This is a genomic window from Enteroscipio rubneri (genome assembly GCF_963929405.1).
GTDB lineage: Bacteria > Actinomycetota > Coriobacteriia > Coriobacteriales > Eggerthellaceae > Enteroscipio > Enteroscipio rubneri.
The window spans coordinates 1308263-1422716 of record NZ_CAWVIN010000003.1; the positions used below are offsets into that span (position 1 = coordinate 1308263).

General features: G+C 62.3%; 98 protein-coding genes and 1 tRNA gene (2 of these 99 cut by a window edge). 67 read left to right on the forward strand and 32 right to left on the reverse strand.

The window, feature by feature from the left end; all coding sequences use genetic code 11:
- Positions 1–688, reverse strand: the 5' portion of a protein-coding gene (locus ABGT83_RS12380; RefSeq protein WP_346687855.1) for an isopeptide-forming domain-containing fimbrial protein. It extends 4010 nt beyond the left edge of the window; only the first 688 of its 4698 coding nucleotides appear in the window; the start codon lies at positions 686–688; its stop codon lies beyond the left edge, outside the window.
- Between the two features lie 552 nt (positions 689–1240).
- Between ABGT83_RS12380 and ABGT83_RS12385 the strand changes: the two genes are divergently transcribed.
- Together ABGT83_RS12385 and ABGT83_RS12390 are read left to right on the forward strand one after the other, a co-directional pair.
- Complete coding sequence (locus ABGT83_RS12385; RefSeq protein ID WP_346687857.1) at positions 1241–2422, forward strand: winged helix DNA-binding domain-containing protein; 1182 nt, start codon at positions 1241–1243, stop codon at positions 2420–2422.
- Between the two features lie 352 nt (positions 2423–2774).
- Positions 2775–3566, forward strand: coding sequence for an HAD family hydrolase (locus ABGT83_RS12390; protein WP_346687859.1), 792 nt, complete (start codon positions 2775–2777; stop codon positions 3564–3566).
- A gap of 217 nt (positions 3567–3783) precedes the next feature.
- Here ABGT83_RS12390 and ABGT83_RS12395 read toward each other — a convergent pair whose 3' ends face one another.
- The 3 genes from ABGT83_RS12395 to ABGT83_RS12405 all read right to left on the reverse strand — a co-directional run bounded on the left by ABGT83_RS12395 (position 3784) and on the right by ABGT83_RS12405 (position 6576).
- Entirely contained in the window at positions 3784–5343 is a 1560-nt protein-coding gene (locus tag ABGT83_RS12395) for an L-cystine transporter (RefSeq protein ID WP_346687861.1), read from the reverse strand.
- Positions 5344–5455: 112 nt separating this feature from the next.
- Entirely contained in the window at positions 5456–6109 is a 654-nt protein-coding gene (locus ABGT83_RS12400) for a TetR/AcrR family transcriptional regulator (protein ID WP_346687863.1), read from the reverse strand.
- Positions 6106–6576: a hypothetical protein gene (locus tag ABGT83_RS12405; RefSeq protein WP_157938908.1), complete on the reverse strand. Its 471-nt coding sequence runs from the start codon at positions 6574–6576 to the stop codon at positions 6106–6108. Before ABGT83_RS12405 ends, ABGT83_RS12400 begins: the two co-directional genes overlap by 4 nt.
- A 144-nt stretch (positions 6577–6720) precedes the next feature.
- On the opposite strand from ABGT83_RS12405, the gene ABGT83_RS12410 reads away from it, so the two are divergent.
- The 3 genes from ABGT83_RS12410 to ABGT83_RS12420 all read left to right on the forward strand — a co-directional run bounded on the left by ABGT83_RS12410 (position 6721) and on the right by ABGT83_RS12420 (position 9934).
- Positions 6721–7197, forward strand: a complete 477-nt coding sequence (locus ABGT83_RS12410; RefSeq protein WP_346687865.1) for a hypothetical protein — start codon at positions 6721–6723, stop codon at positions 7195–7197.
- Positions 7194–8261, forward strand: a complete 1068-nt coding sequence (locus tag ABGT83_RS12415) for a type II TA system antitoxin MqsA family protein (RefSeq protein ID WP_346687867.1) — start codon at positions 7194–7196, stop codon at positions 8259–8261. Before ABGT83_RS12410 ends, ABGT83_RS12415 begins: the two co-directional genes overlap by 4 nt.
- Before the next feature lie 302 nt (positions 8262–8563).
- The gene (locus tag ABGT83_RS12420) at positions 8564–9934 is read left to right on the forward strand and encodes an MATE family efflux transporter (protein ID WP_346687869.1); all 1371 of its coding nucleotides are present in this window, start codon (positions 8564–8566) and stop codon (positions 9932–9934) included.
- Positions 9935–10120: 186 nt separating this feature from the next.
- On the opposite strand, the gene ABGT83_RS12425 is transcribed toward ABGT83_RS12420, so the two are convergent.
- Positions 10121–10633 (reverse strand): nitroreductase family protein, encoded by a 513-nt coding sequence (locus ABGT83_RS12425; protein ID WP_346687871.1) that lies wholly within the window; start codon positions 10631–10633, stop codon positions 10121–10123.
- 147 nt (positions 10634–10780) lie between these two features.
- Between ABGT83_RS12425 and ABGT83_RS12430 the strand changes: the two genes are divergently transcribed.
- The 7 genes from ABGT83_RS12430 to ABGT83_RS12460 all read left to right on the forward strand — a co-directional run bounded on the left by ABGT83_RS12430 (position 10781) and on the right by ABGT83_RS12460 (position 16941).
- Positions 10781–11143: a winged helix-turn-helix transcriptional regulator gene (locus ABGT83_RS12430; RefSeq protein ID WP_103263861.1), complete on the forward strand. Its 363-nt coding sequence runs from the start codon at positions 10781–10783 to the stop codon at positions 11141–11143.
- 106 nt (positions 11144–11249) lie between these two features.
- Positions 11250–12611 (forward strand): ATP-binding protein, encoded by a 1362-nt coding sequence (locus ABGT83_RS12435; protein ID WP_346687873.1) that lies wholly within the window; start codon positions 11250–11252, stop codon positions 12609–12611.
- 37 nt (positions 12612–12648) lie between these two features.
- Positions 12649–13380 carry a response regulator transcription factor gene (locus tag ABGT83_RS12440; protein WP_346687875.1) on the forward strand — a complete coding sequence of 244 codons (732 nt, stop codon included), beginning with the start codon at positions 12649–12651 and terminating at the stop codon, positions 13378–13380.
- Between the two features lie 118 nt (positions 13381–13498).
- Positions 13499–14479, forward strand: coding sequence for an ATP-binding cassette domain-containing protein (locus tag ABGT83_RS12445; RefSeq protein ID WP_346687877.1), 981 nt, complete (start codon positions 13499–13501; stop codon positions 14477–14479).
- The gene (locus ABGT83_RS12450; protein ID WP_346687879.1) at positions 14472–15383 is read left to right on the forward strand and encodes an ABC transporter permease subunit; all 912 of its coding nucleotides are present in this window, start codon (positions 14472–14474) and stop codon (positions 15381–15383) included. The genes ABGT83_RS12445 and ABGT83_RS12450 overlap by 8 nt, the downstream gene beginning before the upstream one ends.
- An 18-nt stretch (positions 15384–15401) precedes the next feature.
- Positions 15402–16316 carry a sensor histidine kinase gene (locus ABGT83_RS12455; RefSeq protein ID WP_346687880.1) on the forward strand — a complete coding sequence of 305 codons (915 nt, stop codon included), beginning with the start codon at positions 15402–15404 and terminating at the stop codon, positions 16314–16316.
- Positions 16317–16467: 151 nt separating this feature from the next.
- Positions 16468–16941: a YbaK/EbsC family protein gene (locus ABGT83_RS12460; protein WP_103263867.1), complete on the forward strand. Its 474-nt coding sequence runs from the start codon at positions 16468–16470 to the stop codon at positions 16939–16941.
- A gap of 102 nt (positions 16942–17043) precedes the next feature.
- On the opposite strand, the gene ABGT83_RS12465 is transcribed toward ABGT83_RS12460, so the two are convergent.
- Positions 17044–18231, reverse strand: coding sequence for a M50 family metallopeptidase (locus tag ABGT83_RS12465; protein ID WP_346687881.1), 1188 nt, complete (start codon positions 18229–18231; stop codon positions 17044–17046).
- A gap of 321 nt (positions 18232–18552) precedes the next feature.
- Between ABGT83_RS12465 and ABGT83_RS12470 the strand changes: the two genes are divergently transcribed.
- Together ABGT83_RS12470 and ABGT83_RS12475 are read left to right on the forward strand one after the other, a co-directional pair.
- On the forward strand, positions 18553–19230 hold the full coding sequence (locus ABGT83_RS12470; protein WP_346687882.1) for a TetR/AcrR family transcriptional regulator: 678 nt from the start codon (positions 18553–18555) through the stop codon (positions 19228–19230).
- Between the two features lie 324 nt (positions 19231–19554).
- Entirely contained in the window at positions 19555–20910 is a 1356-nt protein-coding gene (locus ABGT83_RS12475) for an MFS transporter (protein WP_239926189.1), read from the forward strand.
- A 1-nt stretch (position 20911) separates the two neighbouring features.
- Here ABGT83_RS12475 and ABGT83_RS12480 read toward each other — a convergent pair whose 3' ends face one another.
- The 3 genes from ABGT83_RS12480 to ABGT83_RS12490 all read right to left on the reverse strand — a co-directional run bounded on the left by ABGT83_RS12480 (position 20912) and on the right by ABGT83_RS12490 (position 23637).
- Positions 20912–22183: a glycoside hydrolase family 3 protein gene (locus tag ABGT83_RS12480; protein ID WP_346687883.1), complete on the reverse strand. Its 1272-nt coding sequence runs from the start codon at positions 22181–22183 to the stop codon at positions 20912–20914.
- A gap of 195 nt (positions 22184–22378) precedes the next feature.
- A complete protein-coding gene (locus ABGT83_RS12485; protein WP_346687885.1) occupies positions 22379–23080 on the reverse strand; it encodes an anaerobic ribonucleoside-triphosphate reductase activating protein in 702 nt (233 codons plus the stop codon).
- 2 nt (positions 23081–23082) lie between these two features.
- Complete coding sequence (locus ABGT83_RS12490; protein ID WP_346687887.1) at positions 23083–23637, reverse strand: pyridoxamine 5'-phosphate oxidase family protein; 555 nt, start codon at positions 23635–23637, stop codon at positions 23083–23085.
- 698 nt (positions 23638–24335) lie between these two features.
- On the opposite strand from ABGT83_RS12490, the gene ABGT83_RS12495 reads away from it, so the two are divergent.
- Positions 24336–26801 (forward strand): ribonucleoside triphosphate reductase, encoded by a 2466-nt coding sequence (locus ABGT83_RS12495; RefSeq protein ID WP_346687888.1) that lies wholly within the window; start codon positions 24336–24338, stop codon positions 26799–26801.
- Between the two features lie 253 nt (positions 26802–27054).
- On the opposite strand, the gene ABGT83_RS12500 is transcribed toward ABGT83_RS12495, so the two are convergent.
- From ABGT83_RS12500 to ABGT83_RS12530, 7 genes are all read right to left on the reverse strand, one after another.
- Entirely contained in the window at positions 27055–27483 is a 429-nt protein-coding gene (locus ABGT83_RS12500; RefSeq protein WP_103263875.1) for a TOBE domain-containing protein, read from the reverse strand.
- Between the two features lie 194 nt (positions 27484–27677).
- Complete coding sequence (locus ABGT83_RS12505; RefSeq protein ID WP_346687890.1) at positions 27678–28907, reverse strand: MFS transporter; 1230 nt, start codon at positions 28905–28907, stop codon at positions 27678–27680.
- The gene (locus ABGT83_RS12510; RefSeq protein ID WP_103263877.1) at positions 28904–30277 is read right to left on the reverse strand and encodes a DUF2130 domain-containing protein; all 1374 of its coding nucleotides are present in this window, start codon (positions 30275–30277) and stop codon (positions 28904–28906) included. Before ABGT83_RS12510 ends, ABGT83_RS12505 begins: the two co-directional genes overlap by 4 nt.
- Before the next feature lie 118 nt (positions 30278–30395).
- Positions 30396–31292, reverse strand: coding sequence for a dimethyl sulfoxide reductase anchor subunit family protein (locus ABGT83_RS12515; protein ID WP_346687892.1), 897 nt, complete (start codon positions 31290–31292; stop codon positions 30396–30398).
- Positions 31293–31414: 122 nt separating this feature from the next.
- Positions 31415–32263: a dimethyl sulfoxide reductase anchor subunit family protein gene (locus ABGT83_RS12520; protein WP_346687893.1), complete on the reverse strand. Its 849-nt coding sequence runs from the start codon at positions 32261–32263 to the stop codon at positions 31415–31417.
- Position 32264: 1 nt separating this feature from the next.
- The gene (locus tag ABGT83_RS12525; RefSeq protein ID WP_346687895.1) at positions 32265–32882 is read right to left on the reverse strand and encodes a DMSO/selenate family reductase complex B subunit; all 618 of its coding nucleotides are present in this window, start codon (positions 32880–32882) and stop codon (positions 32265–32267) included.
- A 3-nt stretch (positions 32883–32885) separates the two neighbouring features.
- Complete coding sequence (locus ABGT83_RS12530) at positions 32886–35306, reverse strand: DMSO/selenate family reductase complex A subunit (protein ID WP_346687897.1); 2421 nt, start codon at positions 35304–35306, stop codon at positions 32886–32888.
- 254 nt (positions 35307–35560) lie between these two features.
- On the opposite strand from ABGT83_RS12530, the gene ABGT83_RS12535 reads away from it, so the two are divergent.
- The 4 genes from ABGT83_RS12535 to ABGT83_RS12550 all read left to right on the forward strand — a co-directional run bounded on the left by ABGT83_RS12535 (position 35561) and on the right by ABGT83_RS12550 (position 43773).
- Entirely contained in the window at positions 35561–37063 is a 1503-nt protein-coding gene (locus tag ABGT83_RS12535) for a helix-turn-helix transcriptional regulator (RefSeq protein WP_346687898.1), read from the forward strand.
- 139 nt (positions 37064–37202) lie between these two features.
- Positions 37203–40541, forward strand: a complete 3339-nt coding sequence (gene recJ / locus ABGT83_RS12540; RefSeq protein ID WP_346687899.1) for a single-stranded-DNA-specific exonuclease RecJ — start codon at positions 37203–37205, stop codon at positions 40539–40541.
- Positions 40542–40646: 105 nt separating this feature from the next.
- Entirely contained in the window at positions 40647–43040 is a 2394-nt protein-coding gene (locus tag ABGT83_RS12545) for a RelA/SpoT family protein (protein WP_103263884.1), read from the forward strand.
- A 67-nt stretch (positions 43041–43107) separates the two neighbouring features.
- Positions 43108–43773: an MBL fold metallo-hydrolase gene (locus ABGT83_RS12550; RefSeq protein WP_103263885.1), complete on the forward strand. Its 666-nt coding sequence runs from the start codon at positions 43108–43110 to the stop codon at positions 43771–43773.
- 4 nt (positions 43774–43777) lie between these two features.
- On the opposite strand, the gene ABGT83_RS12555 is transcribed toward ABGT83_RS12550, so the two are convergent.
- Positions 43778–44950, reverse strand: a complete 1173-nt coding sequence (locus tag ABGT83_RS12555; RefSeq protein WP_103263886.1) for an MFS transporter — start codon at positions 44948–44950, stop codon at positions 43778–43780.
- A gap of 212 nt (positions 44951–45162) precedes the next feature.
- On the opposite strand from ABGT83_RS12555, the gene ABGT83_RS12560 reads away from it, so the two are divergent.
- The 3 genes from ABGT83_RS12560 to ABGT83_RS12570 are packed head-to-tail and all read left to right on the forward strand — an operon-like array spanning position 45163 to position 47521.
- Positions 45163–46215 carry an inorganic phosphate transporter gene (locus tag ABGT83_RS12560; RefSeq protein ID WP_103263887.1) on the forward strand — a complete coding sequence of 351 codons (1053 nt, stop codon included), beginning with the start codon at positions 45163–45165 and terminating at the stop codon, positions 46213–46215.
- Positions 46216–46224: 9 nt separating this feature from the next.
- Positions 46225–46854, forward strand: a complete 630-nt coding sequence (locus ABGT83_RS12565) for a DUF47 domain-containing protein (protein ID WP_103263888.1) — start codon at positions 46225–46227, stop codon at positions 46852–46854.
- Positions 46855–46864: 10 nt separating this feature from the next.
- A complete protein-coding gene (locus tag ABGT83_RS12570) occupies positions 46865–47521 on the forward strand; it encodes a DUF47 domain-containing protein (RefSeq protein ID WP_346687902.1) in 657 nt (218 codons plus the stop codon).
- A gap of 114 nt (positions 47522–47635) precedes the next feature.
- Here ABGT83_RS12570 and ABGT83_RS12575 read toward each other — a convergent pair whose 3' ends face one another.
- Together ABGT83_RS12575 and ABGT83_RS12580 are read right to left on the reverse strand one after the other, a co-directional pair.
- Complete coding sequence (locus tag ABGT83_RS12575) at positions 47636–48601, reverse strand: trimeric intracellular cation channel family protein (RefSeq protein ID WP_103263889.1); 966 nt, start codon at positions 48599–48601, stop codon at positions 47636–47638.
- A gap of 5 nt (positions 48602–48606) precedes the next feature.
- Positions 48607–49596 carry a zinc dependent phospholipase C family protein gene (locus tag ABGT83_RS12580; protein ID WP_103263890.1) on the reverse strand — a complete coding sequence of 330 codons (990 nt, stop codon included), beginning with the start codon at positions 49594–49596 and terminating at the stop codon, positions 48607–48609.
- Positions 49597–49839: 243 nt separating this feature from the next.
- Between ABGT83_RS12580 and ABGT83_RS12585 the strand changes: the two genes are divergently transcribed.
- From ABGT83_RS12585 to ABGT83_RS12615, 7 genes are all read left to right on the forward strand, one after another.
- Entirely contained in the window at positions 49840–51063 is a 1224-nt protein-coding gene (locus ABGT83_RS12585) for an MFS transporter (RefSeq protein WP_346687905.1), read from the forward strand.
- A 130-nt stretch (positions 51064–51193) separates the two neighbouring features.
- A complete protein-coding gene (locus ABGT83_RS12590) occupies positions 51194–52369 on the forward strand; it encodes a helix-turn-helix domain-containing protein (protein WP_346687906.1) in 1176 nt (391 codons plus the stop codon).
- A gap of 235 nt (positions 52370–52604) precedes the next feature.
- On the forward strand, positions 52605–52790 hold the full coding sequence (locus ABGT83_RS12595) for a hypothetical protein (protein WP_346687908.1): 186 nt from the start codon (positions 52605–52607) through the stop codon (positions 52788–52790).
- A gap of 513 nt (positions 52791–53303) precedes the next feature.
- Positions 53304–54584 (forward strand): aspartate kinase, encoded by a 1281-nt coding sequence (locus ABGT83_RS12600; RefSeq protein WP_346687910.1) that lies wholly within the window; start codon positions 53304–53306, stop codon positions 54582–54584.
- 194 nt (positions 54585–54778) lie between these two features.
- On the forward strand, positions 54779–55828 hold the full coding sequence (locus ABGT83_RS12605) for an aspartate-semialdehyde dehydrogenase (protein ID WP_346687912.1): 1050 nt from the start codon (positions 54779–54781) through the stop codon (positions 55826–55828).
- A gap of 194 nt (positions 55829–56022) precedes the next feature.
- Entirely contained in the window at positions 56023–57423 is a 1401-nt protein-coding gene (locus ABGT83_RS12610) for an ABC transporter substrate-binding protein (RefSeq protein ID WP_346687914.1), read from the forward strand.
- Positions 57423–59678, forward strand: coding sequence for a bifunctional diguanylate cyclase/phosphodiesterase (locus ABGT83_RS12615; protein ID WP_346687915.1), 2256 nt, complete (start codon positions 57423–57425; stop codon positions 59676–59678). Before ABGT83_RS12610 ends, ABGT83_RS12615 begins: the two co-directional genes overlap by 1 nt.
- Before the next feature lie 20 nt (positions 59679–59698).
- Here the strand turns inward: ABGT83_RS12615 and ABGT83_RS12620 are convergent, their stop codons facing one another.
- The gene (locus ABGT83_RS12620) at positions 59699–59827 is read right to left on the reverse strand and encodes a hypothetical protein (protein WP_275664933.1); all 129 of its coding nucleotides are present in this window, start codon (positions 59825–59827) and stop codon (positions 59699–59701) included.
- A 233-nt stretch (positions 59828–60060) separates the two neighbouring features.
- Between ABGT83_RS12620 and ABGT83_RS12625 the strand changes: the two genes are divergently transcribed.
- Positions 60061–60849 carry a TlyA family RNA methyltransferase gene (locus tag ABGT83_RS12625; RefSeq protein ID WP_346687917.1) on the forward strand — a complete coding sequence of 263 codons (789 nt, stop codon included), beginning with the start codon at positions 60061–60063 and terminating at the stop codon, positions 60847–60849.
- Here ABGT83_RS12625 and ABGT83_RS12630 read toward each other — a convergent pair.
- Entirely contained in the window at positions 60830–62194 is a 1365-nt protein-coding gene (locus tag ABGT83_RS12630) for a PFL family protein (protein WP_346687919.1), read from the reverse strand. The genes ABGT83_RS12625 and ABGT83_RS12630 overlap by 20 nt on opposite strands.
- Positions 62195–62447: 253 nt before the next feature.
- Between ABGT83_RS12630 and ABGT83_RS12635 the strand changes: the two genes are divergently transcribed.
- A complete protein-coding gene (locus ABGT83_RS12635) occupies positions 62448–63086 on the forward strand; it encodes a TetR/AcrR family transcriptional regulator (RefSeq protein ID WP_103263904.1) in 639 nt (212 codons plus the stop codon).
- A gap of 60 nt (positions 63087–63146) precedes the next feature.
- Positions 63147–67844: an acyl-CoA dehydratase activase-related protein gene (locus ABGT83_RS12640; RefSeq protein WP_346688039.1), complete on the forward strand. Its 4698-nt coding sequence runs from the start codon at positions 63147–63149 to the stop codon at positions 67842–67844.
- Between the two features lie 62 nt (positions 67845–67906).
- Here ABGT83_RS12640 and ABGT83_RS12645 read toward each other — a convergent pair whose 3' ends face one another.
- Positions 67907–68431, reverse strand: a complete 525-nt coding sequence (locus tag ABGT83_RS12645) for a TetR/AcrR family transcriptional regulator (protein ID WP_103263905.1) — start codon at positions 68429–68431, stop codon at positions 67907–67909.
- Between the two features lie 104 nt (positions 68432–68535).
- Between ABGT83_RS12645 and ABGT83_RS12650 the strand changes: the two genes are divergently transcribed.
- The 5 genes from ABGT83_RS12650 to ABGT83_RS12670 all read left to right on the forward strand — a co-directional run bounded on the left by ABGT83_RS12650 (position 68536) and on the right by ABGT83_RS12670 (position 73090).
- The gene (locus ABGT83_RS12650; protein WP_346687921.1) at positions 68536–69294 is read left to right on the forward strand and encodes an EFR1 family ferrodoxin; all 759 of its coding nucleotides are present in this window, start codon (positions 68536–68538) and stop codon (positions 69292–69294) included.
- Positions 69291–70073, forward strand: a complete 783-nt coding sequence (locus tag ABGT83_RS12655) for a nitroreductase family protein (RefSeq protein WP_346687923.1) — start codon at positions 69291–69293, stop codon at positions 70071–70073. The genes ABGT83_RS12650 and ABGT83_RS12655 overlap by 4 nt, the downstream gene beginning before the upstream one ends.
- Positions 70074–70263: 190 nt before the next feature.
- Positions 70264–70818, forward strand: a complete 555-nt coding sequence (locus tag ABGT83_RS12660) for a glutathione peroxidase (RefSeq protein WP_346687925.1) — start codon at positions 70264–70266, stop codon at positions 70816–70818.
- Between the two features lie 759 nt (positions 70819–71577).
- The gene (gene rsmI / locus ABGT83_RS12665; RefSeq protein WP_346687927.1) at positions 71578–72435 is read left to right on the forward strand and encodes a 16S rRNA (cytidine(1402)-2'-O)-methyltransferase; all 858 of its coding nucleotides are present in this window, start codon (positions 71578–71580) and stop codon (positions 72433–72435) included.
- Between the two features lie 88 nt (positions 72436–72523).
- Positions 72524–73090, forward strand: a complete 567-nt coding sequence (locus ABGT83_RS12670) for a M48 family metallopeptidase (RefSeq protein WP_346687929.1) — start codon at positions 72524–72526, stop codon at positions 73088–73090.
- 9 nt (positions 73091–73099) lie between these two features.
- Here the strand turns inward: ABGT83_RS12670 and ABGT83_RS12675 are convergent, their stop codons facing one another.
- Entirely contained in the window at positions 73100–73906 is an 807-nt protein-coding gene (locus tag ABGT83_RS12675; RefSeq protein ID WP_346687930.1) for an alpha/beta fold hydrolase, read from the reverse strand.
- A 217-nt stretch (positions 73907–74123) separates the two neighbouring features.
- Positions 74124–75431 (reverse strand): lipase family protein, encoded by a 1308-nt coding sequence (locus ABGT83_RS12680; RefSeq protein WP_346687932.1) that lies wholly within the window; start codon positions 75429–75431, stop codon positions 74124–74126.
- Between the two features lie 390 nt (positions 75432–75821).
- Between ABGT83_RS12680 and metG the strand changes: the two genes are divergently transcribed.
- The 6 genes from metG (at position 75822) to ABGT83_RS12710 (ending at position 80804) form a co-directional block, all read left to right on the forward strand.
- Positions 75822–77417 (forward strand): methionine--tRNA ligase, encoded by a 1596-nt coding sequence (gene metG / locus ABGT83_RS12685; protein WP_346687934.1) that lies wholly within the window; start codon positions 75822–75824, stop codon positions 77415–77417.
- Between the two features lie 6 nt (positions 77418–77423).
- Complete coding sequence (locus ABGT83_RS12690) at positions 77424–77723, forward strand: nitrate ABC transporter substrate-binding protein (RefSeq protein WP_346687936.1); 300 nt, start codon at positions 77424–77426, stop codon at positions 77721–77723.
- 18 nt (positions 77724–77741) lie between these two features.
- Positions 77742–78395, forward strand: coding sequence for a TatD family hydrolase (locus ABGT83_RS12695; RefSeq protein ID WP_103263914.1), 654 nt, complete (start codon positions 77742–77744; stop codon positions 78393–78395).
- Complete coding sequence (locus ABGT83_RS12700) at positions 78392–79294, forward strand: flavodoxin family protein (protein ID WP_346687938.1); 903 nt, start codon at positions 78392–78394, stop codon at positions 79292–79294. The genes ABGT83_RS12695 and ABGT83_RS12700 overlap by 4 nt, the downstream gene beginning before the upstream one ends.
- The gene (gene rsmA / locus ABGT83_RS12705; RefSeq protein ID WP_346687939.1) at positions 79287–80255 is read left to right on the forward strand and encodes a 16S rRNA (adenine(1518)-N(6)/adenine(1519)-N(6))-dimethyltransferase RsmA; all 969 of its coding nucleotides are present in this window, start codon (positions 79287–79289) and stop codon (positions 80253–80255) included. The genes ABGT83_RS12700 and rsmA overlap by 8 nt, the downstream gene beginning before the upstream one ends.
- Positions 80256–80444: 189 nt before the next feature.
- Positions 80445–80804 (forward strand): Veg family protein, encoded by a 360-nt coding sequence (locus ABGT83_RS12710; RefSeq protein ID WP_103263917.1) that lies wholly within the window; start codon positions 80445–80447, stop codon positions 80802–80804.
- Between the two features lie 101 nt (positions 80805–80905).
- Here the strand turns inward: ABGT83_RS12710 and ABGT83_RS12715 are convergent, their stop codons facing one another.
- Together ABGT83_RS12715 and ABGT83_RS12720 are read right to left on the reverse strand one after the other, a co-directional pair.
- The gene (locus ABGT83_RS12715; protein ID WP_346687941.1) at positions 80906–81841 is read right to left on the reverse strand and encodes an FAD:protein FMN transferase; all 936 of its coding nucleotides are present in this window, start codon (positions 81839–81841) and stop codon (positions 80906–80908) included.
- A gap of 162 nt (positions 81842–82003) precedes the next feature.
- Positions 82004–82198 carry a phenylalanyl-tRNA synthetase subunit alpha gene (locus ABGT83_RS12720; RefSeq protein WP_129588454.1) on the reverse strand — a complete coding sequence of 65 codons (195 nt, stop codon included), beginning with the start codon at positions 82196–82198 and terminating at the stop codon, positions 82004–82006.
- Positions 82199–82407: 209 nt separating this feature from the next.
- Between ABGT83_RS12720 and ABGT83_RS12725 the strand changes: the two genes are divergently transcribed.
- The 6 genes from ABGT83_RS12725 to ABGT83_RS12750 all read left to right on the forward strand — a co-directional run bounded on the left by ABGT83_RS12725 (position 82408) and on the right by ABGT83_RS12750 (position 86816).
- Positions 82408–83445: an IS1595-like element ISSag10 family transposase gene (locus ABGT83_RS12725; RefSeq protein ID WP_002837184.1), complete on the forward strand. Its 1038-nt coding sequence runs from the start codon at positions 82408–82410 to the stop codon at positions 83443–83445.
- 23 nt (positions 83446–83468) lie between these two features.
- Positions 83469–83963, forward strand: coding sequence for a lincosamide nucleotidyltransferase Lnu(C) (gene lnu(C), locus ABGT83_RS12730; RefSeq protein WP_019543803.1), 495 nt, complete (start codon positions 83469–83471; stop codon positions 83961–83963).
- 311 nt (positions 83964–84274) lie between these two features.
- Positions 84275–85525, forward strand: a complete 1251-nt coding sequence (locus ABGT83_RS12735) for a radical SAM/SPASM domain-containing protein (protein WP_346687943.1) — start codon at positions 84275–84277, stop codon at positions 85523–85525.
- Between the two features lie 225 nt (positions 85526–85750).
- A complete protein-coding gene (locus tag ABGT83_RS12740; protein ID WP_346687945.1) occupies positions 85751–86293 on the forward strand; it encodes a hypothetical protein in 543 nt (180 codons plus the stop codon).
- Positions 86294–86302: 9 nt separating this feature from the next.
- The gene (locus ABGT83_RS12745) at positions 86303–86548 is read left to right on the forward strand and encodes a helix-turn-helix domain-containing protein (protein WP_103263921.1); all 246 of its coding nucleotides are present in this window, start codon (positions 86303–86305) and stop codon (positions 86546–86548) included.
- A gap of 192 nt (positions 86549–86740) precedes the next feature.
- Positions 86741–86816, forward strand: a tRNA-Ala gene (locus tag ABGT83_RS12750).
- 60 nt (positions 86817–86876) lie between these two features.
- On the opposite strand, the gene ABGT83_RS12755 is transcribed toward ABGT83_RS12750, so the two are convergent.
- Positions 86877–89498, reverse strand: a complete 2622-nt coding sequence (locus tag ABGT83_RS12755) for a DEAD/DEAH box helicase (protein WP_346687946.1) — start codon at positions 89496–89498, stop codon at positions 86877–86879.
- Positions 89499–90274: 776 nt separating this feature from the next.
- Between ABGT83_RS12755 and ABGT83_RS12760 the strand changes: the two genes are divergently transcribed.
- The 9 genes from ABGT83_RS12760 to ABGT83_RS12800 all read left to right on the forward strand — a co-directional run bounded on the left by ABGT83_RS12760 (position 90275) and on the right by ABGT83_RS12800 (position 98847).
- On the forward strand, positions 90275–90574 hold the full coding sequence (locus ABGT83_RS12760; protein WP_346687947.1) for a hypothetical protein: 300 nt from the start codon (positions 90275–90277) through the stop codon (positions 90572–90574).
- Between the two features lie 553 nt (positions 90575–91127).
- Positions 91128–91847, forward strand: coding sequence for a cytochrome c3 family protein (locus ABGT83_RS12765; protein ID WP_103263925.1), 720 nt, complete (start codon positions 91128–91130; stop codon positions 91845–91847).
- Positions 91848–92093: 246 nt separating this feature from the next.
- Positions 92094–92762: a cytochrome c maturation protein CcmE gene (locus ABGT83_RS12770; RefSeq protein WP_346687948.1), complete on the forward strand. Its 669-nt coding sequence runs from the start codon at positions 92094–92096 to the stop codon at positions 92760–92762.
- 60 nt (positions 92763–92822) lie between these two features.
- Positions 92823–95186 (forward strand): heme lyase CcmF/NrfE family subunit, encoded by a 2364-nt coding sequence (locus ABGT83_RS12775; RefSeq protein ID WP_346687949.1) that lies wholly within the window; start codon positions 92823–92825, stop codon positions 95184–95186.
- Positions 95155–95910 carry an ABC transporter ATP-binding protein gene (locus ABGT83_RS12780; RefSeq protein WP_346687950.1) on the forward strand — a complete coding sequence of 252 codons (756 nt, stop codon included), beginning with the start codon at positions 95155–95157 and terminating at the stop codon, positions 95908–95910. The genes ABGT83_RS12775 and ABGT83_RS12780 overlap by 32 nt, the downstream gene beginning before the upstream one ends.
- 1 nt (position 95911) lies before the next feature.
- On the forward strand, positions 95912–96664 hold the full coding sequence (locus ABGT83_RS12785; protein ID WP_103263929.1) for a heme exporter protein CcmB: 753 nt from the start codon (positions 95912–95914) through the stop codon (positions 96662–96664).
- 12 nt (positions 96665–96676) lie between these two features.
- Positions 96677–97447 (forward strand): cytochrome c biogenesis protein, encoded by a 771-nt coding sequence (locus tag ABGT83_RS12790; RefSeq protein ID WP_346687951.1) that lies wholly within the window; start codon positions 96677–96679, stop codon positions 97445–97447.
- Between the two features lie 209 nt (positions 97448–97656).
- The gene (locus ABGT83_RS12795; protein ID WP_103263931.1) at positions 97657–97842 is read left to right on the forward strand and encodes a hypothetical protein; all 186 of its coding nucleotides are present in this window, start codon (positions 97657–97659) and stop codon (positions 97840–97842) included.
- 180 nt (positions 97843–98022) lie between these two features.
- Positions 98023–98847 carry a UTP--glucose-1-phosphate uridylyltransferase gene (locus ABGT83_RS12800; RefSeq protein WP_346687952.1) on the forward strand — a complete coding sequence of 275 codons (825 nt, stop codon included), beginning with the start codon at positions 98023–98025 and terminating at the stop codon, positions 98845–98847.
- Positions 98848–98879: 32 nt separating this feature from the next.
- Here ABGT83_RS12800 and ABGT83_RS12805 read toward each other — a convergent pair whose 3' ends face one another.
- Positions 98880–99029, reverse strand: a complete 150-nt coding sequence (locus tag ABGT83_RS12805) for a hypothetical protein (protein WP_346687953.1) — start codon at positions 99027–99029, stop codon at positions 98880–98882.
- Positions 99026–99553 carry a hypothetical protein gene (locus ABGT83_RS12810; protein ID WP_346687954.1) on the reverse strand — a complete coding sequence of 176 codons (528 nt, stop codon included), beginning with the start codon at positions 99551–99553 and terminating at the stop codon, positions 99026–99028. Before ABGT83_RS12810 ends, ABGT83_RS12805 begins: the two co-directional genes overlap by 4 nt.
- A gap of 283 nt (positions 99554–99836) precedes the next feature.
- Here ABGT83_RS12810 and ABGT83_RS12815 point away from each other — a divergent pair, with 283 nt between their 5' ends.
- The 3 genes from ABGT83_RS12815 to ABGT83_RS12825 all read left to right on the forward strand — a co-directional run bounded on the left by ABGT83_RS12815 (position 99837) and on the right by ABGT83_RS12825 (position 103098).
- Positions 99837–101414, forward strand: coding sequence for a phytoene desaturase family protein (locus tag ABGT83_RS12815; protein ID WP_103263935.1), 1578 nt, complete (start codon positions 99837–99839; stop codon positions 101412–101414).
- A gap of 67 nt (positions 101415–101481) precedes the next feature.
- Positions 101482–101769, forward strand: coding sequence for a hypothetical protein (locus ABGT83_RS12820; RefSeq protein ID WP_103263936.1), 288 nt, complete (start codon positions 101482–101484; stop codon positions 101767–101769).
- Between the two features lie 72 nt (positions 101770–101841).
- Positions 101842–103098: an MFS transporter gene (locus tag ABGT83_RS12825; RefSeq protein ID WP_103263937.1), complete on the forward strand. Its 1257-nt coding sequence runs from the start codon at positions 101842–101844 to the stop codon at positions 103096–103098.
- 170 nt (positions 103099–103268) lie between these two features.
- On the opposite strand, the gene ABGT83_RS12830 is transcribed toward ABGT83_RS12825, so the two are convergent.
- The 3 genes from ABGT83_RS12830 to ABGT83_RS12840 all read right to left on the reverse strand — a co-directional run bounded on the left by ABGT83_RS12830 (position 103269) and on the right by ABGT83_RS12840 (position 107318).
- Complete coding sequence (locus ABGT83_RS12830; RefSeq protein WP_346687955.1) at positions 103269–104231, reverse strand: D-2-hydroxyacid dehydrogenase; 963 nt, start codon at positions 104229–104231, stop codon at positions 103269–103271.
- 547 nt (positions 104232–104778) lie between these two features.
- A complete protein-coding gene (locus tag ABGT83_RS12835; protein WP_346687956.1) occupies positions 104779–105894 on the reverse strand; it encodes a hypothetical protein in 1116 nt (371 codons plus the stop codon).
- 287 nt (positions 105895–106181) lie between these two features.
- Positions 106182–107318 (reverse strand): hypothetical protein, encoded by a 1137-nt coding sequence (locus ABGT83_RS12840; RefSeq protein ID WP_346687957.1) that lies wholly within the window; start codon positions 107316–107318, stop codon positions 106182–106184.
- Positions 107319–107820: 502 nt separating this feature from the next.
- Here ABGT83_RS12840 and ABGT83_RS12845 point away from each other — a divergent pair.
- From ABGT83_RS12845 to ABGT83_RS12870, 6 genes are all read left to right on the forward strand, one after another.
- The gene (locus tag ABGT83_RS12845; protein WP_346687958.1) at positions 107821–108720 is read left to right on the forward strand and encodes a homocysteine S-methyltransferase family protein; all 900 of its coding nucleotides are present in this window, start codon (positions 107821–107823) and stop codon (positions 108718–108720) included.
- A 3-nt stretch (positions 108721–108723) separates the two neighbouring features.
- Positions 108724–108993 (forward strand): hypothetical protein, encoded by a 270-nt coding sequence (locus ABGT83_RS12850; protein ID WP_103263942.1) that lies wholly within the window; start codon positions 108724–108726, stop codon positions 108991–108993.
- Positions 108994–109323: 330 nt separating this feature from the next.
- A complete protein-coding gene (locus ABGT83_RS12855) occupies positions 109324–111669 on the forward strand; it encodes an anaerobic ribonucleoside triphosphate reductase (protein WP_346687959.1) in 2346 nt (781 codons plus the stop codon).
- 206 nt (positions 111670–111875) lie between these two features.
- Entirely contained in the window at positions 111876–112502 is a 627-nt protein-coding gene (locus ABGT83_RS12860; RefSeq protein WP_103263944.1) for a 4Fe-4S single cluster domain-containing protein, read from the forward strand.
- 127 nt (positions 112503–112629) lie between these two features.
- On the forward strand, positions 112630–113610 hold the full coding sequence (locus tag ABGT83_RS12865; protein ID WP_103263945.1) for a mechanosensitive ion channel family protein: 981 nt from the start codon (positions 112630–112632) through the stop codon (positions 113608–113610).
- A protein-coding gene (locus ABGT83_RS12870; protein ID WP_239926202.1) for a DUF2804 domain-containing protein crosses the window boundary here: on the forward strand, positions 113607–114454 show its 5' portion. The gene runs 439 nt beyond the window's last position; 848 of the gene's 1287 nt are visible here — the first part of the coding sequence; its start codon is at positions 113607–113609; its stop codon lies beyond the right edge, outside the window. Before ABGT83_RS12865 ends, ABGT83_RS12870 begins: the two co-directional genes overlap by 4 nt.

Sequence of the window (114454 nt, forward strand, 5' to 3'; positions counted from 1 at the left end):
GCTGCACCTTGAGCGAATACGGTTGGTTGTAACCGGCATCGGGTGCGTATGCGAGTGTCGTGTACATAACATAACGGTAGTGGAGCGTATCAAGCGTGTAGCCGCCCGTGGGCTCTGGCATCGTTGAACCCCATTCGAAGACGCTCTTCGTCTGATTGGCGGGGAAATAGAAGTCATCCAGAACCGTTTGCGTATCCGTTATGTACGTAAGCGGTTGGGCGCTCACGGTTTGAGTCGTGCCGGCATCGTCGGGGAACGATCCGGTGGCGGTGACGTTAGCAGCGCTCCCGTCCTCGATCTTGATGGGGTCGACCGTGAACGCTACTTCGATGGAAACGCTTAGCGCCTGATTGAGGTCGCGAGCGTTGCGGATGACGCAGTCGCTGCCTTCAACCTGATAGTAGAAGGGCACATCGGGGGTAGCTGCGTCCGGGTTCTGGCCGATGCCGATATTGGTGGGCTGGAGCGTCACGCTGGTGCCGTCGCGATAGTTGCCTAGCACCATGGGGAGGTGCACCTCCACCTCGTCTTTATCGTATGCGGCGGAATCGAGGGCGATGTGCAGGCGGTATTTCATCACGAAGGTGCTTGGCGAGCCCGTCGACCGCGTCAAGGTGGCGCCGCTATCCGATTCGGTCGTGCCGGGCAGGTTCTTGGTGGTGTCGTCCCAGGCGAGGTCGAGGGACATTGCGCGCGACCCCGCTTTCGGGCCGGGGGCGGAAAGGGGATTGCTCGCGAACGCTTGTGCGACCTTAGGATTGATTACCGAATTGGAGCCGGTGTCAAGGCCGTCGGGGGGGGGTAGCTTATTCCGGGATCCTCGACAGACGGTGTGTTTTGCCTGTTCGCGGTCTTTTCGGAAGAGTTGCTCTCGCTTGCCGTAGTAGCTGAGTCCGTCTCGAAAGCGCCGTTGTCGGTTGCGGCATCGGCGCGCGCGGGCATGGTTCCCAGGGGAAGGCACAGCAGGAGCGCGAGTGCAATGAGCCACACCTTGGAAGCCGTTCCAGGCAGCTTTCTTAAGATGCTCCCAGTAAAACCGGTGTGCTGCATGGTTCGCTCCTCTCCATTATTTGATCCAAATTCTTATTATGGCACAAATATTTCATGAGTGCTTCCCGGGGTGTGGGTCGTGTTTTGGTTTTCGGAGGGCTTCTGCGGGGGCTGCGGGGCCATCGCGTTGCGGCGAGCGGCTTTCGTTTGGTAAGGTGGGCTCCAATAACCACTCAAGGAAGCGGCTGCGATGGAAGAAACAAGTGCTGAGCAGGTGCGGAATTTTCGATTGCACGCGCACCATCTGGACGCGTGCTACGGCAAGGACGACGTGATCGCGGCAATCAGCGCCTGCGGCATGCAGAACTCGCCTCCGGGCGCGTGGGAGGTCGCGCTCTTCAATCGCGTGCCCGCGTGCGGGGCGGCGGATCGCGACCGCCTGCTGCTGGAGGAGCGGACGCTCATGCAGGCATGGAGCTTTCGCGGTGCGCCCGTCGTATTCCCGGCGGCTGACAGCGCCGCGTTCCTGTCGGCGCTTGCGGCGGAGGGCGACGAGCCCTGGATCTACACGCGGGGCATTGGGCTGGCGCTCGACTTTCTGGGCGTGGGGTTCGACGAGCTGCTGGCCTTGCTGGAGCAGGTCATGCCGCAGCTGGATGGGCAGACGGTGGCCGGCAAGGTGGCGCTCGACCAAACGCTGGCCGCATGGATAGAGCCGCTGCTGCCCGAGCGGAAGCGCTCCTTGTGGAACGAGCCGTCGATGTACGGCAGCCCCGACAAGCAGACGGTGGGCGGCGCGGCGGTGTCGTTCCTGCTGCGGCCCTGCTCCTTCAAGGGCCTGGTGGTGTTCGGCGCGCGCGAGGGGGCTAGCCCCACGTTCACGTCGTACCGCTCCTGGCTTGGCCGTCCCCTGGTGCCCGACCCGGACGCGGCCCGCAAGCTGGTGCGGAAGTTCCTCCACTGCTACGGGCCGTCCACTCCCGACCGGCTGGCCGCGTGGCTGGGATGCTCCGGCGCCCAGGCGCGGCGGCTGTGGAAGGCGGCCGCCGACGAGATGGAGCCGGTGACGTTTCTGGGCAGGAAGGCGCAGGTGCTGTCCGCCGACCGGGAGCGCCTGCTCGCGCCGCAGCCGCTCGAGCGCGAGCTGCTGTTGCTGGCCGCGCACGACCCCTACCTCGACCAGCGCGACCGCGCCGTCCTGCAGCCGGACAAGACGCTGCAACGCCGGATATGGCGCACAGTGGCCAACCCGGGCGCCATCGTGTATTGCGGCCAGGTGGTGGGTACGTGGACCGGCACGAAGAAGGGCGTCGGCCTGGAGGTGAAGGCGGACTGGTGGGACGATGCCGTCGATGAGCGCCAGGTGCGTGCACTCGCCGAGCAGCACGCCGCCTTCCGCGGACTTGGGCTGGCGGGGTTCGAGAGGGTCTGACGTCCCACACGCGCGAAGGGGGTCGTTCGCCTCGGCAAAGGGACGCGGCCGTTAGCCCGAGATGCGGCTGCTCGCCCAAGATGCGGCCGCTCGCTTCGGCTGCAGGCGATCCCTGTAGCGGGCGGTCGCCCAGTTGTCGGCTTGTTCAAATTCCTGCAAAGTCTCGGTGGAGAAACGATGTGGCGCAGAAGAGGGCCGTACAATGGCCGGGAAAGCGAAGGTGACGCGGTGCGCGCCTCGGATGGCGGCGGGGCTTCGGGCGCGGCTTCGACGGCAGCCCACCCCCGGAGACAGCCCGCCCTGGCGGCGGCCTGCCGCCGTCCCGCGCCCGCGCCCAGAAGGAGGTTTCCCCATGCTCAAGCTCATCGCCAGCGATATGGACGGCACCATGCTCGATGCGAACGAGTGCCTGCCCGACGGCACGTACGAGCTCATTCTGCGCTTGCGGGAGGAGGGCATACGGTTCGCGGCCACGTCGGGGCGGCGCTTCGACACGCTGTGCGAGCTGTTCGAGCCCATCGTGGACTGCATGGACTTCGTGGCGTCGAACGGCGCGCAGGTCATTGTGGAGGGCGAGCTGGTGGACCTCGAGGTATTCTCGCATGCGGCCGTGAAGCGGCTGGCGCGCGTGGTGGACCTGTTCGATACCATGCACCTGGCGCTGTTCGACGAGACGCGCAGCTACCTCCTGGACGATGAGGCGCGCTTCGAGCGCGAGGTGGACAAGAACCTGCCGAACCCTGTGCGTGTGTATGCGGTGCCGTCGCCCCAGGTGAACATCTTGAAGGCGTCGGTATACTGCGACGAGGACGTTATGGATATGGCCTACATCCTCACGCGCGAGCTGGACGACGACTTCGTGTTCGCACCGTCCGGCCGCAAGTGGATCGACGTCATGCAGCGCGGCGTGAGCAAGGCCACCGGCGTGAGCCAGGTGCTGGATGCCCACGGCATAGGGGCCCACGAGATGATGGCGTTCGGCGACTCCATGAACGACTACGAGATACTGCGCATGGCCGGCACGAGCGTGGCCATGGGCAACGCGCGCTACGCCGTAAAGCAGATAGCCGATAAGGTCATCGGCACGAACGTGGACCACGGCGTGCAGGCCGAGCTGCGCCGTGTGCTGGAGGGGCTGGGCTAGGCTGCCAGGTTGGACTGCCGATGTCGCAAGCCGTGTCTCGTTCGGTTGAATGTGGCAGAAAATGTGACCTAGGGCAGAGATTCGGGCGATTTGGAAGAGACAGTTGGTTCCTTCGCCGCCATAGTCCCAGTTCCGATTTTTCGACGGCGATTTTCACGTACCCTACCTCGATATTTTTGCCAAATTCTGCAGTCTGGCGGAAAGCAGGGGCAATCCCTTAGAGTTCCGTATGCCCCTCGCCGCTCACGCGTGCCTCGGGATCGCGCAGCATGGCGCGGTCGAGGCCGCCCACCGCGTTCGACGCGGTGACGCCTGCCACCATGGAGTCGCTCACGTTGAGCGCGGTACGTCCCATGTCGATGAGCGGTTCCACCGAGGCTAGAAGGCCCACGATCTCGATGGGCAGCCCCATGGTGCCCAGCACGATAAGCGAGGCGAACGTCGCGCCGCCGCCCACGCCCGCCACGCCCAGCGAGCTGATCACCACCACGGCCACGAGTCCTGCGACGAACGTGGGAGAGAACACGTCGATGCCCACCGTGGGCGCGATGATGGTGGCCAGCATGGCAGGGTAGATGCCCGCGCACCCGTTCTGCCCGATGGACATGCCGAAGCTGGCGGCGAAGTTGGCCGTGGCCTCGTCCACGCCAAGGGCGCGCGTCTGCGTCTCGATGTTCAGCGGCACGGCGCCCGCGCTCGAGCGCGCCACGAACGCGAAGCTGAGCACGGGGAACGCCTTGCGCGCGTAGGAGAGAGGGCTCACGCGGTTCGCCAGCAGGATGAGGCAGTGCACCAGGAACATGAACGCGAGCGCCCCGTAGGACACGGCCACGAACTTGCCCAGGTCGAGGATGGCCGCATAGTCGCTCGTGGCCATGACGTGCGCGATGAGCGCCAGCACGCCGTAGGGCGTGAGCGCGAGCACCATGGACACGATGCGCATGACGATGCCGTACAGGCTGTCGATGAGCTGCCGGAAGAACGCGGTCTGGGTGCGCGCGGAGGCGGCCGCGCTAGCGGGAGCGGCGGGGGCGTCGTGGGTGGTGGGGACGCTGGCGCCACTGGCGGCGGCCTCGTTGCTCACGGACGCGGCCCTTTCGCCGCCCTCGCCGCCCGTGGCCGCGCCCTCGCCCTCGCCCGTGTCCTCCCTGCGGGCGCGCAGCTTCAGGTACGCTATGCCCACGATGGCGGCGAAGATGACGACAGCGATGGTGGACGTGGGGCGGCTTCCGGCCAAGTCGGCGAACACGTTCACGGGGATGAACGACAGGATCATCTGCGGCAGCGACAGATTCGCCACCTGCTGCTGGTCGGCTTGCAGCGCCTGCATGCCCGCGTCCGCCCCCGCGTCGGTGAAGCTGGCGCCCGCCAGACCGGAGAGCGCCACTGCCGCCCACCCGGTGAGCGCGGCCACGGCCACGGTGCCCAGCAGCACGGCCAGCACCACGGCGCTGATGCGCCTCAGGTTCTCCGAGATTTTCGTGCGGGTGAACGCGCCCACGATGGCCACGAACACCAGCGGCATCACCAGCATCTTCAGCAGCGCGATGTAGCCCTGGCCCACGACGGACATCCAGTCGAGTGCCACGGCGGCGGCCTCGCCCTCGCGGCCCAGCGCCAGCTGGATGCCCACGCCCAGCGCGATGCCCAGCCCCAGCGCCGCGAACACGCGCGGCGTGAAGCCGATACCGCGCCGCTTCATCAACCAAAGTGCCCCCAGCAGGGCGGCGAACACGGCCAGGACGGCGAGGACGGGAAGTAGGGTTTCGAGCGGCATGGGCGATCAGCTTTCTGGACGGCAGCGCCCTCCAGTATGCCGTGCACGCGAAGCCGTCCTGCCCTCCGCCGGCAACCGTCTCGCCTCCGTTGCCGAACCGATTGCTCGCCGCCTATTCGGGTCCTTCTGCGCTTGCGGCACATGCGTGGCGCTCGCCGAAGCGGATCACGTGCTGTCGTGCGAGGTCGACCAGGCGCTCGCGGGCGGCCTCGTCGCCCGCGCCGTCGGCAGCTTGAATGAGCATCATGAGCGGCGCGAAGAACTCCAGCGCTAGCATTTTCGGGTCGTCGCGCAGGAACGCGCCCGATTCCACCATGGATGCGAACAGCGTCTCCTGCCATGCGAGCGGCGCCTCGATGAAGTAGCGGCGGTACAGTGCGCCCAGCTCGGGCGTGCGGTACTGCTCGACGGTGAGCATCTGCCGGAACAACGTGGCGAACTCGTCCTCGGTCCAGTAGCGAAACATCCCTTCGCCGAGGTCCGCCATCCGTGCGAACGGGGTAACCGCGTAGTCGCGCACCTGCTCGTCGACGCTGCCCTCCGGGAGCCCGATGGCGGCGGCTGTCAGCTCGTAACGCTCGTCCATGCGCCTGATGAGTGCGTCCAATATGGCCTGTTTGCAGGCGAAGTGCTTGTAGACCGACGCCGGCTGGATGCCAACGGCGGCTGCGATCTCGCGCATCCCGGTCGATTCGAACCCGGCGCGGGCGAAGAGGCGTAGCGACTCCTGCAGGATGTCCTCCTTGGTGTTGCGGCGGGGCGTCATGCGATGTCCTCCCCGGTGCGGAGCGCGTGCCAGCTCGCGGCTGTCTGTAGCACGCCGAGCGCCAGGTAGAATGCGGAGATCCCGTTCGGCATGAAGACGAGCTCGAACGCGGTCCAGGCGATGAGCAGGACGCCCGCCGCGATGCCCCACCTGTAGGATGCTGCCCGCCTCCTGCGGAAGCGCAACGTGAGCGCGACGATGTTCGGCGCGCCGTTCACCAGCGCGAGCGCCACTCCCGGCCAGAACCACGTGGCGATGAGCGGCTCGGGCAAGGGCAGGACGCCTAGGAGCTCGATGGGCATGACGTCGTTCCAGCTGACGGGCATGGCGACGAGCCCGCTCAGCGCCATGAACCCTCCGCACACGACGGAGCATATCCCGTCGAACCAATTCATGAACAGCGCGAACCCGCGCGAGACCCTTGCGAGGGGATGCGGCCTTCGATCCTGCCGAGCCGTCGTCGTCATGGTGCTCTCTTTCTCTCGTAAAGCTAACGAACGTTAGCCAATGGAAGCAGTTTAGCAAACGATCGTTAGCTTTACAAGCTCGGCGAAACAGTTGTTAGCTTGGAAGTACCTCGTCTTCTGTGCTTGGTTGACGGGGGTCGGATTTTGGAAAAGCAGGTAGGTAAAATGTCTGTCAATAACGCACTCAAAGTGTTATCATTTGATAACACTTTGAGGAGGCTGATCGTGCATAGGGTAGCATCTCGTGCAGAGGTAGCCCGTTACCTTATGCTCATGAAAACATATGCGGGCAACTGGCTCGAAGTGGCGCATCGCTCCCAGGGGCCTGACAAGAACTACGACTTTCTTCGTCGTTACGGCTTGCTTATCGAAGACGTGCGGGACATTTTGACCAGCCTCGTTGCCGACGATTATTCTGATGGCCCCTGTTGCGACGACAGGCAGCTTGGCCGTTCGGACGTGTGGAAGTTCGGCAAAACGGTTGAGCTGGAAGGCGAGGAGTTGGAGTTGTACATTAAGACCTCGTTTGGTTATCGTGCCGACGGCATGGGCTGCGTCTGCGTGTCAATGCATCCTTGCGAGCACCCGCTTTCCTATCCTCTAAAGGAGGGTCGATCATGAACGGGATTCTCGAAACCTATTGCTCCACCTGCGCGCGCGAGGTTTCGGCGTGCGGGGAGACGAGGGTCGAGCATCTGAAAGTTCGCGATGCCTGGGTCGATGTCGACCAGGTGGTGCTCACCTGCCCCGAGTGCGGAGGGCGCATCGGGGACGAGCGGGTCGAAAGCGCCAATCTGCGCCGCGCGTACGAGGCGTATCGGGAGGGTCAGGGCCTTCTTTCCGCTTCCCAGATTCGAGATGCCTACGAGTCTTACGGCCTTTCGCAGGCTTCTTTCGGGAAGCTGCTCGGGCTCGGCGGCGCGACCCTGAGCAGGTACGAGAACGGAGGCGTGCAAACCAGGCAGATCGACCAGGCGATTCGCGCCGCATCCGACCCTCATGCGATGCTCGACCTTCTGGTCGAGAAGGGAGCCGAGATACCTGCGGCGCAGCGCGGACGCGCCGAGCAACGGGCGCGGGAGAAGCTCGCTCGAGGTCGGGAGTCTCGCTTCGAGTATGCCGTCGTGCGAGGCGATTTCTCCCTCGTGCTCAACCCGGCAGATGCGTCGGAGCTCACCGGCTTTCGCGCTTTCGATGTGGATCGCGCTCGCGAGATGGCGGTGTTCTTCGCATCTCGTTGCAAGCACTTCTTCAAGCTGCGGTTCTTCAAGACGATGTTCTATGCCGACTTCACGGCGTTCGCGGAAACTTCCCGTTCCATGAGCGGCTTGCGGTATGCCCATGCCCCGAACGGTCCCATCGTCCATGGGCATGAGGCGCTTTTGGCTGCGCTCGTGGACGGGGAGTCGCTCGATGTCGAGGAGCATGAGATCGGGGAAACCTCTGCCGAGAAGATCGTCGCCTTGCGCGAAGCCGACCTGGGCGGGTTCTCGGAGAGGGAGAGGATCGTTCTGCAGAAGACCGCTGACTTCGTCAACTCCTTTCAAAAAAGCAGCGAGCTGAGCGAGCGATCCCATGGCGAACCCGGTTGGCGCGGAACCGAGAACGGGCAGCTGATCAGCTACGAGTACGCCTTCGATCTAACCACGGCCGACTGCATCAACGGGGAGTGCTCGCGCGGTTGACGCGCCGGGTGCGGCGCGGTATGCTGGCCGGCGTTGCAACCATCTCGTTGGGGGAACCAATGATACTTTGCAGGGCTGCCGCTCTGTGCGTGATCGCCGATGAAGCATCGCACGGAGCAGGGACGGACATAGTCATCGGCATCGGGAGGCGCGCCGCCTAAGGGCATGCCTTGTCGTCGATGCCGGGATGCCGGGAACCTTGAGCGCCGCGGATGGCTTCGTCCGCGGCGCTTTTTCATGCGCGGACCCGGGGCGGTTCGCGCGGCTTCCGTTTCCGCATCCCGATCTTCCGAGGTGAACCTATGGCTTCTTCTGCATCGACTATTTCCTTCTCCGAGGGGCCGCTGTTCCGGCAGCTGCTTTCCTTCGCGTTGCCGCTCATGGCGGTGAACGTCTTGCAGTACGTGTACCAGGCCGTCGACATGGCGGTGGTCGGCCAGGTGGTGGGCGACGTGGGGCTCGTGTCCATGAGCAACGCGGTGAACGCCGTCTTTTTGGTGAACGCGTTCGTCATCGGCCTTTCGGCCGGCGGCGGCGTGGTGGTGGCGCGCGCGGTGGGCGCGGGCGACGTGGGCGCGCAGCGACGGGCCTACGCGGCCACGCTCCTGGTGGCGCTGCTGGCGTCCGTCGGCATCGCTGTGGCGGGCACGCTGCTCGCGCGGCCGGCGTTCACGGCGAACGCGGTGCCCGCGGCGGCGCTCGACGGAGCCGTGGCCTACACGACCGTGCTCTGCTGCGGCGCGGTCGGGCCGTTCCTCATGAACGCCGCAGCCGCGTTCCTCAAGGCGCAGGGCGACGCATGGACGCCGCTTCTGCTGGTGGGTGCGGCGACGTTCGTGAACGTGGCGCTCGACCTGGTGCTCGTGGGCCCGGCCGGCCTGGGCGTGCCGGGCGCGGCGGTGGCCACCGTGGCGGCGCAGGGGCTCTCGGCGCTGCTCGCGCTCGCGCTGGTGCGGCGGCGCTTCGCGGCGGGGCGCGTGCTCGGAAGCGGCGTGCTCGCGGGCGGCTTCGCTGGCGACGTGCGCGCGGTGCTTTCGGTCGGCGTGCCCTCCGCCGTGCAGATGGCGGTGGTGAACTTGTCGTACGCGCTGGTCACCGGCATGCTCAACCGCTACGGCGTGGACGTTGCCGCCGCAGCGGGCGTGGGGCTGCAAATAAGCACCATCGCGGGACTGCCCTGCTGGGCCATCGGGCAGGCCATCACCACGGCGGCCGCGCAGTGCGCCGGCGCCGGCGAGCTCGCGCGCGCCCGCGACGTCGCGCGGCTGGGAGCGCGCTTCAACATCGGCGTCACGCTGGGCATACAGGTGCTCATACAGCTGCTCGCGCCGGTTATCGTGGGGCTCTACGGCCTCACGCAGGGCGCGCCGTTCGACATCGCCGTGCTCTACCTGCGTATCACGTGCAGCGTGAACGGCCTGTTCTACGCGGCCATGTACAGCTTCGACTCGTTCGCTCTCGGGGCCGGCTCGCCGCGGCTCGTGCTGGCGAACTCGCTCATCGACGCGTTCGCCGTGCGTTTCGGCCTGGCGTTTTTGCTCTCGGGCGCGCTCGGCTTCGGCTACGTGGGCATTTTCGTGGCGCAGGCGGCCTCGCCCGTGATCCCCGCAATCATCGGCGGCGTCTACCTGCGCCGCTGGTCGCGCTCGCGCGGTGTGCTGCGGGAAAGATAGGGGATGTGGCAAAACGGAACGCATATGCACCCGAAACGGCCTTTCTGAAAGCCTGCGAGGCCGGCCCACCGAAAGAAACGCCTGATGGCGCTATCCAGTGCGTTCGATAACGAGTGCATATGACCGCCAAATTGCCAATCCAACCAGGAATTCGCGCACGTGCAGGGCACGGGGATGGCGCGCAGCCTACGCCTTCGTCACCAGCTCTTGCACGGGGATGCGCTCGACCGCGTGACGTTCGGGGCTCTTCCATTCGTCGGCGGCGTGGCCCACGGCCAGTATGTTCACCGGCACGAGTGAGGCGGGCAGGTTGAACGCCTCGCGCACGCCGGCGGGGTCGAACGCGCAGATCCACACGCTGCCGAGGCCCAGGTCTGTGGCCGCGATCATCATGTGGTCGCAGGTGATGGAGGCGTCGATGGCGGTGGAGACCATGCCGTCGACGGGGCGCTTCCAAGCGCGCTTGGCATCTGCGCACACGATGAACGCGAGCGGCGCGCCGTAAAGGTTCGCGTACCTTCCGAGATTTGCGAGTCCTTCCGCGCTTTCCACCTGGATGAGGCGCACGGGCTGGCGATTCGCGGCGCTCGGCGCGACGTGGGCTGCCTCCACGATAGCGGCGATCTTCTCCGACTCAACAGGCTTGGTTTCGTAGGCGCGGATCGAGCAGCGCTTCTTGGCAAGGTCGGTAAACGACATGGGATGCCCCTTCTCTCGTGCGGGTTCGTTTCTCCTTTCATGATAGAAGCCGCTACCGGACAAGCAAGTAGGCACTATTTTGGAATATACTACCGAAAAGGAAAGCAAGGGTTTGCCGCCGAAGGTCCGCCGCAAAGGAGCGCTGCCATGAAAACCTGCCCAGATGCCTACCATTGCCCGGTCGAAGCGACCATCGACATCGTGGGAGGCAAGCATAAGGTGCTCATCCTGTGGCACCTGAGCAAGCACGGCGTGCTGCGCTTCGGCGAGCTGCAGCGGCTCATGCCCCAGGCCACGCCAAAGATGCTCACCCAGCAGCTTCGCGAGTTGGAAGCCGACGGCATGCTCCACCGCGAGCTGTACCATCAGGTGCCGCCCAAGACGGAGTACTCGCTCACCGAGCGCGGCCGCAGCTTCACGCCGGTGCTGAACGCCATGTGCGTCTGGGGCGGGAGCGTGCTTAAGGAGATGAGCGCGGAAGCGGGGAGAAAAGTTGTCCGTAAAGATTGATCGGTGCGCGTCTCCCGGCTTTCGTGTCGCGAAAGCGTTGTAAAGTTTTGCGCATCGTGCAATACTCTATCTAATAAGTTTTGCGCATCGTGCAAGGAGTAGAGCCATGCTGAAGCGAAAGGCGTACGACCGGCTTCTCGAATGGAAGAAAAACCGCAATGGAAAGACTGCGCTGCTTATCGAGGGGGCTCGCCGTGTGGGCAAAAGCACGCTCGTGGAGGAGTTTGGGCGCAACGAGTACGCTTCCTGCCTTATCGTGGATTTCTTCCAAGCGCCCGCCGAGGTGAAGCAATACTTCGAAGACTACCGCACCGATTTCGACACGCTGTTTCTCTACCTGTCCACCTACTACGGAGTCGACCTCCATGAACGGGATACGCTCATCGTCTTCGATGAGGTTCAGATGTTCCCGACTGCTCGTGGCCTGCTCAAGTACTTAGTGGCCGACGGCCGTTACGACTATATCGAAACCGGATCACTCCTGTCGATCAAGCAGAACGTGGACGGCATTGTGGTTCCGTCGGAGGAGGAATCCTTCGAGCTCAATCCGCTGGATTTCGAGGAATTCCTTTGGGGGATGGGCGAGGAGAAGCTGGCGACCCTCATCCGCAGGCAGTTCGACGGACTGAAACCCTTGCCCAACGGGCTGCACCGTCGCGCTATGGGTCTTTTGAGGGAGTATATCCTGGTGGGCGGCATGCCCGGTCCCGTGAGCATCTACGTGGCGCAGCGCAAGTTCGAGCCAGTTGATACGGCGAAGCGCCAGATCCTCAGCCTGTATCGCAACGACGTCGCGCGGTTTGCCCGCGGCTACGAATTCAAGGTGGTTTCGGTGCTGGACGGCATTCCCGGCCAGCTGTCGAAGCATGAGAAAAAGTTCACCTTGAGCTCCATCAGCAAGAATGCACGCATGAGAAGCTACGAGGAGGCCTTCTTTTGGTTGGCCGACGCGCGTATCGCCAACATCTGCTTCGCCTGCTCGGATCCGGGCGTGGGCCTCTCGCTCAACATGACGCAGTCTTCTTTGAAGTGCTACCTGGCCGACACGGGACTGCTCGTCTCGCTTGCTTTCGCCGACAACGCGCATACGGATGAAAGCGTGTACCGCGCCGTGCTTCGCGGCGAGATAGGGTTGAACGAGGGAATGCTCACGGAGAACGTCGTGGCCCAGATGCTCAACGCGAACGGGCATCGCCTGTTCTTCTATTCGCAGTCAGGAAAGAGGGAGGGCGAAGAGCGGATGGAGGTCGACTTCCTTATCGTGCGCCCGTACGCCGATGCCGCCATGAAGCCTCGCGTCTGTCCTGTGGAGGTGAAGTCGCCTCGACAATACGGCACGAAATCGCTCGATCGATTCAAGGAGAAGTTCGGCAAGCGCGTCGGGACCCAGTACGTTCTGCATCCCAAGCAACTCAAAGTCGACGGCGATCGTGCATACTTGCCGTTGTACATGGGATTCTGCCTGTGAAAACCGGGGCGCGAAAGCGAATGAAGGGGAGGCGAGCATGAGAGACTCGACGACCGGGGTTGCCGTGCTCCTCGTGGAGGACGACGCTCACATCAGCGGCATCGTGGCCGACCACCTGGGGCATGCGGGGTACGCGTGCACGCAGGCGTTCTCGGGAACGGAGGCGCGGCTCGTGCTGGAGGCGGCGGACGCGCGCGGCGAGCGGTTCGACGTGGTGGTGTGCGACCTCATGCTGCCCGGCCTTCCCGGCGAGGACATCGTGCGCCTCGTCCGCGCCGCCGACGCCCATACGCCCATCGTCGTGACCTCGGCGCGCACGAGCGCTACCGACAAGGTGGACCTCCTCAAGCTGGGCGCCGACGATTACCTGGCCAAGCCCTTCGACCTGGACGAGCTGCTCGCGCGCATCGAGGTGCAGCTGCGCCACCGCGCCCGCGTCCCTGCGCCCCAGCCCGGCGGCGACGTGCTGCGCGTGGGCGCATGGACCGTCGACCGCGCCGCGCGCACGCTCGCGGTGGACGGCGCGGACGTGCCTCTCACGCGCACCGAGTTCAACATCGTGGAGCTTCTGGCGCTGCATCCGAAGAAGGTGTACACGAAGCAGGAGTTGTTCGAGCTGGCCTGGGGCGAACCCTACGCCGCCGAGGACAGCACGGTGAGCGTGCACGTGTCCAACATCCGCGCCAAGCTCAAGCCCACCGGCACCGACGGCTACCTCTGCACCGTGTGGGGCCTCGGGTTCAAGCTGGCGGTCGACGAGGGCGCATGACCTGCGCGGAAAGGAGCGTCCCGCATCTTCAAGCTTTCTTAAAGGTTGGTTCATCCTTCCTGAAACCCTGTTCCGTAAGCTGGAAGCATGTTGAGAAGGCGAAGGGAAAGGGGCGTTCATGAACGTCGTTGAGACGCGGGGGCTGACGAAGTCCTACCGCGGCAAGCGCGCGGTCGACCGGCTCGACCTGCATGTGGCGCAGGGGGACATCTACGGGTTCGTCGGGAAGAACGGGGCGGGGAAGTCCACCGTCATGAAGATGGTGTGCGGGCTGGCAGCGCCCACCGAGGGCGAGATCGAGCTGTTCGGCGGGCGCGCCGGCGCCGACGTTCGCGGCGAAGCCGCGCGGCCTGCGGGAACGTCGCGCGTGGGCGCGCTCATCGAGGCGCCGGGCATTGTCCCCAACCTGACGGCCTACGAGAACCTCATGGCGAAGGCCCTGGCCTTGGGCGTGGTCGACGCGTCGGCGCGCTGCCGCGAGGCGCTTGCGCTCGTGGGCCTCGAGGGCGTGGGCAGGAAGAAGGCGAAGGGCTTCTCGCTCGGCATGAAGCAGCGGCTGGGCCTGGCGCTCGCGCTCGTGGGCTCGCCCGACCTGCTGCTGCTCGACGAGCCGTTCAACGGCCTGGACCCCGAGGGCACGCGCGCCATGCGGAACCTCATCGTGCGGCTGAACCAGACGCTCGGCGTGACCGTGGTCATCAGCTCGCACGTGCTGGACCAGCTCGACCGCGTGGCCACGCGCTTCGGCATCATCGCCGAAGGCCGCATGGTGCGCGAGATGACCGCCGAGCAGATGCAGGCCGAGTGCGGCGACAGCCTGCGCGTGCGCACGGCCGATCCGGCCCGCGCGCTCGCGTTGATGGAGGAGGCGTTTCCCCAGGCCAGGTTGAGCGCGCTGCCCGACGGAACCCTCGCCGTCACTGGCGACTACGACGCGACGGCCGTGTCGCGCTTTCTCCATGACGCCGACCAGACGGTGCTGGAGCTGAGCCCGGTGCGCCGGGATATCGAGGACTACTTCGTGGAGCTCATGGAGGGCGGTGCGTCAAGGACTGTGTCCTCCGCGTCGCGCCAGGAAGGCGGTGCGCACCATGTTTAACCTGCTGAAATCTGATGTCTACCGGCTCGTGCACGGCAAGATGCTGTGGGTTGGCTTGGCCTTCCTCGCGCTCGTGGTGGTGGGGGCGGCCGGGCTCGTCTGGTTCGCCACCACGCCCGAGTTCGCCCACATGGTAAACGAGCAGGCGCAGGAGGAGGCGCGCCAGAGCGGCGCGACCGTCACGCTCACCACGTCCAACGACGCTGGCCTCGACGCCGAGGAGGTGCAGGCGCTCAACGAGAAGGTCATCGGCAGCCGCACCTACTCGTACGGCAACACGTTCATGGTGGGATTCCTCGGGCTGATCCTCGCGGTGCTGGCGGCGCTGCTGGCCTCGTCCGATTTCGACACGGGATTCGCGAAGAACGTGCTCGCGGGGTGCGGCGACCGTCGGGCGTACTTCGCGGAGAAGCTCGTGCTGATCGCGGTCTTGTGCGGGGTTTTCCTGTTGGCGGGCATGCTCCTGTCGGATGCGGTGTACGCGGTCCTCGGGTTCTCCTACGAGCGCACGGAGACGGTGGGCGAGTATGGGAGCTGGGCGGTGCTGTCGTGGCTCGTCCTGACGGCGTACGCGTTCCTCGGCGCGCTCATCGCGTGGGCGACGCGCAGCAAGACGGTCGGCGTCGTGTTCGCGGCGCTCGTGCCCACGGGCTTCCTCGAATCGATGGTGCTGGGGGCGGCCGCGGTGCTCGCGCCGGCCATGCCGCTGGTGGGCGACGCAGTGCAATGGCTGCCGTTGTCCGTGCAGCAGCGGCTGGCGGCGGGAGGCACGGGCCTGTTCGAGGCGGGCGCGTCCGCCGTGGCCGGGCTTCCCGCGGCGGCGCAGGCGCTTATCGTGTTCGGAGCGATCGCAGCCGTGTGCGCGGCGCTGTCGCTCACGGCGTGCCGGCGCAGGGACGTGTAGGGCAAGGAGGGCGTTCGGATGGCGTATGTGCTGGTGGGGCTTGCGTGCTTGGCCGTCGGGGCGGGCGCGACGGCGCTCCTCTTCCGCCGGGAGCTGCGCCGCATGGCGCGCTTCCTGCGCGGGCGCGACGCGCGCAGCAACGCGCGCATGACGGTGGAGGCGCCCGGGCGGGCGTTCGCCGAGCTGGCCGAGGCGGTGAACGCCCAGTTGGACGCCGCGCAGCGGGAGCGGCTCGAGGGGCAGCGCCGCCAGCAGGAGTTCCAGCGCGACCTGTCCAGCCTCTCGCACGACATCCGCACGCCGCTCATGGGCGCGAAGGGGTACCTGCGCCTCGCGCAGGACGAGGGCGACGAGGCCGGGCGCGCCCGCCGGCTGGTCGCCGCCGAGGCGCGGCTCGACGACATGGGAGCGCTCCTCGACCAGCTGTTCGCCTACGCGCAGGCGAACGACCCCGACCTCGCGCTCGACCTGCGTCCCGTGGCCGTGCTGCCGGCGCTGGCCGATGTGCTGGTGGGGCAGTTCCCCGCGTTCGAGCGGCGCGGATGGGAGCCGCGCGTGGACTTCGAGGACGAGGGGCTTTCCGTGGATGCCGATGCCGAGGCCCTCGCGCGCATCTTCGAGAACCTCGTGGGCAACGCGCTGCGCCATGGTTCGGGGCCGCTTGCGGTGGAGCAGCGCGGAGCCTGCGTGGCGTTCGCGAACGAGGTGCCCGACCCTGCCGCCTTCGATCCCGAGCGCCTGTTCGAGCGCTTCTACCGGGCCGACGCCGCCCGCAGCGAGGTCGGCAGCGGCCTCGGCCTGGCCGTGTCCGCCAGCCTCGCCGCAGCCATGGGCATGCGCCTGTCTGCGCGCCTGGACGGAAACGTGCTGGTCGTGGAGCTTGCGTTGGCTGACGCCGCGATCGCAGCCCCTTCGAACTCCTTCGCCGTATGAGGACTTCGGCATCTGGCGGCAACCGTCGTTGTGCGCCGTAGACCGGGAGAAGCGGGCGCGGTGCGGACGCCTGTCGTACAATATCGAACAGTATGCCGTGCCCTCAGGGGGTTGACGGGTTCTGGCGAAAAATGCGGGAAGGGCGGGCGATATGGCGATCGACAAGGTGAAAACTTATTTTCGAGAGTGCGGCATCGGGGATCGGGTGCTCGAATTCGAAGTATCGAGCGCAACGGTGGAGCTTGCGGCTGCCGCCGTGGGATGCGAGCCGGCGCGCATCGCCAAGACGCTCTCGTTTCACGTGGGCGATCGGGTGGCGCTCGTCGTAGCCGCCGGAGACGCTCGCATACACAATCAGAAATTCAAGGCGCAGTTCGGCACAAAGGCCAAAATGCTCTCCGCTGACGAGGCTGAGCCACTCATCGGCCACGGCGTCGGCGGCGTGTGCCCCTTCGCGGTGAACGAGGGATGCGATGTGTTCCTGGACGAATCGCTGCGCCGCTTCGACGTGGTGTATCCCGCCTGCGGCAGCGCGAACAGCGCTATTCGCCTGACGCCTGACGAACTCGAGCGATACGCCGCGCCTTGCACTTGGGTGCACGTCTGCAAACTGCCGGGAGAATAGCGCGCCGCAGCAATCGGTGCCGCGTCCTTTTCATGTATTCGCAGCCGTGCTGCTCGCTTCCGGAACGGAAGGCGCGCTTCGGCGTCTCAGGGATCGCGGCAGTCATCGCTGCGCTCCTTTCTCCGTTCCGCTGTCAACGGTCATTTCTTTCAGAAAACGGGTGAAAGCCGCGTCCATCAGCTCCCGCTCGCCTTCGATCTCGCTTGGATACGGGTAGCGTGTCGCCGTATGGTTGAACTCGCTGCGGATGCGCTGGGCGGCATTCTCGTCGTGGTCGGCCAGAAGTGCGTGGGCATAGCGCGTCCGCAACACGGAGGGAAAGTTTTTCATGGTTTTCATGAGCCTGCATGCGTCGGCATCGAGGGCGCGCTCGACTTCCTCTGTGCGGTTCTCGCCCATGAGCTCGCAGTACGCGAGGTCCACCTTCAACAGCGAGCAATACAGGCCGAGCATGCCGGTCTCGCGCCCTAGCAGGTCGCGGATGGCGTCTGCAGACTCCGCGATGCGCCCTTCGTCCAGAAGCCGGTTGCAGGCCAGCACCGCCACAGACGCGATGAGGGGGTTGCGCAGGCGCTCGGCATCGGCTGGCACGGCGAACCAGGCGGCGGGCATGTCCTTCACGCGCAGGTCGTCCGCCTGGGCCTCGCCCACCTTGAGGATGGTCCAGAACGCCCGCAGCGCTTCCGGAGACTCGCTGGCCGAGCGCAGGTTCTTGCCGTCGTTGTTTACGCCGCCGACAGTGAGTGGCAGGCCGTTCGCCAGCGCGAACGCAAGGCCGAAAAGAGCGACGAACGCGAGAAAGGTCGCCGCAAGCCCCGTTTGCAGCACGAAAAAGAAGGCGGCTGCGATCAGCGCGACGAGCATGTTCGCAAGCACGCCGCCCAAGTTGTAGAGCCGGTAGGGCATGCGTCCGTCCACGAAATCGGGCGGCCCCATGAGGCACTGGCCGCCTGTTCCCTGCAACGAGAGCCGCTTGAGACGCAACCTGTCGCCCTGTTCGACAAACATGAAGCTGCCCACTCGAAACGACCGGAATCGGTAGCCGGTTGCCAACCCGAATACGAGGTGACCCGCTTCGTGCACGATAATCTGCACGAAGTAGGCAACGACCATGAGCGCGACGATTGCGACGAGCCAAACAACGGTTTCGAGCGGGTCGCCCGAGTCGCTGACAGCGTGTATCGTTCGCCCCGCGAGGTAGCCGCCCGCAGCGCCGGCCGCCATGAGCAGTACGATGGCCAAAGCCCTCGCTCCCCAACGACGTTTTCGGCTGCGTTGCTTACCCGTCATGCTTCTGCTTTCCTTCGATCGATGCTGTCATCCAAGTATCGCACATAACCGTAACCGGTACGTCGCGCTTGCTCCTGCTAGAGTTATGGCGTAAGATACATACCGTTGGTATGTACGTAAGGTGTCCGCGATCTTGCTCAGAGGCAGGAGAGCGAGTCGAACGCGCGGCAAAAGCACGTAGACGAAGGACAGGTCCAGGCGCAGGTTGCGAACGGGCCGCGCATGCGGCGGGCACGCGAGTCGAGTGCGCAGGTTGACGCGGCATGAGCGCAGTCGGATGCTTTATCAACCAGCGGTCTATTAACGTGAGAAGGAGCGCCCATGGCTCGCAACAAGTATCCCGAGGAGACGGTGAACCGCATTCTCGACGCGGCTATGCGCCTGTTCATGGAGAAGGGTTACGAGCACACCACCATCCAAGACATCGTCGACCAGCTCGACGTGACGAAGGGGGCGGTGTACCACCACTTCAAATCGAAGGAGGACATCCTCAACGCCGCTATCGACCGCGAAAGCGAACCGCTTATGCGTCTGCTCGTGCAGATCCGCGACGATCCGCGCATGACCGGCCTCGAGAAGATGCAGGCGCTGTTCGAGGCCTCGATGGATGGCCCGCAGCTGCCCCTGAGCGCCGAGGTGGCCATCGCGCCCGACCCGGTGCGCAACAGCCGCTTTTTGGGCATGCAGTACCAATCGATCATCAACGAGGTTGCGCCGCAGTTCGTGGAGCCCATCATCCGCGAGGGTATGGCCGACGGCACCATCCGAACTGAATATCCGCAGGAGATGGCCGAGGTCATCCTCATGCTGGCGAACCTGTGGGTGAGCCCCGCGTTCCGCATGACCGACGCCGAGCAGATGCGCCGTCGCATGGACTACTACGTGGAGCTGCTGCACCTCATGGGCCTCGACGTGCAGCCCGGTCGCATCGCCGGCATGCTCGAGGAGTTCCGCGACGGCTACGAGCGTAATCTGCAGAAGAAGGGGGAGCGCGCATGATTGTTTGAGTGCTGGATCGGCCGTGGTGGTTGCGGCGCTCTGTTTTTCGGCTGCGGTTGCGTCGTGCGTCTCTGCTACGGTGGCGCCTCGTCGCCCGAGCGCAGGTGCATCTCGTCCGCTCCTCGATGTTTCATGTGAAACATTTGTACTGAAAAAGCAGGTGCGGAATTGAGAAGTTTCCTATCGCGCGGCCGTTGCGCGCCGCTGCACACCGTGGTGCGCTGCCGCGTGTCCCTCGTCATCGTCGGATCGCTGCCTCGACGCAGCATCTTTTTTAGCCAAGATACATACCAACCGTAGGTATGAAAGAGAAAGGAAGAACCTGTGGACAAGCTCTTGAACCGGTCGTTCGTCTCGATCGTGATCGTGCAGATCGCCTCGCTGTTCGGCGATGCGGTGCTGCGGTTCGCGCTGCCGCTCTACGTGCTGAACGTGACGGGATCAGCTGCGCTCATGGGGGCGGTTTCCGCGGCGGCGTGGCTGCCGTACCTCGTGCTCACGCCCATCGGGGGCGTGGCAGCCGACCGCGTGAACAAGCGGCGCATCATGGCCGTGCTCGACACGTTGCTCGCGCTCACGTGCGCGGCGTTCCTCGCGCTCGACGGCGTGATCGACCTCGTGGGCATGTGCATTTGCGCGCTCATCGTGCTGTACGCCGCGCAGAGCGTGTACCAGCCCACGGTGCAGGCGGCGGTACCCTTCGTGGCGCCGCGCGAGGGCATCGTGCGCGCCACGGCCATCGTGAGCCAGATCAGCGCGCTGTCGGGTTTGGTGGGCCCCGTGATAGGCGGGCTCGTGTTCGGGCTGTTCGGCATCGAGCCGGTGGTGGCGGTGGCGGGAGCGGCCTTCGCCGTGTCGGCCGTGCTCATCGTGTGCGTGGTGCGCATCCCCTTCCAGCGCGCCGAGCGTAGCCAGGGCGTCCTGCGCATGGTGGCGGGCGACATCGCCGAGAGCTTCGCCTTCCTGCGTGGCGAGCGGCCGGTCATCCTCAAGACCATCCTGCTGGTGGCGGGCATCAACCTGACGCTGTCGGCGTTCATCATCATCGGCGCGCCGGTCACCGTGACGCAGATACTCGGGTTGCCGAACCAGTTCATGGGCTTCGCGGAAGGCGCGCTCGCGCTTGGCGGTCTGACCGGCGGCATTCTGGTAGGCGTGCTGGCGAAGCGCCTGACCTTGCGCCAAGCGCCCGTGTTCCTGTTCGTGGCGGCCGTTGCGCTTCTGCCCATCGCCGTGGTGCTGGGCGCTCCGTTGGACCCGCTCGTCGCCTACGGGGTGCTGGTGGCAAGCCTGTTCGTCTGCATGGCCTGCGCTACCATGTTCAGCATCCAGGGCATCTCGTTCATCCAGCTGGAAACGCCCGCGCACCTGGTGGGGAAGGTGATCGCGCTGGCCATGTCCTTGGCGAACTGCGCGCAGCCGGTGGGGCAGCTGGTGTACGGAGGGCTGTTTGACGCGCTTCGGGGCAACCTGGTGCCGGTGGCGCTGGGCACGGCCGCGGCCGCGCTCGTCATCGCGGCGCTCACGAACCGCGTGCTCAAGCGTGGATTGACGGCGGAAGGGACGGCGGTCGATGCCGTTGAGGTTTCTGAGTCGGGAGCGCTTCCGGTGGCCGTCGAGCCTTCGGAGGCTGTCGAGCTTCCGGTGGCCGTCGAGTCCGTGCAGGCACGGATGCGCTAGCTCAGCTCTCGTCCAGCGCGAGCTTCGCCTTCACGATGCGCATGACCGACTGGTCGATGCGGTCCTCGGAGAGCGTGCCCGCGCACACGGCGTCGAGCACTCCCCGATAGGCGGAGGCGAAGTCCTCCGGCATGAGCACGAGGTCCGCGCCGGCCAGAAGCGCCATGACCCCCGCCTGGTCGGGCGTGCAGAAGTCGCCGACTGCGCCCATGGAGAGCGAGTCGGTGATGACGAGGCCTTGAAAGCCCAGCTCCCCGCGCAGGAGGTCGGTGACGGCCGCGGGGTTGAGCGAGGCGGGCACGTCGTTGCCGAACGCGTTCGGGGCGGTGAGGTGGCCCACCATGACCATCGGCACATCGGCCTCGATGGCTGCTTCGAAGGGCGCGAGCTCCCCTATGCGCAGCTCGTCGAGCGTATTCTGGGTGACGATGGCGCCCTCGTGGCTGTCGCCCGTCATGCCGCCGATGCCGGGGAAGTGCTTGGCGCAGCAGAGCACGCCCGCGTTCGCGAAGCCCTTTACCTGCGCGGACACCATGTCGCTCACGAGCGCGGGGTCGGTTCCGAACGAGCGAAGCGCCATGACATCGGTGGCCGGGTTGCCGCAGATGTCGGAATCGGGCGCGAAGTTCAGGTTGAAGCCCAGGTCGCACAGGTAGCCGCCGATGGTTTGGGCCACCGCTTGAGCCTGCGTCGGATCGTTCGTCGCGCCCACGTCGGCCATGTTGCCCACGTTGGGGATGGCGAAACCGGGGTTTCCGCCGATGCGGCTCACCGTGCCGCCCTCTTCGTCGACGCCCACGAGCAACGGCAGCCCGCATGCATCTTGCGCATAGGTCTGGGAGTTCGCGATCATCTCGCGCGTCTGATCGGCCGAGAGCAGGTTCTTCTTGAAGTAGACGAGGCCGCCCACCGGGTAAGCGGCAAGCGCCTCCTTGGTGGCCTCGCCCGCCTGCGTGGCGGTGCCCACTTCGGTTATGGCTTCGGGCGTGACCACGAATAGCTGAGCGACCTTCTGCTCGAGCGTGAGCGCGGCCGCTTTCTCGGCAGCGCGTTCGTCGAGCGTGAGCGCGGGCTTGGGCGCTGCCGGTGCGGGAACGGTCGAGGGAGGCTGAGGCTGGTGCGGGTCCTCCACGTTGTCGAACTCGGTTGCGGGTTCGGAGTCCTCATTCGTCGCTGACGCAACGCACCCGGCGAGCAGGATAAGCGCGGTCAGCGCCAGTGTCGTCACGGCGAGCGTCCTCGGTACTTTCCCTTGTGCTATCAGGCCGTACATCGACCCCTCCTTCGCAGCTGGCATGCGAGCGCGAACCAGTATAGGGGCCGCTGGGGGTTGCCTCCGCGCGCTTTGGCTTGCTTCATGCGAAAGTTGAGGGCCGATAGTTCTCCTCCGCGTCGTGGAGGTGTACGGGAGGCTTGGCATGCATTGCGGAGCGCGAAAGCAGGGCTCGCTTCGCGGTAAATGTCCGCGTCAGTCCGCCCCTCGTACTGCAACGCGCGGCACGAACGCCCGAAGCTCGGGCAGGAGCGCGCGCAGCTCGTCAGGATTCCAAGCATGGAAACGGCCAGGGCCGGCCAGCACGCCTTCCGCATCGAGATAGCTTTGCAGAAACCATGCCGGAGCGCCTTCGATCCACCGTGCGAGGGCGTGCAGGTCGTCTGCCGTGTGCAGTTCACGTACGACCGTGGTGCGGAACTCGAACGGCACGTCGCCGCCCATAAGTAAGTCTGCCGATGCGCGCACGTCGGCCAGGTCGAGCCCTGCGACGCCGGCCGTCTCGGCATAGCGCGCGGGTGCGTTCTTCGCATCCATGGCTACGTAGTCTACGAGGCCCGCGTCCAATAGCGCGCGCAACCGGTCGGGGAAGCTGCCGTTGGTGTCCAGCTTCACGGCGTAACCAAGCTTGCGCACTTCTGCGCAGAAATCGGCGAGTTCCGGTTGCATGAGAGGTTCGCCGCCCGTTATGCACACGCCGTCGAGCAGCCCTTGGCGTTTGCGCAGAAAGCCGAGCACCTCCTCGACGAGCACATCGTGCACCTGGTCGCAGTCGGTCACGAGGTCGGCGTTGTGACAGAACGGGCACCGGAAGTTGCAGGTCGGCGTGAACACGGTGGCCGCTGTGCGTCCGGGAAAGTCGAGCAGCGTGAGCTTCTGTAGGCCGGCGACGCGCATAGCTACCTCGCCCCCGTCGTGTTCGCGCCCGCGTTTTCGATCGTGCTCGCACGTGTGGCTGTGTCCTCGCCCGCAGGAAACGGGTTCGCCTTGCCCGAGAGCTTTTCGATGTCGAGCGCCCACACGGCCGTGTGCGGGCCTTCGATCTCCATCGCTTTTCCGATAGCATGCTTGTGCGCAGGCAGATACTTCATGCAGAGGTTCACGAGCGCATGTTTGAACTCGATAGGATCGTCTACCGGGCGCATGCGGCCGAACGCGATGGCCGAGCGATAGCTTGTAGAGAAGTCGCCGTTCTCGAAGAACGCTTCGACGTCGACGACCGCCGTCGCGCAAGCGCGCGCGTCGCGGCGGAAGCAGTCGGCTTTGAGGCCGCCTTCGTTCGCGGCATGGAAATACAAGATGTCGCCTTGTCGTGCGTAGGACAGCGGCACGCCGTAGGGCATGCCGTCCGCATCGACGGTTGCGACGGTGGCGAATGCGGCGGCATCGAGCACAGCGAGCGTATCCTCGCGAGGAATGGCACGATCGGAACGCCGCATGGAAAGATGGTTCATAGCAAGTCCTTTCCCTGGTTGAGAGGCAAACAGGCGGAGGGCACCGAGGGCGTGCCGGGAGCGGAGGGCGTAATCCAGGGCGGCTCCCCATCAGTCGGTCGCGATTCGTAGGCTGCGCCGGCTCCATCATAGTCCGCCGGAAGCGGGCGGGCAATGGCGAGCGGGGTTGTCACGCTGCTTTGCCCGATCGTGCCGAACCCTCCATCGCGCACCGACCTTCGGAGCGTGCCGAACCTCCCGTCGGCTGCCGACCTTCCATCGCGCGTCGAGCGTCTTTCGCTAGCCCTGCGCGAACGCTTATCCGCTGGCCGCACTCAAGTGCCCATCCACCTGCCGCGCGCCGAGCATCTGCCCGTCGACCGAATTCCACGAGAAACGGATAGTCGCAGGTGGTTGTTTTTCGCGTCCCGCAACCGGGACGCGCGTGCGGTCTGTTCTATTCTCGCAGGTCGCCTTTCGAAGGACTCGCTTCAACCCCCTGGAAAACCCCTGATGGGAAAATATACCATATCTAGTTGGTTCGGCAATTCCCATCTTCAACATATGGGTGACAGACATTGACGAGGCATGACGACGCTGGTAGGGTGTGAGGCACCGATTCCCGACTGATCGCCCGCCTTCATCGGCGTCCGCGAGCGCCTTACCGCATGCGATCGGCCGATTGAAGAACACGCAGCAGCAAGAAAAAAGGAGCAAGCATGTACGAGGTTCAGAAGCGCGACGGCACGATTGCGGAATTCGACATCGCCAAGATATCGGCCGCCATCGCCAAGGCGTTCGACGCGCTGGAGAAACAGTACCATCCGTCGACCATTGACCTTCTGGCCCTCAACGTCACTGCGCACTTCGAGCCCCGCATCAAGGATGGCGTCATCACCGTCGAGGATGTGCAGGACAGCGTGGAGGAGGTGCTCTCCACTGCCGGATACGCCGACGTGGCGAAGGCGTATATCCTCTATCGCAAGCAGCGCGAGAAGGTACGCAACGCGGGCGCCACGCTGCTCGACTACAAGGACCTCGTCGACCAGTACGTCAAGGTGGAGGACTGGCGCGTGAAGGAGAACTCCACGGTCACGTACTCCGTGGGCGGGCTGATACTCTCAAACTCCGGTGCCATCACGGCCAACTACTGGCTTTCGGAAATCTACGACGATGAGGTGGCGAAGGCCCACCGTAATGCCGACATCCACCTGCACGACCTGTCCATGCTGACGGGCTACTGCGCCGGTTGGTCGCTGAAGCAGCTCATCCAGGAGGGCCTGGGCGGCGTGCCGGGCAAGATCACCTCGAAGCCGGCCAGCCATCTGTCCTCGCTGTGTAACCAGATGGTGAACTTCCTGGGCATCATGCAGAACGAATGGGCTGGCGCACAGGCTTTCAGCAGCTTCGACACGTACCTCGCGCCGTTCGTGAAGGTGGACGATCTCACCTACGAGGAGACGAAGCAGTGCATTGAGTCGTTCGTGTTCGGCGTGAACACACCCAGCCGCTGGGGCACGCAGGCTCCGTTCAGCAACATTACGCTGGACTGGGTGTGCCCGGCCGACCTGCATGACCAGCCGGCTATCGTGGGCGGCAAGGACATGGACTTCACTTACGGCGACTGCCAGCGCGAGATGGATATGGTGAACAAGGCGTTCATCGAGATCATGATCGAGGGCGATGCGAACGGCCGCGGCTTCCAGTATCCCATCCCCACCTATTCCATCACGAACGACTTCGACTGGAGCGACACGGAGAACAACCGCCTGCTGTTCGAGATGACGTCGAAGTACGGAACGCCCTACTTCTCGAACTACATCAACTCCGACATGGAGCCTTCAGACGTGCGCTCCATGTGCTGCCGCCTGCGCCTCGACCTGCGCGAGCTGCGCAAGAAGTCCGGCGGGTTCTTCGGCAGCGGTGAGTCCACGGGCTCCATCGGCGTCGTGACCATCAACATGCCGCGCATCGCCTACCAGGCGGTGGACGAGGCCGACTTCTATCGCCGCCTCGACCACCTCATGGACGTATCGGCGCGCTCGCTGCACACGAAGCGCCAGGTTATCACGAAGCTGCTCGACGCGGGCCTGTACCCGTACACGAAGCGCTATCTGGGCACGTTCGAGAACCACTTCAGCACCATCGGGCTGGTGGGCATGAACGAGGCGTGCCTGAACGCGCAGTGGCTGCGCGCCGACATGACGCAAGAGGCCGCGCAGGCGTTCACGAAGGACGTGCTGAACCACATGCGCGAGCGCCTGGCCGACTACCAGGAGGAATATGGCGACCTGTACAACCTGGAGGCCACGCCGGCCGAGAGCACCACGTACCGCTTCGCCAAGCACGACAAGGAGCAGTTCCCGGACATCATCTCGGCAAACGACCAGGGCAAGCCGTATTACACGAACTCGTCGCACCTGCCGGTGGGCTACACCGACGACATCTTCAGCGCGCTCGACGTGCAGGACGAGCTGCAGACGCTCTACACGTCCGGGACGGTCTTCCACGCGTTCTTGGGCGAGAAGCTGCCCGACTGGCAGAGCACGGCCACGCTCGTGCGCAAGATCGCCGAGAACTACAAGCTGCCGTATTACACCATGTCGCCCACGTACTCCGTGTGCAAGAACCACGGCTACATCGCCGGCGAGGTGTACGAGTGCCCGTGCTGCCACGAGGAGACCGAGGTGTACTCGCGCATCACCGGCTATTACCGCCCGGTGAAGAACTGGAACGACGGCAAGAGCCAAGAGTTCGCGGATCGCGTGGAGTACGACCTGAGCCACTCGCACCTGACGCGCTCGGGCGTGCAGGTGACGGCCGCCGCCGAGCAGGCCGGTCAGGCGGGAACCCACGTGACGGTGCCGAGCGCAGAGGCCTCGGCCGTAGCTTCGGTTGCTGGCGATCCTTCGATTGTTGAGGGGAGCACGCTGCCTGCCGGGCTGTATCTGGTGGCCACGCGCACGTGCCCGAACTGCAAGTTCGCCGCTGCGGAGATGAAGACGGCTGGCATCTCCTTCGAGGAGTTGCTGGCCGAGGAGAACGTGGAGCTCGCGCAGCGCTTCCGCATCATGCAGGCGCCGACACTGCTCGAAGTTGCTCCATCGGGAGAGGTGAACATCACGAGCGGCGCTGCCCCCGTTTTCCAGAAGATCGGTGCATTGAAGGTGCGCGCGACGGCGTAGGTTCTTACCGTCGGGGCTTCCGAGAGCCACGATGGTTTACACGGTGAGCATGTTCCGTGTGCGGCGTTGTTTGTCGTCGTCTCCGTAGAACGTTGTACGCTCAAAACGCAACGGAACCGGATCGTTTGATCCGGTTCCGTTGCGTTTTGAGCCGCCCTCGTTGGGAACCGCCGTGGCCGGAGGCGGAGAAGGGCTGGGTGCGTTCCCGCCGAAAGGGCACGGCAACCGGCGCATGGGGTTCGTTGAGCGGTCGCTAGTCCTCCGTGCCCACCATCACGTCGGTCTCGCTGAAGATGGCAATCGCGTTATCCTCTTCGGCCAGTCCGAGTTCGTCGATGGCCTCGCGCGTGATGGAGGCCATCATCATGCCGCCGCTTGGAAGCTGCATCGAGACATGGCCGTTCACAAGGCTCTTGTTGACATACGTGATGACGCCGGGCAGTTGGTTGCGGGCCGAGAGGTTTGCGAGGGGCTCAGAGCCGGTGGCGATCATGATGTCGGTAGCCTTGATGACGGCGAACACCCGCTTGCCTTCTTCGAGCATGAGTTCGTTGACGGATTCCATGGGGATGTCGGCCTTCACGGTTGCGAATCCGAGGTCGATGGACACAATGCCGTTCGCGCCTCCTTCAGCGATGGTGGTGATGGTGCCTTCGAGTCGGTTGCGTGCCGAAATCCACATGATGCCGCTCCTTTTGCGAGAGGGCGCCCGGATATTCCGGAGCCCGGTTTCAGGGTTTCCGGTTTGCCGGGCGCCCTCCGTCTAGGAGAGAGTATCGACGTTTGCTGAGAGCGGGGGAAGGGGTTGACCCGAACCGTCGCCTGGCGTGCCATTTCGTTGCGGCGCGGTTGCCAGCGCGTTGCCGGAGCGAACCGTCACCGCACGCTCGCCTGCGGGGCGACGCGTGCGACGAGGGCGCTGAGGACCGCTGCAAGCAGGGCGAGTCCGGCGGTGACAAGCAGCGCGGCCGTCAGCCCGACGGCGTCGCCTACAGCTCCCAGAACGGGGGAAACCATGCCACCCACGCACACGACCACGCCGAACGAGAGTCCCGAGGCCATTCCGAGATGCTGCGGCACGAAGCTCTGGCCGAGCGCCACGGTCGAGGGGTAGGATACGGCTTGGGCAAGGCCGATGAGGGCGAGGAGAAGCACCGACAGCGGCAGTATGCGGCAGAGGGCGAAGCAGACGAGCAGAGCTGCAAGCACGAGGTAAGTGCCCCGCATGAGACGCAGCACGCCCACGCGCCCCGCGATACGTCCCGAGAGCAGCGTGGCGACGGCGGAGAACAGGGCGAACACGGTGATCATGCTCGACCCAACAGCCTCCGCTTGGCCCAGTTCGGCGACGATGAACAGCGCCGCATAGGCGGTGAGGGCGTAGTAGATGATGGAGCGGGACGAGAGCACGGCCATGACGAGTGCGAACAAGCCCCATCGATCACGCTGGCCAGGGCCGTCCGCCGCTCGCTTGTCAACCAGGCCGAATCCGGCGAACACGCGGTTCTGCGTCAGGAACACGAGTGCGCACAGCGTTGCGGGGATCAGGAACACGAACGTGCCCGGCAGTCCGAATGCGGCGATGCCGGCCACTGCAAGCACCGGTCCCACCGCAAAGCCGAGATTGCCACCCACGGCGAAGATGCTCATGCCCGAGCCCTTCCGCTCGCCGGCCACGAGGTTTGCCAGACGGCCTCCCTCAGGATGGAACATGGCCACGCCCAGGCCGCTCAGCATGGCGGATGCGATGATGAGCGGATAGCTTTCGAGGATGCCCACTCCGGCAAGGCCGACTCCTGCCAAGAACATGCCGAGCGCCATGAGCCAGGGGCGTGCGTGGCGGTCGCCCAGCCAGCCGAACAGCGGCTGGACGACCGCCGAGACCGCATTCGATGCGAACACGAGGAACGCGACTTCGGTGTAGGAGAAGCCACTCGAGACGACCAAGAAGGGGAACACTGCCGTGAGCGCCCCCTGATTGAGATCGGTGCACAAATGACCCGCCATGAGCAGCCAGCTGAGCCCTTTGTGCTGCTCATCGGTGCGGTCGGCCTCGGTTTTGGGATCGAAGCCTTCGGAGGGCTCGGCGTCGAGGACCGTGCTCATGCGGGCCGCACCGTGCTCATGCCGTCCGGATCCTCGCCTTGCCTCAGCGCTTCGAACGCCGCTTTCATGGTGGGGTTCTTCCTGGTCAGGCGCTTGATGGTAAGGTCCTGCGCCTTATTGTTGGCCAGACGCAGGTTGTTCTCGGAGGACAGCAGCGCCTCTTTCGTCTTCTGTAGGTGCGTGATGGTCTTGTCTATCTCGTCTACAGCCGTTTGGAACTTGCGGCTGGCCAGATCGAAGTTGCGCGCGAAGCCCGCCTTGAACGTCTCCATGGACTCCTCGAAATTCGTGATATCGATGTTCTGATTGCGCACGACGGCGAGCTCGGCCTTGTACGCCATCGAGTTCAGCGCGGCGTTGCGAAGGATAGAGATGATCGGGATGAAGAACTGGGGACGCACGACGTACATTTTCTCGTAACGGTACGACACGTCCACGATGCCCTGATTGTACAGCTCGCTCTCCGGCTCGAGCAAGGTGACCAGCACGGCGTACTCGCATCCTTTCTTTGTACGGTCGGCATCGAGCTTTTTGAAGAAGTCCTCGTTCCGGTGGCGGTGCGACGAGTCGTCGGACTCGTTTTTCATCTCGAACATGATGGACACGATCTCGTTGCCGTTCTCGTCGCTCTCGCGAAAGATGAAGTCGCCCTTGCTGCCTTCGGAGGCGTCGTTGTCCTTCTCGAAGTACGCATGCGGGAACGCGGTGGCGCGCAGCTTGTTGAACTCGACTTCGCAGTGCTGCTCGAGCGATTCTCCCACCAGTTTGGTGGAGAGGCGCGCTTTCATGTCCTTGTAGCGCTCGATCTCGCCCTCCTTGTAGGCGATGATGTCGTCCTTGGCCTTGAGTTCGATCGCCAGCTGCTCCCTGAGGGCGCTCGTTGCCTGGCACTTCTCGGCCTCCTTGAGCTTGACCTGCGCGGCCAGCTCGTCTCGCTCGCGCTCAAGCGCCGCGCGCGCCTGCTCGACGGCCAGCAGCTTCTCCGTTTCGAACGCGCCCTCCTGCACGGCAAGCCGCTGTTCGAGTTCCACGATGCGCGCGTCTTTGGCGGCGGCTGCATCGGCGAGCGCGCGCTCACGCTCGACCTGGGCCAGCCGTTCCTGCGCCTCGCGCTCGCGCTCCTCGGCAACGAGGCGCGCCTCCAGCTCGGCGATGCGCGCCTCCTTCTGGGCTGCGTCGTCGTGCGCCTTGCCCAGCGCCTCGGACACGGCCAGCTGCACGGCTTGCCGCTTGTCGGCGGCCAGCAGCTCTTCATGGCGACGTACTTCCTTGTCGAACTCGGCATCACGCACCTGCTTGAGGATGGCCGCGAAGCCGGCCTCGTCGATGGTGAACGCCTCGCCGCATCGGGGGCACTTGATCTCGTTCATGCTCGCTCCTTCTCGTGTTTCGACGATTCTACCGCATGCGCATATGCTTGGCGGTCCCACGTTTGGAACAGACGGCGGTGTTTTCGTCGGAATCCTGTCGAAGTCGGCAGGGCGCTCTCTATATGCCCAGCGTCATGTGCAGCGCGTAGAACGTGAAGCGCACGGCGAAGCACGCGGCCAGCGCCAGCACCGCGCTCGTTGCCGTCAGCGCCAGCCGCACCGCGCGCGTGCGTTGCGCAGCGGCGAAGGGGTCGTCGCTCGCTCCAATGCCGTGAAGGAGGGTACCGGCGCCGCCCAAGGCGACGGCAACCGCCTCGAACGCGACGTACGCGCCGATGACCAGCGGCATCGCAGGAACAAGATCGACGGCGCGCGTGGTGGTGGTCACGATGCCGGGCAGCTCCTGCCACTGCGTTACCAGCACCACGCCGTTTCCCGCGGCGGCAAGCGCGGCCAGCGCCGCCAGCGCCACGGCCACGCTCTTGCTCGGCTCTTGACGTGCCAAGAGCAGCCCGAACAGTCCCACGAACGGCCCGCTCGACAGCGCGTTCAGCCACAGCGTCAACGGGGCGGTGGGCAAGTTCCACGTGGGAACCGATGGCACAGAATACGCCGCTGCAATGTATCCCACGAACGCCAAGCCCGCCGCCACTGTAGCCGACAGCCATGCGATGCGGAAAGAGCGTCGAAGGTCGTCGCGAAACGACAGGATCCAGTAGATGCCGCCCAACGCCAAGAATACGACAGCGGCAACCACCTCGTTCGACAGGGGAGAGCGGCCGATGCCCGTGATCACGTACAGCGCGTTCGCGGGCGTTCCCAGATGCGTCGCCGATGCGATGAGGCCCGTGATGGCCAGCACGAGCGGAACCACCAGGTAACGCCCGATTGCGTTCGCACGCGCGTCATCCCGGGACCGCATGATGGAAGCGGCCATGATCAAGTATCCGACGACGCCCGCCGGCGCGATGGTCGTGAACAGCACGAGCGTGATCTCGGTGAGCGCCGTCTCCATGATGGCAGCTTCCTTTCCGTACGCGATTCGCCGCTCCCAGTATAAAGAAAACGGGCGGGCAGGGGGAGCCTGCTCGCCCGTTCGGTCGCGGTCCCATGCCTATTGCTGAGCCGCGCGAAGGTCTACAGCGCGATGCCCATGTATAAGCCGTAGAACCCGATGCGCGCCACGAAGATGCCTGCGGCGACGACGACGCACGCCACCACCAGGAGCGCAGGCGCGAACGCCTTTTTCGTTGCGACGAACGTCAGCGCGGCGGCGACGAGGCCGCACACCGCGAACGCGCCCAGCAGCATCCAAATGGCCGGCACGAGCTCGGCCGCCGACGACCAGATGTTGCGGATGGCATCGAGCCCTGCGATCTGCACGCCGAAGCCCACCGTGCCCACCGCCACGCCGGCCAGCGTCAGCGCGAGCGCCACGGTGCCCGCGCCTTTCGGCAGGCCCACCTGGGCGAAGCCCACGGTGCAGAAGCCCAGCACGGTGCCGCCCGCCAGCATGTAGCCCACCATCTGTACGATGGACAGTGGCGTGTTCCACGTGGGGATGGTGTACATCATGTATGCCAGTCCGCAGAAGGCGGCGAACACCACGGCCAGCGCCGCAAGCACCACGAGCAACGTCTTGCGCAGCGCGAACGGCAGCTTACCGGCAAGCGCTAGCACCCAGTACACCACGGCCAGCACGGCAAACGTCACGCCGACGAGGATCTCGTTCGACAGCGGGGAGGCGCCCACGCCCGAGAACACGCCGAAGGCGTTGAGGGGGCTCGCGAGGTGCATGAACGCGCCGAGGAAGCCCACGGCCAACACCGCGAGCGGGAGGGCCGTCCAGCGATCGAGGCGCTTCGCGGCGGCCTCGTCGGGCTGACCGGCGATGAACGCGTACGTCAGCGCGATGAACGCTCCGGCACCCATCGGGCCTAAGGTGGTGAACACCGCCAGCGCGGTGTGCTCGAATCCGGATCCCATGTTACTTCACCTCCGCGGCGTTGGCGACGACGCACGACGTGGAGCCGCACGGCTGCGACGAGGCGCAGGCTTTGATGAGGAAGTTCGGCGTGGTCACGCTGGGGTCGGGCAGCGGCGCCACGGCGGCCGGCACGCCGCCGCTCGGCAGGCTGTCCATCGGGCCGAACGACAGGGCGCGCATCGAGCACGCCTCCACGCACGCCGGGGCCTTGCCCTCGGCCACGCGCTCGGCGCAGCCGTCGCACTTCACGCTGTGGCCCTTGTCGCGATTGACGTGCGGGTTGCCGTAGGGGCAAGCCAGCTCGCAGTAGCCGCAGCCGATGCACCGGTGCGTGTCGACCGACACGATGCCGTCGTCGTCCTTGTGCATGGCGCCGGTGGGGCACACGTGCGTGCAGGCCGGGTTCGTGCAATGGCTGCATGCGAACGAGGTGTAGTAGGTGTAGGAATCCGTGGTCCAGGTGCCGTCGGCCGCCTGGCTCCACGAGCCGCCTTCCAGCTCGTACACGTGCCGGTACGACAGCTCGAGCGGCAGATCGTGATAATCGCGGCACGCGGCCTCGCATGTCTTGCAGCCCGTGCAGCGCGTCGCGTCGAAGTAGAATCCGTACTGCGCCATGGTTTACCCCTCCACCTTCTCGATCGTGCCGATCACGCTGTGCTGCCCGGTGCCCTTAGACACGGGGCAGCAATGGCGACTCGTCAACGTGTTGCTGCACCCGCCATGGTCCACGCGGTCGCCCTGCATGTCGGCATCGTGCCATGCGCCCTGCGGGTACATGATGACGCCGGGGATCACGCGGTTTGTCACCTTCGCCGTGGTGCGGATCTCGCCCTGCGCGCTCACGAGGCGCACGGGATCGAGGTCGGCGATGCCCTGGCGTTCGGCGTCGATCGGATTGATCCACGCCTGGAACGGCGAGAGCCTGTGCAGCACCTCGTTGGCGGCGTACGTCGAGTGCGTCGTGCCCTTGTGGTGGAAGTCCACGATCTGGAACGGGAACTCGTCGGTGACGGCATCGGGCCCGTCGAAGCCCGGGTAGTACACGGGGATGGGGGAGATCACGTCGCCGTCCTGCAGCTTCCATGTCTCGGCGAGCTCGGCGAGCTCAGGGGAATAGATCTGGATCTTGCCGGTGGCGGTCTCAAGCGGGTTCGCCACGGGATCCAAGATGAAGTCGTCGACTTCGGTCGAGGGCTCGATGTCGTAGGTGAACGCGCCCATCTTCACGCCCTCGTCGTACGTGGGCAGCTCGGGCTTGTCCTCGCGCAGTTCGTCGTAGAGCTTGCGGCACCAGTCCTCGCGCGTCATGCCGCCCTCGGAGTACTCGTCGTACACGCCCAGGCGGCGCGCCAGCTCGCCGCACACCTCGTACACTTCGCGGCGTTCGAACTTCGGCTCGTAGAGGGGCTGGCCGAAGCGGATGCCCTCCACGTCGTTGCTCTCGCCGGCGGCCGTCAGGCTGTACGTTTCCTGCGGGGTGAGGTCAGGCAGCACAATGTCGGCCCAGTTGCACGAGGCGGTCCACGCAACGTCGTACTGCAGGATGAACTCGCACAGGCTCTCGTCGCGCAGGATGTCGGTGGTGAAGCCGATGTCGGCGTTCTGGTTGGCCATCATGTTGTTGCCGTAGTTCACGAGGAACTTGATGCCCACCTTGAGGCCGTCGGCATTGAGGATGCCGGCGTTCGTGGCGGTGAGCTTCGCGCCGTCGCGGATGGCTTCGGGCCACAGGAAGTTCGGGAACTTCGTCTTGATGGGGTTGTCTCCCGTGGGAAGCGAGCACAGGCCGATGTCGTCGTTGCCGATGGTGCCGCCCGACGTGGTTCCGGGCTTGCCTACCTGGCCCACCAGCTGCGGCAGCACCATGATGGCGCGTGCGGCGTTGTCGCCGTTGGTGTGGCGTTGCGGCCCGAGGCCCTGGCAGATGTAGCACGGGTCGGACTCGGCGATCTCGTGCGCCAGCTTCACGATGCGCTCGGCCGGAATCTTCGTGATGGAAGCGGCCCATGCGGGCGTCTTCTCCACCTGATCGTAGCCGGTGCCCATGATGTAGTCGCGGTACGACAGATGCTTGCCGCGCGCGTCCTCGGGCATGCTCTCCTCGTCGAAGCCCACGCAGTACGTGTGCAGGAAGTCGAGGTCCACGAGGTCCTGCGAGATCAGTTCGTGCGCGATGCCCGCCACGAGCGCCGCGTCGGTGCCCGGCACGATGGGGATCCATTCGGCGCCCTGGTTCGTGCACGTCTCGTTGCGGCGCGGGTCGATGACGATGACGCGGGCGTTCTTCGTCTCGCGTACCACGTTCAAGTCGTAGCCCGGTCCGTCGCCGGCCATGCGCATGTCGTTGGGCGCGAAGCCAAACAGCACCACCAGCTCGCCTTCCTGGATGGTCTTGAGCGAGCGGTTGCCCCACGACGTGCCGTAGGTGTAGGGGATGGCACCGAAGCTGATGGCGGCGCTCGAGTAGCTGCCGTAGCGGGTCACCTCGCCGCCAAGCAGGTTGAACAGGCGGAAGAACGGATTGTTCATCATGATGTTCTGCTCCACGCCCGAACATTCCTGGATGAACACGCTTTCGTTGCCGTACTTCTCGGTGATGCGTTTGAACTCGCTGGCGATGGTGTCGAGCGCCTCGTCCCAGCTGATGCGCTCGTACTGGCCATCGCCACGCTTCGTTCCCTCGACGCGCTTCATGGGATAGTTCAGGCGGTCCGCGCTGCCCAGCCACGGGCGGATGGAGCGTCCGCGCAGGCAGGCGCGCGCCTCCACGGCACCGAACGACGCGTCGCCGGTGTTGTCCGATTCCACGTACTTCAACTCGCCGTCCTGCACGTGGCACTGCAGCACGCAGGCCCCTCCACAGTTGACATGGCAGTGCGTCCATACGATGCTTTCGCCATCGCCGCTCTCGTCGCCGAACGCTCGCGACGTCGGCGCGTACAGCGCGCTTGCCGCGGTGCCGCAGGCGGCCAGCGCTCCCAGCGCTCCGGTCGATGCGACGAACGTGCGGCGGGTCAGCGTGGTGCGATCTGTAGGCATGCAACCCCTCCATTCTCGTTTCGTGCAAGGCCGCTCGTGCGGTGGCGCGGCCTCTTGTCTGCGGTAGGACTATAGGCGCTCGTCGCGTGACCTGTTGTCACCAGAATGTTGTGATATTTCTATTTTCCCAGTTCAAAAGCGTTGCCTTGTCCCCCTGTCCGCAGGCTGCCTTCAACGCGTCTGGTAAAATGACGCTACGGTGATACAGAGGGGGACTCTCGCAGATGCGTGCTCCATCAGCATTGAAACCGGATGTGCCAAGCTTCGGGTACGCGACGTTTCTGTCCATCAATGCAACGTCCATCTGGGGCGGCATCTACCCCTACCTGCCCGCGTTCTGCCAGACGTCGCTCACCACCATCGTATTCTACACGGTGCAGATCGCCGCGTTCTGGCTGGCGTTCTGCGCGGCCATGGCCCTCACGTGGGCGCGGCCCGGACTTGCGCGCGGCGCGCACGTTCTGGCGTTCTCGGCGCCCCTTGCGTTCGGACCTCTCATGCTGGTGGGCGCCATGTACCTGGAATCGCTCGCGCTCGTGCTGGTGGTGGGCGCGGCGGTGCTCGTCGGCGTGGGGTCGGCTGGCTACCTCATGAGCTGGCAGCGCGTGTTCGCCTCGCTCGACAGCGCGCGGGGCAACCTTGCGCTCATCAAGGGCACCGGGTTCTCGGCGCTGCTGTACTTCTTCCTGTGCTTCATCCCCACAGCGCTCACCGCCTACCTCATCCCGCTTGTGCTCGTGCCGCTGGCCGGGCTGTGCCTGTGGATCGCCGCGCGCGAGACGGATGCGCAGCAGCCCATGTTCGACGACGTCCCGCGCGAGCACGCGGTGGTGTACCGAAACGCGCTGCGCGAGAGCTTCCTGCCTGCGCTGTCGGTGGGCGCGCTCGGGTTCTGCTCGGGCGCCATTCGGTTCATCGCGGTTACGCACCAGGAACTGCTCAGCACCATCAACATCTTCTCGATGTTCGCGCTGCTGGCCGTGGTATCCGTGTTCTACGCGACGTGGCGGCGGCACACCATCCACGTGGACCTCATGAGCGTGTTCCGTGTGCTGTTTCCCATCGCGGCGACCTGCCTCATCGTGCTGCCGTTCGCGGGATCCGCGTTCACCACGGTGGGAAGCGGCGTGACGTACGCGTGCTTCATGCTGGCCTGCGTGCTCATGATGATGCACTGCGGTCAGATCTCGCGCGACAGCGGCATCAACCCGGTGCTCGTATTCGCATTCTACGGCACCATCACCTACTTCATGCAGATGTGCGGCTACCTGGTGGGCTACGCGTCGGGCAGCGCGGCAGTGCTCGGCGTGGAGCAGCTGTCGTTTGTGGCGCTCGTGGCGCTGTACGTGATGCTGCTCATCGCGCTGGTGGGGCGCAAGGTGGGCAAGCTCCACACGAACCGCCTCGAGTTCCTCATGCTCACGCCGAAGGCGCCGCAGAAGGAGACGTCGGCCGAGATCGCCGTGACGCAGGCGGTGCGCGCCCGCGATGCCGGAGAGTCGTCCTCCGATGCGTCCGCCGCGCCGCAGCCGGTCGACCGCGTGTCGAAGCGTTGCAGGCGCCTGAGCGAGCTGTACGGCCTGTCCAGCCGCGAGGCCGAAGTCATGGAGCTGATCGTGCGCGGCTATTCGGGCCCGGCCATCGCCGAGATGCTGTTCATATCCGAGAACACCATGCGCACGCACTCGAAGCGCATCTACGCGAAGCTCGACATCCACAAGAAGCAGGAGCTGCTCGTCCTCGTCGATCAGATGTAGCGCTGCACGCCGAGCCGTTTGGCAAACGGCAGCAGCGCGACGCAAGAGCCGTTGGGCCTTTGGCGGTGACACTGTACGGCGATTGTGGGACAATAGCGCACAGACTATTCGAATTCACGCATGCGAGGTACGAGCGTTCATGTCAGCCCAGTTCAACATCAAAGCGGCCGATCCGGCTTCCGTCGCGCGGCTTCAGACCGAACTCAGCCTTCCCCGGTTCGTGGCGGCGACGCTTGTTGCGCGCGGATTCGCCGATCCCGCAGCAGCGCGGCGTTTCCTTGCCCCCTCGCTCGACCGCGATTGGCTCGACCCCTATTCGATTCCGGGCTTGGGAGCGGTTGCCGATGCGCTCGAGGCAGCTATGAGGCGCGACGAGCATATCATCGTATTCGGCGACTTCGATCTGGACGGCATTTCGGCCACCACCGTGCTTACGCGCGGCCTGCGTGCGTTCGGCGCGAAGGCGACGCCGTTCATCCCGCGGCGCTTCGAGGAAGGCTACGGAATTACGGAGGCTTCCATCGCGCGCCTGCGCACGCTCGATCCCGGTTTCGTCGTGACGGTGGACTGCGGCATCGCCTGCAAGGCTGAAGCCGCGGCGCTTGTGGAGGCCGGCATCGGCGTGGCTATCACCGACCATCACGAGCCGGCCGATCTCGTGCCTGAGGACGTGCCCGTGGCTGATCCGAAGTGCGGCAGCGGCTGCGAGAGCGCCATCCTGGCCGGCGTGGGCGTTGCCCTCAAACTTGTGCAGGCGCTCGGGGGCCGGTTCGGACAACCGCATGCATGGCGCGATTACACCGACTTCGCCACCCTTGGCACGGTGGCCGACCTGATGCCTATGCGCGGTGAGAATCGCGCGCTCGTTGCGGACGGCATCATGCGCATGAACCGCGCGCCCCGCCCGTGCATTGCGGCGCTGCTCGGCACGGCGGGCGCGGCCGATAAACCGCTCAGCGCCACGAACCTCAGCTTCTCCGTCATCCCGCGGTTGAACGCTGCCGGACGCATGGGAGACGCGCAACTCGCGCTCGATTTGCTGCTCACCGACAATTTCGAAGAGGCAAATCAGCTAGCTGCCCGTCTTGAAGAGGTGAACGATAGACGCCGTGCCATCGAGGCCGAGCTTTCGGAGATCGCCAAGGCGCAAGCCGCTGAGGTGTATCATGGTCAGCGGGCGCTCGTCGTGTCGGGCGAGAGCTGGCACGAAGGAGTGAAGGGCATCGTGGCGAGCCGTCTGGTGAACACGTACGGCGTGCCGGCCCTCCTGTTCACCATTGACGGCGACGAGGCGCGCGGGAGCGGTCGCAGCGTCGGCCAGGTGAATCTGTTCAAGGCTGTGGAAGAGGCGTCGGATCTGCTCACGCGCTTCGGCGGCCACGAGGCGGCCGTGGGCGTCACCTTGCCGGCCGAAAACCTTCCCGAGTTCGAGCGCCGCCTCATCGCTTCTATGGATAAGCTTCCTGAGGACGCGTTCCATCCGCTCGTCGAGATCGATGCGTGCGTTGATCTCGACGAGCTCACGCTCGATAACGTGGCCATGCTTGATGCGCTTGCGCCGTTCGGGCAGGAGCACCTCGTGCCGGTGTACCTTGCACGCGACGTGACGCTTGTCAACTGCCGCGCAGTGGGCGCGGAGAAGAACCACTTCTCGTGCGTGCTTGCAGACGGGCGGACAACGGTGGCGGGCATCATGTTCCACTGCTCGGATATCGAATCGCTCATGCATACCGACAGCGTGGTCAACGCGGCGTTCGAAGTGCAGATCGACGAGTGGCGCGGACGCCGTTCGGTCAAGGCTATGCTGCAATCGATCGCGCCGGCGCGCACGTGCGCGGCCCTTGAGGCGTGCCTCAATCCCGAGAATCTCAGCTTTGTCGCCGATTTGTACGCCACAAGCGACGCCGAGCTATGCGCCACCACGCCGCCGCGCCCCGAGGATGTGGAAGCCTACGAGGCCGAGCGCGAAAAGAACCGCGCGCTCTGGGAGCAGCGCGCCTCGGAGGATCCCGAGGGCCTCGCGGAGGAGATCGTGTGCGCCATCATCGGCGAAAAACCCCTGCATGAGGCGCAGCGCGCCATCCTCGAGCATCTGCGCGAAGGCCGTTCCGTCCTGGGCGTCATGGCAACGGGGCGCGGCAAGTCGCTCACGTTTCACGTGCATGCGGCCATGCGGGCCCTCGCTCGTAAAGAGGCGAGCCTGTTCGTGTATCCGCTGCGTGCGCTCATTGCCGACCAGGCATTCCATCTGCGCGAAGCGCTTGACGCTTTCGGTATAGGGGTCGTCGCCCTCACCGGGGAGAGCACGCCCGACGAACGCCGTCAAGCGTTCAAGGGATTGGCTGACGGAACCTACGACATCGCGCTTACCACGCCGGAGTTTTTGGCATGGCATGCCGATGAGTTCACATGCACGGGGCGCGTGGGCTTCGTCGTGGTCGATGAAGCTCATCATGTGGGTATGGCGAAGGCAGGGCAGCGCGTCGCCTACGCCGCCATCGGCTCCTCGATCGCTCGGCTGGGCGATCCGTCGCCGACGGTGCTTGCTCTCACGGCCACGGCCGATGACGAAGTAGCTGCGGCCATCAAGCGCGAGCTGCCTATCGATGCTTGCGTGTACGACCCTTCGAACCGCCCGAACCTCCAGGTGGACGACCAGCGCAATCTACGCAACCGCGAAACCTATCTGGCAAGCCTCGTCGCATCGGGCGGCAAGACGGTGGTCTACGTGAATTCGCGCGAGCAGTCGGTGGCCGTCGCTCGTGCTCTGCGCAAGCGGGTGCCGCAGCTTGCACCGCTCGTCGGATTCTATAACGCAGGCCTTTCTCGCGAGGAGCGCAAGCGTATCGAAGAACTGTTCCGCACGGATGCGCTGTCGGTGCTCGTGGCGACATCGGCCTTTGGCGAAGGGGTGGACATCCCGAACATCCGTCACGTCGTGCTGTATCACCTGCCGTTCAACGAGATCGAGTTCAACCAGATGAGCGGCCGCGCCGGACGCGACGGGCAAGACGCCGTCATCCATCTGCTGTTCGGCCGCGCCGATGCCGGCATCAACGAGCGCATCCTGCGCGATATGACCCCCGATCATGACTGCCTCGCGCAGGTGTACCGCGCACTGCGCGCCATCCAGCGCGACAGCTCGACCGCCTTCTTCGCGATGAGCAACGCCGATGTAGCGGATGCCGCCAGTACCGATGCCTTTCCGGTCAGCCCGGCTTCGGCGGCGTGCGGCGTGGCGGTGTTCCGCGAGCTCGGGCTCATCGAGACGCGCACCGCGTTCGGCGAAGGCGGCCTGGCTCGTTCCATCCACGTGGTGGAGACGAACGCCAAAGTTGAATTGACGGATAGTGTACGCTACCGTGAAGGTTTAGGGGAGCGTGCGATATTCCACGCCTTCAGGGACTGGGCGATGAAGAGCGATTCTGATAGCCTGCATAGACGGGTTTCCCGGCCGATCCTGCCAAGCGAAGCCTAAGCGGGGTTCGCATCGAGGTCGAACGCCCAATCGGCCGTTCACCGGCGGAGCGAACAAAACCGCATGCGTGCGCGGGCGCGCAGGATGGAAGAGAGGAGGTTGACGATGGGCAAAGACGGTCATGAAGAGCTGCTGGGTACGCCGCTCGAACCCGGCTCGCACCGCCAGACCGTGGAGGACAACCTGCTTGGGAGGCCGCGCGTGGCCGAGAAGTCGTTCGCTCCCGACGCTAAGAAGGAAAGCCAGGCGTCAAGGACGCCCGAAGAGCGTTTCGCCGAGCTGCAGCGCCTGACGTCGACGTACCTCTCCGAGGAGGACGAAGCCGTGCTGGCCAAGGCGTTCGCGTTCGCGAGCGAGGCGCATGCCGGCCAGTGCCGCAAAAGCGGCGAGCCATTTATCGCGCATCCCGTGGAGGTGGCTATTATCCTGGCCGATCTGCGCATGGATGTGGAGACGTTGTCCGCAGCTCTGCTGCACGACACCGTCGAGGATACAACGGTCACGCGCGAGCTGGTGGAGCAGGAGTTCAGCCCTGAAATCGCACAGCTGGTGGAGGGCGTGACGAAGATCACGCGCATCGAGGTGGAGAGCCTTTCCGACGAGCAGGCCGCCACCATTCGCAAGATGCTCGTGGCCATGAGCAAGGACATCCGCGTTATCGTCATCAAATTGGCCGACCGGTTGCATAACATGCGCACCCTGGGCGCACTGCGCGAGGATCGCCGTATCTTCAAGGCACGCGAGACCCTGGAGATATACGCGCCCATCGCGCACCGTCTGGGGATCAACAACATCAAGTGGGAACTTGAGGACCTGTCGTTCTTCTACTTGGAACCGAACAAGTTCAAACAGGTTTCGCGCATGGTCACCGAAAGCCGTGCGGAGCGCGAAGGCTATCTCGATCAGATCATCGAGATCCTGCGAGATGAAATGGAGAAAGTTGGTATCCAGGCCCAAATCATGGGGCGCCCGAAGCACCTTTACTCCATCTACCAGAAGATGACGAAGAAGGGCAAGGGCTTTTCCGAGATATACGACCTCATCGCGGTGCGCATCATCGTGAAGTCGGTCAAGGACTGCTATTCGGCGCTCGGCGCGGTGCACACCTTGTGGCACCCCATGCCCGGCCGCTTCAAAGACTACATCGCCATGCCGAAGTTCAACATGTACCAGAGCTTGCACACCACGGTCATCGGCCCGGCGGGCCGGCCGCTTGAAGTGCAGATTCGCACAGAGGACATGCATCGTCAAAGCGAGTACGGCGTGGCAGCGCATTGGCGCTATAAGGAGAAGGGCGGCAAGAGCGGTGATGCGCTCGACCAGCAGCTCGCCTGGTTGCGCCAGATGATCGATTGGCAGAGCGAGACGCAGGATTCGCGAGAGTTTCTCAAAGACCTCAAGGTCGACCTCGCTCCCACCGAGGTGTACGTGTTCACGCCCAAGGGCGAGGCCATGAGCCTGCGCTCGGGGTCGACTCCCGTCGATTTCGCCTATGCCATCCATACCGAGGTGGGCAACCACTGCGTGGGCGCAAAGGTGAACGGGGCCATCGTGCCGCTTACCTACGAGCTGCAGCTGGGCGACCGTGTGGAGATCCTCACACAGAAAAGCGCAAGTCCTTCGCGCGACTGGCTGAACATCGTGAAGACGCCCAGCGCGCGCAGCAAAATACGCTCGTACTTCAGCAAGATCAGCCGCGGCGATGATCTGCAGGCTGGCCGCGATAAGCTGACCCGCGAGATGCGCAAGCACGGCCTTGGCATTTCGAACGCGCAGTCCATGCGCGCTATGAAGGCGGTGGCCGAGCACATGGGCTTTCGCGATGCCGATGACATGCTCGTCAACATCGGCACGGGCAAAGAAGGCGCCCAGCACGTGGCGAACCGCCTGCTGAAGATACTCGTTGATCGCGGCACCGAGGCCGACGAAGCGCCGGGCCTGGGTTCGGGCACCATGTCCACAGGCAAGCTGCCCCCCATGCTCACCAGCGTGAAGCGGCCCAAAAAGCACGAGGCGCACACGTCCAACGGCGTGGTGGTGAAGGGCATCGACGACGTGCTCGTGCGCCTGTCGAAGTGCTGCAACCCGGTGCCGGGCGATGAGATACTCGGTTTCGTGACGCGAGGTCGCGGAGTGTCGGTGCATCGCGCCGATTGTCCGAACGCGCAGGATCTGAAGCAGACGCCCGAGCGCATCATCGACGTGTCGTGGGAGCACGACCTGCCGAAGAACACCTCGTTCAAGGTGGAAGTGCTCATCGAGGCGCTTGATCGCATGAATCTGCTGCGCGACGTGACCATCATCCTCTCGGAAATGGGCGCGAACGTGCTGGCTTGCTCCACCACATCGCATCGCGACGGTATGGTTGAGATGCGCTTTTTGTTCCAGGTGTCCGACATCGCGCACATCGATATCGTATTGAACCGGCTGCGCGATGTTGAAGGCGTGTTCGATGCGCGTCGCATGGTGCCTAAAGCAGGCAGCGGCAAGAAGAAATAAGGGTCGTCGCGGACGCGTCCCGCGCGACGACGACATACAGTGTCGATCGAGAAGGAAGGAGCCTCCTATGGCTCGGATTCACAAGGTAAAGGGCACCTGCGTGCCGGTCGAGTATCTCGTGCTCGGCATGATCGCAAACAACGTGTTCATCGTCTCGGATGATGAGGCCACCTTCGTGGTGGATCCCACGTGCAAGGCTGACGAGATACTCGACGCGCTCGGCGATCGCAAACTCGATGCCATCGTTTTGACGCACCGCCACTCCGACCACGTGGGAGCCGCCAAGGAACTGCGCGACAAGACCGGGGCCATCGTCATCGCTTCCGCTATCGATGCGCCCGTCATCTCGGGCCGGACGAAGCTGCCGCACGATGACATGCGCTTCGAGCCGTGCCCGGTCGACCACACGGTAAGCGATGGCGATATCGTCAAGATCGGGAACATGCCGTGGAAGGTGATTCTCACGCCGGGGCACACCGAGGGCGGCATCTGCCTCTTCCTCGATCCGCAGTTCGGTACCGATCCAGCAGGTGCGCCCGTGCTCGTTTCGGGCGATACGCTGTTCTGCGGCTCCATCGGACGCACCGACTTCCATGGCGGAGACATGAAGGCTATGCGGAAATCGCTCAAGCGTTTGGCTGCACTGCCTGACGAGACCGTCGTTCTTCCTGGGCACGAGGCGCTCACCAGGATAGGCGACGAGCGTCGGCGGGTCTTCGCGTTCTACGCCTAGGAGGTTACCGCCGGCCTCTGGCCGGCGGCTCTTGCGGCGCCAAGCGCTTGCCCATCGATGCGGCGATAGCTAGACACGCAGCGGCGAACAAGGCAAAGGCGGCGAATCCCGGCACGTAGGAGCCGAATGCGGCCAAGGATGCCGAGAGGACGAGCGGTGGGAAGAATCCGCCCAGACCGCCCCACATGGACACAATGCCGTTGGCCAAGCCGGCCTGCTTGCCGAAAGCGCTTGGCACGAGCTTGAACACCACGCCGTTGCCGATGCCGCACGCGGCGCCGATGAGGTAGATGCCCGCCAGGTACAGGGACAGCCCCGGCGCCGCGGCCAGCACGACCGCGCCTGCGATGTGCGCGGCGAACGTCCCGGCGAGCAATCGATGGCAGTCGAAGCGGTCGGCCAGCCATCCGCCCAGCACGCGAACAACGGCGGCCGTCACAATGAATGCTGAGGTGGCGATACCTGCCGTGACGCCGTCCAAGCCGTAGTGCGACGTGAGGAAATTCGGCAGGTACACGGTGAGTGCCACGAACGCTCCGAACGTGACGAAATAGAACAGCGAAAACTTCCACAAACGGCTATCGCGCCAGATGGCGCGCAACTGGCTCATAATGGGCGTCTTCGCACGCGGTTCGCTGCGGTCGCCCAGTGCAAAGTTCAGCACGGCGAATGCGGCCAGCAGTATGAGGTAGAGTTGCGCGGCCGCACGCCAGCCGAAGGCGGCCGCCGCCACGGGAGCGAGCCATGTGGTGAGGGCTGTGCCCACGTTGCCGAATCCGTACACGCCGTTTACAAAACCATGGCGCTCTTGCGGGTAGTAAGCAGGCAGCGAGGTTACGCCTATGGAGAATACCGCGCCGCCCAAACCGAGGAACACGCCGCCGACGAGCAATTCCTGCCAGGTTGTCGCAGAGCTGATGAGCCAGACCGGGGCCAGCAGTAGCACGAAGCTTGCCGTGAACATGACGCGGGCTCCCAGCAGGTCCGCGAGGTAGCCGAACGGCACCCGAAGCACGCTTCCCAACACCACGGGCACGGCCGTGAGCAGCGCGAGCTGGTTTTCGGGTATGGCGATATCCTGCTTGATGGCGGGCAGCAGCGACGACAGGATGACCCAGGCCATAAACCCCGCGATCAAATCGGCCGTCTGCAACGGCAGCTGGATTCTCGCCCTCATGTCCGCCTCCCCTCCCCGGTCGATCTCCTCGCAGGCACCCGTCCCTCATGACGATCCCCATAATCTACCATGATCAAGCGGCTCCGTGCATCTTTCGCCGACCCCTCGGCACGCCTTCATAAAAAGGCGTGGCGAAAGTCTTTCGGTTCCGCGGTTTTACGTTAAACTGATGATGTGCCGAATCGTTGCTTCGTTTTGTCGAGAGGGCGTTCATGACCATCGAGTGGGCTGCGTTTGTTGCCGAGCTCGCCTCCAACCCGGTGCTGGTGGCGGTGACCCTGCTGAATATCGGCGTCATCGTTGTCAACGGGGCGACCGATGCCCCCAATGCGATTGCCACAGTGGTTTCGACGCGCGCGATGAAGCCGAAGCATGCCATCGTCATGGCTGCCATCTGCAATTTTCTCGGACTTTTGGTTATATCGTTGTTTACGGCAGCCGTTGCGCACACCATTTTCAACATGGTCGACTTTGGGGGCGACGCCCGTCAATCGCTCATCGCGCTCATGGCGGCTATGGTTGCCATCATCGTATGGGGGGTCGCTGCCTGGTGGTTCGGCATTCCCACTTCGCAAAGCCATTCGCTTATTGCCGGGCTCACCGGAGCGGCCATCGCGCTGCAGGGCGGTTTCGGCGCCATCAACGGCGAGGAGTGGATCAAAGTGGTGTACGGCATTCTGCTGTCCACGCTTCTCGGCTTTTTCCTCGGGTGGTTCAATTCAAAGATCATCGGACGGCTGTGCGCCAACATGGATCGTCATAAGACGGCGTCCGTCTTCCGTTGGGCGCAGATCGTCTCGGGCGCAGGCGTCGCCTTTATGCACGGGGCGCAGGACGGACAGAAGTTCATGAGCATCTTCGTGCTGGCCATTATGCTGGCATCGGGCACGGACGGCGCCGAAAACATGGCGCTGCCTCTATGGCTTATGGTTTTTTGCGCTTTCAATATGGGACTCGGAACGGCTGTGGGAGGCGAGCGCATCATCAAGAGCGTCGGCCTCGACATGGTGAAGCTCGAGCCCTTCCAAGGCTTCGCCGCCAGCTGCGCGACATTTTTCTGTCTCATGCTATCCACGTTCGCCGGGCTGCCGGTGTCCACGACGCACACGAACACGACGGCCATCATGGGCGTGGGGGCGGCCAAGCGCAAGAGCGCGGTAAAGTGGGGGATTGCCGTCGATATGGTAAAAACGTGGGTGCTCACGTTCCCGGGCTGCGGTTTGCTCGGGTTCGTGTTCGCCCATCTGTTCTTGATGTTCTCGTAAGGAGGCCCCATGGGCAAGAAGAACAAGTTCGACTATTTCGCTGCGTTCGAGAAGCAAACGGAAGTTGCGGTTCGAGAGGCCGATCTGCTGATAGAGGCGATTGATGGATTCACCGAAGCCGAGGCGCTTGGGAACATCATGGAGCTGGCCCATACAATCGAGCATGAGGGAGACGAGATCAACCACGCAATCCTCAAGACGGTGGCCACCGATTTCATCACGCCCATCGATCGCGAGGATATCATCGGCCTCGCGCATGCGCTCGACAACATTGTCGACTTTATCGAAGACGTCATGCAGCGCTTCTACATGTACGACGTCCACTTCATGCATAACGATGCCCGCGAATTCGCCTGCCTCATCAAGAAGAGCTGTATGGCGCTCGACACGGCTATGGAGGACTTCCGCAATTTCAAGAAGTCGAAGAAGTTCAAGCAGCTCATCATCGATGTGAATACCTATGAGGAAGAGGCCGACCAGCATTTCATGAACGCGATTCGCAAGCTGCACACCGTCGATCGCGAGAACCCTATGCGCGTGCTGGTTTGGACGCAGATTTTCGAGCGCATGGAGAAGTGCTGTGACGCGTGCGAGCATGCTGCCGACACGATGAACACCATACTGCTCAAGAACGTGTAAGGGCGCGCTCATGGGCAAGGGCATGAAGAACGGCAAGCATGGCACGGACGGTGCGGCGGACTATTTCAACCTGTTTCAAAAGCAATCAGGGGCCGCCGTCACCGTAGCGGGCCTGCTGGTCAAGGTGATCGACGACTACGCTTCGCCTGAAAGCGTGCACGAGCACATGGAGCGCGCGCACGAGCTTGAGAACCGCAGCGACGAGTACTGCCATCAGGTGTACAAGCGCCTGGCTCGCGACTTCATGACGCCGATCGAGCGCGACGATATCATCGACATGACACGCGAACTCGATGACCTGATCGACCGGATCGAAGATGTGGTGCTGTGCTTCTACATGTACGACGTGCAAGCCATGCACGCCGAAGCGCGTGCGTTCGCCCGACTCGTTAAGAAAAGCTGCAAGGCGCTCGATCGGGCCATGGGCGAGTTCCGCAATTTCAAGAAGTCGAAAGAGTTCAAGCGTCTCGTCATTGACGTGAACACCTACGAAGAGGAAGCCGATCGGCTGTTTCGCGAGGTAAATCGCGCTCTGTACGGAGACAGCGGGGAAGAAGGCAAGAACTTGCTTGTGTGGTCTCAGATTTTCGGTCGGATGGAGCAATGCTGCGATGCATGCGAGCATGTGGCTGACACGATGCGCGGCATTCTGCTCAAGAACGCATAGCGGGATTGGACCGAGCGCGTGACGATGGAGCAGCACGGGGCTTCGCGCACAGGGCGGCATGAACGATGCGCCCGTGGAGCAACGTTGAAATGCGAAGGTCGCCTGCGCCGGTGATCAGCGACGGGGTTCGAATGGATCGGGGGGCTGGTCGTTCTCGCCTGCGCTGCCCATGATGCGGCGCAGCTCCTCGCGGTCGACGATGATGCGGTCGCTCGGATCTGCCGCATGCTCAACGGAAGCATCGCTTGGGGCTGTTCGCCCATCGGGTACTTCGAGCTCGCGCCCGCTTTTCGCATTCCGTTTCGGGACGACCTCGCCGTTCATGCGCGCCCAGAACGCGCGGAGCTTTTCGTAGCCCCGCCGCTCCTTATCGCGTTCCACCTTGCCTTTGGGCGGGCGCACTCGCCGCGCCACGGATTTTACCGGCTTGGCGACGGCGCTCGTCACCACATCCGAGTAATCGCGCGGCGGGCTGGTTCTCCATCCGAAGAACAGCGACGCGTAACGCAGTCCCAGCACGAGCACGGCGCAGGTTAGCGCCGCATACTGGTCAAGGATGTGGTTCTGCGCCATGAGGGCGTACGCGATCGAGCCGATGAGCGCCGCCGACCCATACAGAGCACCGGCTTGGAATGCCTCCGGCTCGCGGTTCATACAGATGTCGCGCAGAATGCCGCCGCCGACGGCGGTGATGGTACCCAGGATGACGGCTGGAACGATGTCGAGGCCGGCTGACAGGGCCTTTCCCACGCTGATGACGGCCCAGAGCGCGACCGAGAGGTTGTCGAGCAGGTCGACGACGGGATCAAGATAGGTGGCCAGCTTGCCGAAGAAGAACACGATGACGCCCGCCGCGGCCGCTGCCACGATGAGCGTGGGGCGCTGGAACGCGTAGATACCGTAGTTCTGCAGCAGCAGGTCACGCATGATGCCGCCTGCCAGACCGGTGATGATGGCGATGCAGACCACGCCGAAGATGTCGTAGCGGGCTCGCACAGCGCTCATGGCGCCGGACAGACCGCCGGTGAGCACGGCGGCGAGTTCGAGCCAGAAGGGGATGGTAAGGACAACCTCGAGCATGGAGTCTAGGCGTTTTCAGGAATGTCGTCGGCTTCACTGTCCTCAACCGAGACGAGCAGGGCGACGACGGGCTGTCCTGAGAAGTTCAAGTCGCCGGTGATGCGGCGCGCCGCTTCGACGTCGAATCCTTCCTGGTCGAATGCTGATATGCTCGGAGGAGCCTTCCTAAGCGCTTCGTCGTAGAGATCCCAGAATCCCTCCGTGCGAGCCTTTCCCGTGAAGGGATCTTCCCACGTGCGATGCTCATGGTTGTCGAAAACACTCTCCGTCAACTTTACGGGTCGATGGCTCATTGCGCGGAAGAACGAGTGCGGGCGCGCCAATCGCTCGATACGGCCGATGGCGGCGCGCTTCAAGCCGCGAGGGGAGTGGAACGCCTGCTGGGCGATGCGGAAGTCCTTCACGGCCGTTGCGAACAGATCGGCGGGTATCGCCTCGCCGTACACGGTGACCGCGACGTAGACGTACATCTTCGACACGACTCGCAGCACCAGATCACTCGCCTTGAGAATCTCCTCCGCGGGGTTGAACGCAGCAACGGTGGTCTCGCGCTTTTTGAACAGGACGAGTTCGTCGAGTTCGCTTTCGATGACGGCATGCACCTCGGATCCGTCTGCTCGGGTCAAACCCGGCTCGCCGGCGTCGCACGCCTCGTACTCGTTGAAGAATACGAAGGGGTGCGCTGTCGAGTCCAGCACGTAATGGCACAGGAATCCGAGTGCATACGCGCGACCGATGGGCCGTTCTACGCTGTCCAGCACCGACAACGAGCTTTTAAAGGCGGCCAGCAATTCGTTCGGACGCTTGTCGTGCATGGTGCTGCCCAGACGGTTATGCGCGCGCAGCCGCGGGCTGAGCACGGCGTAGAAGAGCGGATCGGGCCCTTGGTTGCCCAAGAGGAACGCTTCGGCTTCGTCGCGCGAGCCGCCGATCAGGCTGAAAAGCCGGTCGTAGACGTCGCGTCCAAAAGAGTCGTGGGTGATGATTGCCGGCATGCGATGACGCTCCGTTCCTTACCGTAAATTAACGAGTATCAACGGCCCTCATCATATACAATGTGCGGTGAGTTGTTAACCATCGGTTTGCTTTCAACATACTGCCGAGCGGGGATGGTCGGCACCCTGCGCGAGGGGCCTTTGCGCGCGCTCGGACGAGCGGCAGCAGAGAAGACGCGTCGGTGGGGTTTCGGCGCGAAAACGGCGATGCAAGTCCGAATGCGAAAGACGAGAGGCGCGGCCATGGCGGGCAAGCTGACGAAGCAGGAGAAAAGCTGGATTCTCTACGATGTGGGCAATTCGGCGTTCGTGCTGTTGGCCACGGCGCTCATTCCCGTGTACTTCGCCTCGATCGCCGAGCCCGGTTCGTCGGTCGTGGTGGCCTGGGGCTACGCCGAAACGGCGGCGTCGCTCGTACTGGCCCTGCTCATGCCCGTCCTGGGCAGCCTCGCCGACCTCAAGGGCAACAAGAAGAAGTTCTTCATCGGCACGGTGGGCACCGGTGCCATCGCGCTTGCAGCGCTTGGCATCCCCACGGCGGCGATGGCGTTCCTCGTGCTGTACGTGATCGCGTCCATCATGCTGAACGGCTCGATGGTGTTCTACGACGCGTTCCTCGTGGACGCCACCGACGACGAGCGCTACGACGAGGTGTCGTCGCAGGGCTATGCGTGGGGTTACATCGGCTCGTGCGTGCCGTTCATAGCGTGCCTGGCCGTGGTGCTGGGCGGGCCGACCATCGGCATCCCCATGGACGTGGGGATGAAGGTGGCATTCCTCATCACGGCTGTGTGGTGGGTGGCGTTCAGCATCCCGCTCATCAGGAACGTGCACCAGACGCATTTCAAAGAGCGCCCCGCGCATCTGATCCGCGACACGTTCGGCGGCCTGGCGCGCACGCTCAAGCGCATCTTCAAGGACAAGCGGCTGCGCTACTTCATGCTGGCGTTCTTCTGCTACATCGACGGCGTGCACACCATTATCAAGATGTCCACGAGCTACGGTACCGACCTGGGCATCGACGCGACGCAGCTCGTGCTAGCGCTGCTGGTGACGCAGTTCGTGGCGTTCCCGTCGGCCATCGCCTACGGGCGGCTGTCCACGAGGTTCGGCACGAAGCGCATGCTGCTGGTGGCCATCGGCGCGTACTTCTGCATCACGCTGTTCGCGGCGTTCTTCCTGCGCGAGGCCGTGGAGTTCTGGATCCTCGCCATCTGCGTAGGCCTGTTCCAAGGCGGCATCCAGGCGCTGTCGCGCAGCGAGTTCGGCAAGCTCATCCCCAAGGAGCACGCGAACGAGTACTACGGCTTCTTCGACATCTTCGGCAAGTACGCCGCCGTCATGGGCACGTTTCTGGTGAGCGTGTTCACTCAGATCACCGGCAACTCGTCCATGGGCGTGCTGTCCATAGCCGTGCTGTTTGTGCTGGGCTTCGTGCTGCTGTGGCGGATGCCGGAGAAGGGGTAGGGCGACGCGCTTGCCCGAGGGCGTTCGGGATGTTCGGTTCGCCGAGCTCGATGAGCTATGCAGAGGTGGCGAACGGCCGTAGCTCGTCGTATCATGGTGAGGTCAGCCGCTTGAGAGAGGTTTCTTTCGTATGATCACCGTCGCCGACATACTTGCGTTGCCGGCGTTCGCGCAGGTGCGGCCTCTCACGCGGCGCGCAAGGTCCAAGGTTCGCGAGGTGCGCAACGTGGGCATTCTCGACTGTCCTCCCGATAAGGACGACGGGTACCTGTCCTATGTGCCCGGCGAATTCATCGTGTCGAACCTCGGCTTCGCACGTGACGATCCCGAGCTATCCGAACGATCGTTGCTGGTGCTCATCGCGCGAGGCGTGTCGGCTATCGCGCTGAAGCAGGTGTATAGTCCCATCGTGAGCGAGCGCGTCGTGGACGCTGCCGAGGAGGCGGGGATTCCGCTCTACCTCTATGATGGGGCATATCATGAAGTGGTGGCCTACCAGGCGCTCGATCTTATCCGCCGCGATGCCGAGCAATCGGACAAAGGGCGCATTTTGGACGGCCTTTTGTCCGGCCACGATGCTCAGGCGACGCGTGCGGCGCTATTCGAGCTGGCGGGCGTAACGGGTTCCACGGTGCAATGCGTCGCCGTGGCGCCGCAGGGGACTGACGATTGTTCGTTGTATGCGACTCTTGATGCGCTGACCGCGGTGCTTGACGGCTTCGAGCACGACTGGGATGTGGCGGAAGCCGTGTACGCCTTTCGCCATCACGGCGCGCTCCTCGCGTTCGTCTCGTACGCGCAGCCGCCTGCAGGCGTGCGCACGCGTTCCGAAAGCGATCTTGTGACGCGCCTTCTTGCCATAGGTTCGGTGTTGCTTGGGGTGGGCGAGGAGACGCCGCTGTCGGACGGCGACATGAGCGTGCGCGAGGCGCTTGCTGCACTCAAGACGGCTCGGATTGAGGGCCGGGGCGCCGTGCGTTGGGCTGACTTGCATCACGACGCGTTCCGTGCGGCAGCGTGCGAGGGCCGTCTGTTCTGGCGCACGGCGGCTCTCCATCGCGCGCTGCTGGAGGAGCACGACGACATCAACGGCACCGAGTTTGCTGCCACGTGCGAGGCTGTCGCGCGGTCCTACGGCGATCTGCGCCTGGCGGCCGAGGCGCTTTGCCAGCACCCGAACACGGTTCGCTACCGTCTGCGCAAGGCGAAGAACGTGCTGGGAATGCCTGACTCCCCTGATCGCGAGTTTGCCTTTCTGCTGGGCCTAGTGTATTTGGACCACACGAACCCGCTGCTGCCGCGCTGAGCGATCTCGGGCGACGGCTCTCGGCGACGACTTGCTACCGCCTGCCAGCTTCCGCCCGGCTTCTCCAAGGCGACGGCTGCAGCTCGCTTAGGGTCGCTCGGCGCCGGGCCGCGTCAGTGTGCCAGGTCCGTCTTGTCCGATCGGACAAGACGGACGGCCGAAGTTCTCCTATCGTCCAAATACACTGCTCCTTCCGGCACGTAAGCTAGGTACGTCGAGAAGGAAGGAGCATCTCATGTTTGGAAACCTGAACGAGCAAGCCGCGTCCGCCCTGCTGTCGCTGGACTCCGGCGATCTGTCGTACTGCCTGAAGCTAGCGAAGCGCTTCGAGCATCTGGGCATCGAACGCGAGCGGGCTAGCAGCGCGCTTTGCACCCTCGTCGAGAAAGGCGAGCTCGAGAGCATATACCAAGCTGGGTAGAGCTGTCGGCGCTTGATGCGGTCCGCGCACTCCGAAGACGCGCCGAGCTCCCGTAATAGTCTTTGAGCGCGAGAGAGAACGTGAATTCTGTCAAGAAAACGAGGTATGGGAGCCTCGGAGGACATTGCGGCTTCCGAGGCTCTCATCTACGATGCCGCGACCTGGACTTATGCGAGGTATTACGCCGATATGCAAAGTATTGCGCTGCTGCGATCACTGTCAAAGGGGGGTTGGTGTTCCCATACCTCGTTTTTCTTGCAGAATTCGCCTTTCAAGGTGCGCTCAAAGGGGATCAGTGCGCTTGAAATGATTATTCGGGCAATCTTCGGCCCGAACGAGTGCGGCGTACGATGCTGAGGTATGCGCTTTGGCCGAAGATCCGGCTCGGGGCAAGGTCGGCCATTTACATTCCCCGTGAAAAAACGCCTGTTCGTGGGTGTTTTGGATGTAGGACGGCGGGCTCTTTGGTATAGTGAACGCTCGATTGGGTTCACTGTCAAAAGAAAGATAGCCATGTCGCTAATCGTATGCAAATTCGGAGGCACGTCCGTCGCCTCGCCCGAGCGCATCCAGATGGTTGCGAAGCGGCTCATCGCGCGCAAGCAGGCAGGCCATGATGTCGTCGCCGTAGTGTCCGCTATGGGTAAGACGACCGATGAGCTGGTCGGGCTGGCAAGCGCGCTCAACGACAACCCGCCGGCGCGTGAGATGGACCGTCTGCTGTCCACCGGCGAGCAGGTGTCCATGACGCTTCTGGCTATGGCCATCGAAGCGCGCGGCTACAAGGCCATGAGTTTTACAGGTCGCCAGGCCGGCATCGAGACGGACGGCATGCACGCCAAAGCTAAAATCGTGAAGGTGCACAACGAGCGTATCATGGAAGCCGTTAACAGGGGCATGATCGCGGTTGTCGCAGGCTTCCAGGGGATCGACGCCCACGGCGATATCACCACGCTCGGGCGCGGCGGATCGGATACGACGGCCGTCGCGGTTGCTTGGGGGATCGGGGCGGACGTCTGCGAGATCTACTCCGACGTGGACGGCGTGTACACAGCCGATCCGCGCGTGTGCCCACGTGCCAAGAAGCTCGATGTCATCAGGTATGACGACATGCTGGAGCTCTCCAGCTCGGGCGCGGGCGTGTTGCAGATGCGCGCTGTGGAGTTCGCGCGCAAGTTCAACGTGGTCATCCATTCGCGCTCGGCGTTCTCGGATGCCGAAGGCACCTATATCAAGGAGGAAACCGACATGATGGAGGAAGCCGTCATCACTGGCATCGCCCATGACACATCCGAGGTGAAGTTCACCATCCGCGGCGTGCCCGACATGACCGGCGTGGCCGCGAAGGTGTTCTCGGCATTGGCGGGCAACGCCGTGAGCGTCGACATGATCATCCAGAACATTTCGGAAGCCGGCATCACGGACATCAGCTTTACCTGCCCCGGTGCCGACATGAAGCGAGCGCGTGAAACGGTGGAGCGCATCCTGCCCGACATTAAAGCGCGCGATTACGACGTGGACGAGGACATTGCAAAGGTGAGCCTCGTGGGAACGGGCATGAAGTCGTCGCCCGGTGTGGCGGCGCGCGCATTCTCGACGCTCGGCGAAAACCATATCAACATCCTGGCCATCTCCACCTCGCCCATCCGCCTGTCGGTGGTGGTGGACGGTGCGCAGGCCGCGGCGGCCGTACGCTGCCTGCATACGGCGTTCGACCTGGATAGCGACAGCGTGTTCGAGGAGACGCAACTCTCCGCCGAGGAGATCGCGGCGAAGATGAACAAGGGACGTTGACGTTCCGCCGTTCTGCCGAACGGCGGAACGGCTCGACGCTGCGAAGGACCGGCGCGCGCCGCCTTCGCGCGATCCCGGCGGCTCGCGTACCGAAGTACGCTTCGCCTCCGCGATCCCACGAATTCGGCGCCCCGACTCCTCTCGCTGACTGACTACGCCAACCTGGAAACAACCTGGGGAAAGGGAGAACTGCTATGACTTGGACAAAGAAGATGCCGGCGAATCCGGTGGTGGCGATAGCGGGTGCGACGGGCGCAGTGGGCGCTGAGTTCCTGCAGGTGCTGCACGACGTGGACTTCCCGGCGAGCGAGGTGCGGGCACTGGCGTCGGCGCGCTCGGCGGGCAAGAGGCTGCCCTTCGCGGGCTGCGGCCAGGTGCCGGCGGGCGAGCTTGTGGTGCAGGAAATGACGCCGGAGTCGTTCGCGGGCGTGGACATCGCGCTGTTCTCCTGCGGAGCCGGCCTGTCGAAGCAGATGCGCCAGGCTGTGGTGGATGCAGGTGCCGTGATGATCGACAACTCCAGCGCGTTCCGCATGGACGAGGACGTGCCGCTGGTGGTGCCCGAGGTGAACCCGGGCGACGTGGCCTGGCACAACGGCGTCATCGCGAACCCGAACTGCTCCACCATCCAGATGGTGGTGGCGCTGAAGCCGCTCTACGACCTCTCTCCCATCACGCGCGTGGTGGTGTCCACCTACCAGGCGGCCAGCGGCGGCGGCGCGCCGGCCATGGCCGAGCTGTACGACCAGACCAAGGCGTTCCTCGACGGCACGCCGGAGGACGAGCTGGAGGTGAAGGTGTTCCAGCACCGCATCGCGTTCAACTGCATCCCGCACATCGACGTGTTCCTGGACGACGATTCCACCAAGGAAGAGTGGAAGATGGTCGTGGAGACGAAGAAGATCATGGGCGACCAGGGCATCAAGGTGGCCGCCACCTGCGTGCGCGTGCCCGTGCTGCGCTGCCATGCGGAGTCGGTGAACGTGGAGTTCGCCGGCGACGTGGGCGTGGAGGCCGCGCGGGCCGCCCTCGCGGCGACCGACGGCATCACGGTCATGGACGACTGCGCCACGAACACCTATCCCATGCCGGGCATCCTGGCCGGCACCGACGACACCTACGTCGGCCGCCTGCGCCGCGACGACACGGTGGAGCACGGGCTGGCCATGTGGGTGGTGGCCGACCAGATCCGCAAGGGCGCCGCGCTCAACGCCGTGCAGATCGCCCAGCTGCTGCTGCCGTAGGGCAGCGCTCGCCTGCGTCCGCCCAGCGGAGCCGGCCCGCCATGCGGCTCGGTTCCGCTTCGGCCGCATCGTCGCCCCGCGCGAGGCTGGCGACGTTCAACTTTGACTCGAACCGACCCGGCTGCCGCGCGTGCGCAGTCGTGTTCTGCGTGCGCGGCGGGCTATTTTGCGCTACCATGTCAAGGAGATGCCGGATGGCGAAAGATGGGGATTTGGCGCATATACCAAGCAACGACCAGGGGATCTTGGCCTCGCAGGGGGCCTCTCTTCGTGCGGAAGTGCCCGCTGCGGCCGGGTCCGCCTCGCCGCTCACGCGCCGCCGCTTCCTGGCTATCTCGGCGATCGGCCTGGCGACAGCCTTCGCTCCCTTCGCGCTTCCCGGTTGCTCCACCAGCAAGAACATCGTCGTTGATGCGGCGGACGACGTGGAGGTCGACACCCGGCTCACGTTCTTCGGATTCAAGTACGAGTCGATCAACGTCATGACCATTGAGGACATTCTGCGCGATTACATGGACTGCCATCCGAACGTGTCCGTATCCTACGAGGGCATCAAGAGCCGGCCGTACTACGAGGCGCTCGTGAAGCGCCTGGATTCCGGCACTGGCGACGACGTGTTCATGATCGACCACGATACGGCGCTGTCGTTCGAGAAGAAGGGCTACCTGGCCGACCTGGCCGATCTGCCCTCCATCCCCGCGTTCAGCAAGCTTGCCTTGGACCAGATGGAGGCCGAGGGAGCCATCCTGTACGTGCCGACGTCCGTCTCGGCGTTCGGCCTGTACTGCAACACCGACCTGCTGGCCGCGCATGGCATCGAGGCGCCGCGCACGCTGGCGGAGTTCGAGCGCGCCTGCGATGCGTTCCTCGCCGACGGCGTCACGCCGCTCGTGGCGAACAACGACATCTCGCTCAAGACGCTCGCCATCGCACGGGGCATGGCGGAAGTGTACGCCGCCGACAACGTGCGTGAGCGTGTCGCCGCCCTGAGCGCCGATCCCGATGCGCTGGCCGCGCAGCTGCGCCCCGGTTTGGAGCTGGTGGAGCGGATCGTGGAGCGCGGCTACGTGGACGCGGGCACGGCCCTGGAAACGGAGAAGACCTCCGACGACCTGGACCAGTTCGCCACCGGCCGCTACCCGTTCATGCTCACGGGCGCTTGGGCCTCGGTGCGCGTGCACGATATGGCGCCGGACCTGGCGTACGAGGTGCATCCCTATCCGGTCCTCGAAGACCGGCCCGTGCTCGTGGTCAACGTCGACACACGGGTGAGCGTGAACGCGAACAGCGCCCATCTCGAAGAGGCCAAGGAGTTCGCGGCCTTCCTCACCCAGCCATCCGCCATCGAGCGCTTCGCGAACAGCCAGTGCTCGTTCAGCCCGCTGGAGGGCAACGCCGCCCCCGACGACGCCTCGCTGCTGCCGTTGTCCGGGGCGTTCGCCGCGGGCGCGGTCGTGGGCGCGGACGACAACATCCTGCTGCCCGTCTGGGGCGCGCTGCGCGAAAGCGTGGTGTCGCTGCTCGGGGGAGCGACGGCTGACCAAGCTGAGAACCAGCTGCGCGACCTGTTGGCCGAGGGGGAGGATGCGTCCTGATGAAGTCGCGGAAGACGCTCATCTCGATCCTCGTGGCGCTGGTGTCCGTGGCCGTGATCGCCGGTTCGGCGCTGTTCTCGCGCTTTGTGCAGGACTCGCTGTGGGAGAAGTCCGTGACGGACGTGCTGGAAGTGACGGCGCAGGGCCAGCATGCGCTGGACACGTACTTCGAGAAGGATCTGGACACGCTCGACCTGTTCGCCGCCGAATTGTCCGTGCAGCGTCACGATGACGAGGCCCGTCTGATCGAGAAGCTGGCGCTGTTCGGCATGGACGACGACGGAACGGTGTACGTCTGCGTCGACTTGGATACGGGCACGGTGCACCGCACGGACAACGCCAACGCGGCGAGGCTTACCGACGAGCAGATGGCCTCGACCGCCGCGGCCGACGATCGGGGCGTGCTGGAGCCGTTTTTGGACGAGCGCACGGGCGGCAACATGATCGGGGTGTACGAGCGCTTCACGTTCTCCGACGGCACGCCGGGCATCGTGCGCAAGGCCCGTCCACTCGGCGATGTGGAGGAGCGGTTCTCGCTGTCGTTCTATAACGACAGCGGCTTCTCATACGTGGTCAACGACGAAGGCGATGTGGTCATGCGATCGCAGCATCGCGATAGCAATCGCACGTTCGCCAACATCTACGACATCGTGGGCTTCGAGGGCAACGATCAGGCGGATGTGGAATCGTTCCGCACCGCGCTCAAGCAGAACGCACGCGGCGTGGCGCTGTTCTCGTACCGGGGAGAGGAGTACGTGTTCTGCTATTCGCCGCTGGAGGGCACGGACGGCTGGGACGTGGTGTCCATCATCCCGAACGACGTGATCATGGAACAGGCCAACGCCATCATCAACGCTACGCTGCTTCTGTGCCTGGTCATCATCGCGGGGTTGGGCGTCGTGCTGGCGGTGTACTGGCGTGGCAGCCGCGCGCATCGCAAGGAGATCGAGCATATGGCGTTCTACGACGGTCTCACGGGGTTGTTCAGCGCAGACAAGTTTGCGCTAGAGGGCGATGCGCGGCTGGCGGAGCGCACGAAGGCCGATGGTGCCGGCGGAGGCGCGGCGGGCGGCGTGGCCGCGGTGTGCATCGACATCGACAACTTCAAGCTCATCAACGATGTGGACGGCTACCTGCGCGGCGACGAGGTACTGCGGGAATTCGCCACCATCCTGCGCGACGAAGCGGGGAAGGACGGCATCGCGGCGCGCCTATCTGCAGACTATTTCCTGTTGCTGCTGCCGTACGCGCGCCGCGAGGACGCGCTGGACGCCTGCAAGCGCATAGCTGAGCGGGCGCGCGCCATCATGGGCAACGGCAAGCCGCTTGCCCTGCATGTCGGCCTGTGCTGTTCGGAGGACGCGCCCGATGCACGCGACGTCACCGAACTCATGGACCGTGCGCGGATCGCCCAGACGGAGGCACGCAAGCAAGGCGCCACCCCGTGCGCCTACAGCAAGCCCATGCGCGACGCGCTGCTGCGCCGGGCCGACCTGGAGCGCTCGATGGAGGGCGCGCTGGAGCACGGCGAGTTCTTCCACCTCGTGCAGCCGAAGTACGACGTGACGGGTACGCGCGTGCTGGGCGGAGAGGCGCTCGTGCGCTGGAGCCGTCCCGACGAAGGCATCGTGGGGCCCGACGAGTTCATCCCGCTGTTCGAGCAGAACGGTTTCATCCTGCGGCTCGACGAGTTCGTGTTCGAGAGCGTATGCCGCAACCTGCGCGCACGCTTGGATGCCGGGCTGCCCGTGGTGCCGATCTCGGTGAACGTGTCCCGCCTGCACCTGCACCGCCCCGACTTCCTGTCCACGTACGTGCGCATCAAGGACGAGCACGGCATCCCCGACGGGCTATGCGAGCTGGAGCTGACGGAGAGCATCGTCATCGAGGACCTGCACGGCATGTTCGACATCACGGAGGGCATGCGCCGTGCCGGGTTCCGCTGCGCTATCGACGACTTTGGCTCGGGCCAGTCGTCGCTTAACGTGCTGAAGGACCTGCCTGCCGACGTGCTGAAGCTCGATCGCGACTTCCTGCTGGAGGGATCACTTCCCGGCACGGAGGAAACGGTGGTGCGCACGGTCATCACCATGGCCAAGGAGCTGCGCATGGACACGGTCATGGAGGGCGTGGAAACGCCGAAGCAGCTGGCGTTCCTGCGCACGACGGCGTGCGACATGGTGCAGGGCTTCGTGTTCTCGCGTCCCGTGCCTCCCGAGGAGTTCTATCGGCTGCTGGACGAGAACGCGGAATGAGCGCGATCGGGGCGGACTGGCTACCACGGGCATGTGATGTGCCAGCCGTTTTCCGTGACGTCAACGAACAACAGCACGAACATGAAGAGCGCCGTCGCGATGCAGATAAGCACGGCAAGAATCGTTGCAATACAATCGACAGCATCCATCGGACCATCCTTTCTCGTCGTCGTCGATCTTAGATACGAGGCGATAAATACGGTGTAAGAAGCGGTCGCATCCCCTTAAAAACGTGTTAAGGCGGTTGGGGCGCGCCTGCGCTGCTGCATCGACGGAGGCGGGTTTGCAACCGTTGAGACGATGGGGACCTCGTCTTCTGCCTGGCGTTCTGACGCCTGCATTGCTCGAAACAGCGAGCGGCCAACATTGCTATACTGAGGTCATGAAGAAAATCAGACTTGACACGTTGCTCGTGGAGCGCGGCTATTTCGCCGATGAGGAGGAGGCGCTTCGCGCGGTGCTTGCGCACGAGGTGAAGGTGGACGGTGTGTACGCAACAAGTGCGGCGGTGCGCGTGGCTCCAGACGCCGATGTGGAGGTGAAGAACCGTCGGCGCTTCGTCTCGCGCGGAGGGCGCAAGCTACAGGGAGCGCTCGACGCTTTCGCGCAGGACGTTCGAGGTCTACGCTGCATCGACATCGGATCCTCCACCGGCGGCTTCACCGATTGCCTCTTGCAGGCAGGCGCGGCGAGCGTTGCATGCGTCGACGTGAACTACGGACAGCTTGCCTGGAAACTGCGCCAAGACGCGCGCGTGACGGTGTTCGAGCGCACGAACATCAAGCTGGCAGACCCGGTCGAGCTTGGCGCGCCGTTTGACGTGCTCGTGGCCGATCTGAGCTTCATCGGCCTCGCGGCGCTCGCGCCCGTGTTTGCGCGGCTATCGCGTGCGGGCAGCGTGTTCATCGGTCTGGTGAAGCCGCAGTTCGAGTCGCGTCCCGACGAAACGGAGCACGGAGTGGTCCGCGACGAAGCCGTGCGCGCCCGCACGGTCGAGGAGGTGCGCATGGCGCTCGAGGCCGCGGGCTTCGAGCCGACCGGCGTGGCGGAGTCGCCCATCACCGGGCCCGAGGGCAACGTGGAGTACCTCGTGCGCGCCGTGTACGAAGGAACCGAAAGCCCCGCTGCGCGTTGGCCGGATGGCGCGCCTGCTAGTTCTTCAGCGAGTTAATGGGGGCCGGCATACGGCCGCCGCGATGGGCGAACACCGTGCCGGCATGGCCGTTCACGGGCATGACGGGCGCGTAGCCCAGAAGGCCGCCGAAGTCCAGCTTGTCGCCCACCTGCTTGCCGATGGCGGGGATGATGCGCACGGCGGTGGTCTTGTTGTTGATCATGCCGATGGCGCATTCGTCGGTGATAATGCCGAAGATGGTTTCCACGCTCGTGTCGCCGGGCACGGCGATCATGTCGAGGCCCACCGAGCACACGCAGGTCATAGCCTCGAGCTTCTCCAGCGAGAGAGCGCCGTCCTCGGCCGCGCGGATCATGCCGGCGTCCTCGGACACGGGAATGAACGCGCCGGACAGGCCGCCGACGGACGATGATGCCATGACGCCGCCCTTCTTCACCGCGTCGTTGAGCATGGCGAGCGCGGCCGTGGTGCCGGGGCCGCCGCACTGTCCCACGCCGATGGCCTCGATGATCTCGGCCACCGAGTCGCCCTCGGCCGGGGTGGGCGCCAGCGATAGGTCGAGGATGCCCTGCTGCACGCCGAGGCGCTTGGACGCCTCGCGGGCCATGAGCTCGCCGGCGCGGGTAATTTTGAACGCGGTGGCCTTGATAGCCTCGGCAACCGACGTGATGTCGGCGTCTTTCGGCAGGTCGGCCAGCACGGCTCGCACCACGCCGGGGCCCGACACGCCCACGTTCACGACTGCGTCAGCCTCGCCCGAGCCGTGGAATGCACCGGCCATGAAGGGGTTGTCTTCCACGGCGTTGCAGAACACTACGAGCTTGCCCGCACCGATGCATTGACGATCGGCCGTGGCCTCGGCTGTCTTTTTCACGATACCCGCCATCTTGAAGGCGGCGTCCATATTGATGCCTGCGCGCGTGGATCCTACGTTCACGCTCGAGCATACGCGCTCGGTGGCGGACAACGCGTTGGGAATGGACTCCATGAGCTTGAGGTCGGCCGCCGACGCGCCCTTCTGCACGAGCGCAGAATAACCGCCCACGAAGTCGACGCCCACTTCTTTGCCGGCCTTGTCCATGGCAACGGCGATGCGTGCGAGATCCGCGTCGGGCGTGGCCGCGCAAATTTCGGCGATGGGCGTGACGGAGATGCGCTTGTTCACGATAGGGATGCCGAACTCGCGCTCAAGCTGCTCGGCCGTGGGGACAAGCTTCTCTGCGGCGGTCGCCATGCGATCGTACACTTTGCGCGCCATGGTGTTGACGTCGGTGTCCGTGCAACCTCGCAGGTTCAGCCCGAGCGTGATGGTCCGGATGTCAAGGTGCTGCTTGCTCACCATCGCAAGCGTTTCGGCGATCTCTGCCGGTGTAATCTGCATGGCGGTGTGTCTCCCTCTCGACGCTGGTCGTAGTCCACCAGCATAGCAAATCGCATGCGGGATGCGCACGCGGTTCTGCGGTTTTCGACGTTTTTCCGTTCGATGGCGACAAGGTGTCCCCGCAGGCCATTCTGCGAGTTGCCGATACGCCTATTGCCTGGTACACTGCCACTAATGAACAATGTGTTCAATATTGATCGGAATGTTCAAAAGGGGCCAGCGCATCGGCGGTGGCCGACAGGAAAGAGGCTGCATGGCGACCGTCGTCGCGCAACAGAACGCTGTCGCGTCGATCTGCGAAGATCGTCGTATCACCCGCTCGAAGCGCGCTCTGCGTGACGCGCTGATCAAGCTCATGGAGGAGCGAGGCTTCGAAGGCTTCAGCGTGAACGACCTGTGCGCTCGCGCCGACCTCAACCGCGGCACGTTCTACAATCATTTCAGCGACAAGGAATCGCTGTTGGCTGCGCTCGAAGACGAGATCATGGCCGATCTTGAGCGTTTTCAAGGTCAGATGGCGGAACTCACCGTGCACAGCCTTATGACGTACCGGGCGCGCAAGAAGCCGCTGCCGTTCCTCGTGGAGCTGTTCGAGTACTTGCGCGAGCAAGGCGACTTCCTGCACGCGGTGCTCGGCCCCGGCGGCGACGTGCGCTTCGGGCCGCGCTTGCGCGACTCCATCTGCACGAACCTGGTACAGTCCATCCTGCACGAGCGTTACCGCAACGATCCCTCGCCGTTCGTCGGCTACTACGTGGCGTTCTTCGCTTCGGCGTACCTGGGCGTGATCGAGCGGTGGATCGAGACGGGCATGCAGGAGAGCTCGGAGGAGATGGCGTTGATCGCCATGCGGCTGTTCTTCATCAAGCCGGGCGAATCGATCAAACTGTAAGCAGGGGAGAAGGCAATGGAAACGACCAACGACAAAGAACAGAACGCGAAGGAGAACGTCATGGCGAACGTGCCTGAGAATCCCCTGCATATAGGCATCGACGTGGGTTCCACCACGGTCAAGCTTGCCATCCTCGACGAGGCCAACGAGGTGAAATTCTCGGTGTACCGTCGCCATCACGCCGACGTGCGCGCCACCATCGTGGAGGTGCTGTCCGAAGCGGCGGCCGATTTCGGCACCGAGCGCATGACCATTGCCATCACGGGCTCGGGCGGCCTGCTGCTTGCGCAGTGGCTGGGCATCGAGTTCGTGCAGGAGGTCATCGCCAGCAAGACGGCGGTGGAAACCTTCATCCCCGCCACCGACGTGGCCATCGAGCTGGGCGGCGAGGACGCGAAGATCATCTACTTCGACCAGGGCATCGAGCAGCGCATGAACGGCACGTGCGCCGGCGGCACAGGCGCCTTCATCGACCAGATGGCGGCGCTCTTGAACACCGATGCGGGCGGCTTGAACGTGCTGGCGCAGGGCGCGACCACGTTGTACCCTATTGCCAGCCGTTGCGGCGTGTTCGCGAAGACCGACGTGCAGCCGCTCATCAACGAGGGCGCGCGCAAGGAGGACATCGCCGCGTCCATCTTCCAATCGGTGGTGACGCAGACCATCAGCGGCCTGGCGTGCGGCCGCCCCATCCGCGGCCACGTGGCCTTCCTCGGCGGCCCGCTGCAGTACCTCCCCGAGCTGCGCAAGCGCTTCTACGAGACGCTCGAGCTGGACGACGAGCACATCATCGTGCCCGACAACGCCCACCTGTTCGTGGCCGGCGGCTGCGCCATCGCGGGCGCGGCCAGCGAGACGGTGAAGGCCGAGCTTTTGGACGACGTACTCGACCGCCTGAAGAACCTTGGCGACATCCAGGGCTCCGAAGTGGTGCGCCTGCCCCCGCTGTTCGCCAGCAAGGACGAGTACGCCCAGTTCAAGAGCCGCCATGACGGCGAATGCGTGCGTCGCGGCAGCCTCATGGACTACGAGGGCACGGCCTACCTCGGCATCGACGCCGGCTCCACCACGTTCAAGGCCGCGCTCATCGGCGAGGACGGCGCGCTTCTGTGGTCGCACTACGCCAGCAACAAGGGCGACGTGCTGGGCTGCGCCCGCACGGCGCTTTCCAACCTGTACAACGAGATGCCGGTGGACGCCGACACGGGCGAGCCGCTCGTGCGCATCGGCCACGCCACGGTGACGGGATACGGCGAGCACCTGCTGCTGGAGGCGCTGCGCGTGGACTCCGGCGAGATCGAGACGGTGGCGCATCTGCGCGGAGCGCAGGAGATGCTGCCGGGCGTCGAGTTCATCCTCGACATCGGCGGCCAGGACATGAAGTGCCTGCGCGTCAAGGACGGCGTCATCGACCACATCATGCTCAACGAGGCGTGCAGTTCGGGTTGCGGCAGCTTCATCGAGAGCTTCGCCACGGGCCTCAACCTGGACGTGGCCGAGTTCGCGGATACCGCCGTGCGCGCCGAGCGCCCCGTCGACTTGGGCAGCCGCTGCACCGTGTTCATGAACAGCCGCGTGAAGCAGGCGCAGAAGGAAGGTGCCACCGTGGGCGACATCGCCGCGGGCCTGGCCATCTCCGTCATCAAGAACGCGCTGTTCAAGGTCATCAAGATCCGCGACCCGCACGACGTGGGCACGAAGGTCATCGTGCAGGGCGGCACGTTCCTGAACGACGCCGTGCTGCGCGCGTTCGAGCAGCTGTCCGAGGTCCAGGCCGTGCGCCCCGACATCGCCGGCAACATGGGCGCGTTCGGCGCCGCGCTGCTCGCGCGCGACCGCTATCACTCCGCCGTGGCGCTCGAGGCGCGCAAGGCCGAGGCGGGAGCGGCGTGGAGCTCCGAGAACGACGAGCTGGCCGCGCCCGTCGCCGTGTGCTCGACCCTGCTCACGCTCGAGCAGCTGGCGGAGCTGTCGCCCACGCACAAGACCGTGCGCTGCAAGGCGTGCTCGAACCACTGCCTGCTAACCGTCAACGACTTCGGCGTGGACGAGACCACGGGCAAGCATCGCCGCTTCATCACGGGCAACCGTTGCGAGAAGGGCGCGGGCACGCTCGACGAGAGCAAGAACGTGCCGAACCTCTACGAATACAAGAGCAGCCGCCTGTTCGACTACGAGCCCCTCGCGCCCGAGAACGCCCCGCGCGGCAGCGTGGGCATCCCGCGCGCGCTCAACCAGTACGAGAACTACCCGTTCTGGTTCACGTTCTTCACGAAGCTCGGCTGGCGCGTGGTGCTGTCCGACCCGTCCACGAAGAAGACCTACGAGGCGGGCATCGAGTCCATGCCGTCCGAATCGGTGTGCTATCCGGCGAAGCTCAGCCACGGTCACATCATGAATCTGCTGGACAAGGCCCCCGACTTCATCTGGTTCCCGTGCAGCAAGTGGGAGCGCCAGGAGGACGAGGGTGCGGGCAACCACTTCAACTGCCCCATCGTGGCCAGCTACCCCGAGGCGCTGCGCCTCAACATCGACGAGCTGCGCACGTCCGACGTGAAGCTGCTCACCCCGTGGCTGCCCTACGACCAGAAGGAGCACCTCAAGAAGCGCCTGTTCGTGGAGCTGGTCGAGGCGCACCCCGAGCTCATGGGCTCGGCCGCAGCTCCCACGCAGGCCGAGGTGGACGCTGCCGTGGAAGCCGCATGGGCCGAGGACGAGGCCTTCAAGCGCGACATCCGCGCGAAGGGCGAGGAGACGCTCGCTTGGATGGAGGCCACGGGCACGCACGGCATCGTGCTGGCGGGCCGCCCCTACCATAACGACCCGGAGATCAACCACGCCATCCCCGAACTCTTGACCAGCTTCGGCTTGGCCGTGCTCACCGAGGACTCCATCGCGCACCTCGGCACGCTCGAGCGCCCCATCCGCCTCGTGGACCAGTGGATGTACCACACCCGCCTGTACGCGGCGGCGAAGGTGGCCACCGAGCGAGCCGACCTCGACCTCATCCAGCTCAACAGCTTCGGCTGCGGCCTCGATGCGCTGACCACCGACCAGGTGCAGGAGATCCTCGAGGCGGCCGGCAAGGTGTACACCGTGCTCAAGATCGACGAGGTGTCGAACCTGGGCGCGGCGCGCATCCGCGTGCGCTCGCTGCTGGCGGCGCTCAAGGACCAGGCCGACGAGAAGGCCGACGCCGAGCGCGTGCCGCGCGGCTGCCCCGCCGTCAGCTTCGATCCCGACACGTTCGAGGCCACGCCCGAAGCGGCCATCGACGCGAAGACGGGCCAGACGGAAGCCGCCATCGCGGCGAAGCTGACCGGCGCCACCCCCGAGACGTTCACCCAGAAGGCCGCGCCCGAGGTTGCCGAGCGCTTCCGTCAGCGCGAAGGCGCCACCACCGAGTTCCCGCGCGCGGTGTTCACGCAGGAGATGAAGGACGAAGGCTACACGATCCTCTGTCCGCAGATGGCGCCTATCCACTTCGATCTGCTCGTGGACATCTTCAAGCGCAACGGCTACAACTTCGAGCTGCTGCCGTCGGTGGACCACGGCGCGGTGGACGCGGGCCTCAAGTACGTGAACAACGACATCTGCTATCCGTCCATCCTGGTCACCGGCCAGATCATGGAGGCGGTCATGTCGGGTCGCTACGACACCGACAAGCTGGCCGTCATCATCACGCAGACGGGCGGCGGCTGTCGCGCCACGAACTACATCTCGCTCATCCGCAAGGCGCTGGCGGCTGTGGGCCTGCCGCACATACCCGTGATCGCCCTGTCGTTCAAGGACCTCGGCGAGGAGAACCCGGGCTTCAAGGTGACGCCCGCCATGCTGCTGCAGGCGGCCTACGCCATCTTCTACGGCGACCTGCTCATGATGGCGCTGTACCGCACGCGTCCCTACGAGGTGGAGGCGGGCAGCGCGAACCGCCTGTTCGACCACTGGATGGCAACGTGCAAGGCGCAGCTGCGCCGAGGGCTCAAGCGCCGCGAGTTCAAGGACACGGTGCGCCGCATCGTGGAGGACTTCGACACGCTGCCGCTGACCGGCGAGGGTACGAAGCCGCGCGTGGGCGTGGTGGGCGAGATCCTCGTGAAGTTCCACCCGACGGCGAACAACCAGATCGTCGACGTCATCGAGCGCGAGGGCTGCGAGGCCGTGGTTCCGGGCCTGGCCGAGTTCTTCCTGTTCGGCATCGCGGGCGGCATCTTCCAGAAGGATCCGCTCGGGCGCTCGGCGAAGGGCGCGGTGGGTTCGCGCATCGGCCTGTGGGCCATCGCGAAGATGCGCGCCCCCGTCACGAAGGCGCTCGAGGCTTCGAGCCGCTTCGAGCCGCCTGCCGACATCTACGAGCTGGCCGAGTACGCCAGCGAGATCCTGTCGCTGTGCAACTCGATGGGCGAGGGATGGCTGCTGACGGCCGAGATGGTAGAGCTCATCCGCACCGGCGCGCCGAACGTGGTGTGCACCCAGCCGTTCGCGTGCCTGCCGAACCACGTGGTGGGCAAGGCCGTCATCAAGGAGCTGCGCCGCCGCTACCCCGACAGCAACATCGTGGCGGTGGACTACGACCCCGGCGCGTCCGAGGTGAACCAGCTCAACCGCATCAAGCTGATGATCTCGGTGGCGAAGGCGAACCTGGCCGACAAGGAGGCCGAGGCGAAGAAGACGCGCGATCGGTTCGTGAACGCTGGGCGACCCCACGCTGTCCAAGAGAAAGCCGGCGAGCTGGAGATCGAGACGAAGCGAGCGTAGGGAGCGCTTGCGCGCCAAGAACCTCCGATGTGAGGAGGCCGAGATGCTGAAACGGATCTCGGTTAGAGCTTCTCGCCGTTCGCCATGCGGGCGAACGCCTCAGCCATGACGTCGGGGGGCTCGGGCATGCCGGCTTCGAGCCAGCAGAGCAGTACGTTGTAGAACGCGCCGGCGCTGAAGTACAGCTCGTAGCGCGAAAGCGAGCTCGCCGGCATGTCGCCTCGGGCCTCGATCTCGCAATCGGTGATGAGGTCGAGCAGCGACGTACCCGCCTTCGCGTGGTGGAACGCCAACACGAGATCGGCGTGCTCCTGGTAGAAGCGGAACTCGAACTCGAGGCGCGCGCGGCTGTCGAAGTCTCCGTCGGGCATGTCCTCGTGGTAGCGCTGTGTCACCTGCTCGATGCCGTACTCGACCACTTCCTCGACCGATGAGAAGTTGCGGTAGAACGATGCACGGGCGACGCCCGCTTGCTCGACCAGCTCGGTGACGGTCACCTTCGACCAGTCCTTGCGTCCGGCGAATTCGATCAATGCGGCCAGCAGCTGGTCTCTCACTCGCTGGTTTTCCTGCCTTCTCTTGTCCATGAGACAGATCACCTCGTTTTGTCTCCGGTGCGCGGATTGACGCATCGGCATACCTGATACAAAATGTATCACATCAGATGATACCATTGTAACTGGAGACGTCCATGATCTTGTATTTCAGCGGCACCGGAAACAGCCAATGGACGGCGCTGCGGTTGGCCGAAGCGCTCGGCGACGACGTCGTCTCCATCAACCGCTCTATGAAGGAAGGGGCGGCGGAGGCGTGCAGTTCGGAACGGCCGCTCGTGTTCGTCGTGCCGACGTATGCGTGGAGCATGCCCCGCGTGGTCGATCGGTGGATCCGCAGCGCGCGCTTCGAGGGCAGTCGCGATGCGTATTTTGTGCTCACGTGCGCGGGGAGCTGCGGGAATGCCGCGGCGTACGCGCGCAAGCTGTGCTCGAGCGTCGGGCTGCGCTTCCGCGGGCTCGCGCCGGTCGTCATGCCCGAGAACTACCTGGCGCTCTACGACACACCCGATGCCGAGGCGTGTCGCGCCATCGTCGAGCGCGCCGAGCCGCGCGTGGCCGAGCTGGCTGCCCTCGTCGGCGAAGGCAAGCCGTTTCCTGATCGCCCTGTGGATTTGCGCGATCGGTTCCGCAGCGGGCCGGTGAACGTCGCGTTCTACCCGGCGCTCGTGCACGATGCGAAGTTCGCCGCCTCGGATGCGTGCATCGCGTGCGGTCGATGCGTCGAGCGCTGCCCGCTTGGCAACATCGCGCTGGCCGACGGCAAACCCGCGTGGCGCGGCTCGTGCACGCATTGCATGGCCTGCATCGCTGGGTGTCCGACCGGCGCCATCGAGTACGGGCCGAAGACGCACGATCGCCATCGCCACGATCTGTGGACGGAGGGGCTCGCATGAGGTATGAGCACGATGTGATGATCGACGCGGCGCGGTGCATCGGATGCGGCCTGTGCGAGGGGGATTGCCCCGCAGCAGCCCTTGCGGTCGAGGATGGGAGGGCGCGCGTGATCGCCCGGGATTGCATCCTCTGCGGGCACTGTGTCGCAATCTGCCCGAAGGGGGCCGTGTCCATGACCGGCTTCAAGGAGGGGCCGCGCGAGTTGACTGCGGGCGCGCCGCCTACGCTCGACGCGGAGCAGCTGCTCGAGGCTGTCGGGGCGCGCCGCAGCATACGCCGGTTCACCGACGAGCCCGTGGCGAATGAGGTTATCGAGCGCATCATCGAGGCGGGACGCCTGACGCCCACCGCCAAGAACGCGCAAGACGTGTCGTACGTGGTGCTGCGCGACGACATCGCGCGGTTCGAAGCGTGGGCGGTTCGTCTGTTCAGGCGCGTATTCCCCCTCGTGAAACTCGCGAACTCGATGGCGCGCCGCACGAGCATCGACGACCGGTTCTTCTTCAAAGGCGCGCCTGCAGCCATCGTCGTGATCACGCGCAGCGACATCGACGGCGCGCTGGCGGCATCCAACATGGAGCTTATGGCGCAGGCGTGCGGTCTGGGCGTGCTATACAGCGGCTACTTCGCAACGGCCGCGGCCATGTCGCGCACGCTGCGTCGCGAGCTGGGGCTGCTACGCGGCGAGAAGGTGGTCACGGCCCTGGTCATCGGCCACCCTGCCGTGCGCTACCGTCGCACCGCTCCGAAGGAGGAAGCTGCGGTGCGCTGGAGGTAAAAAAGCGCCGCAGCTAGCCGACGGAGCCGTGCATTCGATGAAACAGTCTCAGCGCGTTGCGGAGAAAAGCACCCGAGCAGCTCGTTCGCAAAACGTATGCGACCGTTCCGCAAAATGTTATCTATTAAGTATCATATTGCGGTATCATGGGATCATCAACGACGAACGACTCCTCTTGAAAGAAGGACCCATGGCTTCCAGCATCTACGATTTCACCGTCAAGGACCAGCAGGGCGAGGACGTCTCGCTCGCCGACTACCGTGGCCGCGTGCTGCTCGTGGTGAATACCGCCACCGAGTGCGGCTTCACGCCCACGTATGCTCAACTCGAGGAGCTGTACTGTGCGTTTCACGATCGCGGGTTCGACGTCCTCGATTTCCCGTGCGACCAGTTCGGCCACCAAGCGCCGGGCACGGACGAGGAGATCGCGGCGTTCTGCACGTCCCGCTTCGGCGTGACGTTTCCCCAGTTCGCGAAAATCGAGGTCAACGGCGAAGGCGCCGACCCGCTGTTCGCCTACCTGCAGCAGCAGAAGGGGTTCGAGGGCTTCGACGAGAGCCACGATCTGACGCAAGTGCTCGAGGATCTGCTAGCGGGGGCCGATCCCGATTATGCGAGTAAGCCCGACATCAAGTGGAACTTCACGAAGTTTCTCGTCGATCGCGACGGCAACGTCGTCCGCCGCTTCGAGCCCACGACCAGCATTCCCGATGTCGTCACGTCGGCGGTGGAGGAGCTGCTGTAACGTTGCGCTTGTAAACGGGAAGCCTCGTCCGCCGCATCGATTCCGATGCGGCGGTTTTTTTACATCCGGAAGCTTCGCATTGGGCGTTTGTCCGAATAAGCTCGCAGGTATCGGGGCGTCAAAGCCAAGACATTTCCGGTTTGTGGCCGTTTTTGGCGGAAATTCGCGCAAACGGGAGCCTTTGGATCGATCCCTGGCGATACCATCGGTTGAGGTTTCGGTGTTTCCCCAGATTGGCTCGCAGTACCGGATATTGTGTGTCGAAGAAACCCTGGAAGGCGGCGAATTTCCGTCAAAAACGGCCAAAAGTTGCAAGATCGGTGGCGCATAAAAACGGTACTGGTGGTTCATGCCTGCGACGCGCGGGGGAAGAATTGCTCGCAGACGTTGCGGGCGAACCCCTCGACCCCTCCCAAACCCTACGACAACCTCGACCGGCTTTGCATCGCCGGAGTCTAGCGCGACGGCGCGAGCGGCGAGTCTGCCCAAGACGACCGCAAGAGCGCGTCCGCGGCAAAGGAACGGTTGACGAGCGGCTACTGTTCCTCCACGGTGCCGCCCGGTTCGGGGAAAGGGCCCGAGGGACGGTCGTTCAGGGGGAGTGAAGGGGAGTTTTCTCCTTCGCGTGGATGCGGGATCGAGGGATCCGTGACCGAGATGAACCGCTCCAAGGCCAGCTGTGTCGTTTGCCTTCTCGGGCGTCATGGCCGACAATGGCAGGCAACGGAAAACGACGCAGCTAAACGGAAGAGGGAGCACATGGGATTCGGCAAGCTGGTCATATGCCCCACGCCGCTCGGCAATCTGGGCGACATGACCGAGCGCGCGCTCCAGGCGCTGCGTGCGGCCGATGTCGTGTGTGCCGAGGACACGCGGGTGACGGGTCGCTTATTGGCGGCTTTCGGTATCGAGAAGCGGCTCGAGCGTTTGGATGAGGCGCTCATCGGCGACCGCGCGGCGTCGCTTGTGGAGCGCGTCGCCGCCGGGGAGATGATCGCGTACTGCTCGGACGCGGGCATGCCGGGCGTGTCGGACCCGGGGCTGCGCCTCGTGCGCGCGGCTCGCGAGGCGGGCGTGGCCGTGGAGGTACTGCCGGGGCCCACGGCGGCGGCCACAGCCTATGTGGCAAGCGGTTGCGACAATCCCCGCTTCTACTTCGGCGGCTTCTTCCCGCGCAAGGATGCCGAACGCGTCTCCCTGCTGGACAGCCTGCGCGCGCTCGACGCGGCGCTCGTGTTCTACGAAAGTCCGAACCGCCTTGCCGCCGCGCTCGGCGCGCTGGCTACTGCGTTGCCGCAACGTGAGGTGGCCGTATGCCGCGAGCTCACGAAGTTGCACGAGGAAGTGGTGCGCGGCCCGGTGGCCGCCGTCCGCGACGAGTTCGCCTCCCGGGCGGCCGAGGGCGGGCGTGGCGTGAAGGGCGAGATCGTCATTGTAGTGGACGGACCGAACGCCGCCGAGGACGCAACCGCCGCCGAGGACGCGCAACAAGCCGCCGCCGCGCGGGCTGCCGAGCTCAAGGCCTCCGGGCTGCGCAACAAAGAGATAGCCCGCGCGATCGCCGACGAGTTCGGCATTGCGCGCAACGCGGCGTACGACATCGCGCTCGAGGCGTGAGGTGGTCGGACGTGATGCGGTCGGCAGCATCGCTGTTCATGACGGCGCTGTTCGTCGCACGGCTGGCACGAGGATGGAAGGCGTCGGCATGAGCGCGCGGCGGGCGATGCAACCGGTCGAGTTTGAGGTGGACGGTCTGACCGTGCGCCTCTCGCGCAAGCGCGTCAAGAATCTCAACCTGCGCGTCCCTCGCGGCGGCGGCTTGGTGGAGGTGTCGGCACCGGCCTACATGCGCACAGCGGACGTGGAGCGGTTCGTGCGCGAGAAGCGCTCGTGGATCGACGCGAAGCTCGCGCAGGCGGCTACGTCGCCGGCTGCTCTGGCTGCTCAGGCGACGCCCGAGGAGGTGGCCTCATGGCGTGCGGTAGTCGAAGCATGCGTGCCCGTGCTCGTGGAGGCATGGGAGCCCATCATGGGCGTGAAGGCGGGCAAGCTTGCCTACCGCAATATGACGAGTCGCTGGGGGAGCTGCCAGCCGGCGACTGGGCGCATCTGCATCAATGTGCGCCTCGCGCTCTACCCGCCCGAATGCCTCGAATACGTTGTGGTGCACGAGCTGTGCCACCTGCTGGAAGGCGGTCACGGCCCGCGCTTCAAGGCGCTCATGGACGCGTTCATGCCCGATTGGCGCGAGCGCCGCGCGAAACTGCGGTAGTCCGCCTGCTTACGCGGCCGCAGAAGAAGCTTTTGCGTGTGACTCCCGGTCTTCGATGGAGGCTGCGAGTGCGTCTGCGGTCTGTTTTTGCTGATCGTCGGGGGGAAGAGTCGCTTCCCCATCGCCCTTTTGCGGCCCGTAATCGCCGAACCCTGCGTGGTTCCCACCCTCGATGACGACTGTCTTGGCGCCTTCGGGCAGCTTCGTGGCGCCCTCCGCGAGCTTGTCGCGGTCGAGAATCAGATCGTTGGAGCCGTAGACGGTGACGGCGCCCAAATCTGCATCCGAGAGGTCGCTTGCCGTGTACGCGCCCAGCAGCACAAGGCCTTCGATGGCGACGTCGTCCGCATGGTCGGCCGCGTATTGTGCCGCCATCGATCCTCCGAGCGAATGGCCGCCTATCCACCATGTATCCACCTGGGGGTACGCCGCGCGTACGCGGTCGGCGGCGTCGATGTCGAAGAACGCGAAGTTGAACGGCATTTCCACCGCTACGGCCAGATAGCCATGCTCGGCCACAAACCGCATGAGCGGGGCGTACGCGCTGTACTCCACCTTTGCACCCGGATAAAGCACAATGCCCGTCGCGGCGTTTGGGTCGCCGAACGCGAGGTATCCGTCGCCTTGCGCGACGGGAAGCGCTGCGGAGGAGACCAGGTTTTTGTGCGTCGTGTCGGCGTCTCGGTAGTAGTCGCTTGCGTATATGGCGAACGCGGCTACGCCTGCGAACAGGATGACGGCGACAGTCACGAGGGCCCATGCGAGCCGTCGCGGCCACCGTCTGCGCGGTTGGAAGGTGTCGTTTCGAGAATGCATGGCGTCCATGATACCAGAGGCATGCGCGGCCTTTTGTTTTGTGGTCGCTTCGTCGCCTGGCAACCTGCACGTCCGCCAAACAACCTGAACGAAAACGGGCATGCCGCAGGTTGAGCTTGGTATCCTGAACTGCGGTATGCCGTTCAGGATGCTTGCGGAACTGCGTGCATGCGAGCGACGCGATCGCTGCATCGTCAAGCTCTGGCGCAGAACGGCCTTACGCAGCCGGCAGGTCGCTATCGAGTGCTTGCATCCAGGCGATATAGGTGTCGGGATAGTGCGCTCCGAGTGCGGAGGACAGGTCGAGGCCGACGAGCGACTGGGCGACGCCGAGCACACCGATCGGGCTCGCCAGGTCTTCGGCCCTGGGCACGTGGTCCGAGGCATTCGATCCGAACGAATGCAAAGCGGCGAGCGCGCCGGGATCGTTGCTCAATGCGAAGCCGGTGTTTTGCCGGTAGGCGACCTGCGCGACGGCGTAAAAGCCGTCGAAGCCCGCGCTGGCGGTATGCGGCAGCTCGATAGTGGTGCCGTAGCGATCGTATCCCCAGGAAGCCAGCGGTAGCTGAGTGACGATATCCGCTTCGTTCGCCACGTTGAAGATGTTGCCGAAAGCCGCGTTGTGCCGGTTGTCGGCGCGCGTGACGCACGGTGCAGCGAACGTGTACGCGAAGATGCCCGTCGAGGGGGCTAGCGTCGGTTCGCCTTCGTCTGGATCGTCGAGGTCGGCGGCCAGCAGGTTCGCGATAGCGCCGCCGCGGCTATGCCCGGTGATGAGGATGCGCGTATGCGCCGGATCGAGGCCCGATTCCTGCACATAGGAGCGCACGGCTTGCGCAACTTCTTCCTCGGCTGCCTTGAACCCGCGATGGTCGGGACTTTGAGCGCTTTGCCCGAGAACGTTGAAGTTGCTGAGCCATTCGGCGCCATACGTGCCTCGGATGCCTACGAAGACGAGCGTGACGGGTTGCCCGTCGCCGTCCGAGGCAAGGTGCTTGCTGGCCAGCGCGTAGGCTGCGACGTCGCTCGATCCCAGCAGAAGCGAGCTCACTTCGTCGGGAATGCTGCTGCGCAGCGCATACGACTCGGTGCGCACGTTTTCGAATCCGAGCAGTCCGAGCGTCTGCTCTGCGTAGGGAACGGAGCGGGGGACGCCGCTGTAGTACTGGGATTCGGAATTGCATACCGCCGACAGCACAGCGCACGCGGTGGCAAGATCATGCTGGTATACGCGTGAATCGCGATAGAACCAAGCGTCGTCGAACGTCAGCTGCGTGGAGGTGCGGCCTGCGGGGTTGGTGGGATCGCTTGCCGAAACCACTTCGCTGCAGTATTCGGCGGTGATGGTGCTGCGCGAGGAGGCAGGGGCGGAGTTCATTCCGACAGCCTCGGCGCGCGGCATGCCGATAAGGCCCGATTCGTATCCAAGGTAGCGCACTTGCACCATGATCAGCGACATGATCAGAAAACATGCGAGCAAGGATCCGAGCACCGACAAACACCGCCGAACAGGATTCGTATGCATCGGGCCTCCTTCGGTGCTCGCAAGTTCGTTCCACCCAGTATACGGGGTGGAACTTCCACCGAAGCTCGCCATCTGCTCAATGCAAGTAAAACATAAGCCGTATGTAAGGTTGATATAAGGTTCGGTTCGATGCCTCCCATTCCTCCGTTTCGCCAAGTATGTGTGTTGTAACGTTTAGAAGACCAGGAAGAAGACAAGGCATTGCGAAGCAACACCTGTCACGCGAAATAGTTGCATTGTCGCGCTGTGCCTGGTCAAGGTGCGGTGGTTCGGAGGAGATGAGGTTCTTCGCACGGGCCCTCGTGCTAGAATAGGCAGGTTATTGCGCTGATCCATGCGGCGGCTGGAGCACCATTCGCCCCGATCGCCCCGAGAACAAAGGAAAGCACTATGTCAAAGGGAACCTACTCGTTCACCACCCCCATCTACTACGTCAACGCGGCCCCGCACCTCGGCACGGCGTACACCACCATCGCCGCCGACACGGTGGCGCGCTACCAGCGCATGAACGGCTACGACGTCGCGTTCGTCACGGGCATGGACGAGCACGGCCAGAAGGTGGCCGACACGGCCGCCGCCAAGGGCATGACCCCGCAGGACTGGTGCGACTCCATGGAGCCCGCGTTCCGCGAGGCGTGGGACATGCTGGGCATCACCTATACTGACTTCGTGCGCACCACCGAGCCGCGCCACGCGAAAAGCGTGCAGAAGTTCTGGCAGGACCTCTACGACAAGGGCTGGTGCTACAAAGGCAGCTACGAGGGCTGGTACTGCGTGCACGAGGAGACGTACTACGCCGAGAGCGACCTCGAGAAGAACGAGGAGGGGCAGCTCGTGTGCCCCGACTGCAAGCGCCCCGTGCAGAAGGCGGGCGGCGAGGAGAACTGGTTCTTCAAGCTGTCCGAGTTCGGCGACAAGCTGCTGGCGTTCTACGAGGAGAACCCCGACTTCATCCGTCCCGAGACGCGCAAGAACGAGATCGTCTCGTTCGTGAAGAGCGGCCTGAAGGATCTCTCCATCAGCCGTTCCACGTTCGACTGGGGCGTGCCGCTGCCGTTCGACGAGGGGCATGTGGCCTACGTGTGGGCCGACGCGCTGCTGGCCTACCTCACCGGCATCGGCTACGGTGATGAAGGCGAGCGCGCCGGCGAGTTCGACGAGCGCTGGCCCATGCAGTACCACTTCGTGGGCAAGGACATCACGCGCTTCCACTGCGTCATCTGGCCGGCCATGCTCATGGCGGCCGGGCTACCCATCACCCACACGGTGTTCGGCCACGGCTTTCTGCTTACCAAGGGCGAGAAAATGTCGAAGTCAAAGGGTAACGCGCTCATGCCGGCCGATCTCTGCCGTGTGTTCGGCGTGGACGCGTACCGCTACTACTTCATGAGCGACGTGCAGTTCGGCGCCGACGGCTCCATCTCCCTGGAGCGCATGGTGCAGGTGTACAACGCCGATCTGGCGAACACCTGGGGCAACCTCTGCAGCCGCGTGTTCAACATGACGAAGAAGTACTTCGACGGGCAGGTGCCGGAGGTGCCGGCATCCGCCGCCGGGCTGGTGGAGGCCAACCCGCTGCGCGAGATATCGGACGACCTGTACGCCGAGTACGACCGCGCCCTCGGCGACGTCGACTTCACGGCCGCCGCCGTCGCGGTGCAGAAGCTTGCGGGCCGCGTGAACCTGTACGTGGAGGAGTCGGCGCCGTGGAACCTGGCGAAGAGCGAGGAGACTGCCGACCAGCTGGCGGCCGTCATCTACAACGCGCTGGAGGCCATCCGCATCATCGCGCTGTACCTGGCGCCGTTCATGCCGAACACGTCGGCCGAGGTCTTCCGCCGCCTGAGCCTGGGCGACGTCACCGCCGTGACCGACATCGAGGCGGCGACCGCCTGGGGCCAGCTACCCGCTGGCAACGCGGTGGAGACGGGCGACCCGTTGTTCCCGCGTCTCGACGCAGATGCAATCGATTTGGATATGGAGTAGGTGCCTGTGGTCGACGAGCGACAAGAGCCCGTGTTCGACGACGCGCTCTTTCGACAGAAGCGCAAACACGGGAAGTACCGGGTGGTGGATGCGCCGAAGCTCGAGGGGCCGGTTGCCGATACGCATGCGCATTTGCAGCTGCTGCCCGATCCGGCTCTCGCGCTTGCGCGCTGCACGGTGCACGGCGTGGAATTCGTGTGCACTATCGTCGATGTATTCGAGGATGGATCGACGACGTTCGATCGTCTGAACTCGTGGAAGTTCGAATCGGCGGCCGCTGCGAAGCGCTTCGTCGGCTGGACTTGAGGCGATCCGTTCCCGCGCGTGCCGCGGGTCAGGATCGCCGTGGGGTGCCATCCGCACAATGCGCGCTATTATGATGACGGGCTTGAGGCTGAGCTGCGGCGCCTGTTGGCGGATCCGCGCGTGGCGGCGCTCGGTGAGATCGGTCTGGACTACCACTACGACTTCTCGCCGCGCGACGATCAACGTGCTGCGTTCCGACGGCAGCTGCGCCTTGCGAAGGAGTGCGGTCTGCCGGTTGCGCTGCATCTGCGCGAAGCGCACGACGAGGCCCTCGCCATCATGCGCGACGAGGGTTTTCCCGAAGCGGGCACGCTGCTGCATTGCTTCAATCTGGATTGGCCCGCGCTTGAGCCGTGGATAGCGGAGGGGTGCTACGTGGCGTTCGGCGGCGCACTTACGTTCAAGGCGAGCGAAGGTACGCGTGAGGCGGCTGCTCGGGTGCCGGCGAACCGTCTGCTCACCGAGACGGATGCGCCCTATATGGCGCCGGAGCCCATGCGTGGTACGTCGTGCGGCCCGGCGCACGTCGTCTTTACGGCCGAACGGCTGGCCGAGGTGCGTGGATGCGAGCCGGGCGAAGAGCGTGCGGCGTTCCTCGAGCAGCTCATGCAGAACGCACGCGGTTTGCTGGATCGTTCGGCTACCGACTGGCAGAAGGAGGCACGTTTATGAATCGTCTGATCATTGTCGGATCGCCGCGCCCAAACGGTCGCAGTGCCGCTTTAGCCGACCTCCTGTTCGAGGCATGCATCGCCGAGTGTCCCGACGACGAGGTGGCGCTCGCTCCCGTTTCGACGCTTTCCATTGCCCCGTGCGAAGGCTGCGACGCCTGTCGCGAACTGGAAGAGCGACGGGGTAGGACCATCGAGGGCGCGCCTGCGGGCGATGGTGCCGACGACGGCGACCCGATCCGCTGTATCATCGACGATGACATGGCCGAGATCTATCCGCTTATCGATGCCGCCGACGAGCTGATCGTCGTGTCACCTGTCTATTTCGCCGGTGCTCCGGCGCAGCTCAAGGCGTTGCTCGATCGCTTGCAGCCGTACTTTTGGACCGACGCGCGTCGGCTTTCCAAGCGTCCGGCCATCCTTCATGTGGTGGGCGAGGGGGGAGACCCGCACGGTTTCGACCCCCTTGTGGGCGTGGTGCGTTCAGCATTGTCGTGCGCGGGCTTCAGGTTGGAACGCGTGCTTGACTGGGTTGGCAGAATCGATGCGGACGGCGAGATCACGGCCGACGCCGTCGAACATCCGCTTCCCCCGCTGCCTGAGGATACTGCATCGTCGGCACCCGGACCTGCCAACGATGCTCCGCGCTCCGTGCCGCAGGCTGAATGCAAGGTGAAAAGCGAACGGCCTGTCCTGCACGTTGCTGAAACGGAACCGTTCACACCGGACGGCGGCTCAAAGAAAGCCTCCGGCGGATCGGGCCATCCTCACGGATCAGGCCAGCCGGCAACCAAGAAGAACAGATCCGCGCAAGGCGGCGGTTCCAAACAGACACGATCTGCGCAAGGCGGGGGCTCCAAGTCGAGCCGCCCGAAAAAGAACGGTTCGCGTCGTGGCTAGGCTTTCGCCGCTTGCAAGTGTCTCGCAGACACGCGCTGTTCTGGAAGCGCACGGCCTGTCGACCAAGTACTCGCTCGGCCAGAACTTCCTCATCAACGATGCCATCCTGCAAAAGATCGTCACATTGGCTGACCTCGCTCCCGACGATTTCGTGCTGGAAGTGGGCCCCGGCATTGGTACGTTGAGCATCGCGCTTCTCAAGCATGCGGGGCGCGTCGTGTCCGTAGAGCGCGACCCCGATCTTCCCGCTGTGCTCGAGGAGACGCTCGCTCCGTGGGCGGATCGGTTCGCTCTCGTGCAGAAAGACGCGCTCGATCTGAAAGCTGACGATATCCGCGGAGCATCCGCGCAGTTTGCGGGGCATCTGCCCGGCGACCAACCTCTGCCCACGAAGCTCGTGTCCAACCTGCCGTATGCCGTTGCGGCCACCGTCGTGCTCGACTATTTCGAGCGGTTCGCCTCTTTGGAAAGCGCTACCGTGATGGTGCAGAAGGAGGTTGCAGACCGCATGGTGGCATGCCCGGGCTCGAAGAACTACGGAGCCTATACCGTGAAGCTGCGTTTGTTCGCCGAGCCAGACGGACGCTTCGCTGTGGGGCCGGGCAACTTCTTTCCACCACCGCGCGTTGAGAGCGCCGTGCTGAGGCTGAACCGGCGACTCCTCGTCGACGACGCCTGCAATCCGGTGGACGGTTCGACGCTTGAGGCCACGTGCACCATGGCCGATGCCGCGTTCGCGAGCCGCCGCAAGACGTTGGCGAACTCGTGCAAGATGTATTTTGCCGGGCGCGGCGCCCAGGACGCCCCGGTAGCCGAGACGCTTCCGCGCCTGTTCGAGTTGGCCGAACTTGATCCAAGGCGACGAGGAGAAACGCTCGATGTGGCGGAGTTTATCCGGCTGGGGAAAGCTCTGATGAAGTGCAGGCAGGCTGTGCGCGGTGAGCGGAGCGCCTCCGCATAGGCATCTGACGGCGCTGGTTGGTCGCAGGTGCTGAGAGGCGTTGCCGATCCGATGCGGATCTTGCCTGCAGACTAACTAATGTTACCAAATGAAGAACAATCCGTGCAGATTCTGTAGAGCATTGACACAGGTGATAAAATGATACCTCGTTATTACTGTACCCGAGGACACACGCAAGGAAGAGAGAGCATGGATTTAGCGAAGCAGGCCAAAATCGTCGACTCCATTCATGATACGTTACATGATTTCGTCGGTCAACGCCTGAAAGTGCGCGCCAATATGGGACGGTCGAAGATCGTCGAGAGCGAAGGCGTGCTCATGCAGGTGCATCCGCAGTTGTTCATTATGGAGGTCGACCGCAAGCGCGGCCGTACGGCCCGTCAGTCCTATCAATACGTCGATGTGCTCACTGGTATGGTTGAGCTTTCTCAGAACGGCGAGCCGTTGTTCGAGCCGTTCATTCCCGATGGCTCTCAGGATGCCGAAACGCCTTTGACGGATCGTAGCTCCCTGATCGAGGAGTTCGAAGAGGAGAAGATGCTCTCCTAGTTCGACTAGGCTACTCGAACGAAGACGGGCGCCGCAATGAGCGGCGCCCGTCTTGTTGTTGGATATCGAAGAAGGTGTGGTTGGCCAGTCGCTCTCCCGAGTCAGGATGGATGCACGCTTCCCTGGTGATCGACGAAGTACGCGCGTTGGATGGCTGGATGGCTGCGCGCGAATGCCGAGCCGCGCTCGATGCCCAGCGCAAGCAGGGTCGTGGAATAGCCTTCGGCATCGATGGATCGCTGTGCGATGACGGTAACGCCTGCAGCATCCGTTTCAGCCGGCCAACCGGTGTCTGGGTCGAGAATATGGTGATAGCGGATGCCGTCGCGCTCGAAGCACCGCTCGTATACGCCGCTCGTCACAGCCGATGCGTTGACTGCGTCTACAGCGCCGACAATGCGATGTTCTGAGCGCGGATCTTGGAGGCCGATGCGCCACGGGCTTCCGTCCGGTTTTCTCCCATGGGCGACGACGTTGCCGCCCAGGTTGACGATGAACGATTCGATGCCGTAGCCGCAGACGATTTCCGTCAATCGGTCTGCAATCCATCCTTTTGCGATGCCTCCCAGATCCACGGCGGCATCAGGGTCGTCCAGCTGCGCCCAGGTGCGTCTCGCGCGCACGCCCCTTGGTTCGTCGCTCGAGTCCTCCGGCTGCTCTTCCGACACGTGCACAGCCTTCCAATCGACGTGCGCGAGTGCTTTGTCGATACGGCTCTGCTCGGGGACTATCCCCCGATTGAAATCCCACAAGCGTACGACGGAGCCCATCGTCACATCGAACCGCCCCTGGCTGTCCTCGCAGTAGCACAAGGCCGCTCGAATGAGCTTCGCCGTATCAGAGGAGATGGGAACCGGCTTACCGCCTGCGCAGTTGAGCCGTGAGATGTCTGAATGGGGGAGCGTGCGCGAGAACAAGCGCTCGAAAGTTCTGCATGCCTTGCGCGCATCGTCAAAGGCGGCTTCGAGCGCATCGGCATCTCCTGCGGCCTGCAGCGTAATCACGGTATTGAACGCATAGAATGTATGTGTCGTCATGCCGTTAGCATCGGGCCCGTGTGTTTCGTGCACGCCTTCCAACGGGACGGCATCGTATGCTTCAGTGGTTCTCATGGCGATAGTATAGGCCACGGAGCGGTGCAAAGGGCTGACGGACGTACCAAGCTTTTCAGGTGGGGCCGATGCGAGCTTTACCGCGGGCTAGTTCGAACTTGGTGATCGCATGATCCGCTGACGAGCAGCCTCGGCGCTTTCGGCCACCGTATGAAGCATTTCGTCGCGCAGGAAGGCGATATCGCTTGGCGTTTCGGCAGTTTCCAACATCGAACTGACGATGCGAGAAAGATCGATAAGGCGCACGTTGATTTCGCTGTCTGTGGATATGTTCATGTTCATGTCGTCCGTCCCTTCCATAGGGTGTCTCATTCGCAAGCCCCAAATCGTGCATGTATCGCACGGCGCCTTCTCTGCGGTAGTCTCTTGAATCCTTTATCTCTTAATTTATCATATAACAATAGGCTCTGTCACAACAAATGGTTGATTTTTGACGAGAAATAGCGTATAATAATAGTAAAAAACAGTACCACCGAAGGAGGTAATTGGATATGCCTACTATCAAAGACGCATTAGATATTATCGGTAAGTTGACTGTCGCAGAGCAGGAAAGCCTTAAAACAATGCTTTTAAGTCCTGCCTTTGTAAAGTCTTTGAATATTGAAGATTTCGTAGCAAAGGAACGCTTTGCAAATGGTCGTGTATGCCCTCTTTGTGGCTGTATCCATGTGGTTCGCAATGGTCATCGTAAAGATGGCACACAGCGATATGTATGTAAGGATTGTGGCAAGTCCTTCGTGATTGCTACGAACTCCATTGTGTCTGGTACAAGAAAAGACTTGTCCGTGTGGGAGCAGTACATTGATTGTATGATGAATGGCTTATCCATTCGTAAGACTGCTGTTGCTTGTGGGATTCACAGAAACACCGCATTCCTTTGGAGACACAAGATTTTGGATGCACTTCAGAATATGGCAGACGATGTTACCCTTGACGGCATTATTGAGGCTGACGAAACTTTTTTCGCCATCTCGTACAAGGGCAATCATAGCAAGAGTAAGACATTTGCTATGCCACGCAAGGCTCATAAGCGTGGTCATTCTACACATATCAGAGGCTTGTCCCAAGAAAAGGTATGTGTTCCTTGTGCGGTTAATAGGAATGGCTTGTCTATCTCCAAGATTACGAATACTGGTAGAGTTTCTACAAGAGATTTACATCATATTTATGATGGTAGGATTAAGACCAATTCCACTCTTGTTACGGACAAGATGAACTCCTATGTGAGATTTACAAATGCCAATGGCATTGACCTTGTGCAGTTAAAGACTGGCAAAGCCAAGAAAGGCATTTATAATATCCAACATATCAATAGCTACCATAGCCAGCTAAAGAGGTTTATGCGTGGCTTTAACGGTGTTTCTACCAAGTATCTGAACAACTATCTTGTGTGGAATAACCTTGTAAATTACGCCAAAGAAAGCGACATGGAGAAAAGGAACATCTTCTTAACTTTCGTTTTGGCAACATTGAAAACTGCTAAATGCAGAGATTTATCAAACAGACCAGCAGTTCCTCTGGTCGCCTAATTAGAATTTGTGGAGATGATAAGATGGTCAATATAACAGATGTAAAACAGATTCTTCAATTTGCAATAGATGCGGAGATTAAAGTCTTTCTTGATGGTGGCTGGGGTGTAGATGCTCTTCTTGGATATCAGTCAAGAGCCCATAATGATATTGACATTTTTGTAGAAAAGAACGATTATCAGAACTTTATAGAAATAATGAAAGCTAATGGCTTTTATGAGATTAAGATGGAATATACAACATTGAACCATACTGTATGGGAAGATTTGAAAAACAGAATTATTGATTTGCATTGTTTTGAATATACGGACGAAGGTGAAATTCTTTATGATGGGGATTGTTTTCCGGTAGAAACTTTTTCGGGTAAAGGAAGAATTGAGGAAATAGAGGTTTCCTGTATTGAACCATATAGTCAAGTAATGTTCCATCTGGGATACGAGTTTGATGAAAATGATGCACATGATGTGAAGTTATTGTGTGAGACACTTCATATCGAAATTCCAAATGAGTATAGATAACTGCAAATAACAGTTTATAGGGGAGTTCTGATACTCCCCTATAAAAATGGCTATTTATCAACTGTTTGTTGTGACATAGCCTAACAATAAATTGGAAAATGAGACGACCCATTAAATTACGTGAAGAATTCCCAGGTGAGCAATTAAAACGTCAATTTGTAATCATATGATTACACCATGTGCGGTCTAGCACTGAGCGCAAGGCTCAAGTACAATTGGTTTTTGTGATTGGTAGCTCTTGTCCTGTCCCTCTAGTACGCTCGTCTTGCTTATGCGAAAAGAGCGTCGTCTGCACCGTGCAAGGAGCATCGATGCAATTTGTTGATGAAGTTGTTCTGTTCGACTTCGCCGACATACCCATGGTCGGTTCCCTCGACACTGGCTATGCGATTGGCCTCACGGGCGAGGGCGCAGCCGTCTGCGAGCGTCTCCAAAAGGAGGATGTGCCCGAGGAAGACATAGCCGCCGTTGATCCGGCTCTGCTTGAGCATCTGATCAAAGGCGGATTCTTTGAGACGGCGAAAAAGGATCGACGCGTGCTGTCGGCATATCTGCATGTGACGCAGCGCTGCAATCTTCATTGCGCCGGGTGCTACTCGCTCGACGACCAGCGCAACACGCTTTCTGACGCGCCGCTCTCTTCCATCAAGCATGCCGTCGACGAACTGGCCTCCGCTGGTGTTATGCGGCTTGTCGTGTCTGGCGGAGAGCCGTTTTTGCGAGAGGATCTCCCCGAGATCGTCGAGCATGCGAAGCGAGTGCGCAGCATCGACTCGGTCACGGTGTTATCGAACGGCACCTGTATGTCCGAAGCGACGTTGAAGCGTCTCGCGCCGAACGTCGATTGCGTGTCGGTGTCGTTCGATGGATGCTCGGCCTCGGCGCCGGCCTATATTCGTGAAGAGCAACGCTTCGACGAGTTGGTGGCCTCCGTGCGAGCCGTGCAGGCTGCCGGCATACAAGCGCACATCATACCCACTGTGCATGCGAAGAACATCGACGAGCTTAAAGACTATGTGCGTCTGTCGAAGGACCTCGGGGTCACGCTCAACTTTAGCCTGTTGACGTGCGAGCCCAACGATGAAGTGCTCGGAGGCCTGTTGCCCGACGACGAAGCGCTGCGTCGGCTTGGAAGAAGCATGCTTACGTTAGACGACGGCAAGCCCATCCTGGCGATGGATGCCCCTGTCGGATTGAATTTGACGGTGAAACGACGCTGCGGCGCGGGATGCGAATCGCTCAGTATCGGCGCCGATGGCACCATCTATCCGTGTCATATGCTCCATCGTGGGGAATATGCGATGGGCAACGCGTTCTCGGATGCAATTGAGGAGGCGATGCAGGGAGACGTTGAGCGTCGTTTTCGGGAACTCGATGCGTCCTTGTTTGAGGATTGCTCCGATTGCAGGTATGTACGAATTTGCGGGGGAGGCTGTCGAGCTCGCTCGCTGTTCGCATCGGGCAACGTGGAGTCAAAAGACTCCTACTGCGCGATGATCCAGGAGTTTTACGACAACCTGGGGGAAGCAATGAAGGCCTCGTTGAATTCTCGAAGGAGGTGAAAGTATGCTGTTCTATAGCGACATCGAACCGCGCGGCGGGTGCATCGTAATTGGGGCGCCTGGTGGATTTTGCGTCAGCGTTGGATATTAAAGCATCTTTTGAGTAGAAGCTGCAGGGCACCGTGTTATGTAATGAACGGTGCCCTGCTTTTGATAAAGACAGTCGTTCTCAACTAAGCATAAGGTATCATTCAGCTAATTCAAGTAATGATCGAGGAGACACTTATGTTAGTTGAAGAATTGAGCGAAGCACAGTCTGCTTTGAAACGTATACAAAGAATTAGTAAGTATATGGCCGTTATCTTAAAAGTTGCTGTAATACTGTTTTGCTTGGTTTGGGTCGCAATAATAATCGCATTAGGCCTTATGGCTCTTTCTTTTATTCCTTCCAATTCGGCTGTGGAGGCTTCAACGGTAATACCTTTTGGTTTTTATGGGTTCGCCACAATTTTGCTACTGATTATTCTGCAAGGAGTCTTTAGTGATATAGCAAAAGGCTCAAGTCCCTTTACTAAAAAACAGGTACGAAGATTTCGCTGGGCGGCACTTGTATTGTTTTTGGGTGCTGTTTTGGAAGCTCTATTTTCAAGTGGAGCGCAATTTCTTATTCAATCTGAAAACATGAACGTTGAGTATCGCGATTCATCAAACGGTAACATTCTTTCGATTAATGCTGGATCAATTTTAGGCTCTGCATTGCTTCTTACAATGTCTTTCGTGTTTGAGTATGGAGTCATTCTGCAAGAATTCACAGACGACACGCTGTAGGTATTGGAAATGCCTATTGTTTTACGACTCGATCAGGTTATGGCCGATCGAAAAATGTCGCTCAATGAGCTTGCTGATAAAGTTGGCATCACGAATGTCAATCTGTCTCGTATCAAAACGGGCAAAATTAGGGCGATTCGTTTTTCAACGCTGTATATGATTTGCAAGGTTCTTGAGTGTCAGCCAGGCGATATTCTGGAATTCGTGCTTGATCCCGAAGAAGATGATGTTGTCATGGGGGATGATACGGAGTAAGGCGATTGCAAAGACGGCCGCGCGTCTTAGCTGATTCCGCTTAAAAGTCGAAGCGTGAAGCTATTGCTGGTTGATCGAGATTAGTCGCAACCATAGCTCGACGATCATTCTATGGACATTTTGAACCATCATTTGACAATCGGAACCAATACCGGCAAAATAAGTCCTCGCGCGAAGGCGCATATAACCCGTGGGGATGTAGCTCAGCTGGGAGAGCATCACGTTCGCAACGTGGGGGTCGTGGGTTCGAATCCCATCATCTCCACCACGGAAATTTATACGAGCCCTCATCATGAGATGAGGGCTCGTTTTCGTCTAATACTGGACTTTAGTTGGTTTTAACTAGGGCAGATAAGGGGCTAGAGCGAATCATGTTGACATAATCTATTGGAAGAACCCCTTCAGTAGTCATAGCTTGATGCAAGTTTTGCCTCCATATCGCATCACCCTTTTCGATGAAATTAGGATAAGCGTCGACGAGGCAATCGAGTGCCTTAATGGCCCATTTTTTAAAACTTTCTCTATTAAGGTAGAAAAGTCCACCTGTTGCATGGCTCGCACTTGCTTCTAGAAGCTTCGAGTTAGAAATAAAAACAGTTACTATTTCTGCCTCCGGAAGCAATTCATTTTCGTTTTTGCGAATCCAGTCGGCATGAGGAATGGCTTGTCGAACATCATCAAGAGGAATTGATTTTTCAACATTCCCACCGGTGTTCTCTGAGTAGATTTTATCTTCGGCAACAAGGCATAGCTTGGGATTGATGATCCAATACGGGTCTGGAGCGCCATTTTCGCTAGAGTTTTTTGATGTGAAGCCTAGAACAGTGCCAAGCTTCTCGTGCCCGGCTTCAAAATCTTTTCCATCAATAGAGGCTAGCTTCAGTTTTATTCCCTCTATTAGTTGAGCGTATTTAGTGATTGAAGAACAGCTTGTCATGATTTCTTCTATGGCTTCAATAGTGTCACAGAAAAAATCTTCCGATATATCAGCACTTTGATCGCCAAATACTCGATGTGGCAAAAGCGGAAGCCAACGGAGATTGCTATTGTTTTTAGCTGCCTTTTTGTATCGATCGATACCTGAACTTTGGTATCCGTCGACCCCTTGCTTCGCCAGTATGGAAGCCATGTTGCCCGCACAGACGTTCCAGTAGCATCGATATCCTGCAAGAGAAGGGGCGTTAAGTGCATCCGCAATCTTCGAGGCAATATTGAAAGCTGATTCAAAATCGCCTTTCCATAATGCGTATAAGTAATCCACTTCATTTGTCGCTGCGTGAAGCATAATATCTTTTATTTGGTTGGTGGCTGCATCTTCTTTTTCTTTGCAGGAGTCTCTTAAGGTCACAATTCCGTCTTCTGCTATTTCCCACGATTTGTCTCTATTGAGAAACGCAGCTAAGTCAGATGACATCTCGGCAATAGACGAATATTCTTTAGAATTCCTAACGCCGTATTCAAGTTCCGCACGAAGTTCTGGATTGAGTGACGCTCTTCGTGCCTCGCTTGTTAAGTCCTTAAGAATTGAAGTTCCCATGATACATACAGCTGAAAAATCGCTTCCATTTCTCGTACATCTTCCTAAAGCTTGGATAATGCGGGTGCGAATTCGTTCTTCGTAGAGAATTGAGGCATTCATGCATGAAACTAAGAAGTTTTCTTGCAAATTGACGACTTTTGGAAAATCGACGATAAACAGCATCCTGCATTCATCGTCAGGGAAGTCTATACCGTCGAAGCGATTAGCGAGAGTGATTACGGCATCGCTGTTTGAGGTAAAAGAGTTTTTTGAATCAACTATATCGCTTGCGGTAAAGATGGAAGTATTAGGCATATTCGAGCGGAAGAGATCAGCTACCCGTCCAGCCTCTTTGTCAGTTGGAGTTAATACGACGCTACGTTTTGATACGGAATGCAGGTCAAGCAGGATATTGTCGTGATCTTTGCTGCTAAGCGCGAGATCAGGGAGTAATACAAATCTTCTTCCCAATCCCTTTTTGTCCCAGTCGCCGACAACGGGAAGTCGTTTGATGTTCTTGATACCAGTAATTCTTTCAAGTTCTCCATTTGCGCCAAGGGTGGCCGACATCATGATACGCTGTTTGGTTTTTCTGAAAGGTTTGAATGTTTCGGTCGGCGCTATCCACGGCCTTATTTCAATCCTTCGATTACTCAGATATATATTGCAGGCGTGAAGATTTGCTTTAAGTCTTTGAAAAGAATAGTAATTACTAGAACTAGTGTCGTTTTTGCTCAAACACGTATCCAGTTCTTTTTGAATTATTGGCAAAATATCATATGCAAGTGCCACAGGAAGGAGATCGCACCATCTTATTTCAGCGTGCCCTCCAGAATTCGATGTTAAATAATGTAGGCTCGTTTCATCTAGGTATTCTTGCAAAATGCTTCGCATTACATCAAATGCGATTTCTCCTTCGCGGATATCTATCGACCAATTTGAAAGAATGGGCTCTTCGCTGGAATGAACGTCGTCCATTATCAAAATGTCTACATCATCGAAAAAGCTGTATGAAGCGAAAAAGGAGCTATATGTGGTAACACCCACTGATTCCGACGCAAGGAATTTGCTCTTATCTTGACTGCTGTAATTCCACTGAGGCCCGCAAAATGCAGTAGCGTTCAACCCATATTGATTATTTGCCTGATCGACTACTTGTTTTGCCAATTGATTTGTTGGAGTAAGATAAAGAACTCTCTCTTGGTTTTTTCTCCTGCGAAATTCTCCAATGAGCATACCGATTAGCGTTTTTCCGCTTCCGGTTGGCAATTCAAATGCAATTGAACGAGATGCTTCTGCGCCCATGTACTGTTCGATCATGCGCGATTGATAGTCGAGAAGGCCTTTTATCCTCTTCATTTTATTGTCTTGATACATCTCTTGCGGGGTTGTATATGCAAATGATTCTGACTGGATAGATATAAATGGCATGGAAGCCTCCTTGTAGACGGTCTTGCGCATCTTTTTGGAAACAATAGAACTGTGATTCGCAAAGATCATGTTGATCTGACTATTATGATTCATTCATGATTCATTCGCACTGTTTTTGAGTTCAAAGATGTTTGTTTTCAGGCGGCCGAAGAAAGTTTTGTCTCGCATAACAAGCGAAGGACACATCGGCACTTTAGTTACTAAAATAATTGTGATGGTATACGAACCTTTTGGGAGAGCATCACGTTCGTAACGTGGGGGTCGTGGGTTCGAATCCCATCATCTCCACCACGGAAACTAAATCGGACCGAAAGCTATCGCTTTCGGTCCGATTTGCATATGAAGGGCCTGCTAGTGCAAGCTGTTTTACATACTGGTGCAAACGAGTTGATGAACCTAGGGTCATCCTGCAGCGGGTGAAGCCCGCCGCCTTTTCTAGAGCCTCTCTGTGTTTCTACACGGGGTATCCTTTGGGCTAGCCTCACCAATCTCCTGCTCGATATTTCATATCCGACAGAATGACAACTTCCTGATCGCCTGAGAGGTTGGCTTTATAGAACTTTATGCATGCTGCCTTGCTTCCCAGGAATAGCAGTACAGGCCAGTCCTTAAGAGATCGTTTATGTCTCCATATGGGAAGAAGAGGAGCGAATGCTGCGATCTTTGAAATATACTAAGTCGCAAGGTAATGTAATTTTTAATTCCTACAGTGACGAGGCTGAGTAAGATGGAAAAAATTCTGTTCCTCCTGGTGGCATATTCTGCCAATAAGAGCAATGCCTGAACCGAACGGAGAAGAGAATAAGCAGCTTGTTCCAGAGGCCTACGAATCATCTAATAAGACTGGGAACGGATCACTTGAAGACTACAGACGCGTCGTATCAAGCATTGAACTTCGGAGCCTGAAGGACAAAACCCAAGTTTTCCCTCTTGACCAAGAGCACCATGTTCCCCCGTTTGGACACTTTGGAGAGAAGGTAATCGGGTCTTGGTTTAGCGAAAATGAAGCAAAATATCGCCCGAAGATTCCAATGCCCCAGAATCCCAAGAAGAAACCGTCAACCTTCGGGATGTAATCTGGAAAGATAGCTACGAGGGTATGACTCTAATTATTGTGTCGAGGGACTTTGTTGGAGCGGAAAAGCGTCTTTCACGTTTTCGGTAATCAAAACGAAGGACATACTATCTTTTTGTTGCTGAATCAATTGTGATCGTTTGCGGATGAGCCGGGAGGGCATCGCGTTCGCACCATAGGAGATTCTGGAGCGTTTGCGGCGAATGCAGTTGCGTATCCTGCGAGCAGAAGGACAAGCGCTCCCGAACACTGAGCGGTTACGGCGAACGTGTAAACGACGTGCTTGACGGTGCTCAGGTTCGTGCACGAATGCCAAAAACTGAGCAGCGCAACGGCCGCACGCCTCCTGCGAGCCGTTTTGGGCTCTGTTCACACGAAAAAGGGGGCGAAACCGGGCTAATTCCCCCCAAATGGGTGATAGGTTTTTTGTTCCCCCAGCGCTAGTATGCATGTGGTACAGTGCTTGTGTTTCCGCATGGGGCCGAATTCGGTACCGGCGCGAAATAAAAGCCGAAGATTTTCAAGACGAGATGTTTGAAAGGAGGTTAGAGAGCATGAGCGAAGAGGAAACCAAAGTGGAAGCCGACGCCGAGGCAACTGCTTCCGATGAACCTACGACCAGTGAGGCTGCTCCCAAAAAGAAGGGGAAGAAAAAGTGGCCGATCGTCGTGGGCGTCGTTGTGGTTGTTTTGATTGCAGCCGGTGCCGGCTTCTATGTTTGGCATGAGCAGCCGAGTTTCTGCAACGCCATTTGCCACACGCCGATGGATCCGTATCTGCCCACCTACGAGGCGGAGCCGGGTCAGCCGGCCACGGACAAGTGGGGCAACGAGGTTGAGAACGCCAGCGGCATGATGGCCGCCGTGCACCGCGTTTCCAAGGAAGAGGGCGGCGCCGGCACCACGTGCATGGGCTGTCACGTTCCCACGATCGGCGAGCAGTTGACCGAAGGCATGAACTGGGTCACCGGCAACTACATCAACCCGCTTGAGGAGCGCGATCTCGACGAGCTCGTCGAGGCGCGTGGGCTGGAAGACTCGGACGAATTCTGTTTGAACGAGGCCTGCCACAACCTGACGCGCGACGACCTGATCGAAGCCACGAGCGACATGGGTGAGTACAACCCGCACGTCGCCCAGCACGGCGAGATCACGTGCAGCAACTGCCACAAGGCGCACCGCGCTTCCGTGATGTACTGCACGCAGTGCCACAGCGAATCCGAAGTGCCCGAAGGCTGGCTGACGGTTCAGGAAGCCAACAAACTGGCAGCGTAGCAGCCTAGCCAGTGTGCTTGCTTGCAAGCGCGGAACTGAATAGCACGAGGGAGCCCGCCTCAAGCGTAGAGCGCTTGGACGGGCTCCTTTATCAAAGGTCCGAAGAGCGGAATGGATGATTCGCTTGGACAAGATGGCACCGAGACGAATATGCGTGGTGAATATCTGATTTTGAGGCCATTGCGCTCTTCGGAACTTTGAGGTACGTGAGAATGATCGCGAGAGAGAAAAAATGAGGAGGCGAACGTGAACACGAAGACGAAGCGTCGCATGGTCGTGGTGACGGGCGTCATCATCATGGTGCTCGTCGTTGTCTTGGCCGTTGTTGGCGGTTCTGGCTCGGCAAAGCCGGTGACCATCTCCGACCTGACGACCGGAAACTACGCCGACCAGAAGATCCAGGTATCCGGCAACGTGGTTGAGAACTCGTACAAGACCGAGGACAACACGCTAACCTTCGATATCTACGACGCGAACGGCGATGCCGCCCAGCACCTTCAGGTTCGTTACGAAGGCGGGGTCTCGGCGACGTTCGGCAACGATGTGACCGCCATCTGCACGGGCAAACTGGGTCAAGACGGCGTGCTCAACTGCACCGAGCTCGTCACGAAGTGCCCGTCCAAATACGAGAACGCGACGAGCGCACTCACGATCGATCAGCTGCTGGGGTACGGCGGCGACATCGTCGGTACAACCGTGAAGGTGGCGGGCGTCGTGAAGGACGGCACGCTGACGGCGGCCGGCGGAGGAGACCGGTTCGCGCTTGTCGATGCCGAGAATCCCGGTAGCGAGTTGGCCGTGCTGTTCGACGGCGCACTCTCCGAGGAGATAGCCGACGGCTCTGCGCTCGTCCTGACCGGCTCGCTGGACGAACAGGGAAGGTTCTCTGCGACAGACGTGGCGCTGGAGGGGTAGGGCCGCTTGGGGCTCGATACATATGTCGATGGGCGGCGCGCCGCCTCGGAAGGATAGCGCATGTCAACATTCGGTTTGATCGGACTGCTCGTCGCGTTTGCGGGCGTGGTCGTGTCCGTGGTGTGCCTCGTGGCCGGCGCGCTCGTGTCACGTGCGGGGCGCAGCGACACCGGGGACACGCTCACCTGGGGTGGACACGTGGCGTCGTTGCTGTCGTTCGCGGGTCTCACGGTATGCTGCGGCGTCTTGGTGTACTGCTTCATGACGGGCGATATGACCATCGAGTACGTGCTCAACCAGCATAGCGATGCTTCAGGCGATATGGCTTGGCTGTACAAGCTGTCGGGATTGTGGGCTGGGCGCCAAGGGTCACTCCTGTTCTGGGCGTGGCTCATTGCCGCGTTCAACTCGCTGGTTGCGGTGCGCAACCTCAAGCGCACGGCCAAGCTGGACTCCATGGCGCTGCTTGTCGCTCAGCTTGTTCTGGCCGCCTTCGTGGGAGTCATGTTGTTCTCGGAGAACAACATGCCGTTCACGGTGACGCCTGCCAGCTACTTCACCTCAGACGGAACGCTGACGGCCGCGGCGTCGATGTACGGCATGAACACGCTGTTGGAACACTGGGCCATGGCCATCCATCCCCCTACGCTGTTCGTGGGCTATGCCGGCCTCACCATCCCGTTCGCCTATGCCATCGCGGCGCTTATCGTGAACGATTCGTCGAAGGAATGGGTCGTGCGCTCGCAGCGCTACGCACTGTTCGCATGGTTCTTCTTGGGCGTCGGCATCGGTTTGGGCGCGGTCTGGGCCTATGTTGTGCTCGGCTGGGGGGGGTACTGGGGCTGGGATCCCGTCGAGAACGCGAGTTTGCTCTCATGGCTCGTGGGCGTGGCGCTCATTCATAGCTTCACCGTGTACCGCCAGCGCGGCGCATTCAAGCGTTGGAGCGTGATGTGCGCGTGCCTGACCTTCGCGTTCGTCATCGTGGGCACGTTCATCTCGCGTTCGGGGCTTGTGCAGTCGGTGCATGCGTTCGAGGGCGATCCGGTGTCGGTGGCGCTGTTCGGGGTTCTCATCGTCGTGCCGATCGCGGCGGGCATCGTCGGTTTGATCGCGCGCTGGAAGAGCTTCGGTCCGGGAACCGCCGGGGGCGACGACGTCGACAGCATGGCGTCGAAGGACGCTGCGTACTACTTCAACAACGTCATCATGGTGGTGTTCGCCTTCTTGTTGGCGTACCTCACCATCTCGTCGGCGCTGCCCGAGATTCCTTTCGTGCTGTTCAGCGGCCAGACCGTGTCGGCCGGGACGTACAACGCCATCGCGCGGCCCCTCGGTGTGCTCTACCTTGCCATCTTGGCGGTTTGCCCGCTGCTTTCATGGGGCAAGACCGATGGCGCACAGTTCTGGAAGCGCGCTCGCGTTCCGGGCGCCTGCGCCCTCGTGCTGTTTGTCGTGCTCATGGTATATTTCTTCACGTATCTGCTGCCCGGCTACGAGGCCATCGTGGCTGCTGGTGGAACGGAGGCCGAGGGCCTCTTGGAACAGGGTCCGGCATGGTATTACAACGGCTTGGCAGTCGTGGGCTTTCTCGTGGCCAGCGCGCTGTTCTTCAATTCGCTGTTCATGCTGGGCCGGGGCATCCGCGCGTACCGTGCGAGCAAGGGGGGCGGCATCGTGTCCGCCGCCTTCGGCATGCTGATAAATCGCGCGTCGACGTTCGGGGGTTTTCTGGCGCACTTCAGCATGGCCATCATCCTTGTCGGCCTTATCGGTTCGTCGATGTACGTGACCGAGGTCACGGGGTACGTGGGCTACGATAGCGAGACGGACACCGCGTCCGAGGACTTTGTCATCAAGGATTACACGCTCTCCTATACCGGCAACTCGATCGAGCAGCAGGATAATGGCGACGACATCGACTACACCGTGTTCTTCGACGTCTACAAAGACGGCGAATACGTGGGTTCGGTGAATCCCACCGTCCAGCTGGTGCAGTCGACGCAGCAGCAGAAGCTCGTGGCGAGCGTGATCTCGTTCCCCTTGGAAGACCTGTTCGTGGTGTATCGGGGCGTCAACGACGCGGGTGACTTCTCGATGGACGTGCGGGTGAATCCGCTCATCTCGCTCGTATGGATCGGCTTTGCTCTGCTCATGGCGGGCATCGTGGTGGCCACGTTCGGCCGTCGCGGCGCTCGTCGTAAGCGTGAAGGCGACGAGAGCCAGGACGTCGGCAAGAACGTCGCCGGGCATGGGGATGCGCCTGCGCCGAACGCGGGCCGGCAGGATGGCGTCGTGGTGGCCGCCGCCTACGAGGCTGTTGCGGTGAGCGACGGCGAGAAGGTTGTGGTGGAGGAGAAGGTCGTGGTCGCGGAGGCTGCGCGCATCGTCGATGCCCTGGCCGACGAGGAGAAGAAGGGCTAACGTGGGCAGCGTGGAGGCCGCGATCAGGACGAAGAACCTTTCGAAGGTGTTCGGGAACCGCAAGGCGGTGGACAAGGTGTCCATCGAGGTTCCGCAGGGCGCATTCTTGTCTATCTTTGGGCCAAACGGCGCAGGAAAGACAACCCTGCTGCGCGTGCTATCCACGCTGTCGCGCGCCACGTCGGGCGAGGCCGCGCTCATGGGCGTCGACCTGAAGGAGGAGCCTGACAGGGCGCGCGAACACATCGGGCTCATTTCGCACAATTCGATGCTCTACCCGGACCTCACGGCGGAGCAGAACCTCATGATCTACGCGCGCCTGTACGGGGTGGTCGATCCAGAGGAGCGCGTCATGGAGCTCTTGGAGGCGGTGGAGCTCAAGCACCGCCGCCTCGACGCGGTTCGCACGTTCTCGCGCGGCATGACGCAGCGTCTCTCCATCGCCCGCGCGCTCATCCACGACCCGGATGTGGTGTTCCTGGACGAGCCGTATTCGGGGCTCGACCCGCATGCGGTCGAGATCTTCGACGAGCTCATCGAGCAGCAGCGCGATGGCCGCACGTTCGTCATGGTGAGCCACGACCTGCAGAAGGGCTTTGCCATGTGCACGCACGCGCTCGTGCTGGCGAAGGGCAAGGTGGTCGCGTTCGACAAGAAGGAAGCGTTCGACTTCGATGATTTCGCGGGACTCTACCGCGCGACAGTCGGTATGGGGGTGGCCTAGTATGGCGGCGCGGAAGGAGGCTGCCATCCGAACGGCAGGAGGGGTGGCCATCAAGAGGCCCTCAACGTTTCAGCAGTACAAGACGCTGTTGCGCAAGGACCTGGAGCAGGAGTTCCGCACGAAAGAGATGCTTACCTCCATGGGTATCTATGCGCTGCTCGTGCTCGTCGTGTACGGGGCTGCACTCGCGCAGACCTCGAGCACGCTCGATATCCTGCAGATGAGCGGCGGCCTTTTGTGGGCGCTTATCGTGTTCACATCGCTTCTAGGCCTCAATCGCTCGTTCGCTCACGAGAAGGAGCAGGGATGCCTAGAGGGCATTCTGCTCGTGCCGATGGATCGCTCGGTGGTGTTCCTGGCAAAATCGACGTCGAACCTCCTGTTTTTGCTGGCGGTGGAAGTGATCGCCGTGCCGCTGTTCTACTTCTTCTTTTTAACCACGACCACGCCCTCGGAAAGTTTCTGGCTGCTTGCAGTGCCGCTTGTCGTGGGCACCGTCGGGGTGGCAGGAATCGGCACGCTTTTATCCACCATCACCGTGAACACGCGTGGCAAGGACGTGATGCTGGCGGTGCTGTTCATCCCTCTCGTGTTCCCGCTACTGTACGCGTGCGTGTCGGCCACCAGCGCGGCAATCGTCGGAGCGGAGGGATACGCGGACGTGCTGTTGACGTCGCTGGCGCTCGCGGGAGGCTACGATGTGATCATGATCCTCGCCTCGTGGGTACTGTACGATTTTGTGATAAGCGCTTAGGAGAGGAGCCGTATGACCGAGGTAACGAAAAAGGCGCCCAAGCTGCCGGAGGCGGGCCAGTGGCCCGACCGGATCGCGCCGGCGGTGCTCGTCGTGGGTATCGTGTTGTCGACGATCGGCTTTCTGCTGGCGTTCTTGTGGGCCTCGCCCGTCAATGGCGCTGGGGTGAACGGCGCCGAGATGATCGGGGGCCAGATGGTCACCAACGTGGTGCTACTGTCGCAGAAGATATTCTACTTCCATATGCCGGTGGCCATCACGTCGTTCGTGGCGCTCGGATTCGCAGGTTATTACGCGGTGCGGTTCCTTATGACTCGGAACCGCCGTTTCGACACGTGCTCGAAGATCGCGATGGAGATCGCACTTCTTTTCGTGGCATGCACGATGATCACGGGCGATCTGTGGACGCGTTTCGAGTGGGGCGTGTGGTGGACGTGGGATCCGCGTTTGACCACGTACCTCATCCTCATGCTCATCATCATCGCGTACTTCATTCTGCGCAACGCCATCGACGAGCCGGAGCGTCGTGCGACATTCGGCGCGGTGCTCAGCATCATCGCACTCATCGACGTGCCGATCTGCTTCATGGTGACGCGCCTCATCCCGTCGAGTATCCACCCGGTGGTCGTGCGCGAGGGCGGCATGTCGGGAGATATGGGCATCACGCTCATGTTCTGCCTTGCGGGCATCGCGATGATTGGGTTTGCGTTGTACCGCCTGCGTTTCCGGCAGGTCCGGCTGACCGAGCGCGTTGAGGTGCTGAAGGAGCAGCTGGAAGACTGAGCGTCCCGCCGCTCTCTGCAGTACGGCGTTTCGTGTGCTGAACGGAGGGGCGGTTCGACGCTGCGGTTTCCCACAGCGCGTCGCCTTGCCGCCTGTGCGCTTGGCATCGCCTACAAAGCATGCTCGGCCGCACATCATGGCATCTCGGAGCGCTGCGGGAAACCTGCTGACGCATACGTTCGACCTACGAGATAGAAGGAGATCAAACCATGAATCCGATTCTCACCGAGATATACAGCACCATCGTCCCGTCAATGCCCTTCATCATCGGAGCGTACGTGCTCATGTGGGTTGCTTTGCTCGTGTACGTGCTCATCATCATGGTGGGGTACAAAAAAGCCGAGGCGCAGATGGCGGTATTGGAAGAGGCTGTTGCTGAGAGGCGTGCGGATTAGCAGGACGGCGACCGTCAGTCTGCGCGTGCTACAATAGCGCATCGAACGAAGTCGGAGCACTGTTTGCGCGGTGTTTCGCGTGTATTGACTGCGAGCACGAGCGCTTGGTTCGTGTGGAACAATGTGCTGCGACGACTCAGATGTCGTCTGTCCGCTCAGCTTAGAGAAAGGTTATCGCCCATGAAGGCTCTCATTCCCGCTGCCGGTCTCGGCACGCGCTTCCTGCCCGCCACGAAAGCGCAGCCCAAAGAGATGCTGCTCGTCGTCGACCGCCCGGCCATCCAGTACGTGGTGGAGGAGGGCCTCGCGTCGGCTGCCGACGAGGTGGTCATTATCAACAGCCGCGAGAAGAAGGCCATCGAGGAGCACTTCTCGCCGAATTCGGAGCTGGTGGAGCTGCTGCGCGCCCGCGGCAAGGACGCGTACGCCGACCTCGTGGAGCGGGTGGGCAACTACAACGTGAGCTACGTGTACCAGGACGAGGCGCTGGGGTTGGGCCACGCCGTGCGCTGCGCGGCCGAGAAGACGGGCGACGAGTCGTTCTACGTGCTGTTGGGCGACGTGCTGGTGCCCGACAACAAGATGCTGCCGCGCATGCAGGAGGTGTCCGACGCGCACGGCGGCGCCAGCGTGATTGCGGTCATGCCAGTGCCCGACGACCAGGTGAGCCGCTTCGGCGTCATCGCGGGCGCAGCTGTGGAGGGCGAGTCGGACGTATGGAAAGTCGACGCGCTCGTGGAGAAGCCGGCGCTCGAGGACGCGCCGTCGAACTTGGCCGTGTTCGGCCGCTACCTGCTCTCGCCGCGCGTGATGGAGCTCCTGGCCGACGTGGAGCCCGGCGTGGGCGGCGAGATCCAGCTGACCGACGCGCTTGACGCCGTACTGCGCGAGGAGGAGATGTACGCGCTGGTCATCGACCCGTCCGACGGCTTCGACACGGGCACGGTGGAAAGCTGGCTCGAAACGAACAACGTTCTGTTCCGTCGCGCTGCCGAGCGGCGATAAGCCCGATGCCGCGGGACGCCCTCGTACCGAATTTAGAGGGCGTCCCGTTCTGATCCCAGGCCGTCGATCGTGTGCTTGATGCAGGTGTGCGCGTAATTCCAGTATGGATTGAGCGCCTCTTGCATGATGTCCTTTCGCGTGTGGCCGAAGTGCCACTGAAGCCTTCCGAAAATACCCATCACATGGTACTCCGCAAGGAAATTGAGGACGTCCGGGGGGGGGTGGGCCTGTTCCCCAGCATAAAAAGAATGTCGTCCTTTATGGTGGGAACATATAGGTTCACCAGGTACTCGAACAGATTGTTATACGAATTCGCGTCGGTTCGGAACATGTTCGCGTAGTACACCCGATTGTCCACCCAGTGATACGTGATCGCCTTGAAGTACGGGCCCTGCGCAAGAAACCGGTCCTCCGTTTCTATCCGCACGTAAAACGGCCAGTCATCGTAGGGATCTTGCAGTTCAGGATGAGGTTTCACCTGCGGATATTCGGCGAATTGCGTTTCGATTATCTTCTTGAACGCAGAACGGAATATCCAGATGACAAGGTTGTCGACGTTCTCGAAATAATAGTAGAACGTCTTACGCTCGCATCCGATGGCGTTCGTGATGTCGACGACGCTCACACGATGATTGCACGGCGTTTCCGTGACCAGGTGCATGAACGTGTCGGCGAATTCCTGCCTTCGGGCACCTTTGACACTCATGCTATCACTCCTTGCGAAGGGCATCGAGTTCAGTTCGGATTTCGGGATTGGTTAGTACGCCCATTATAAAATGGTGCACAAAAAACAATTCGTTTTTTATCAACCCAGTTTTCTGATTGTGGGTCTTGATACCTGCGGTACCACCCATAATCTCGGTTCTGGTCATGGATTTCTTCAGCTTGAACCCAGTTCCTGCGATGTGGTTATTCTTATGCATCCGCACAAATTCATACACTTCAGCTACCTCGAGGAACAAGGTCCAATCTAGATCAGAGGAGGAGACATGGCTGGAGGAACGTACGATTTCGTCGTGCTCGGAGGCGGTCATAACGGCCTGCTGACCACTGCGTATCTGGCGAAGGCGGGTTTCAAAGTGTGCTGCTTGGAGGCGAACGCCGAGTTCGGCGGCGGCACGCGCTCTGAAGAAATCGCGCCGGGTTACATCGCCGATACGGGCGGCATGGTGCACAATATGATCTCGAAGACTCCCATCGTCCGCGGTGACGAGCTGGGGCTGTTCTCCAAATACGGTTTGGAATACTGTTATCTCGATTCGCTGTTCTGCTCCATCTTCCCCGATGACACGAACCTGATCATGACGAAGGATCTCGATCAATCGTGCCAGAACATTGCGAAGTTCTCGGAAAAGGACGCCGAGACGTATCGCAAGTTCAGCCAGTACATGGGCAACATGCTTGCCGTCGCAGGCGTCGGATCTCAAGCGCCGCCGCCGAAGTACGGCGCCATGATGAATGTTATGAGCATGAGCCCCGAAGGGCGGGAGTTCCAGCGTGTGCTCAATTCTTCCGCGCAGCAGATCGTGGAGGAATGGTTTGAAAGCGAGCAGGCGCGCGTCACGTTCACCCGGTGGTGCACCGAGATGATGATCGATCCTCGCGCCATCGGCACGGCTACGCTGCTGTACTTCACGTCCGCTCTGCACGATCCCTCAAACCCCGGAGCACCGTTCCCCAAGGGAGGATGCATCAACTTCGTGAACGCGCTCAAGGCCTGCTGCGAAGACAACGGGGCCGACTTGTTCGAGAATGCGTGGGTCGACGAGATCAAAGTGGCGGGCGGCGAAGTCAAGAGCGTTCGCACCAAGAACGGCGACGAGTACATTGCCGAGAACGCAATCGTCAGCACAATCAATATCAAGTCCGTCTTCGACATGCTGGGCGACGATGCCCCGGCCGAGGACGCCCACTACGTGAAGATCCTCAAGCACAACGACTTCATGGCCCTCAACCAGGCCTTCGCGCTGAGCAAGGTGCCGGAGTTCAAGACGGGCCCCGAGGTGTACGGGACGTTCTGCATCGAAGCCGCCCCCTGGGAGGCCGAGTACCTCGAGACGTTCAGCAAGTACACGCTCGGCTGCTTCAGCCCGAGGCTGCCCCTCATCACTATCCCGTCGCTCACCGATCCGACGCGTTGCCCCGAAGGCCACAGCGTGGTGAACGTGTACAGCTATGCGCCGTGGAACCTCGACGGCGATTGGCGCAACTGGGAGACGAAGGGCGACGAGCTGAAGAAGCAGGTGTGGGACTTCTTCAAGAGCATGACCACCAACATCACCGACGACGACATCATCGCGAAGTGGGGCAAGACGCCGCTTGAGTACACGGAATGGAACCCCGCGTTCCTCCATGGCGACATCGGCCAGATCGGCATGCAGCCCAGCCAGATGTACGATATGCGTCCCATCGTGGGCAAGGGACACCAGTACCATGGCGATATCGAGAACCTGTACTTCCTGGGCAGCTCGAGCCATCCCGGCGGCGGCATCGCGGCCGGTGCGCGCGCGGGCGTTCAGAAGGTGCTCGAAGATTACGGCATCGATTTCCGCGACATTGTGAAATAGGCTCGCACCGCCGGGGGCGCCTCTGTGGCGCCCCCGGCGCGAGCCTCGCCTGAGGAGGATCTGGATCATGGCTGGAAAACCGAAGAAGAAGCCTTCGATCACGGCACGTACAGAGGATGGAAGCCCGGTCGTCGAAGTGTACAGCATGAGGTTCGAGGACGGAAAGCTGATTATGGATTGCAAGGCTTTGGGCAGTATGCGTATGGACGTGGTGGTGGCTCCTGAGGATGTGGCGGAGGGTTGGCCGGTCATCAAGGAGAGCAGATCGGCGATCATGGCCTTCGGCAAGCGCGTTCCGAAAGCACTCAGGATCTGGAAGAAAGCGCAGAAGGAAACGCCATCGGAGCAGTCATGATGCCTGCGAGGCTTCTGCGCCTTCGTCCAAGCGCGCCGAGGGGATCGCATCAATCGTATAGAGGAGGTTGGAATGGGTACTCAGGGGAAGAAGAGCTTTTTTCCTTACCTGGTCGTGGCGACCGGCATCGTCGGCTGTTTCGCGCCGTGCGCTCTGGCGCTCAGCTGCGCGGGCATATACTTCACGCCGGTTAGCGAGGCGCTGGGTGTGGGGAGGGGCGTGTTCGCGCTGTACCTCACCATCATGCTGCTTTCGACGACGTTCTCTCTGCCGTTTTTAGGAAAGCTCATGGAAAGCAAGGATTTGCGCGTGGTGCTTTCGGCCGCGGTAATCCTTATCGGCGTGCCGCTTATCTGCATGTCGTTCTTCAACCAGGTGTGGCAGTTCTACATTGCCGGGGCGTTCATGGGAGTCGGGCTTGCCGTGCTGCTTATTCTCGCCGTGCCGACGCTCGTCAATCGATGGTTCAGGAAGAATGTGGGCTTTTTTATCGGGCTGTGCATGGCGTTCACCGGCATCGGCGGCGTGGTGTTCAACTTGGTGGGAGGCGCCCTCATAGCGAGCGGTCCCGATGGCTGGCGCATGGGCTACTTGGTATTCGGCGTCATCGCCCTGGTTCTGGCATTGCCGTTCACGTTGTTTTGCGTGCGCAGCTATCCGAGCGATATGGGACTCGATCCGGTTGGAGCAGAAGAGGCCGCTGACGGCTCCGCAGCGCCTGCCGCGCTCTTCGGCGTGACGGCATCGGTGGCCATGAAGACGGCGGCGTTCTTTCTTGTGGCCATCTTTGCGGGTCTGATTAATCTTGCTATCAACTTCTATCAGTATCTTCCTTCGTATGCGGCGTCGCTTACGCAGTTCCCGGACGTCGTTGCCATTTCGGCTACGCTCGCGTCGGCTGCCATGCTCGGTCAGGCTATCGGCAAAGTGGCGCTGGGCATCATCAACGACAAAGCCGGCGTGTTTGCCGGGCTGTTCGTGTCCACGGGCTGCGGTGTGATCGGCCTCGCGATCATGTGGCTCGTCCCGGGGTCGGTGCCGGCGATGCTGGCCGGCGGATTCGTGTTCGGCGTATTCTACGCAAGCGCAACCGTGCTCGCTCCGCTTGTGGTTCGCACCATCTTCGGCACGCGCGAGTACTCTACCATCTATTCGCGCATTTCGATGGTAGGCTCGTTCGCAGGGGCGTTTGCGGCAAGCGTATGGGGCTTCGTCGTCGACGCTGCCGGTTTCTCGAATGTGTTTGTCATCGGCATCGCGGGCGCGATTCTCGTGGCTGTATTCGGATCGCTCGCGCTCGTTTCCAAGAAGAGCATTCCTGCCGACTGAGGCTTCGCCGGCCGGACGGCGAAGCTCCGCGCCGCGCGACGCAAGGCTACGATTTGAGACAATTCGCGGCGCGAGAAGATGCGCCCTCGAAACGGGCTCGCCCGTTCGAGGGCGCATCTGCGGAGCGCCGTATCCGATGCGGCGCACGGGGCGCGGCGCCGCTCGGCGGTTCAGTCGACCACGTTCTGCGGCTTTCTTTCGACGAAGGCTCCCACGTTTGCGGCGACGGTGGCCAGCAGGCGCTCCCGTGCCTCGTGGGTGGCCCAGGCGATATGGGGCGTGATCACGATGTTCATGCCCTTCGCCTGCAGAAGCGGGTTGTCGGGGCGCATGGGTTCCGCCGACACCACGTCGGCGCCGAAGCCGGCCAGCTTGCCCGAGCGCAGCGCGTCCACGACCGCCTGCTCGTCCACGAGGGTGCCGCGTGCGGTGTTGAGCAGGAAGGCGCCGTCCTTCATGCGCGCGAGCGTCGCGGCGTTCATCATGCCTTTTGTATCGGGCGTGGCGGGTACGTGCAGCGACACCACATCCGCCACGGCCAGCAATTCACCGAGGTCCACTTGGCGCACGTCGTCGCCTTCCAGCTGAGGCTTGGGCGAGCGGTTCTCGAACACCACTGGCATGCCGAACGCGCGCGCGATGCGACATACGGCTTGTCCAATACTGCCCATTCCGACGATGCCGAACGTCCTGCCCGCCAGCTCCACAAGCGGCGTGTCCCAGAACGAGAAGTCTTTCGCACGCGTCCAGGCGCCGTCCATGACGAGGCTGGAATGTTTGCCTACGTGCAGGCACAGCTCCAGCAAGAGCGCAAATGTCATCTGCGCCACATCGGGAGTGGAGTAGGCGGGCACGTTGGACACCACGATGTCTCGCTCACGCGCCGCGTCAAGGTCGACCACGTTGAAACCGGTGGACGTGAGCGCAATCATCTTGAGGTGGGGCGCCCATGCGAGCGCTTCGGCGTCCCAGGCGATCTTGCTCGACACGGCGACGTCGGCATCGACCACGCGAGCGGCAAGCTTTTCGCGCGGCGTGCGATCGTACACGGTGACGTTCCCGTAGCGCTTCAGTGCATCCCAGCTCAGGTCGCCGGGATTGTTCACGTATCCTTCGAGGACGACGATGTTCATAGAGCCTCCTGTCATCGGAATCGGCGTTTGAAGCCAGATTCTAGCATGCGTCCGGTGCGCGGTTCGAGCTGCGGAGGGCGAGTTGCCGGCCGGGAGCGAATTCGTCGCCGAAAACGAGATCGGCCCGGGGAGAGGGGAGCTCCACCGGGCCACAAGGAGGGGATGTGCGGTGTCGTAACACCGCTTCTGCTTTAAGGGGTAAGCAGAAACAAACTGAAAGGAGGGGATTCTTTCGTTTGCTGTAGCCAGTATAAAGCTTGACATTGCAGATGATATGTGCAAGCCATGCATGTTTTGTGAATTGGGGGGCTTGAAAGTAACAAATAGGTAAATTCCGGTATCACTGCAAAGCCGCTGATCGATTGGGCAAATAGAAGCAATCGGCACCGTCGATTGAACGCGACATCCACGGTGAACGGGAAGGAGCCAGGACGGGATCGGCAAAAGAAGCGAGCGGCATCAAACCTTCGAAGCGCCAGTGCTTTTCAAAAAAGAGGCGTCGTTTCAGGATGGGTTGAGCGCGTGGCGGCTTTGCGCATTCGGGCATTCAGGCGCCCAGCGTACCGCGGGCGTTCCACAGCGCCTTGGCGATGCCGGACACGAAGGCGTCGTTTGTCTCGCTCTCGGGAACGTCGGTCATGATGGTCATCAGATAGGCCCGATCGCCCTCGACGATGATGCCGGCATCGATGGTGGCGTTCGTATCCTCTCCGCTGATCCAGCCGGCCTTGTCATACACCGTTATAGGCTCGCTCGGCTCTTCGATGGCGATGCTGTAAGCTTCGTAGGCGCTATCGGCTGCGGAGAGCACGCGCTCTGCTCCCTGCGAGCTTTCGTCGATCGAGATTGCAATTTCAGTCCCGTCTTCCTTCGGCGCGACGGCATCCCTAATCATGGAGCGCTCCGTGCTGCCCAGGAGCTGCTGCGCCCACTCCACGATCTCAGGATCGCCTGACTCAAGGTACTGGTACGCGTTCATCCAGAGTTTGAGCGAGTCGCGCGGCGTGTAATGGGGAAACGCGGTGTCGTTGGCAAGGCTCGGATCGACGTGCAGGTTCGAAAGCCAATGCTCGAGGCTGACCGAGCCGTATCCGTCGCATGCCCGGCGGAGCCGATAATACGACGTATTGTCGGACCAGGTGATGGTGTCGGCGGCAAGCTGGTCGATGGAGGAGATGGATCGGTTTCCCGGTTCGAGAACCTCCTGGCATGCGTAGATGAAGAACGGTCCCTTGAACGACGAGGCGCCGTACAGTTCGGCATCGATATTGTACGCGTAGCCGCTGCCTGTTTGCAGATCGAAGAAGCAGAACCCGACGGTGCGCTCATTGTAGGAGAAGGGGAGGAGCGCCGCTTCGAGAGAGATATGCTGGCCGGGCTCAAGCGAAGGGGTACGACCCGTGCCTTCGGCTGCGAGGGAGAATCCTGTTATGTTCGTGCCGGGATCTGCAATGGCGTCGAGGCTCTCGATAGAGGGCGCGTATTCGGCAGTCGAAGCGGGCTCGCTTTGCGCATCCTCCTCTTCGCTCGAGAAAAGCGGGCCGACCAAGCCGCTTTGGTCTGCCGCGGCGCTTTCTGCCGAGAGCAAGACTCCTGGGACGACGAAGACACCCAATACGACGACGAGCGCGCCGACGGCGGCAAGCGCGAGGGGCCGAGGCATGCGCGACCAAAAGGAGGCCGTCTGGTGCGAACCGATGTATACCGGTGCGGCGCCCATCGGCCGCATCGAGACACGTGGGAGCTCGCCGCGCACCCGACGCGGGCGGCGCATGTTCGCATGCGGGGTTCGCATGTCTCGTCCGGAAGAGAATCCTGATGTCGTTTTGTCACGCATGCGTACACGGTAGCATGCATATTTACGATAATGCAACGGTTCGGAAGCCGAACGGCTCAAACCGCCCGCTCGATCCGATGGTTGGTCGGCGATCCAGCCCGAATGGGCGGCGGCTACGAAGCGCCTGCGTGCGCCTGTTCGTCGTCGCATGGCGCGTCGCATGCGATGCCTGCGGCTATGGGCACATGCGCCTCTGCCGCCGCTGCATTCTCCAGATCGCGTGCGCCTCTGCGCAGATACGCGCGCAGCGCCCCAAGTGCCGCCGTCTGCTCGGGGGCAAGCCGGGCGCTTGTGCGGCTCCGCTTGACGCTCGCCCAAAGCAAACCCAGGAAACGCGCTACGACGACGGAGATGATGGCGGTTGCCAGCAGCAGCTGCACGCCGGCGAGCTGCTGCGCCGCCCAGGCTGCGCCCGAGTATCCGGCGGCGGCGAAAGCGGACGCGAACCGGTCGGTCGCCAGCAGCCCCACGGCCATGGGGAACGTCATGCCCGCATACCCCGGATGAAACGCGACTGAGAAAAACTTCGGCAGCTTGGCCACGACGTACACGAGCGATGCGGCGACGCAGGCGAACAGCGCTGCCACGATCGGCAGACACGGTTCTGCGAACGCGTTCACGTACGAGACCAGGCACATACTGCACGGCCCGAGCATGATGGCCTGCGAATGCATTGCAGCTTCAGCGACTTCGCAGCGTCTCATGCGCCACAGCATGAACGGCGTCACCGCCAGATAGATGCCGATGCCCCAGACCACGATTCCGGCTGCAAGCGGTTCGGGCATGAACGCCATCCCTACAACTGTGGACACCATGACGCCGTTCGTGGTGACGTACCAGCTGGGCATGAACGTCTTCCATTCGAAGCGCTTCACGAAGAAGCGCACGAAGAACACCGCCACATGGGCGAACAGGAGCGCCAGCATCGCGAAGAACACGATCTTGAACGCCGTCCAGGCGCCGGGTGCTATGCTCGCCCCGTAGGCGCACAGCACCATAACGAGCATAGGGAGAGTGGGGTAGAGCGCGGCGAGCATGGGGTTTGCGTACTCGGCCGCCACGACGCTTTTCAGATGGAACGCGATTTTCAGGCAGTATGCCAACGCGACGACGGCCGCAGCCAGTGCGGCGACTGCGTGCACGAGCGGGAAGCCGAGCGAGTCGTAATATCCGCTCAGCACGAGCAGGCCGAGCGTGGCCGGAACCGCCGGCAGCGGCAGCCGGGAGACGGCTTCCTGTATGTTCGTCATAAACCCTCCTCAACGCTGCTCTGTCATTCGCTCATAGTACACCCGGCAGTCCCGCTGCGCGGCGGAACGGCCGAGAAGCTTAGGCGCGCGTTCGCCCGCAAGCTCGCAGCGGGGATGCGGAATCGCATATGCGGAGATAAAAGAACGGCCCGGGGAGAGGGGAACTCCGCCGGGCCACAAGGAGGGGGTGCGACGCCGAAGCGTCGCTTCTGCTTGTACAGCAGGCAATCGAAGGGAGGGGGAGTCGTTCGACTGCATGCTGTAGTATAGAAGTTCACGTTGGAAAACCTATGATCGCCCCATGTGCGTCTTGTGTAACGGGGCCGAACCGTCGGTGAGCGAGAGCGGAATCGCCGCCGGCGCATGAGCCCCGCCTTGGAGACGGTGCGCAGCGCGATTGCAGTTCTCGAACCCATGCCGAGCTTGGTTCGCGGGCTCTTGTCGAAAGGGCGCGCGCTGCTTCGTTCTTTTGGTATGATGTCAGCCGAGGAAAGGATTGGATATGCCCGATATCGCGCTGCGCTTCCACAAGGATATGCTCGTGCTGTCCCCACCCATCGAGCCGGTTCTGAGTCGGCAGGGCTTCGACCTCGAGCAGGGTTTGGAGTTCGCGAGCCTCGTCGAGCCCGAGACCATACGCGATGCGCTGCGCCTGAGCGTGCTCGCGGGCGTGCAGTGCGTGGTGACGAATACGTCGGGCATGACAAAAGCGCGCCTTGCGCATCAGGGCATGGAGGATCGCTCTGCCGAGCTTCTGGATGCTGCTCTGGCTGCGGCGCGCCAGGCGTCCCCGCAGCACGTTCTCGTCGAGGTCGGACCATGCGGCCTGCCGCTCGATGCTTCCAGCAAGCACTCCCTGAACGAGCATCGCGGCCAGTACGCGCACATTGCGCGGCTCTGCGCCGATCGGGAGCTCGACGCGATCTTCCTCAACGGGTTCGGAAATCCGATCGATCTGAAATGCGCCCTGATGGGCATACGCCAGGCGAGCGATGTTCCCGTGTTCGCCTCGGTCGACGTCGATGCGGACGGGCGGCTGGCCGACGGACGCCATTCGTTCGAGGATGCGCTCGACGTCATGCTCGATTGCGGCGCAAGTGTGGCCGGCTTCGCAACCCCTGCGCCTCTTGAGCAGGCGGCCCTTCTTGCCCGTAGAGCCTGCCAGGCGGGCGAACTGCCCGTGCTCGCCCAGCTGATCGTGGCGAAGGACGACCCGAGACAAGGTCGTCCTGTCCCTGCGAATCCCTATTATTGCCCCGACGTCCTCGTCGATGCGAGCGTTCGGCTGCGCGCGGAGGGCGTCCAGTTTCTGCGGGCGTCCGGTGCGGCGACGCCGGCCTACGCTGGTGCTCTGGCGATTGCGAGCGAAGGCCTGGACGTCATCCGCTGCGACGGGGAATAGCCTATGGCCCCCTCGCATACGAACACGACGCGCAGTCCCCAGTACGGAGCCATGCAGGGCGTTGTCGACTCCCTGTTCGCCGATGCTGACGTCAAGGCTGTTCGCCGACTGGACGTCGTGCTGGCTGCCGAGGCCAGCGATATGCCCGACGATTTGATGGAGATCGTCAAGCTGCTGCCCCCCGGTTCCTACACGCGCCAGCGGTTGTGCGATCAACTGAATTCGTCCATCGGCGGTCACGCCTGGGGCCAGGTTTACGGCACGGTAGAATAGGCGGTTGCGTGGTCTGCGCGGTCGCGTAACGCGAGCGTGACGTCGCGCCAACATCGCGTTGTCGGGCATGTGGAGTATCGATGAAGCGCGCGGCGTTTCTCGAATAAACCGAAGTGTGGCGCGATTTCAACCCTTGCGTTCTTTTTTTCTGCTGCGTACTATATCTTCACGCTATGAGCGGTGAACACCACAACATATTGTGGAAATGCAGCGTACTGCCGGTGGAAAATCTGGGTATAACGAGAGTGAATCCACTGTTCACGCCAATAAAAGACAAACCGAAGCCATACCGAAGAACAGCGTCCAGCACACACGAGGAAGGAACGGCGCATGGTCACGACCATCATCAAGCGCGACGGCCGCACAGCAGAATTCAACCAGGAGAAAATCGCCGAGGCGGTCGAAAAGGCGTTCCAGGCGTGTGGCGCCATGCAGGATCGGGCCGCGGCTGAAGGCATTGCGCAGCAGGTTGTGCAGAAACTCGACGACGGTGCCATCGAGGGCATCCCGACGGTCGAGGGCGTGCAGGATCTCGTGGAGGAAACACTCATCGAGTCCGGCTTCGTGCAGACGGCCAAAGCCTACATCCTCTACCGCGCCGAGCGCAGCCGCGCCCGCGATGTGAACAGCCGTCTCATCCAAACGCTCAAGGACATCACGTTCTCTAAGGCGTCGGACTCCGATATGAAGCGCGAGAACGCCAACATCGACGCCGACACCGCCATGGGCACCATGCTCAAGTACGGCTCCGAGTCGGCCAAGCAGTTCTACGAGATGTGCGTCATCGACCCGAAGTTCGCCCGCGCCCACCGCGAGGGCGACATCCACATCCACGACATGGACTTCTATACGCTCACCACCACGTGCTGCCAGATCGAGCTGCGCAAGCTGTTCAAGGGCGGCTTCTCCACGGGCCACGGCGTCCTGCGCGAACCCAACGACATCGCCAGCTACGCGGCGCTTGCGTGCATCGCCATCCAGAGCAACCAGAACGACCAGCACGGCGGTCAATCTATCTGCGATTTCGACTACGGCCTGGCCGAGGGAGTGCGCAAGACGTACCGTCGCCTGTTCAAGAAACATCTGGCCGAGGCGCTCGACCTGCTCGCAGATCTCGATGATTCGCGCGCGTTCGCCCAGGATACGCTCGAGCGCGTCGAGAACGCCACGGGCGCGTGGGCGAGCCTCGAATTGGACGAAGGTTTCGAAGCGAATCTTCGCGCCGAGTTGGCGGATGCCGGCATTCCGGGGGATATTGCCGACAAGTCGCTGGCCTATGCCGTAAAATGCGCCTTCGCCGATACGGACCGCACGACGTTCCAGTCCATGGAGGCGCTCGTGCACAATCTGAACACCATGCATTCTCGGGCTGGCGCGCAGACGCCGTTCAGCTCGGTGAACTACGGCATGGACACGAGCCCCGAGGGCCGCATGGTGGTGAAGAACATGCTGCTGGCCACCGAGGAGGGCCTCGGTTCCGGCGAAACGCCCATCTTCCCCGTGCAGATCTTCCGCGTGAAGGAGGGCGTGAACTACAATCCCGAGGATCCGAACTACGACCTGTTTAAGCTGGCCATGCACTGCTCGGCGAAGCGCCTGTTCCCCAATTTCAGTTTTCTGGACGCGCCGTTTAACGTGCAGTACTACAAGGGCACGCCCGAGACCGAGATCGCCTACATGGGCTGCCGCACGCGCGTCATGGGCAACGTGTACGATCCTGACCGCGAGGTCACGCCCGGTCGCGGCAACTTGAGCTTCACATCCATCAATCTGCCGCGGCTGGCCATTCGCTCGAAGGGAGACCTCGACCTGTTCTTCGACCTGCTGGACGCAAAGCTCGCGCTCACGGTGGGGCAGCTCGACGAGCGCTTCGAGATACAGGCGCGTAAGAAGGTGTACAACGCCCCCTTCCTCATGGGCCAGGGCGTGTGGATCGACTCGGAACAGCTGGCTCCCAATGACGAGCAGCGCGAAGTGCTCAAGCACGGCACGCTCTCGCTTGGATTCATCGGTCTGGCGGAGACGCTCGTGGCGCTGACCGGCCAGCATCACGGGGAGTCCAAGGCATCACAGAACCTGGGGCTTGAGATCATCGGGCATATGCGCGGCTATCTTGATCGCCTGTCGGCCGAGCGCGGCATGAACTACGGTCTGATCGCGACGCCGGCCGAAGGCCTGTCGGGCCGCTTCGTGCGCATGGACCGTGCGCGCTACGGTTCTATCCCTGGCGTGACCGACCGCGACTACTACACGAACGGCTTCCATGTGCCGGTATACTACGATATCAACGCGTTCGACAAGATCGAGATCGAGGCGCCGTACCATGCGCTCACGAACGCAGGCCATATCTCCTATGTCGAGCTCGATGGCGACCCGACCGAGAACCTTGAAGCGTTCGAAGCCGTTATCCGCCACATGAAGGAGAGCGGCATCGGCTACGGCTCGGTGAACCACCCGGTGGATCGCGACCCGGTGTGCGGCTACAACGGCATCATCGGCGATGTGTGTCCCAAGTGCGGCCGCACGGAGGAAGAGCACGGCGTGGCCTTCGAGCGCATCCGCCGCATCACCGGGTATCTGGTGGGCACCCTCGACCGCTTCAACGACGCCAAGCGCGCCGAAGAGGCCGACCGCGTGAAGCATTTCATCGCGTCGGCTGATCAGCAGACGCACTAAGCTTTCGGTTTCGTCGGCCTCCCGGCCACCGGAACCTGCGGCCGGTCGCAGCACCCGATCCCGCGGCGATGACGAGGGCTCGCGTACCCGTTGTGCGCTTCGCCCTCGCTCTCCCCGCGATCTCGGGCGCCACGGCCGTCCTCGCCGACTCACTACGCCGACCCGTTCGATTATTATGCGCCTTCCGGGCGCATGCGAGGCTGCCCATGACCACACCGACCACCATACGCCTCTACGGCACGGCCCCGGACTCCATCGTCGACGGGCCGGGGCTGCGCTACGCCGTGTTCGTGCAAGGCTGCTCGCATGCGTGCCCCGGGTGCCACAACCCCAACAGCCAGCCATGCGCGGGCGGCACGGTGCGCACGATTGAGGACGTAGCGGCCGACATCGCGGCGAACAAGCTCGCTCAGGGCGTGACTATCTCGGGCGGAGAACCGTTCGAACAGGCGGCTGCGTGTGCCGAGCTCGCCCGCCGCTGCCAAGCGATCGGCTTGAGCGTATGGACGTACTCGGGTTACGTCTATGAGCAGTTGGCGGCGCGTTCGTCGCAGTCCGAGCCCGGGGCGCCAGATGCGAGCCATGCCCCGCAATCTGCGGCCGACATCGCGGCGATGCTGCCTCATGTTGATCCTGCCGGCGCCGCCGGCTTGCTGGATGCCACCGACGTGCTTGTGGACGGCCCCTTCGTGCAGGCGCGCCACGCGTTCGACCTTGCATGGCGCGGTTCGTCCAACCAGCGTTTGATCGATGTTCCCGCCACGCGCCGTGCTGACCGCATCGTGCTTTGGGAGTCTCGAACGGTCCTGCCGCAGAAACCGCCTTCCTGGTAAAGCGAGCAGGGCCTGGTGCTCCGATCGCGGCGAAGCGATGCCCGCAGCGGCGCGACCGCGTTCGACAGGCCTCGTCGGTAACAAGCCTGTTGAGTTCTCTCGCGCCTATTCGTGATACGATAACCGTATGAGCCAACTTGAGCAGAATATCGAGACATTCGTACACAGCGACTGGATCACGACGGCCATCACCGCCGTGATCATCTTGGTCGTCACGGCGGTTTGCGCCCGGCTCGTTCGGCGCTTCATGCGCCGGCTACTGCATTTCAACGAAGAGAAAAACCTTCCGTCAAGCTCCATCTTCGTGAATATAGCCCGCGCGTCCGTGTGGATCTTGGGCGTGTGCATCATGCTGTCCACCTGCTTCGATGTGAACGTGAGCGCCGCAATCACCGCACTCGGCATAGGCGGCATCGCCATCTCGCTTGGGTTCCAGGACACCATCTCCAACTTGATTGGCGGCTTGCAGGTTAGCCTCATGCGCATCATCAAACCCGGCGACAACATAGAGGTGGGGTCGTCGTCCGGCGTGGTGAAGGATATCACGTGGCGCCATACCACCATCAGGAACAGCAAGGGGGAGGAAGTCGTCATTCCCAACTCCATCATCAACAAGACCGCCCTTGTCCATCTTCCCCCGGTGAACCAGGTGAGCGTTCCTATTGTCGTGGTGACCGGGGGCGAGCAGCTCGACGAGGTCGCGAAGGCTATCGAACATGCGGCCGCCGAGGCTGCGGGAGCGGTGGGCAAGTTGACGAAGCAGCCGACGCTGGCGTTTTCCCAGATTCTCGATGGAGGTTTCCAGGGAACGATTGTCTTTCGCATGGCCGATAGCCGCACAGGATCGCGCGCGGCCGATGCCGTTTTGCGCGCCGTAGCACCACTGACCAGGTCGAATGCTCCGGACAGGGCGGAGAAGGTTTTGGACGAGGCTCGGCGAGACGAGCAGAAAGCCAAGGACGCCGCCGATAGCTCCAGCCAAGCGAAGCCCAAGCCGAAGCCCAAGCCGAAGCCAGATCCCAAGGCTCCCCAGAGCCAGAAGGCGACCTCGGTCTTTCGGAGGCGCATGGCCCGAGCGCTGCGCAAAGACGAAGGAGAGCAGTCGTGAGCACGTCGGCACCCGAACATGAGAAGCGGCTGATCGAGCCCGGAACCGGGAAGGCCCCCTCAAAGGAGCCGAAGCCTGCACACGCCTCCAACGGTGGTTCCGAACTGCACGGTTTCGGCCCGGAACCGCAGGCAGCGGATACGCTCGCCGCACCGTCGACTGCCGAGCGTCCCGACTCGAACCCGGCTACAGCGTCGCCGAACGAGACGCGGATCGTCGAAGCGGGACCGCTGCATCGGTTGGACGGGGCGCTTGCGGTGCGGGGATGGGCGACGTCGCTGCTGCGCTCCTACGATCGCACGCGCATCAAAGCGCCCCGCCATCGCATCAAAGAGTGGGACTACTATCTGGTGAACGACGACGAGTACGCGGTGGCGCTCACTTTGTCGGACCTGGGCTACGTCGGCCTCGTGTCGGCTTCGATCATGGATCTGGTGCAGGGCGTCTCGCATACGGTCAGCGTCGTCACGCCGCTGCCGCTCGGCCGGTTCGGTCTTCCCGCAAGCTCGGATTCGGGCGTGTCGTCGTTCCAAAACGGCCGCGCCTCGTTTCGCTTCGAGGCTTCCCAGGGGCGCCGCAGCCTCAAAGCTCATGTTGCGCGCTTCGACGGCAAGGACGACCTCTCGTTCGAGGCTGTGCTCGAAGACGAACCGCGGGATTCCCTCGTCATCGCGACGCCGTGGAGCGAGGATCAGAGCGCGTTCTACTACAACCAGAAGATCGTCGCCATGCGTGCTCGCGGGAGCTTCAAGAAAGGCGTGCTGGTGCACGGGTTCAATCCGCAGAACTCGTTCGGCCTGCTCGACTGGGGGCGCGGCGTGTGGACGCGCGACAACACGTGGTA

What these genes read in the sequence shown, in the direction of transcription:
- ABGT83_RS12385 (WP_346687857.1), top strand. Translation starts at nt 1,241, where the DNA reads ATGGAAGAAACAAGTGCTGAGCAGGTGCGGAATTTTCGATTGCACGCG.
- ABGT83_RS12390 (WP_346687859.1), top strand. Translation starts at nt 2,775, where the DNA reads ATGCTCAAGCTCATCGCCAGCGATATGGACGGCACCATGCTCGATGCG.
- ABGT83_RS12395 (WP_346687861.1), bottom strand. Translation starts at nt 5,343, where the DNA reads ATGCCGCTCGAAACCCTACTTCCCGTCCTCGCCGTCCTGGCCGTGTTC.
- ABGT83_RS12400 (WP_346687863.1), bottom strand. Translation starts at nt 6,109, where the DNA reads ATGACGCCCCGCCGCAACACCAAGGAGGACATCCTGCAGGAGTCGCTA.
- ABGT83_RS12405 (WP_157938908.1), bottom strand. Translation starts at nt 6,576, where the DNA reads ATGACGACGACGGCTCGGCAGGATCGAAGGCCGCATCCCCTCGCAAGG.
- ABGT83_RS12415 (WP_346687867.1), top strand. Translation starts at nt 7,194, where the DNA reads ATGAACGGGATTCTCGAAACCTATTGCTCCACCTGCGCGCGCGAGGTT.
- ABGT83_RS12420 (WP_346687869.1), top strand. Translation starts at nt 8,564, where the DNA reads ATGGCTTCTTCTGCATCGACTATTTCCTTCTCCGAGGGGCCGCTGTTC.
- ABGT83_RS12425 (WP_346687871.1), bottom strand. Translation starts at nt 10,633, where the DNA reads ATGTCGTTTACCGACCTTGCCAAGAAGCGCTGCTCGATCCGCGCCTAC.
- ABGT83_RS12430 (WP_103263861.1), top strand. Translation starts at nt 10,781, where the DNA reads ATGAAAACCTGCCCAGATGCCTACCATTGCCCGGTCGAAGCGACCATC.
- ABGT83_RS12435 (WP_346687873.1), top strand. Translation starts at nt 11,250, where the DNA reads ATGCTGAAGCGAAAGGCGTACGACCGGCTTCTCGAATGGAAGAAAAAC.
- ABGT83_RS12440 (WP_346687875.1), top strand. Translation starts at nt 12,649, where the DNA reads ATGAGAGACTCGACGACCGGGGTTGCCGTGCTCCTCGTGGAGGACGAC.
- ABGT83_RS12445 (WP_346687877.1), top strand. Translation starts at nt 13,499, where the DNA reads ATGAACGTCGTTGAGACGCGGGGGCTGACGAAGTCCTACCGCGGCAAG.
- ABGT83_RS12450 (WP_346687879.1), top strand. Translation starts at nt 14,472, where the DNA reads ATGTTTAACCTGCTGAAATCTGATGTCTACCGGCTCGTGCACGGCAAG.
- ABGT83_RS12455 (WP_346687880.1), top strand. Translation starts at nt 15,402, where the DNA reads ATGGCGTATGTGCTGGTGGGGCTTGCGTGCTTGGCCGTCGGGGCGGGC.
- ABGT83_RS12460 (WP_103263867.1), top strand. Translation starts at nt 16,468, where the DNA reads ATGGCGATCGACAAGGTGAAAACTTATTTTCGAGAGTGCGGCATCGGG.
- ABGT83_RS12465 (WP_346687881.1), bottom strand. Translation starts at nt 18,231, where the DNA reads ATGACGGGTAAGCAACGCAGCCGAAAACGTCGTTGGGGAGCGAGGGCT.
- ABGT83_RS12470 (WP_346687882.1), top strand. Translation starts at nt 18,553, where the DNA reads ATGGCTCGCAACAAGTATCCCGAGGAGACGGTGAACCGCATTCTCGAC.
- ABGT83_RS12480 (WP_346687883.1), bottom strand. Translation starts at nt 22,183, where the DNA reads ATGTACGGCCTGATAGCACAAGGGAAAGTACCGAGGACGCTCGCCGTG.
- ABGT83_RS12485 (WP_346687885.1), bottom strand. Translation starts at nt 23,080, where the DNA reads ATGCGCGTCGCCGGCCTACAGAAGCTCACGCTGCTCGACTTTCCCGGA.
- ABGT83_RS12490 (WP_346687887.1), bottom strand. Translation starts at nt 23,637, where the DNA reads ATGAACCATCTTTCCATGCGGCGTTCCGATCGTGCCATTCCTCGCGAG.
- ABGT83_RS12495 (WP_346687888.1), top strand. Translation starts at nt 24,336, where the DNA reads ATGTACGAGGTTCAGAAGCGCGACGGCACGATTGCGGAATTCGACATC.
- ABGT83_RS12500 (WP_103263875.1), bottom strand. Translation starts at nt 27,483, where the DNA reads ATGTGGATTTCGGCACGCAACCGACTCGAAGGCACCATCACCACCATC.
- ABGT83_RS12505 (WP_346687890.1), bottom strand. Translation starts at nt 28,907, where the DNA reads ATGAGCACGGTCCTCGACGCCGAGCCCTCCGAAGGCTTCGATCCCAAA.
- ABGT83_RS12510 (WP_103263877.1), bottom strand. Translation starts at nt 30,277, where the DNA reads ATGAACGAGATCAAGTGCCCCCGATGCGGCGAGGCGTTCACCATCGAC.
- ABGT83_RS12515 (WP_346687892.1), bottom strand. Translation starts at nt 31,292, where the DNA reads ATGGAGACGGCGCTCACCGAGATCACGCTCGTGCTGTTCACGACCATC.
- ABGT83_RS12520 (WP_346687893.1), bottom strand. Translation starts at nt 32,263, where the DNA reads ATGGGATCCGGATTCGAGCACACCGCGCTGGCGGTGTTCACCACCTTA.
- ABGT83_RS12525 (WP_346687895.1), bottom strand. Translation starts at nt 32,882, where the DNA reads ATGGCGCAGTACGGATTCTACTTCGACGCGACGCGCTGCACGGGCTGC.
- ABGT83_RS12530 (WP_346687897.1), bottom strand. Translation starts at nt 35,306, where the DNA reads ATGCCTACAGATCGCACCACGCTGACCCGCCGCACGTTCGTCGCATCG.
- recJ (WP_346687899.1), top strand. Translation starts at nt 37,203, where the DNA reads ATGTCAGCCCAGTTCAACATCAAAGCGGCCGATCCGGCTTCCGTCGCG.
- ABGT83_RS12545 (WP_103263884.1), top strand. Translation starts at nt 40,647, where the DNA reads ATGGGCAAAGACGGTCATGAAGAGCTGCTGGGTACGCCGCTCGAACCC.
- ABGT83_RS12550 (WP_103263885.1), top strand. Translation starts at nt 43,108, where the DNA reads ATGGCTCGGATTCACAAGGTAAAGGGCACCTGCGTGCCGGTCGAGTAT.
- ABGT83_RS12555 (WP_103263886.1), bottom strand. Translation starts at nt 44,950, where the DNA reads ATGAGGGCGAGAATCCAGCTGCCGTTGCAGACGGCCGATTTGATCGCG.
- ABGT83_RS12560 (WP_103263887.1), top strand. Translation starts at nt 45,163, where the DNA reads ATGACCATCGAGTGGGCTGCGTTTGTTGCCGAGCTCGCCTCCAACCCG.
- ABGT83_RS12565 (WP_103263888.1), top strand. Translation starts at nt 46,225, where the DNA reads ATGGGCAAGAAGAACAAGTTCGACTATTTCGCTGCGTTCGAGAAGCAA.
- ABGT83_RS12570 (WP_346687902.1), top strand. Translation starts at nt 46,865, where the DNA reads ATGGGCAAGGGCATGAAGAACGGCAAGCATGGCACGGACGGTGCGGCG.
- ABGT83_RS12575 (WP_103263889.1), bottom strand. Translation starts at nt 48,601, where the DNA reads ATGCTCGAGGTTGTCCTTACCATCCCCTTCTGGCTCGAACTCGCCGCC.
- ABGT83_RS12580 (WP_103263890.1), bottom strand. Translation starts at nt 49,596, where the DNA reads ATGCCGGCAATCATCACCCACGACTCTTTTGGACGCGACGTCTACGAC.
- ABGT83_RS12585 (WP_346687905.1), top strand. Translation starts at nt 49,840, where the DNA reads ATGGCGGGCAAGCTGACGAAGCAGGAGAAAAGCTGGATTCTCTACGAT.
- ABGT83_RS12590 (WP_346687906.1), top strand. Translation starts at nt 51,194, where the DNA reads ATGATCACCGTCGCCGACATACTTGCGTTGCCGGCGTTCGCGCAGGTG.
- ABGT83_RS12595 (WP_346687908.1), top strand. Translation starts at nt 52,605, where the DNA reads ATGTTTGGAAACCTGAACGAGCAAGCCGCGTCCGCCCTGCTGTCGCTG.
- ABGT83_RS12600 (WP_346687910.1), top strand. Translation starts at nt 53,304, where the DNA reads ATGTCGCTAATCGTATGCAAATTCGGAGGCACGTCCGTCGCCTCGCCC.
- ABGT83_RS12605 (WP_346687912.1), top strand. Translation starts at nt 54,779, where the DNA reads ATGACTTGGACAAAGAAGATGCCGGCGAATCCGGTGGTGGCGATAGCG.
- ABGT83_RS12610 (WP_346687914.1), top strand. Translation starts at nt 56,023, where the DNA reads ATGGCGAAAGATGGGGATTTGGCGCATATACCAAGCAACGACCAGGGG.
- ABGT83_RS12615 (WP_346687915.1), top strand. Translation starts at nt 57,423, where the DNA reads ATGAAGTCGCGGAAGACGCTCATCTCGATCCTCGTGGCGCTGGTGTCC.
- ABGT83_RS12620 (WP_275664933.1), bottom strand. Translation starts at nt 59,827, where the DNA reads ATGGATGCTGTCGATTGTATTGCAACGATTCTTGCCGTGCTTATCTGC.
- ABGT83_RS12625 (WP_346687917.1), top strand. Translation starts at nt 60,061, where the DNA reads ATGAAGAAAATCAGACTTGACACGTTGCTCGTGGAGCGCGGCTATTTC.
- ABGT83_RS12630 (WP_346687919.1), bottom strand. Translation starts at nt 62,194, where the DNA reads ATGCAGATTACACCGGCAGAGATCGCCGAAACGCTTGCGATGGTGAGC.
- ABGT83_RS12635 (WP_103263904.1), top strand. Translation starts at nt 62,448, where the DNA reads ATGGCGACCGTCGTCGCGCAACAGAACGCTGTCGCGTCGATCTGCGAA.
- ABGT83_RS12640 (WP_346688039.1), top strand. Translation starts at nt 63,147, where the DNA reads ATGGCGAACGTGCCTGAGAATCCCCTGCATATAGGCATCGACGTGGGT.
- ABGT83_RS12645 (WP_103263905.1), bottom strand. Translation starts at nt 68,431, where the DNA reads ATGGACAAGAGAAGGCAGGAAAACCAGCGAGTGAGAGACCAGCTGCTG.
- ABGT83_RS12650 (WP_346687921.1), top strand. Translation starts at nt 68,536, where the DNA reads ATGATCTTGTATTTCAGCGGCACCGGAAACAGCCAATGGACGGCGCTG.
- ABGT83_RS12655 (WP_346687923.1), top strand. Translation starts at nt 69,291, where the DNA reads ATGAGGTATGAGCACGATGTGATGATCGACGCGGCGCGGTGCATCGGA.
- ABGT83_RS12660 (WP_346687925.1), top strand. Translation starts at nt 70,264, where the DNA reads ATGGCTTCCAGCATCTACGATTTCACCGTCAAGGACCAGCAGGGCGAG.
- rsmI (WP_346687927.1), top strand. Translation starts at nt 71,578, where the DNA reads ATGGGATTCGGCAAGCTGGTCATATGCCCCACGCCGCTCGGCAATCTG.
- ABGT83_RS12670 (WP_346687929.1), top strand. Translation starts at nt 72,524, where the DNA reads ATGAGCGCGCGGCGGGCGATGCAACCGGTCGAGTTTGAGGTGGACGGT.
- ABGT83_RS12675 (WP_346687930.1), bottom strand. Translation starts at nt 73,906, where the DNA reads ATGCATTCTCGAAACGACACCTTCCAACCGCGCAGACGGTGGCCGCGA.
- ABGT83_RS12680 (WP_346687932.1), bottom strand. Translation starts at nt 75,431, where the DNA reads ATGCATACGAATCCTGTTCGGCGGTGTTTGTCGGTGCTCGGATCCTTG.
- metG (WP_346687934.1), top strand. Translation starts at nt 75,822, where the DNA reads ATGTCAAAGGGAACCTACTCGTTCACCACCCCCATCTACTACGTCAAC.
- ABGT83_RS12700 (WP_346687938.1), top strand. Translation starts at nt 78,392, where the DNA reads ATGAATCGTCTGATCATTGTCGGATCGCCGCGCCCAAACGGTCGCAGT.
- ABGT83_RS12710 (WP_103263917.1), top strand. Translation starts at nt 80,445, where the DNA reads ATGGATTTAGCGAAGCAGGCCAAAATCGTCGACTCCATTCATGATACG.
- ABGT83_RS12715 (WP_346687941.1), bottom strand. Translation starts at nt 81,841, where the DNA reads ATGACGACACATACATTCTATGCGTTCAATACCGTGATTACGCTGCAG.
- ABGT83_RS12720 (WP_129588454.1), bottom strand. Translation starts at nt 82,198, where the DNA reads ATGAACATGAACATATCCACAGACAGCGAAATCAACGTGCGCCTTATC.
- ABGT83_RS12725 (WP_002837184.1), top strand. Translation starts at nt 82,408, where the DNA reads ATGCCTACTATCAAAGACGCATTAGATATTATCGGTAAGTTGACTGTC.
- ABGT83_RS12735 (WP_346687943.1), top strand. Translation starts at nt 84,275, where the DNA reads ATGCAATTTGTTGATGAAGTTGTTCTGTTCGACTTCGCCGACATACCC.
- ABGT83_RS12740 (WP_346687945.1), top strand. Translation starts at nt 85,751, where the DNA reads ATGTTAGTTGAAGAATTGAGCGAAGCACAGTCTGCTTTGAAACGTATA.
- ABGT83_RS12745 (WP_103263921.1), top strand. Translation starts at nt 86,303, where the DNA reads ATGCCTATTGTTTTACGACTCGATCAGGTTATGGCCGATCGAAAAATG.
- ABGT83_RS12755 (WP_346687946.1), bottom strand. Translation starts at nt 89,498, where the DNA reads ATGCCATTTATATCTATCCAGTCAGAATCATTTGCATATACAACCCCG.
- ABGT83_RS12760 (WP_346687947.1), top strand. Translation starts at nt 90,275, where the DNA reads ATGCCTGAACCGAACGGAGAAGAGAATAAGCAGCTTGTTCCAGAGGCC.
- ABGT83_RS12765 (WP_103263925.1), top strand. Translation starts at nt 91,128, where the DNA reads ATGAGCGAAGAGGAAACCAAAGTGGAAGCCGACGCCGAGGCAACTGCT.
- ABGT83_RS12775 (WP_346687949.1), top strand. Translation starts at nt 92,823, where the DNA reads ATGTCAACATTCGGTTTGATCGGACTGCTCGTCGCGTTTGCGGGCGTG.
- ABGT83_RS12780 (WP_346687950.1), top strand. Translation starts at nt 95,155, where the DNA reads ATGCCCTGGCCGACGAGGAGAAGAAGGGCTAACGTGGGCAGCGTGGAG.
- ABGT83_RS12785 (WP_103263929.1), top strand. Translation starts at nt 95,912, where the DNA reads ATGGCGGCGCGGAAGGAGGCTGCCATCCGAACGGCAGGAGGGGTGGCC.
- ABGT83_RS12790 (WP_346687951.1), top strand. Translation starts at nt 96,677, where the DNA reads ATGACCGAGGTAACGAAAAAGGCGCCCAAGCTGCCGGAGGCGGGCCAG.
- ABGT83_RS12795 (WP_103263931.1), top strand. Translation starts at nt 97,657, where the DNA reads ATGAATCCGATTCTCACCGAGATATACAGCACCATCGTCCCGTCAATG.
- ABGT83_RS12800 (WP_346687952.1), top strand. Translation starts at nt 98,023, where the DNA reads ATGAAGGCTCTCATTCCCGCTGCCGGTCTCGGCACGCGCTTCCTGCCC.
- ABGT83_RS12810 (WP_346687954.1), bottom strand. Translation starts at nt 99,553, where the DNA reads ATGAGTGTCAAAGGTGCCCGAAGGCAGGAATTCGCCGACACGTTCATG.
- ABGT83_RS12815 (WP_103263935.1), top strand. Translation starts at nt 99,837, where the DNA reads ATGGCTGGAGGAACGTACGATTTCGTCGTGCTCGGAGGCGGTCATAAC.
- ABGT83_RS12820 (WP_103263936.1), top strand. Translation starts at nt 101,482, where the DNA reads ATGGCTGGAAAACCGAAGAAGAAGCCTTCGATCACGGCACGTACAGAG.
- ABGT83_RS12825 (WP_103263937.1), top strand. Translation starts at nt 101,842, where the DNA reads ATGGGTACTCAGGGGAAGAAGAGCTTTTTTCCTTACCTGGTCGTGGCG.
- ABGT83_RS12830 (WP_346687955.1), bottom strand. Translation starts at nt 104,231, where the DNA reads ATGAACATCGTCGTCCTCGAAGGATACGTGAACAATCCCGGCGACCTG.
- ABGT83_RS12835 (WP_346687956.1), bottom strand. Translation starts at nt 105,894, where the DNA reads ATGCCTCGGCCCCTCGCGCTTGCCGCCGTCGGCGCGCTCGTCGTCGTA.
- ABGT83_RS12840 (WP_346687957.1), bottom strand. Translation starts at nt 107,318, where the DNA reads ATGACGAACATACAGGAAGCCGTCTCCCGGCTGCCGCTGCCGGCGGTT.
- ABGT83_RS12845 (WP_346687958.1), top strand. Translation starts at nt 107,821, where the DNA reads ATGCCCGATATCGCGCTGCGCTTCCACAAGGATATGCTCGTGCTGTCC.
- ABGT83_RS12850 (WP_103263942.1), top strand. Translation starts at nt 108,724, where the DNA reads ATGGCCCCCTCGCATACGAACACGACGCGCAGTCCCCAGTACGGAGCC.
- ABGT83_RS12855 (WP_346687959.1), top strand. Translation starts at nt 109,324, where the DNA reads ATGGTCACGACCATCATCAAGCGCGACGGCCGCACAGCAGAATTCAAC.
- ABGT83_RS12860 (WP_103263944.1), top strand. Translation starts at nt 111,876, where the DNA reads ATGACCACACCGACCACCATACGCCTCTACGGCACGGCCCCGGACTCC.
- ABGT83_RS12865 (WP_103263945.1), top strand. Translation starts at nt 112,630, where the DNA reads ATGAGCCAACTTGAGCAGAATATCGAGACATTCGTACACAGCGACTGG.